This is a genomic window from Roseateles sp. (assembly GCF_039595595.1).
Classification (GTDB): Bacteria; Pseudomonadota; Gammaproteobacteria; order Burkholderiales; family Burkholderiaceae_C; genus Roseateles.
In genome coordinates, this window is sequence record NZ_JBCNLG010000014.1 from 1 (window position 1) to 109395 (window position 109395).

Genomic DNA, 109395 nt, shown 5'->3' on the forward strand with positions numbered 1-109395 from the left:
CACCCGACCGCGACAGACGCTCGGATGGAACACGCCGCTTCAGGCCTTTGCGCTCACCTTGGCAAATGCGCATCAGGCTCCAGTATCAATTCAATGACAGGTGTTGCGGTTCAAACTTGAGACCGCCGGGGAATTGACCCGATGAGCGCTTTGACCTTGACCATTCAATTTGTCGAGACGCTTCTGAAGGGTCTATCGGAAAATCTGAAGGTCTACTGGCCCAGCGGAGACGCCTACTTTGACGAGTAGCCCATGTCATTCGATTGGACTGACTCTGTTGATTCAAGGCAATCGGCTTGACTTTCTGGAACTCGAATCGCGCGCGTTTAGACCGTCTGCAATCGCACTTCCGCCACCAATTCCAAAGGTGAGACTGGCGTATTTCCTTGGTTCTGAAGTAATTCAAGCTTGTGCCGCCCTGCCATTTGCCGATGCAAAACGTGACGCGTATTCAGACAGGTTGCAACCGCACTTCCGCCATCAACCCGCCTTCAGGGCGATTCGAGAGCACGAGCGAGCCGCGCTGCCGCAGCGTCAGCTCCCGCGCGATATACAGCCCGAGGCCCGCGCCGCCGGTATGCCGGTTGCGCGATTCCTCCAGCCGGTAGAACGGCTCGAAAACCGCTTCCAGTTGCGCCTGCGGAATACCCGGCCCTGAATCGGTCACACGCAGCCACACGCCTTGCGCATCGCGGCCGACGCGGACCTCCGCGCTGCCGCCATACCGCACCGCGTTGCCGACGAGATTCCCGAGCACCCGTCGCAGCGCCATCGGCTGACCCTTGGCGAGCACGGGCTCCCCGGGGTCTTCGAAACGCACCGGCATGGCCTGCTCGAGCAGGTCGTCCGTCAGCGCCTGCGCCAGCGCGCCGAGGTCCAGGTCCTGCAGCGGCTCGGCCGCGCCCGGCCCATCGCCGCGGAACAGTTCCATCACCGCGTCCACCAGCGCATTCATCTCGCGGATGTCCTCGACCGAGCGCTGACGCTGCAGCTCCTCGATGTCCAGCGTCTCCAGCCGCATCCGCAGCCGCGTCAGCGGCGTGCGCAGGTCATGCGAGATCGCCGCCACCATCAGCCCGCGCTCGTTGAACTGGCGCCGCAGCTGCCGCGCCATCGCGTTGAAGACCTGCGCGCTTTCGCGGACCTCGAGCGTGCCGCGCCGCTCATCGAGCAGCGGCAGCGGCTCCTGCTTGTGCAGCGACTGGCCAAGCGCCTGCGATGCCCGCACCAGATCCCGCATCGGCCGGGCCAGCCATCGCGACGCGATCCAGGCCGCCAGGCCCGTGACCAGCAAGCGGATGCCGTAATCCAGCGTCAGCTCCCATGCCGAGAGCGCTCTGAACGGGCCTCGCCACGGGCCCTTGGGCGTCGGCGGCGGAGGCTCGTGCTCGAAGTCGCGCGGCTCGCCAGCGGGGGGTGGGAGGTCGCCCGGCAAGGCAGGCTCATGAAGGTCGGACGGGCCGGGCTGCTGCGGCTGCCCCTGCGGACCACGCATCAGGCCCGGCAGCGGGGGCAGGGTGGGCGCGCCCGGCATGCGCGCCACGTTGAAGTCGCCACGCACCCAAGTCACCGCGCCGATCGCCAGCGCCTGGGCCGCCACCAGCGTCACCCACAGCAGGAGGAAGATCCGCCGCGCCAGCGTGTCACCGAACGCGCGCGCGATCCGCTCCCGCGTCGCGCGGCCAAGACCGGCGAAGCCGCCAGAGCCGCCAGAGCCGCGAGGGCCGTCAGAGCCGCCGGGAGCCTGGGCGCCGCTCAAGGCTGCACCTGGGCGTCGAACAGGTAGCCCTCGCCGCGCATCGTGCGGATCAGGCGCGGCTCCTTCGGCGAGTCCCCGAGCTTCTGCCGCAGCCGCGAGATCGTCAGGTCCACGCTGCGGTCGTTCACCTCGACCCCGGGCGCGCGCGTCAGCTCGATCAGCTGCTCTCGGCTCAGCACCCGGCCTGGGCGCTCGACCAGCGCGCTCAGCATGCGGTACTCGGCGCTCGACAGCGGCACCACGACCTGCTGCGGCGACACCAGTTGCCGCAGCAGCCGGTCGAAGGCCCAGCCCTCGAAGCGGAACTCCCGTCGCGTCTGCGCCTCGCTCTCGCCGCGCCGCGCGCGGCGCCGGATCGCATGGATGCGGGCCACCAGCTCGCGGGGCTCGAAGGGCTTGGCCAGGTAGTCGTCGGCGCCCATCTCCAGCCCCAGCACGCGGCTGATCGGGTCACCGTGAGCGGTCAGCATGATCACCGGCACCGACGGGTGGTGCTGCTGGATCCATTGGCACAGCGTCAGGCCGTTCTCGTCCGGCAGCATCAGGTCCAGCACGACGACATCGAAGACTTGCGCCGCCATCAGGCGCCGCATCTCGCGGCCATCGCCGGCCGCGCCAACACTCACGCCGAACTTCTGCAGATATTCGTCGAGCGAGCGGCGAATCTCCGCATCGTCATCGACCACCAGACACCGCGTCATGCGTACCTCCACCGGCGGGACCGCCGCCGTGCCGGACCCAGCGACAGAAGATACACCGGTCATCGGAGCGTCGCCGCTGCGCGCGGCGGAGGGAATGAAGCGCGGCATCGGCGGCCGGATCAGGCGGCGATGCCGACCGTCAGCGTCGCGGCATAACCGTTCGTGACGTCGCCGCTGAGCGTCGCCAACTGCGTCGTGTAGCCGTCGCTGAAGACGTTGTCGGTGGCGAAGGTGATGCGGTTGAAATTCGTCAGGCTGCTGCTGTAGCCCGACGCGGTGCTGTAGACCGTCGTGCAGACGTCCGTCGGGAACGCGATCTGCGAGGTCTTGATCTTGTTGGCGTATGAGGTGGCGGTGCTCGCGCTCTTGTAGACCTCGAAGTGCATGTGGGGCATGCGGCCGTCGTAGCAGCCGGGGAAGATCGTCGTGAAGCTCACCGTGCCGTCGCTGCCGGTGCTCTGTACGCCGCGCAGGTAGTTCTCGTTGATCACGCTGGCGCTGTACAGCGAGTAGCGGCCCTCGCGGTCGCAGTGCCACAGGTAGATCGCGTAGCCGGACAGGTCGGCGCAGCTGCTGCCGGTGTTCACCAGCTTCAGCGTGAGCGTCAGCGGCACGCCGCCGGCGGTGCCGCTCGCGGTGCCGATGCTGCCGCGGATGTCGCTGCGCACGATGCCGCTGAGCGCCAGCGCGTTCGTCACGCCGCTGCCGTTGCTGTTGGAGCCGTCGCCAGGGTAGGGGCCGGCGGTCTCCTCGGGGATCACCGTGCAGCTGGACGTGGTGGCCGTGCCGGTGGATCCGGTCGATCCCGTGGCGCCCGATGAACTCGACGAGCCCGTGGTGGTGCTGCCGGCGTCGCTGCCGCCTCCGCCGCAGCCCATCAGCGACAGACCGCCCAGCCCGGCCAGTCCCGCCAGCAGGCCGAGCGCGCGGCGGCGCTGCTGCATCACGGCGAGGTCGTGCGCCAGGCCCCGGTCGTGGTCATGGTCGTCGCGGACGTGCTCCGGGGCGGTGGAAGCGGTGTGGCGATGCTGCTGCATGCGGGTCTCCTGAAGGGGGTGAGCCGCATTGGACCGGCCGGTCTTGTCGAGCGCTTAGCGTCTTTGTGTCGAGCCTGACACGCGCGGCCAGCGCCGCGCGGCGCTCAGTGCTGCACCTTCACCATGCCCGCGTAGACGCCGTCCCGGGCCATCAGCGCGTCGTGGTCGCCGGACTCGACGACCTGACCGTCGGCCATCACCTGGATGCAGTCGGCGCGGCGGATCGTCGAGAGCCGGTGCGCGATCACGATCAGCGTCTTGCGGCCCTGCCATTGCTCCAGCGCCTGCTGCACGGCGCGCTCGCTCTCGGTGTCCAGCGCCGAGGTGGCCTCGTCGAAGATCCACACCGGCGCGTCCTTGTACAGCGCCCGCGCGATCGCCAGCCGCTGCCGCTGTCCGCCCGACAGCTTGCTGCCGTTGGCGCCCACCGTCGTGTCCAGGCCCTCGGGCAGCGTCTGCACGAAGTCCCACAGCGCCGCGGCGCGCAGCACCTGCTCCAGCCTGGCGTCGTCGCGGTCCTGGCCGTAGGCGATGTTGTCGGCGATCGAGAGGTCGAACAGCACGATGTCCTGCGAGACCACCGCGAACTGCCGGCGCAGGTTGGCCTTGGTCAGTTCGTCGATGGGCACGCCGTCCAGCAGGATGCAGCCGCTGTCCGGCCGCTCGAAGCCCAGCAGCAGGTTGACCACCGAGGTCTTGCCCGCGCCCGAGCTGCCCACCAGCGCCGTGGTCTTGCCCGGCGGGATGTGCAGGTCCAGCGCGGCGAGCGCGTCGCGGTTCGCGCCCGGATAGCGCAGCGTGACCTGCTGCAGGACGATGTCGCCGCGCGCGTCGCGCAGCTCGCGGGTGCCGGTGTCGGGCTCGGCCGGCGTGTCCAGCAGGCCGATGCAGCCGCGCGCCACGACCAGCGCGTTCGTGATGGGCTGCATCACGTCGCTCAGGTGCCGCAGCCGCGAGCTCATCAGCAGCAAGGCCGCGACGAAGGCGGCGAACTCGCCCACGCCGGTGCCGTTCACGCGCGACTGGTACAGCGCCAGGCTCACGATGATCGAGATGCCGATGCTGGCCATCAGCTGCGACAGCGGCTGCGCCATGGCGTTGGAGGCCGCCGTCTTCAGCGAGCTGCGCTGCACCTCGCGGGCGCGGTCGGCGAAGCGGCGCCGTTCGTAGTCCGCCGCGTCGAAGCTGCGCACCACGCGCCAGGCGCGCGTGACGTCCTCGACCACCGACACCAGCCGCAATTGCGCGTCATAGGCCCAGGTGCCCATGCGGCGCACGCGCCGGTTGACCTTGCGCACGACGAAGGCCAGCCCCGGCACCGTGATCAGCGACAGCAGCGTGAGCTTCCAGTTGATGAAGAACAGGTAGCCCATCAGCGCCAGCGCCGGCAGGCCGTCGCGCAGGATGGTCACCAGCGCGCCGGCGATCAGCGTCACCACGTGCTGCGGGTCGTTGACGACCTTGGTCACCGCGGTGGCCGGCTGCAGGCTCGTGTAGATGCGGGCGTCGGCGCGCAGCAGCACCTGCAGCAGCGCCGCGCGCAGGTCCATCACCGTGTGCGAGATCGTCCAGTTCAGCAGGTACTGGCCGCAGAAGCTGAACACCCCGCGCAGCGCGAACAGCCCGATCAGCACGATCGGCACCATCCAGATCGGAAAGCTGTATTGCACCTGGATCGAGGGCATCGACAGGCCGCCGGGCAGCGTGGACGAGGCGGCGGCCGCCTTGCCGCTGAAGCCCTCGCCGAGCGCGTAGCCCAGCAGCTTGGGGATCAGCGGCTCGGTCGCCGCGACCAGCACGAAGGAGAGGATCGACAGCAGCAGGCCCCAGCGGTGCGGCTTCATGAAGCGCCAGAGGCGGCTGGCGGTGGGACCCAGCGGTTCGTTGTCGCTGACGGGGACTTTGTCGGTCATGGCGTCGGCCGGCGCCGGGCGCCAGGCGCGGGCTCCAGCCAGATGGTCGAAAGGAGGAACTGGCGATTGTGCCGGAGTCGCGGACCGCCAGCGGCAAGCGCCGCGGGGCGTGTCGCCGGATCGCTTCAGCTGGATTCGTCCAGCCACGCGGCCACGACGCGCGCGGCGCGCCGCTTCCAGCGGATCCACTTGTTGGGGGTCTCGCGTTGCACGAACGTGCGGTGGTACCAGGGGCTCTCCCGCAGCGCCGGCGCCTCGCGGGCGATCAGCGCCAGGCTGGCCTGGCGCAGGATCTGGCGTTCCTGCCAGGCCGTGCGGCCGTTGCGATAGACCTTGCCGCCACTGGTCACCGGCCGGCGGTGGCTCGCCATCACCGCGTCCAGCAGCGCCGTGCGCGTCTGTCCGCGCAACTGCTGCAGCGCCGGGATCAGGAAGCGGTCCAGCCCCCAGGACGAGATGTTGTCCTGGTAGTACGCGCGCGCCGCCATGAACAGGTCGCCGCGATAGAACGGCATCATGACCTCGACCCAGTCGACCTCGCGGTAGATCCGGTTGGGCTGATGCCGCATCCACTGATGCGAGTACGGGCTGTCATGGCTGAGCGAGGGCGAGAAGACATCGAGCCGTTCGCAGCGCGCCAGATGCAGCGCGGTGTTGATCTGGGCCACCGAGATGAGGATGTCGTCGTCGATGATGCCGACGTACTCGGGCCACGGTCCGTCCGCCTCGACGGCCTCGACGGCCTCGGCGGTCGCGGCGAGGTGGTCGGACAGGTGCTTGAAGATCTCTCCCTTGCACTCGGTCTTCGCGGCGAGCACCGTCATCGGCTGACCGCGCAGCGTGCGCGCGCCGCTGGCCTGGCGGCCGGTGTAGTCGAACAGGATCCAGTCGAATTCGGGCGGCGCGTCCTGATGCACCAGCGCCAGCGGGAGGCTCTCCCCATCCCAGGACACCAGCACCGCGGGCCGCCGGACCGCGTCGCGCGGCCGGTCTTCGGAAAAAACGGTCATCCCGCCATCATGCCCGCTCTTCGAACAGCTCCTGCGCGGTCTTCAGCGCGGCGGCGACGATCTGGTCCATGTTGTAGTAGCGGTACTGCGCCAGGCGGCCGACGAAGGTGACGCCCTGCGCCTGCTCCGCCATCTCGGCGTAGCGCTTGTACAGCGCCTCGTTCTCGGGCCGCGGGACGGGGTAGTAGGGGTCGCCCTCGGCCTGCGGATACTCGCGCACGATCGACGTGCCGGCATGGACCTCGCCGGTCAGGTGCTTGAACTCGGTGATGCGCGTGTACTCGTGATCGTTCGGATAGTTGACCGTGCCGACCGGCTGGACCTGCGCGGTCGCGGGCAGGTGCTCGTGGTCGAAGCGCAGGCTGCGATAGGGCAGGCGGCCGTGGCAGTGGTCGAAGTAAGCGTCGATCGGCCCGGTGTAGATGATGTGGACGCCGGGGAACTGGCGGCGCACGTCCTGGAAGTCGACCCCGGTGCGCACGGTGATGCCCGGGTGGTCGAGCATGCGCTCGAACATCGCGGTGTAGCCATCGGCCGGCATGAACTGGAAGGTGTCGCTGAAGTAGCGGTCGTCGTCGTTGCTGCGCGTCGGAATGCGCGCGGCCACGCCGGCCGACAGCTGCGACAGGTCCAGGCCCCATTGCTTGCGCGTGTAGCCGCGGAAGAACTTGTCGCACAGGTCGCGGCCGACCGAGTTCAGCACCACGTCCTCGCTGGTCTGGATCGGGTCGCGCGGCTCGCGCACCGTCTCCAGGTAGCCCTGCACCTCGTCCTCGGTCAGCGACAGCCCGTAGAGCGTGTTGATCGTGGTGCGGTTGATCGGGATCGGCAGCAGCTGCTCGCCGACCTTGGCCAGCACGCGGTGCTCGTAGAAGCGCCAGGTGGTGAAGCGGGACAGGAACTCGAAGACCTTCTTCGAGTTGGTGTGGAAGATGTGCGGGCCATACGGGTGGATGAGCACGCCATGGTCGTCGCGCTCGTCGTAGGCGTTGCCGCCGATGTGCGGCCGTTTGTCGATCAGGTGGACCGTCTTGCCGGCATCCGCCAGCACGCGCGCGCACACCGAGCCGGCAAAGCCGGCGCCGACGATCAGGTAGTCAGTCTTCATGGTTTCGCCCTGGGGGCGGTCTCCTGCGCTCAAGTGGTTCGGATTGTGATCGGCGTCACGGGCCGGGGGCGCCCGGAACAACCCAGCTTTACCCGCGCTTCTCAAAGCAGCCGGCGTGCCTGCCCCGGTAACGGAACGTGCGCCGATACACTGCCGCGATGCTTCAGCCCTCCCTCAGCGCCCCGGACGAGAGGCGGTCCCGCCGCCGGGTGCTGCACTTCGTGACCGGCGGCTTTTCCGGGGCCACGCAGGTGGCGATCGACCTCTGCCTGGCGCAGCTGCACAGCGCCGCCATCGAACCCGTCCTCGTGCTGCGCCGCAAGCGCCGCACCGAAAACGCGGCCAAGCTCGCGCGCATCGCCGCCTTGCGGGAGCAGGGGCTGCAGGTGCATGTGGTGCCGGGGTGGGCGCATCTGGCCACGATCTGGGCGCTGCGCCGGCTGTGCGAGCAACTGCGGCCGGACGTGCTGATGGCGCATGGATTCCCTGAGCATCTGCTGGGCCGCCGGGCTGGGCGGCTCGCCGGCGTGCCGGTGCTGGTGCAGGTGGAGCACAACTCGCGCGAGCGCTACACGCCTTGCAAGCGCGCCCAGGCGCGCCGGCTGAGCGCTGCCAGCGCGCGGCTGGTGGGCGTGTCCGAAGGCGTGCGCCGGCGGCTGGTGGACTTGGGCATGCCAGCCGAGAAGACGATGGCGATCCCCAACGGCATCCGCCTGGACCGCTTCGCCGCCGCGGACGAGCGGCCCGCCGACCGGCGCGAACCCGGCATCGTGATGTCGGCCCGCTTCGCCCGGCAGAAGGATCCGCGCACGCTGGTCCGGGCGATGGCGGTGCTGCGCGAGCGCGGGTTGCGTCCGCCGCTCTATCTCGCCGGCGGCGGCAAGGACGCGTACCGCCACGGCACGGAGCGCCTCACCCGCCAACTGGGGCTGGACGGGCAGGTGCACTTCCTCGGCCACCACGGCGACATCCCCGGCCTGCTGATGAACCAGCGCATCTTCGTCCTGTCGACCCATTGGGAAGGCATGCCGCTGGCGCTGCTCGAGGCGATGGCCGCCGGCTGCGCCTGCGTCGCGTCACTCGTGCCCGGTGTCGAGGGGGTGCTGGAGGACGGCCGTACCGGGCTGCTGGTGCCGGAGGCCGACCCGGTGGCGCTGGCCGGCGCGATCGAGCGCCTGCTGCGCGATCCGTCGCTGGCGGCGCGGCTGGGCGCCGCGGCGCGCGCCCGGGCGATCGAGGAACATGGCGTCGACCTGATGATGCGGCGCTACGAGGCGATGCTGCTGGCGCTCTGAGCGCCGGCGCCCAGCGCGCTCAGGTGGCGATGGCGGCTGTCTGGCGTTCGGCCACGCGCATCCAGTGGCGCAGCCGCATCGCTCGCACGAACCAGCCGCGGCGCTTGTAGGCGCGATCCAGGTCGCGCAGCGGGATCGGCGAGGCCTCCTCATAAGCGTCGCGGAACATCGCGACCGCCGCGCCGCAGTCCTGCGGCAGCGCCTTGTGGGCGATGCGCGAGGCGCCAATGAAGTTGCGCGCCGCGAAGTGCGCCCAGGCGAAGAGGGCGTTCTCGTCCAGGCCCTTGCCGGCGGCCGCTTCGCGCAGGTTCGCGAGCGCATGCGCCATGTGCTCGGCCTTGGTCAGGTTGGGCGTGGCCAGGATCGACCCGGCCCGTTGCCGGTAGGCGACCCAGACGGATGGCTCATACCAGGCGGTGTCGGCCAGCAGCGCCAGGAAGGGCGTCGTGGACATGTCCTCGAAGTAGCGGCCCACCGGGAAGCGCAGTTGCTCGCCCCAGACGCTGCGCCGCGCGATCTTGGACCAGCTGTGCATCTGGCCGGCCTCGAACAGCCCGCGCATCAGCTGCGAGTGGTCGCGCAGCAGCTGCCGCGCCGGTCCGTGGAAGGTGCGGCGGTGCAGCTCGCCGCGCAGCCGGTGCTTGAGCTTCATCCGCTCGCGCAGCATGAGGAAGTCGCACAGCACCAGCGCGGGCGCGTGCTGCCTGACGATCTCGCGCAGGCGCGCGATCGCGCCGGGCATCAGGTAGTCGTCGGAGTCCAGGAACCACACGTACTCGCCGCTCGCCGCCTGCAGCATCGTGTTGCGGGCACCGGACAGCCCCTGGTTCTGCGCGTGGAACAGGCCCTGCACGCGCACCGGGCCGGCCGCGTGCTCGGCGACCAGCTCGCGCACCAGCGCGTCGGAGCCATCGGTGGAGCAGTCGTCCACCATCAGGACCTCGACGCCGGCACCCGCCTGCGCGATCACCGACGCGAGGCACTCGCGCAGATAGTCCTTGACGTTGTGGACAGGGATCAGCACGGACAGCCATGGGGCGCCGTGGGCGATGGCGACGGTGGCCGCGGAAGACGCGGAAGAAGCGGAAAGGGCGGAAGAAGCGGAAGAAGCGCTCATCGCAAGGAGCTCACTCGTGCCAGTGGTCGGCGATCCACGGCGCCGGCTTGGGCTTGCGCCAGTTGCCGTTGCTGCGCCCGGCCAGCGCGTCGGGCGGGTTCATGACGCCGTGGAAGATCAGGATGCGCGCGCCCTCCGGAATGGACGGGGCCTGGAAGTAGTTCAGCGGCCAGCGCGGGATGCTGTGGTACTTGAAGCTCGCGCACCAGCGCGCGTCCCAGTACGCGAGCAGGCCTTTCTGATGCATCTCGTCCGACAGATAAGCCTGCTCGTTGCGGAACTTGGCGCGGATCGCGTCGAACTCGCGCCGGAACTTGGCCAGCACCTCCGGGTGCGCGCCCAGCGTGAAGCGGTAGACCGACGAGTTGCCGGTGATGCGCCAGGGCCGCTTCCAGTCGTGAATGATGAGGAACTCGCCGGGCACCTCGAAGAAGGGCGTGATGTCGCCCACGATCACCACGTCCAGGTCCAGGAAGAGGGCCGTGCCGCGCAGGCCGTACTTGCCGACCAGATCGTCGCTGAAGGTGGTCAGCTTGGTCCAGCCGCGCTCGGGGCTGCCGGGGGGCAGGTCCAGCGGCGGGATGGGCAGGCATTCGACCTCGGGACGCACACCCTCGCCGCGGTCGGTCAGGCAGACGAAACGGAAGTCGCCGCGCAGGTGCCGGCGCACCATCGCGTAGAGCCGGTTGACGTACTCGGGGCCGTACTTGGTGCCCCATTTCATGCAGAGGATGACGCGCTCGCTGTTGGCGGGCGTCGTGGCGGGCGTCGTCGTGGCGGGGGCGCTCATCGAGGTGTTCATCGGGACGGGATCAGAGCTCTTCGACGTGGCGCGGCGGGTAGCTGTCCCAGCTCAGGCAGCCGGGGCATTGCCAGAAATAGTGCTGCGATTCGAAGCCGCAGGCGGCGCAGCGGTAGCGCTGCAGCGGCCGCACGGCGCGCTGCAGCGCGGTGCCGACCAGTTGCGCCTCGTCGTCGCTCAGCGGCTGCTGGCGCGACTGGCTCTGCTGCAGCAGCTGCGTCGCCGCGGACAGCGCCGGCTCGACGCGCAGGTGCTCCGCGAGCCGCCGGCGCTGCGCCTCGGGCGCGGGCTCCAGCAGCGCGACGGCCTGCAGCAACGCCATGCTGGGATGGCGGCGGTACTGGGCCTCGATCAGCGCCAGCGCCTGGCCCGTCTTGCCGGTGGCCTGCGCGGCCTGCGCGTAGTCGCGCGCCACCAGGTTGAAGGCGTCCGGATTGGCTTTCAGCAGTTCGCCGTAGACAGCCATCGCGCCGGGCTGGTCGCCCTGGCGGGCCAGCATCTGGCCGAGCAGCACGTAGGCGCGGGCCGACTGCGGCGAGCGCTCGCGCGCCTGGTCCAGCCAGCGGCGGGCCTGCGCCTCGTCCTGGCGAGCCTGCGCCTCCAGCGCCAGTTCGCACCAGTAGTTGGCGATGCGCCCGGCGAAGCTGCCGGTGCCGGCCGCCTCCAGCTGCTCGGAGACCTCGGCCGCCTTGGCCCATTCGCGCGAGCGCTCGTACAGCGACAGCAGCGCCAGCGCGGCGTCGTGGTCGAAGGCCGTGCCCTTGAGCGCCTCGTAGGCGGTCTCGGCGCGGTCGAACAGACCGGCCTTGAAGAAGTCCTGCGCCAGCGCGTACTGGGCGCGGTCGCGCTCGGACTTGGGCAGGTCGCCGCGCGACAGCAGATGCTGGTGCACCCGCACGGCGCGTTCGTACTCGCCGCGGCGGCGGAACAGGTTGCCCAGCGCGAAATGCAGTTCGGAGGTGTCGGGGTCGGCCTGCACCGCCTCGATGAAGGCGTCGATCGCCTTGTCCTGCTGTTCGTTGAGCAGCAGGTTCAAGCCCTTGAAGTAGGCGCGCGGGGCGTCGCGCTGTTCGCGCTTCCACTGGCGCGAGTCCAGCTTGGAGGCGAGCCAGCCCAGGCCGAAGACCAGGGGGACGCCGATCAGCAGCCAGCTCAGATCAAATTCCATCGGGGATCTTGGGGTCGTTGGCGGACACGGTCGCCGCGGGCGGCGGGAGGTCGTCCGCCGGAGGGAGCGAGCGCGCGGCGGCGCGCTTGTGGCGCCACCAGGCCGGGACCATCGCCAGCACGCCGAAGGCGCAGCCCAGCCCGAAGGTCAGCAGCACCACGATCACCAGCGGAGCCCGCCACGCCTGGCCGAAGAACCAGTGCACGACGACCTCCTGGCTGTTGTTCAGCGCGAAGGCGAACAGGCAGAAGAACAGGAATGCTCGGAAGAGCCAGACCAGGATTCGCATGGGGGGCGATTCTAGGCGTGTGCGGCATGCGCTTCGGCCAAGCCGTGACGTCCGTCAGGGCGGGGGAACCCGCGGGCGAAAAAAAGCGCCGCGGTGGGCGGCGCTCGTCGGGAATGTGGGGCGGACGCTGCGGACCGCGGCCGCGCGCAGGCGGCTGGGCGGACTCAGGCGGCCTGCTGGTCGTCGTCGTCCAGCACCGGCAACTGCGCGTCCACCGCTTCCCTCAGCGCCTTGCCCGGCTTGAAGTGGGGCACCAGCTTCTCGGGGATCAGCACCTGCTCGCCGCTGCGCGGGTTGCGGCCCATGCGCGGCGGGCGGCGGTTGATCGAGAAGCTCCCGAAGCCGCGGATCTCGATGCGGTGGCCGCGGGCCAGCGCGTCGGACATCGCGTCCAGGATGGTCTTGACCGCGAACTCGGTGTCTCGCTGCGTGAGCTGGCCGAAGCGCTCGGACAAGTGGGCCACCAGGTCGGATCGGGTCATGGTCGTCAGCATCTGAAGAAAAACAGGCTCGCTGCGGAGCGAGCCTGTCGGAGTGGTTTCGCGTGTCTGCGCCGGCAGGCTAACTCAGCCCGCCGCCGGCCAGAACAGGGGATTCTCTCGAGACCGGGCACGCCGCTGCGCGGTGCGCCCGGAACTTCGCGAGGATCAGCCGTTGTTCTGGTTGTCCAGCTTGGCGCGCAGCAGGGCGCCCAGGCTGGTCGTGCCGGCGTTCTCGCGCTCGTTGGACTGCGACAGGCGCTGCATGGCTTGCTGCTCGTCGGCGTTGTCCTTGGCCTTGATCGACAGCTGGATGCTGCGCGACTTGCGGTCGACGTTGATGATGATGGCGGTGACTTCGTCGCCTTCCTTCAGCACGTTGCGGGCGTCTTCCACGCGGTCGCGGGCGATTTCCGAAGCGCGCAGGTAGCCGGTGACGTCCTCGCCCAGGTCGATCTCGGCGCCACGGGCGTCGACGGTCTTGACCTTGCCGGTGACCGACATGCCGCGGTCATTGACCGAGACGAAGGTCGAGAACGGGTCGCCGTCCAACTGCTTGATGCCCAGCGAGATGCGCTCGCGCTCGACGTCCACGGCCAGCACGATCGCTTCGACTTCCTGGCCCTTCTTGTAGTTGCGCACGGCGGTTTCACCCGGCTCGTTCCACGACAGGTCGGACAGGTGCACCAGGCCGTCGATGCCCTGGGCCAGGCCCACGAACACGCCGAAGTCGGTGATCGACTTGATGGGGCCCTTGACGCGGTCGCCGCGCTTGACGTTCTCGGCGAACTCTTCCCACGGGTTGGCGCGGCACTGCTTCATGCCCAGCGAGATGCGACGCTTGTCTTCGTCGATCTCCAGGACCATGACTTCCACTTCGTCGCCCAGCGAGACGACCTTGGAGGGAGCCACGTTCTTGTTGGTCCAGTCCATTTCGGAGACGTGCACCAGGCCTTCGATGCCCGGTTCGATCTCGACGAACGCGCCGTAGTCGGCGATGTTGGTGACCTTGCCGAACAGGCGGGTGTTGGCCGGGTAGCGGCGCGACACGCCGAACCACGGATCGTCGCCCAGCTGCTTCAGGCCCAGCGAGACGCGGTTCTTCTCGGCGTCGAACTTCAGGACCTTGGCCGTCAGTTCCTGGCCGACCGTCACCACTTCGCTCGGGTGGCGGACACGGCGCCAGGCCATGTCGGTGATGTGCAGCAGGCCGTCGATGCCGCCCAGGTCGACGAACGCACCGTATTCGGTGATGTTCTTGACCACGCCGTTGACGATGGCGCCTTCGGTCAGCGTTTCCAGCAGCTTGGCGCGCTCTTCACCCATCGAAGCCTCGACCACCGCGCGGCGCGACAGCACAACGTTGTTGCGCTTGCGGTCCAGCTTGATGACCTTGAATTCCATGGTCTTGCCCTCGAACGGGCTCATGTCCTTCACCGGGCGGGTGTCCAGCAGCGAACCGGGCAGGAAGGCGCGGATGCCGTTGACCAGGACGGTCAGGCCGCCCTTGACCTTGCCGGAGACGGTGCCGGTGACGAACTCGCCGGATTCCAGCGCGTTCTCCAGCGACAGCCACGAGGCCAGACGCTTGGCCTTGTCGCGCGACAGGATGGTGTCGCCGTAGCCGTTCTCGATGGCGTCGATGGCCACCGAGATGAAATCGCCGACCTGGACTTCGACTTCGCCCTGGTCGTTCTTGAATTCCTCGACCGGCACATACGCTTCCGACTTCAGGCCGGCATTCACCACCACGAAGTTGTGCTCGATGCGGACAACTTCAGCCGAGATGACCTCGCCGGTGCGCATGTTGGCCTTCTGCAGCGATTCCTCGAACAGGGCGGCGAAAGATTCCATTTGGGACATTTGAGATTTCCTTGCCAGGCACAGAGCGTCCGGCGGCTTGTGTGTCAAGCAGCCTGATCCGAGAGGTGCGCGGGCTTGTGTTGCAAGCGGGCTTGCGGGTTAGGTTGTAGAACACGTCACCCCCAGTGGACTGGCGTCCGGAGGGAGGGGTGACGCTCCTGTTCGCGCGCCGGGCCTTGGACTGGGCTTCAGATCGGGTTCTGAGCCAAGTCTCAGGCCGGGAACGGACGCCGCTCCTGCCACCAGCTCAGCACCAGATCACGGGATTCCCCGATGGTCTGCTGCGAGTTGTCCAGCTCGATCGCGTCCGCGGCAGCCTGCAGCGGGGAGGCGGCGCGACCTTTGTCGCGAGCGTCCCGCGCTTCAAGATCAGCGCGCAAGCTTTCTATGTTAGCGGGAATTCCCTTGGAAATCAATTGCTTGTAGCGGCGCTCCGCGCGGGTGGCCGCGCTGGCGGTGAGGAAGACCTTCAGCGGCGCCGTGGGGAAGATCGCCGTCCCCATGTCGCGGCCGTCGGCCACCAGGCCGGGCAGGCGGCGGAAGTCCAGTTGCAGCTGATGCAGCGCGCGGCGCACCGCGCCATGGGCGCCGACCTGCGAGGCCATCAAGCCGGTCGCTTCCTGGCGCAAGTCGGCGGAGACATCCTCGTCGTCGAGCAGCACGCGACCCGATTCGAACTTCAGGTCCAGCGTCGGCACCAGCGCCGCGACAGCGTCCCCGTCGCCGAGGTCCAGCCCCCGTCGCGAGGCGGCCAGGCCGGTCACGCGGTAGAGCGCGCCCGAGTCCAGCACGCCGTAGCCCAGCGCCTGCGCGACCTCGTCGGTCAATGTGCCCTTGCCGGAGGCGGTGGGGCCGTCGATGGTGATGACGGGGATGTCGTCGATCTCGGCGCGCACCACGCCGAACAGCGTCTCGAAGTAGTCCGGGAAGGTCTTGGCGACGCATTGCGGATCGAGGATGCGCACCGGCACGGCCGCGCCCTGGCGGTCGTCCTGCAGGCCGTTGAACGCGGCCAGCGAGAAGCACATCGCGACGCGGTGGTCGTCGTAGGTGTGGATGGCGGCCGCCTTCCACGCCTTCAGCGGATGCACGCGCAGCCAGTCGGCGCCTTCCTCGACGCTCGCGCCGAGCTTGCGCAGCTCGGTCGCCATCGCGGCGATGCGGTCGGTCTCCTTGACGCGCCAGGAGGCGATGTTGCGCAGCGTGGTGGGGCCGTCGGCATAGAGCGCCATCACCGCCAGCGTCATCGCCGCGTCGGGGATGTGGTTGCAATCGAGGTCGAGCGCCTTCAGCGGCCAGGCGCCGCGGCGCACTTCCAGCCAGTTCGGGCCGATGTCGACGCGCGCGCCCATCGCCTGGGCCGCCTCGACGAAACGGACGTCGCCCTGCACGGAGGCCGAGCCGACGCCCTCGATACGGATGGGCGCGTCCGTCGCCGCGATGGCGCCGAGCGCGACGAAGTAGGACGCCGACGAGGCGTCGCCTTCCACATGGACCTCGCCGGGCGAACGGTAGCGGCTGCCCGCCGGAATGACGAAGCGCTGCCAGTCGTCGTCGCGGCGGACGTGGACGCCGAAGCGGGCCAGCAGCTCCAGCGTGATGTGGACGTAGGGCTTGGAGATCAGCTCGCCGGTCACCTCGATGACGACGTCGTGTTCGGCCACCAGCGGCAGCGCCAGCAGCAGCGCGGTCAGGAACTGGCTGGAGACGTCGCCGCGCACGCGCACCGGCGCATCGAGCTTGAGCGGGGCCAGGCCGCTGAGCCGCAGCGGCGGGTAGCCTTCCTGGCCCAGACAGTCGATCGGGCAGCCCAGCGCGCGCAGCGCGTCGACGAGGTCGCCGATCGGGCGCTCATGCATGCGGGGCACGCCCGACAGCTCGAAGGCGCCGCCTTGCGTCGCGGCCAGCAGCGCCAGCGCCGCGGTCAGCGGGCGCATCGCCGTGCCCGCATTGCCGAGAAAGAGCTTCGCGTCCCGCGCCCGCGGCCGGCCGCCGATGCCGGTCACGGACAGCACGCCGTCGGCATCGGTCTCGAGCTGGCAGCCCAGTTCGCGCAGCGCGGCGAGCATGACCTTGGTGTCGTCCGACGCCAGCAGGTCGTGCACGCGCGTCACGCCGTCGGACAGGCCGGCCAGCAGCAGCACGCGGTTGGAGATGCTCTTGGAACCGGGCAGGGACACGGTGCCCGCGGCGCCGCGCAGCGGGGGCAGGTCCAGGAAGGGGATCTTGTACATGACGCGGTCCGGCGCGCGGCGCGCCGTCGGGAAGGGGGTTACTTGGACTTCGACGACGGACCCGGTCCGCCCGGCTGCCATTGCGCGCGGCCCTCGGACGCCTGCCGGATCATCGATTCGAGCGCCTGCGCGTCACCCGCGCGGATCGCCTGTTCCATCTGGTCCAGCACCTCGCGGAAGCGCTGCGACTGGGTCAGCAGGTCCTGCTTGTTGGCCATCAGGATGTCGCGCCAGATGGTCGGATCGCTGGCCGCGATGCGGGTGAAGTCGCGGAAGCCCGAGCCAGCCAGGCTCAGGAAGTCGCGCCCCGAGGGCTGCTTCGCCACCGAACTGAAGTAGGCGTAGGCCAGCAGGTGCGGCAGGTGGCTGACGGCGGCGAAGGCCTCGTCGTGGTGGTGCGGCGCCATCTTGAGCACCTGCGACCCCAGCGCCGACCAGACGTCGGTCGCCTTCTGCACCATCTCCGGCCGGGTCTGCTCCAGCGGCGTCAGGATGACCTGGCGGCCCTGGTACAGCGAGGCATCGGCATGCTGCACGCCGGCGCTTTCCTTGCCGGCGATCGGGTGCGCGGGCACGAAGCTCGGGAACTGCTTGCCCAGCGCGCGCTTGGCCGCGTCGACGACGTCGCTCTTGGTCGAGCCCACGTCCATCAGCAGCACGTCGGCCCGCACCAGATGGCGGATGGCCTTGAGCGTGGACTCGGTCGCGGCGACCGGCACCGCCACCAGCACGATGTCCGAGCCGGACACGGCCAGCAGCGCCGACTCGGCGGCGAGGTCGATCACGCCCATGCGGCGGGCGGTGTCGGTCGTGGACGGGCTCTTGCTGTAGCCGACCACGCGGCGCACGAGGCCGGCTTTCTTCATGGCCAGCGCGAACGAGCCGCCCATCAGGCCGCAACCGATCACGCCGAGTTGGTTGTACATCGCGAGGAACCTTTTTCGCTCAAGACTTCTGCTTCAGGACTTCAGCGGGTAGGCGCCGATGACCTTGTAGAACGCGCACAGGGATCGCAGTTCGGCCAGCGCCGCCGCCACGTGCGGCTGGGACGGATGGCCGTCCAGGTCGATGTAGAAGTAGTACTCCCACTGACCGGTGCGGGCCGGGCGCGATTCCAGGCGGGTCATCGACACGCCGTGCGTCTTCAATGGCACCAGCAGATCATGCATCGCGCCCGGGCGGTTCGCCACGGAGACGATGAGGCTGGTGCAGTCCCGCCCCGTGGCCGGGGGGGTGGCCATGGTCTGCGGCAGGCAGATCACGGCGAACCGGGTGCGGTTGTAGGCCTCGTCCTGCACCGCGTGCGCGGTGATGTGCAGGCCGAACAGCGTTGCCGCGCGCTCGCTGGCGATCGCGGCGTAGGCCGGGTTCTGCGCGGCCAGGCGCGCACCCTCGGCGTTGCTCGAGACGGCGCGCCGCTCGGCGTTCGGCAGGTGCTTGGAGAGCCAGTTCTGGCACTGCGCGAGCGCCTGGGGGTGCGCCAGCACCGCCTCGATGCCCTCCAGCGAGTTCTCCTTGCGCAGCAGGTTGTGGCGGATCAGCAGGCTCACCTCGCCGACGACATGCGTGGGCGTGTGCAGGAACAGGTCGAGCGAGCGGGTCACCACGCCCTCGGTCATGTTCTCGACGCCGACCACGCCGTACTGCGCGCTGCCGGAGGCGGTCGCGTGGAAGACCTCGTCGAAGCTGTTGCAGTAGATCAGGTCGGCGGCGCCGCCGAAGTATTCGATCGCGGCCTGCTCGCAGAAGGTGCCGAAGGGGCCCAGCACGGCGACGCGCTGAGGCGATTCCAGCGCCAGGCAGGCGGACATGATCTCGCGCCAGATGGCGGCGACGTGGTCGTCCTTGAGCGGGCCCTGGTTCGCGGCCTTGATCTTGGCGATCACCTGCGCGACGCGGTCGGGGCGGAAGAAGGGCGTGCCATCGCGGCGCTTGATCTCGCCGACCTGCTCGGCGACGCGGGCGCGCTGGTTCAGCAGCGTCAGCAGCTGCGAGTCGAGCGCGTCGATCTGGCCGCGCAGCGCGAGCAGTTCGGGATCGGCCACCGGCGCCACGGGGGCCGGGATGTCGGCATCGGAAGGAGTCGGCGTGTCAGCCATGTCGGGTCTCGAAGTCTTTCAGGTAGCTCACCAGGGCTTGAACGCCCTCCAGCGGCATCGCGTTGTAGATCGATGCCCGCATGCCGCCCACCGACTTGTGGCCTTTGAGTTGCAGCAGTCCCCGCTCCCTGGCACCGGCCAGGAAGGCGTCGTTCAGACGCTCGTCGCGGAGGAAGAACGGGACGTTCATCCGCGAGCGGCAGCGGGCCGCCACGCAGTTCTCGTACAGGGAGGAGCCGTCCAGCGCCGTGTACAGCAGGGCGGCCTTGTCGATGTTGCGCTGCTCGATCGCCGCCAGGCCGGTCTTGCCGCCGTAGTCGAAGCGCTTGAGCCATTGGAAGACCAGGCCGGCGACGTAGATGCCGAAGGTCGGCGGCGTGTTGTACATCGACTGGGCCTCGGCCACGATCTTGTAGTCGAACGCGGACGGGCAGATGGGGAGCGCGTGGCCGAGCAGGTCCTCGCGGACGATGACCAGCGTCAGGCCGGCCGGGCCGATGTTCTTCTGGGCGCCGGCGAAGGCGATGCCGACCTTGGACCAATCCACCGGCCGCGACGCCACGTGCGACGAGAAATCGATCGCCAGCGGCGCGTCGCAGCCCAGTGCCTTCAGATCGGGCAGCGACTGGAACTCGATGCCGTCGATCGTCTCGTTGCTGCAGACGTGGACATAGGCCGCCTCACGTCGAAGTTGCCAGGTCGCGGGGTCCGGGATGTCGACGTACCGGCCGCCGGCATCGAGCGACGCCGCATCGGCGGCGATGCGCACATCGGCGTAGCGGCGGGCTTCGCCGGCGCTCTTCTTCGACCACGAGCCGGTGACCACCACGTCCACCGCGCCGCCGCGGGAGAGGTTCAGCGGGAGGATCGCGTTCTCGCCCAGGCCGCCGCCCTGCATGAACAGGATGCGGAAGTGGGGCGGCACCTGCAGCAGCTCGCGCAGATCGGCTTCGGCGGCCTCGTAGATCGAGATGAACTCCCGGCCGCGATGGCTCATCTCCATCACGCTCATGCCGGAGCCGTGCCAGTCGAGCATCTCCTCGGCCACCAGGCTCAGGACCTCGGGGGGGAGGGCGGCGGGGCCGGCGGAGAAGTTGAACGGGCGGACGGGGTGCATGGGCGGCGCGGTGAGGACGGAACAGCGGCAGGGAGCTCCGGGGCACCCGCCCAGCGGGCCGGTTCGGCCGGCTGGGCGGAGGCCTCGGGCGAGCACGCGGCGGCGCGAGGCCGCCGCGTGCCCGAGGGGCTTACTTCTTCGGCGCGGGCTTGGCGGCGGGCTTGGCGCCCGACGCGGCCGAGGCCGGCGCGGCGGGGGGCGGGCCGGCTTCCAGGCCCAGCTGCTTGGCGACGTTCTGCTGCAGCGCGGTGAACTTCTCGTCCAGCTGCTTGCCGTTGTCGTCGATCAGCTTCTTCGTGTAGATCTGCTGCAGTTCCTGCGAGGACTCGGCGAACTTCTTGCTCACCGGCGATTCCAGCCAGGCCAGCAACTGCTTGAGCTCGTCCTCGGTGAACTTCTCGTCGAGCGCGACACCCATCGTCGACGGCGCCATCTTCGTGCCCTTGTCGACCAGCGGCTTGGCGTTGTCTTCCATGAACTTGCGCAGGTCGGTGTCGATCTGCTTGGCGACGGCCTCGCGCTTGGCTTCGGGCACGTTGCGCAGCGCCGGCGCGGCCTTGGCGGCCAGTTCGTTGACCGGGCGGCTCAGCACGCCCATCGTCAGCGCCTCGATGGCCGGCTGCTGGATCTTCAGGATCTTCGCGATGACGTCCTTCTTGGACTGCGGGCTGTCGGCCTTCTGTGCGAAGACGACGGGGCTCGCCAGCAGCGAGGCGGCGATGGCGCCGGCTTGGATGGACTTCAGCAACAAGGTCATTCCTTCACGTCGGGGGTGGAATCGCCCGCGGCACCCGTGGCGCCGCCGGCATCGGGATCGGCGCCGCCTGCGGCGTCGTCGGTCGATTCGGTGGTTTCGTTCGCGTCGTTCTCGACGATGCGCTGCAGGCCCGAGAGCTTCGCGCCCTCGTCCAGCGAGATCAGCGTCACGCCCTGCGTGGCGCGGCCGAGTTCGCGGATCTCGGCAACCCGCGTGCGCACCAGCACGCCAGTGTCGGTGATCAGCATGATCTCGTCCTCCGGACGGACCAGCGTCGCCGCGACAACCTTGCCGTTGCGCTCGCTCTGCTGGATGGCGATCATGCCTTTCGTGCCGCGGCCGTGGCGCGTGTATTCCACGATGCTGGTGCGCTTGCCGAACCCGTTCTCGGTGGCGGTCAGCACGCTCTGCGTCTCGTCCTCGGCCACCAGCATCGCGATCAGGCGCTGGTCGGGCTCGAGCATCATGCCGCGCACGCCGCGGGCCTGGCGGCCCATCGGGCGGACGTCGTCCTCGTCGAAGCGCACCGCCTTGCCGCCGTCGGAGAACAGCATCACGTCATGCTGGCCATCGGTCAGCGCGGCGCCGATCAGGTAATCGCCCTCGTCCAGGTCGACGGCGATGATGCCGGCCTTGCGCGGGTTGCTGAAGTCCTTCAGCGAGGTCTTCTTGACGGTGCCCAGCGCGGTGGCGAAGAAGATGAAGTGGTCTTCCGGGAACGAGCGGAACTCGCCGGTCAGCGGCAGCACGACGTTGATCTTCTCTTCCGGCTGCAGCGGGAACATGTTGACGATGGGCTTGCCGCGCGCGTTGCGCGAGCCCTGCGGCACTTCCCAGACCTTGAGCCAGTAGACGCGGCCGCGGTTGCTGAAGCACAGCATCCAGTCGTGCGTGTTGGCGATGAAGAGCTGGTCGATCCAGTCGTCGTCCTTCGTCGCGGTGGCCTGCTTGCCGCGGCCGCCGCGGCGCTGGGAGCGGTACTCGCTCAGCGCCTGGCTCTTGATGTAGCCGGTGTGCGAGAGCGTCACCACCATGTCGGTCGGCGTGATCAGGTCCTCGGTGCCGAGTTCCTGCGCGTTGTGCTCGATCACGCTGCGGCGCGCGCCCAGCTTGGTCTGGCCGAACTCCTGCTTCAGCGAGACCAGTTCCTCGCCGATGATGGTCGTCACGCGGGCCGGCTTGGCCAGGATGTCCAGCAGGTCGGCGATCTGGGCCATCACGTCGCGGTACTCGCCGACGATCTTGTCCTGCTCCAGGCCGGTCAGGCGCTGCAGGCGCATCTGAAGGATCTCGCCAGCCTGCTCGTCGGACAGCTTGTAGAGGCCGTCCTCCTGCATGCCGTACTGCGCGGGCAGCCCTTCCGGACGATAGGCGTTGCGGCCGCCGGCGGTCTCGCCCTCGGCGCGCTGCAGCATGTCGCGCACCAGCGACGAGTCCCAGGCGCGCGCCATCAGCTCCGCCTTGGCCACGGGGGGCGTCGGGCTGCGCTTGATGATCTCGATGAAGTCGTCGATGTTGGCCAGCGCGACGGCCAGGCCTTCCAGCAGGTGGCCGCGCTCGCGCGCCTTGCGCAGCTCGAAGATGGTGCGGCGGGTGACGACCTCGCGGCGGTGCTCCAGGAAGACCGTGATCAGGTCCTTCAGGTTGCACAGCTTGGGCTGGCCGTCGACCAGCGCCACCATGTTCATGCCGAAGCTGTCCTGGAGCTGCGTCTGCTTGTACAGGTTGTTCAGGACGACCTCGGGCACCTCGCCGCGCTTGAGCTCGATGACGATGCGCATGCCGGAGCGGTCCGACTCGTCCTGGATGTGGCTGATGCCCTCGATCTTCTTTTCCTGCACCAGCTCGGCGATCCGCTCCAGGAGCGTCTTCTTGTTCACCTGGTACGGGATCTCGTCGACGATGATCGCCTGGCGGGCGCCGCGGTCGATGTCCTCGAAATGGACCTTCGCGCGCATCACGACCTTGCCGCGGCCGGTGCGGTAGCCCTCGCGCACGCCCGACAGGCCGTAGATGATGCCGGCGGTGGGGAAGTCCGGGGCCGGGATGATCTCCAGCAGCTCGTCGATGGAGCACTCCGGGTGCTTCAGCGCATGCATGCAGGCGTCGACGACCTCGTTGAGGTTGTGCGGCGGAATATTCGTCGCCATGCCCACCGCGATACCGGCCGAGCCATTGACCAGCAAACTGGGCAGGCGCGTGGGCAATACCAGCGGCTCTTTCATCGAGCCGTCGTAGTTGGGACCGAAGTCGACGGTTTCCTTGTCGATATCGGCCAGCATTTCGTGGGCGATTTTCGACAGGCGGATTTCGGTGTATCGCATCGCCGCGGCGTTGTCACCGTCGATGGAGCCGAAATTGCCCTGGCCGTCGACCAGCATGTGGCGCAGCGAGAAGTCCTGCGCCATCCGGACGATGGTGTCGTACACGGCGCTGTCGCCATGCGGGTGGTATTTACCGATGACGTCGCCGACGATACGCGCCGACTTCTTGTACGGGCGGTTCCAGTCGTTGTTCAGCTCGTGCATCGCGAACAGCACGCGGCGATGCACCGGCTTGAGGCCGTCGCGCGCGTCGGGCAGCGCGCGGCCGACGATCACGCTCATCGCGTAATCCAAGTAGGAGCGCCGCATCTCCTCTTCGAGGCTGATGGGCAGGGTTTCCTTGGCGAACTGGGTCATGCGCATGGGGCCGCGCGCGCACGTGCGCGGCCTCTGGAGAGAACGGAAGACGCTGATTCTAATTGCGCGCGCTTGTCGTGCTTGCGCAACAGCTTCATGAACAGTTGCACGGCGTGCCGCGAGAATGGAGGCGTCCTGTTGCCCTATGGCACAATCGGTTCGTCCCTAGGAGAAACCCTTGGTCAGGGAACTCCTGAGGTTTTAGTTCCGACATTGGACGTTTCGCAGGGCAACTGCGGCTTTCCTTGAGAGGAGAATCATGAAGAAACTGAACCGCGTGGCAGCTCTCTTTGCTGTCGCCGCTGTGGCCACCTCGGGCGCAATGGCCCAAACCGTGGACAACTGGCGCGCAACGGATGGCACCGTTTGGAAGAACGGTACCAACGAGCTGTGCTGGCGCGATACCGCCTGGACGCCGGCCACGGCTGCCAAGGACTGCGACGGCGCCCTGAAGCCGGTTGCCCAAGCTCCGGCCGCTGCGCCCGCTCCGGCACCCGCTCCTGCGGTCACCCCGGCTCCGGCGCCCGCGCCGATCGTTGCTCCCACGAGCGAGAAGGTCACGTACGCCGCTGACGCCTTCTTCGACTTCGACAAGTCGGTCCTGAAGCCGGAAGCCAAGTCCAAGCTGGACGACCTGATCTCGAAGACGGGCGGCATCAACCTGGAAGTGATCATTGCCGTCGGCCACACCGACAGCATCGGCACGGACGCCTACAACCAGAAGCTGTCGGTCCGCCGCGCTGAAGCCGTCAAGGCCTATCTGGTGTCGAAGGGTCTGGAAAAGAACCGCGTCTACACCGAAGGCAAGGGCAAGAAGCAGCCTGTCGCCGACAACAAGACCGCGGAAGGCCGCGCCAAGAACCGTCGCGTCGAGATCGAAGTGGTCGGTACCCGCGCCGTCAAGAAGTAATCGGTGCGAGAGGGCGGCTTCGGCCGCCTTCCGACAAACCCCGCCAGCCGTCAGGCTCGCGGGGTTTTTTCATGGCGACGTCACGAATCGCGAGATGTTCCGATGTGGTCCGGCGTCATTTCGTGCCGATGGAATCGGCCTCGTGAGAGTTTCGCTCGGCTACCATTGCGCCCCATGGCGAATGTCGATGCAAAAGAGCTCGAGAAGTTCAGCGAGCTGGCCCACCGCTGGTGGGATACCGAAAGTGAATTCAAGCCCTTGCACCAGATCAATCCCTTGCGATTGAACTGGATCGATGGCCTTTGCGGCCTGCACGGCAAGACGGCGCTCGACGTCGGCTGTGGCGGCGGCATCCTGGCCGACGCGATGGCGCGCAAGGGGGCGAATGTCCTGGGCATCGACCTGGCGACCAAATCGCTGCGCGTCGCTGAGCTGCACGCGATGGAGGCCGGCACGGCCAACGTGGCCTACCAGGAGATCGCCGTGGAGGACCTCGCCGTGCAGCGGCCTGCCTCCTTCGACGTGGTGACCTGCATGGAGATGCTGGAGCACGTTCCCGATCCCGCCTCGGTCGTGACGGCGCTGGGGCAACTGGTGAAGCCCGGCGGCTGGGTGTTTCTCTCCACGCTGAATCGCAATCCCAAGTCCTTCCTGTTCGCGATCGTGGGCGCCGAGTACGTGCTGCGCATGCTGCCCGCCGGGACGCATGAATATGCTCGTTTCATTCGCCCGTCGGAGCTGGCGCAGATGTGTCGCGACGCCGGTCTGGAGGTGCAGGGCGCCAAGGGGCTGACCTTCAATCCGCTCACGCAGCGCTATGCGCTGAACGCGGATACCGACGTCAACTACCTGCTCGCCTGCCGCCGTCCCGCATGAACACGGTGTCGCTGAACGCGCCGACCGGCGCGCCTGTGCGGGCGACGATCCGCACGGTGCTCTTCGACCTCGACGGCACGCTGGTGGACAGCGCGCCCGATCTGGCGGGGGCGACCAACGAGATGCTCGCCGCCCGCGGTCTGCCCGAAGTGCCGTTCGAGCGGCTGCGGCCGATGGTCGGCGCGGGCGCGCGCGGGATGATGGGCGTGGCCTTCGGCGTCTCGCCGGCGGAGTTGGCCTTCGCGGCCCTGCGCGACGAGTTCTTTGATCGCTATGAGCAGCGTCTGCTGCGTGAGACGCATCCCTTCGAAGGCGTCGCGGCGATGCTGCGCGCGCTCTCGGACGACGGCCTGAGCTGGGGCATCGTGACCAACAAGTCGGAGCGTTTCGCGCTGCCGCTGGCGCAGGGGCTGGGCTGGACGGCCCTGGCGGCGGCGGTGGTCGGCGGCGACACGACGGCGCACAGCAAGCCGCATCCCGCGCCGCTGCTCGAGGCGGCGCGCCGTGCGGGCGTGTCGCCATCCGAGTGCGTTTATGTGGGCGACGATGCGCGCGACATCCTTGCGGGCCGGGCGGCGGGCATGCCGACGGTGGCAGTGCGCTGGGGCTATCTGGGGGACGGCGAGCCCATCGACGCCTGGGGCGCCGACGTGGTCCTCGACACGCCGGCGGCTCTGACTGAATGGCTGCGGCGCTCGCGCTGAGCGCGCGTTGCGCCCTGGTTCCTTCGACGCCTGCCGAACTTCAGAAAGATGTCTCGGTTGAGGTCTTGAAGTCCTGGGCGCTGGCATAATCTGAGACTTCTCTCTCTGGGGCCGACCTGGTTTCGACGTGGGTACGGAGTCGGAGTAGGGCATGCCGAGCACCAGTCCGCTCGTAAATCCACTGGAAACAAACTATCTGCGAACGATAGCAAGTACCTGGCTGCCGCTTAATGCGGTGACCCCTCGCAGCAGCTCGCCCACGGGCTGTGGTGGCAACACCAGCGAGGTTATTCACGTGGGCTGGTCTTGAGCCGTGTCACACGGCGCCTGACGAGATCTAGTGACTGGCGTCTTGGTAGCGTGCTCCTGCGCGACCACGACGTGAGATTCAAATCAGAGAGCTAAGCATGTAGAACTGCCCGGCAAAGGCTTGCGGACGCGGGTTCAATTCCCGCCGGCTCCACCATACAAATGGCTCGTGACGCGTCATGAGCTCGATCAAGCGCCCAAGTGATTCGTTCACCTGGGCGTTTTTCGTTGGACGGTCCCGCTGCGGGAAAGGCGCGCATGGCTTGGAAGCAATCCCCGATCACGCCGACGGCCGAGCAGGCGCGCATCGAGCACGCCAAGGCGCGCCGGGTCATCGTCGAGGCCAATGCCGGCGTCGGCAAGACGACGGCGCTGTGCCTGCGCGTGCTGCGCATGATCCGGGAGGAGGGCGCCGATCCCGCGCGCATCCTGATGCTGACCTTCACCGAGCCCGGCGCCGAGGCCATCCGCCGGACCATCGCGCGTCTCGGCGCGCCGGCCAGCCTGGCGCAGCGCCTGGGCGTGCGCACCTTCGACCAGTTCTGCGCGGTGCGGCTGCGCCGCATGGGCGAGCCGGCCGCGCAGGACCTGCGGCGCCCCGAGCAGGTCAAGGGCGCCGTGCTGGCCGCCATCCAGGCGGCGCGCGATCGAGCGCTGCAATCCGGACACGAGGACGACTTCAAGCTCCACGGCAGCGGCCACCTGATCGTCGAGCGCCTGCTGAAGGATTTCGAGCGCCTGAAGGGCGCGATGGTGCTGCGGCGCCAGGACGAGGAATTCCGCCTCACGCCGGATTCGGCGCTGGAGACCGGATTCGACTTCACGACCCTCGCCATCTTCCAGGCCTATGAGGCCGATCGCCTCGGCGGCGGCCCGGGACGCGACGAGGTGCGCTTCCGCACGCCGGGCGACGCGACCTACGACATGGCGTGCGCGCTCAGCGCCGCCGATCCCGTCTTCTCCTACGAGAACCATCCGCTGCGCGTCGGCCCGCTGCACGCGGTCGTCGTCGACGAGTTCCACGACATGAACTGGGCCATGGCCACGGTGCTGCGCGAACTGCTGTCGCTGTATCCGGAGCTGCCCTTCACTGGCGTCGGCGACGTCGACCAGGTCATCCACGCCGAGAGCGGCGCGGACTCGTACTTCCTGCGCGCCGGCTTCCACATCGAGTTCGGCCGCGCCGAGCGGATGACGCTGACGCACGCGCAGCGCTTCGGGCCCGGCATCGCGCAGGCGCTGGAAGTCTTCGCGCGCAAGCCGTATCCGTCCCACCCCGAGCGGGGTGGGCGGCTCGAGGTCCTGCAGCTCGACAGCACGCAGGCGCTGGTCCAGCACCTGCGCCGTGTGCGCGACGAGCGCCAAGCCGCCAAGGCGCCGCTGAGCGAAGTGGCCGTCCTGCTGCGTCACCCGAGCGCCGCGCTCGACCTGGAATACGGCCTGCTCAACGCCGGCGTCGACTACGAGACCGCCGGCTTCGCGAGCTACACCAGCCGGCCGGAGATGCTCTTCGTGCGTCTGTTGCTGGCGGCCGCGGTGGGCAGCCGCGACGCGTTCACCGAGGCCTCGTTCCAGGCGGCGAAGCTGGCGGCCTGGGAGTTCATCGGCGGCGCGCTGCCACTGGCGGGCGGCGGCGACGACCCGGACACGATGGCCAAGATCATCAACGCGCCTGCGGGCGCGTTCCTGGACTTCATGCTCGAGGACCTGCTCGCCCGCACGCCGCGCGCGCAGGCGGCCGCCTGCGTGCGGGAAGCCATGAACATCGCGCGCGGCGACCGGGTGCCGGACCTGGTGCCGGCGCTGAAGGCGCTGCGCATGGCCCGGCTCGCGGAGCACGTGCTGGTGAAGGCCGAGGCGATCCGCGGCGCCGCGGCGTCGGTGCTGGCGCTGGAGCGCCTCGTGGAGCGCGAGAACTTCCTGTCGATCACCGAGATGCTGCGCGTCATCCGGGCCCAGGAGGAGCGTCAGCAGCAGGACTGGAGCGCGCGGCAACGCCTCGTGCTGTCGACGATCGAGCAGTCCAAGGGGCTGGAGTACGAACACGTGCTCATCCCCGGCTTGAACCAGGGCCAGTTCGATGGCGACGACGAGGACGAGCGCCATCGCTTCTACGTCGCCGTGTCACGCGCGAAGCACCTGGTGCAACTGATCCGCGACCCGGGCCCGCCGAGCCGCTTCCTCCCGTGTTCCTGAGCGCCTCCCCACTGCGGGGGAGGCCGTGACGCATTCAGGGGACCCTGAAGGCGGGGGGCGAGCGCACCTGTGATCTGCCACGCATGCGGGCCGATGGAGAGAATCGTCGCGGGAGGAGACCACCGATGACGACCGTTCCGATCGACCTGCACGCCGATGCCATGCGCACCGCCCTCGCACGCCGGAAGCCCTGGGGGGCGTTGTGCGCGGCCGGACTCGGGCTGACGCTGTTCCAGGGCTGCGCGAACCATCAGGCCGCGTCGTCCTTCGCCGCGCAGACGAGCTCGCTGACAGGCATCGTCAAGACCGAGTTCACGCAGCTCGACGCCCTGTGCGTCTGGCAGGGCGAACTGGACATCGTCACCGCGAACCGCGATGACGAGCGCCCGCTCGAGGCCTGCCGCCAGTACCAGGCGGCGCAGGGGCGGCTGGCCGATGCGACCGTCACGGTGCTCGACGGCTATGCGCAGGCGCTCGCCGCACTGGCCGACGACAAGACGTTCGATCTCTCGCCGGACCTCGACGGGCTCGGCCAGAAACTTCAGGGCCTGAAGGACAAGGAAGGCCGCGCGCTGGTGAGCGATCGCGAGGCCGGCGCGCTGACGAAGCTGGCCCAGGCGCTGCTGCGCATCGCCACGGAGCGCAAGCGGGCCGAGGGCATCGCCGAGATGGTCCGGCAGGTGCCCGACCTGCGCGTCACCGGCCAGTTGCTGAAGTCCTTCTTCATCGCCTCGGCGGACGCGCCACCCGGCCGCGCGCAACCGCCGTACCGCAACTTCGCGGCGATCCTGCAGCAGCGCGGCGAGCAGAGCGGCAAGTTGCTGAACGGGCCCGCGCTGCGCGCGGCCGAACCGATCCGAACCGCCGAACTGCGGCGCGAACTCGGCCGGCATGCCGCGCTGCTGAGGTCGCGCGCCGAAGGTGCGGATCCGGAAGTACCGCGCCGCATTGCCGAGGCCATCGATGCCTGGCAGCAGACGCTCGATGTCTTCGAGTCCGATGCGCTGAAGATCGAACCGGCGGTGCTGCTCGAACGGCTCAAGGCCTTGCGCGTGAAGCTGCAGGCGGCGCGTCAAGCCGCCGGGATCAAGGGGCAGGGCTCGGGCTCGTGAGGCCGAGGCGCCCGGCATCGAATCAACAGCGACGAGGGAGACGACAGATGGCCGATGAGGCATTGCCCAGCGCGACCGACGGGGTCGCGATCAGCGGAGCGGGGCTCCAGGACTCGATCGATTGCCTGCGTCAGTGGGCCAGGGAACTGGACGCCGCGGTGGCGAGCGCCACGGATGTCGAGGAGGCACAGGCCGTGGCGCGGTTGCAGCAGGACCTGCTCGATCAGGCGCTGGCGCTGGTCGGCGCCCAGATCGACCTGATCGCTGGCGAAGCCCAGGTCACCGCGGCCCACATCAACGCGGCGACGGCGTACGCGCAGGGCGTGATCGCGCGGATCGCCGGCTGGAAGCAGCGGATCGAGAAGCTCGGCCAGGTGCTGGACTTCCTCGCGGTGCTGTCGACCGGCAGCGGCGCGAAGATCGTCGCGGCGGCGGTGAAGCTGAAGCAGGGGCTCGACGAGGCCTGACCGGTCCGGGCGTGGGGCGCTCGCCGGCGTCTGGGGCGAGCCTCGTCAGCGCGGATGCGCGAGGAACGCCGCGATCGCATCGATCACCTCGGCCTGCGCCTCGCGATGCGGGCCATGGCCCAGGCCGGGCATCGTCAGCCGGGTGACCGGCCCCGCCACGAGTGCCGCGATCAGGTCCTGGTGCGCGGGACTGCCGTATTCATCGAGCTCGCCGTGAATCGTCAGCACCGGGCACCCGACGCACGGCAGCACCGCGCGCAGCGACCAGCCGGCGAAGTCGGGCGCGAGCCAGCGCTCGGTCCAGGCGTTCAGCACCCACGGCGCCTTGTCGCCGTGATAGCGGCGCAGCCGGTCGATCTGCCCCGGCGCACGGAAGTCCTCGCGTGACGCGCGCACGCCGGCCAGCGTGCGCTCCTCGAGGAAGGTCTGCGCGGCGATGGTGATCAGCGCATCGCAGCGGCCGGGCCACTGGGCGGCGATCTCGATCGACATCCCGCCGCCGACGCTGTGCCCCATCACGACGAAGCGCTCGATGCCGAGCTGGTCCACCACCGCGGAAAACCCACCGCGCGCCTCGGCCGCGATGAAGCCGGGATCGGGCAGGGCGGCGATCGCGCTCGACTCGCCGAAGCCCAGCCGGTCGTAGGCGACGACCCGCCGCCCGGTGGCGATCGCGAGCGCCTTTGGCAGTCCGCGCCACAGGCTCACCGCGCCGAGCGAATCGTGCATCAGCACGATCGGAGCGAGGCCCTCGTCGTCCGAGGAGCCCGACGGGCTCGATGCCGGCGTCCAGCACCGCGCGTGGATCGTGCCGCCGCCGTAACGCACGGTGTGGTCAGTCTGCTGGCAGGAGGCGGGCTCGCGATTCGTGGACGTCATGCAAAGGGCGTCTGGCGGTCGAGGAACACGCCGCGTTATACGCGCTCGCCGCGAGCGGCCGGGCGATGCTCAGAGCTTGTAGTCGAGCGAGACGCCGAAGTTGCGCGGCGCGCCGTAGATCGCGCCATAGGCCAGCCCGGCCACGTACTTCTTGTCGAACAGGTTGTTGACGTTCACGCGCAGCGTCGCGGCCCGCGTCAGCTCATAGGACGCGAAAGCGTTGGCGACGACATACGCGCCTTGCTTCGCGCCGCCGAGCTTGCTCACCTGCGACTGCCAACGGCCGCCGACGCCCAGCCGCAGCGCGGGCAGCGCGGGCACGCGCGTGTCGACGCGCAGGTTCAGCGTGTGGCGCGGCACCCACTCGTAGACGTCCTGGCCGTTCGCGCCGGTCAGGATCAGCCGCGTGTAGCCGACGGTGAGCCTGGTGTCCCGGGCGACGCGGCCCGTTGCCTCGAGCTCGAAGCCCTTGGACTTCACGTCCTGCGGGAAGTACCAGCTCTGGTTGTAGAAGGGGCTGTTCGGGTCCTCGACCGTGCCGCCCAGCGTGGCCAGGCCTTCCTGCTTCGCGGTGAACACGGCGGCGGTGGTCAGCAGCTGCCGGTTCAGCCACTCGGCCTTGAGGCCGGCTTCGGCATTCACGCCCTTCATCGGCGCGAGGTAGCGGCCCTGGGCGTCGGTCTGGTCCTGGTTCTGGAAGATGTCCGAGTACGACACGTAGCCGAGCAGCTCGGGCGTGAAGTCGTAGGTCAGGCCGACATAGGGCGTGGTCTTCTTCGTGTCGGGATAGCTGACGTTGCTCGCCGCATTGCCGTAGATGGACTGGCCGCTGCGCTCGAGCTTGACCGCGTTGACGCCCAGCACGGCGTGCAGCGCGTCGGTCAGCGTCAGGCGCGAGGCGGCGTAGAAGCGCGTCAGCGTCTGCTCGCCGCGCGTGGACGGCGTGCGCGGGCCCCAGTCCGGCTCGGTGTAGACGTCGCCGCCGTAGGGGAAGGCGGGCAGCGGATCCGAGGTGTGCGTCAGCGCCGCATAGGTGTCGGTGGCGGTCTTCTGACGCGACTGGCTCAGGCCCGCCAGCAGCGTGTGCTCGCGGCCCAGCGCCGAGAACTTGCCGTTCAGGTTGGCATCGAAGACGTGGTTGTCGCCGCTGCCCAGGCTGCGATACGGCCAGCCGCTCAGGCCGGTGTCGTCGGGGTTCAGCACGCCGGTCTTGTAGACCGGGTCGAGCACGCCGGACGAGGCGTAGAACAGCCGCGCCGCCTCGTTGCTGTGGCGGAAGTTGTAGGTGAGCTTGGCTTCCCAGTCCTTGCTCAACTGGTGCGTGTACTCCGCGAAGGCGCTGTAGGACCTGGTGTTCCAGTAGGTCCAGTTCTGCGAGGTCGACGAGCCGCGCGGGAAGTCCGCCTGCGAGCCGTCGCTGCGGCGCAGCGTCAGCGAGCCCCACATCGGCGAGTCCTGTTTCGCGTCGACCGCGGTCACGCCGAGCGTCAGCACGCCGCGTGCGCCGATCTGGCCGTCGACGACGCCGTAAACCGAGCTGCGCTTGTCATGCAGGTCGCGCAGGTAGGAGTCCTTGTCCTCCTGCGCCACGACGAAGCGGCCGGCCCAGCTGCCGTCCTGCGTCAGGACCTTGTTGTAGTCCAGCGCCGCGCGCTTGAGGCCGTAGGAGCCCAGCGTGACGTTGAACTCGCCGCCGTCCTCGTTCTTCGGCCGCTTGCGGATGTAGTTGATCGTGCCGGACGAATTGCCCACGCCGGTCAGCAGCCCGTTGGCGCCGCGGATCAGCTCGATGCGCTCGAACAGGAAGGTGTCCTCGCGCCCGACGACGGTGCCCCAGGCGTTGGTCATGCCCAGGCCGTCGACCTGCGTCAGCTGGATCTCGAAGCCGCGCGCGTTGAAGGTCGCGCGGTTGGTCTCGTACTGGTCGACGTTGATGCCGGTGGCCAGCGCGAGCGCCTCGTTGCTGCCGCTCAGGCCGAAGTTGGCCATGTCGTCCTGATCGATCGAGCTGATCGTCTGGGGCGTGTCCTTGATGTCCATCGGCAGGCCGGTGGCGCCCTTGGAGACACGGTTGGCGCGCTTGCCGGTGACGACGATCTTCTCGAGCGTGTTGTCCTGCGCCTGGGATGGCGCGGAGGCGGTGGCAGAGGCGGACGTGGATTGGGCCAGCGCGGTGCCGCCCATCGCGAGGGACGCCGCCAGCGCGCAGGCGGTCATCAGGAATTGCTGCTTCATCGAGGGTTCCGAGGGGGAGTCGGGCGGCGGGGCGGGGGATCGCGCCACCTGAAAGGAGAGGCCGCGGACAGCTGTCCGGCGAGTCAGATGCGACTCTATCTCAAATGCGAGCAATTCTCATCGACGTGGCGAAGCGGCCGGGCGGCTACTGGAACATCCGCTCCAGCAGATGCCGCAGCACCTGCGGTTGGCCGAGCAGCCGGCCGGCGAGCAGGTCCGCGAGGAAGGCGACCTGGACCCACAGCAGCCACATGACGGCGATCATCTTCAGCGAGCTCGCGATCGAGGACAGATTCAGCTGCGGCGCGAAGCGGTTCACCAGGCCCAGCGACAAGTCCATCACCCAGGACAGCAGCAGCGCCGGCGCCGCGACGATCAGCGCCAGCAGCATCAACTGGCCGAAGGCGGTCTCGAACAGCAACTGGCCGCGCGGCAACAGCGACAGCGACGGCGTCGACAGCGGCCACATCGCGTAGCTGTCAAGCAGGCTGCCCACCATCAGCATGAAGCCGCCGCAGCTCATGAACACCCAGCCCGCCAACCGCGACAGCAGGGCCCCGGTCAGCGAAGTCTGATGGCCGCCCAGCGGATCGACGATCTGCGCCATCGTCGCGCCGACCTTGGTGTCGATGATCTGGCCGGCGGCCTCGAAGGCCCACAGCAGCACCGCCCAGAAGAAGCCGATGGCCACGCCGATCACGACCTCGCGGCCAAAGCGCAGCAGCATCGCCCAGGCATCGTCCCAGGGGATGGCGGCGTGCAGCAGCGCCGGGCCCTGCAATGCCAGCGCGAGCGCGGCCAGGCTCATGAAGATGGCGTTGCGCACCAGCGGCGGCACCACGTCCTGCGTGAACAGCGGCAGCAGCAGGAAGGCGCCGATGATGCGGGCCGCGCACAGCCCCCACAGCAGCAGCGCCTGCGTGAGCGACAAGGCGCCGAGGAAATCGGAGGGCTGCATCGCCAGGACCGCGCGGGACATGGCGCGGCTAGTGCCGCGTCACCAGGCTGGCGAAGTCGCTGAACACGCGGTCGGCGAACTGGTACAGCCCGCCGCCCAGCAGCGAGGCGGTCACGAACAGCGTGATCACGATCGCCACGAACTTCAGCAGGTAGGGCAGCGTCTGTTCCTGCAGCTGCGTGGCCGCCTGCACGAAGGCCACCAGCAGCCCGACGATGGCCGCCAGGATGATCGGCGGCGCCGACAGCAGCAGCACGAACCACAGCGCCTGCTGCGTCAGCTGGATGACTTCGGCGTTCATGGCAGGGACCTCTCGGCGGCGGGGCGGGGCGGGCGCGGCATCGATGGCATCGGGGTGTCCGGGAATCAGTGGTAGGTCAGCACCAGGCCATGGACCAGCTTCACCCAGCCGTCGATCAGCACGAACAGCAGCAGCTTGAACGGCAGCGAGACGGTGGTGGGCGAGAGCATCTGCATGCCCATCGCCATCAGGATGTTGGCGATGACCAGGTCGATGACGAGGAAGGGCAGGAAGATCAGGAAGCCGATCTCGAACGCGACCGACAGCTCGCTCACCGTGAAGGCGGGCACGATGACGATGAAGTCGCGATCGCTGAGCAGATCGGCCGAGGCCGCATCCAGCGCATTGCGCGCGGTCTTCAGGAAGAAGGCGCGCTCCACCGGCCGCGTGTGGCGGATCAGGAACTCGCGCAGCGGCTCCTTGGCGGTGTCGGCCGCGGACAGCATGGCCTGCGCGGAGTTGCCGATCTTCTGCTCGCCCAGCCGCTGCTGCATCTGCACGCCCACCGGATACATGACGTAGAGGCTGAGCACCAGCGCCAGGCCGTTGAGCACGATGTTGGGCGGGGTCTGCTGCAGCGCGAGCGCGTTGCGCAGCAGGCCGAAGACGACAACCAGCTTGGTGAAGGAGGTCACCATCACCGCGACGAACGGGGCCAGCGCCAGCAGGACGACGGTCAGCAGCGCCGAGGCCGGCGAGAAGGTGGTCAGGTCCATGGCGAGGGATCAGGGCCGCGGCGCGGCGGTCGAGGGCGAAGGAGAAAGCTCCGGCACAGTGGCGGCCCGGGTGACGCGCAGCGCGTGGCCGAGACCCCAGGGCAAAGCCTGGCCCTCGGCCAGCCACGTGTCAGCCGCGCCGCGCCGGTGCGGGCCTGGGTGCGGGTCCGGGTGCGAGCCCGGGTGCGAGCCCGGGTGCGAGCGCAGATGCAGGTGCAGCGGGCCGTCCAGCACGGGCGGCGTGTCCCGGCACGGATGCCCGCTCCAGCCGGCGAGTACCGGCACGGGCAGCGGATCGGGCAGCGTCATGCGGACTTCAAGCACGCCGGCATCGTCGCCCTCGCCGCCATCGTCATGGGCATCGCCCAGACGGCGCAGCGTGACGGGCCATGGCCGCGCGAAGCTCGCCTCCATCAACAGCACGCTGCCGGCCACGAGCCCCTCGAGCCCTTCTGGCGGCAGCCGCTGCCGCGTCAGCAGCAGCTCGGCCTCGAGCGAGGGCCAGAGCAAGCCAAGGACTTCGGGCGGCGGGGGCAGGCCACGCAGCGTCCGCCAGGGCAGCGCCAGTCGCGGCGCGCGGCCTTGCCCGGCAACCGTCGCAGGAATCCAATCGCTCCAGGCCTCGTCCTCCCCGGCCTTGAAGGGGCGCCAGTCGAGACCATCCCCCGGCGCGAGCCAGTCCTCGAGCGCCGAGATCCAGGCGGCATCGTCCCGCAGCGCCACGGCAGCGCCGGTCGCGTCGCCGACCGCGTCGCCCCACGACAGGCGCACCGGCACGCCGTCCGCCCAGGCGATCAGCTCGAAGCCGGCCCGGGCCGCTGGCGCGGCCCCGCGCTGGAGCAGCGCGCTCATGCCTGCCGGCTGACCATCATCCGGGTCAGTTCCGCGACCGATTTCGCGCCCATCTTCCCCATGCCGCGCGCGCGGTAGAGCTCGATGGTCTTGACCGAGAGGTTCATCCGGTCCGCGATGTTCTTGTTGTAGATGCCCTGGATGACCAGCGCGAGCACCTCGCGCTCGCGCGGGGCCAGCGAGGCCTCGCGGCGGCGGAACTCCTGCTGCGCCGCCAGCGTGGCGGCATCGGCCTCGTCGCCGTCCGGCGCGGCCGCCCGCGGCGCAGCGCCGGAGGCCGGGCGGCTGAACGCCGCTTCCAGCGCCTCCAGCAGCGCGGACTCGTCCAGCGGCTTCTCGAGGAAGCTGATCGCGCCCTTGCGCATCGCCTTCACCGCGAGCGCCACGTCGGCATGGCCGCTCATGTAGACCACGGGCAGCCGCAGCCCCTGCTGCGCCATGCGGTCGTGCAGGTCGAGTCCGGAGACCTCGGGCATGCGCACGTCCATCAGCACGCAGCCGGGCCGGCCGGGCGGATGCGCCGCCATCGCGGCCAGCGCCTCGGCCGGATCGCCGAGCGACAGCACGTCGTAGCCGGCGGCATCCAGCCAGAACAGCGCCGACGCGCGGAAGTCCGCGTTGTCGTCCACCAGGTAGATCTGGGCCGGCGTCTGGCCGGCGGCGGGGCTCGCAGTGGTCGCGCTCATGCGGACATCTCCCTTGCTGTCGTGTTCATCGTGGTGCTGGCGGTGTCGACCTGCCCGTCGCCGCTGGCCGCGGCCACCGGCAGGTCGACGTGGAAGCTGCAGCCGCGGTCATCGTTGCGGCTGAACCAGAGCCGGCCCTGGTGCAGCTCGACGAAGGACCGGCAGATCGCCAGTCCCACGCCCATGCCCGAGGGCTTGGTCGAGTTGAACGGCACGAACAGGCGGCTCTCCGCGTCGTCGGACAGGCCGCAGCCGTTGTCGCGAACCGTGAGCGTGGCGTCGCTCGCGCCGGCGTCGTGGCTCAGCGTCACGGTGAGCAGCGGTTGACGCGGCGGCGACTGGCGCATCGCGTCGAGCGCATTGCGCATCAGGTTCACCAGCACCTGCTGCAGCATCGTCGCGTCGCCGCGCACCTGGACCGGCGCTGGCGGCAGTTCCAGGCGCAGCCGCACCTCGCCGCGTTGAAGGTCCCAGTCGAGCAGCGCGGCCGACTCACGCGCGAGCGCCGCCAGATCGATCAGTTGCTGGCGCGGACGGCGCGAGTGGGTGAACTCGCGCACGCGAGCGATGACGCGCGACGCAAACATCAGCTGCTCGATCGACTGATCGAGCGCCGCGGCCTCCTGCGGCGTCATCGCGGCGGATCCGGTCCGGCGCGACAGGCGCATGCGCAGGCCGCGCATCAGGTTGCTGGCCGCGCCGATCGGCTGGTTGAGCTCATGCGCGAGCGTGGTCGCCATCTCGCCCACCGAGATCACGCGCGAGGTGAACAGCAACTGCTCGCGGTCGTCGAGCTGGCGCTGCAGCGCCTGCACGCGTTCGCGGCGGTCGCGCAGCCGCACCAGCAGGCGGCCGTCGGGCAAGCGCCGCGCGCGCGCCTCCCAGGCCGCGTCGGCGCCCAGCGGCAGCGGTGTCATGGCGGTGGTCAGGCTGACGTCCGGGCCATCTTCAGCGCCTTCGTTGACGCTCGCGAGCGCGGCGCATAGGCCCGGCAAGACGGGCTCGAGCGCCTCGATCGCCGATGGGCAGGCGTGTTCCGGGCAGGCCCGGCGCCACGCGGCCGAGGCGCGCGGCGGGGCGCCCTCGGCGAGCAGCAGTGCGGGCTCGTCCATCAGATCGAGCCAGTCCTCGGCCGTCATGGCCTCCGGCTTGGCGTCAGACATGGCGTCCGACTTGGCGTCAGAGACGGCGTTAGATATGGCGTCCGGCATGTTGGCGGACGGCGGGACGCCGCGGGCGGGAAGGGAGAGATCGCTCATCGGGCCTCCGGCATCAGTCATCCATCCAGCAGCCACGCGTGGCCATCAGCCACAGGCTCCACTGCGGACCGAGCGCGGCGCGGAACGCGTTGCCGCCGTCGAGCCGCACGCCGAGTTCGGACCAACGGCGCTCGACCGCCAGGCCCGGCCCGATCTGCAGCGCGGTGGCGGCGCGGGTCTCGCCCGGTTCGAGGCTGGGGATCAACTGCCAGGACTGGCCCGGCGCGGCTTCCTTGACCATGCGCGAGCAGAACCAGCGCGAGGCGGCGGGCGGCTCGGCCGTCCACATCAGGCGCACCGGCCAGCGCATGCCGTCGAGCGCGAGTCCGCCCGCACCGGCGCGGCCCATCAGCAGCGCGGCCCAGGCGGGCACCTCGGTGACGGTGCCGGGGGCGGCACTGGCCTGCCGCGTACCGCAGACCAGCAGCACGCGCCGGCCGCAGGCCCACTGCGTGCGCGCCAGCTGCAGCCCGCGAAGCGCGGCGAGCGATTCGGCGCGCGCCCATCGCCGCGCGAGCGCCGCGAGCCAGTGCTCCGGCGGCGAGTCGACCATCTCGTGGCCCCAGCACGAGGAGCGGTCGTCGGGCGGCATGAAGTCGTCCTCGGACGCGCGGTGCCGCCCGCCGTCGCGGAAATGCCAGCGCCCCTCGGCGTCCGCCGAGGCATCGGGCCGCGGCGGCAGCGTCATCGCCAGATGCGTCGCATCCAGGCGCAGCTCGCTCAGACGCATCGGCGTCGCCGGCTGCTGGGAGACCGCGGAGGCGGGCAGGGCCGGTTGCGCGGCCTCCTCACGCGCTTCGGAAGGCGGCGCGATCTGCGCCGCCTGCTGCGCCATCTGCGCCTGTGCCTGGCGCCAGAGCGCCATCGCGCCACCGCCCATCGCCTCCGAGGCGCCGATGGCCGGGATGCCCAAGGGGGAGCCGTTCATGGGCTCGCCTCCACGCGCGTGGCGCATCCATTGGGCCTATCGGGCGCACGGTGCGCATGAGCTGCATGAGCTGCATGAGCCGCATGGGTTGCATGGGTTGCATGCGCCTCGTCGGCGTCCTGACGAGCCGCCCGCGCGGCGCGCAGGCGCTCGCGGCGCGGAAGGCGGCGCCAGCCGCTCCAGTGCGCGCGCTCGACGAATGCATACACGCCGGGGCGGCCGTCGTAATCGTCCAGCCCTTGCTCCTGAAAGCCGAGCGCCGCCAGGCAGGCGCGCGCCGAGCGGTTGTCCGGATCGCAGGTGGCCCACACGCGGGGCAGGCGCAAGCGGTCGAACGCATGGTCGAGCAGCAGTTCGCCGCCTTCCATCGCGAGCGCGCCGCCCCAGGCGCCGGGCACCAGCCGGCTGCCGAGCTCGATGGCGCCGTCGCCGCGCGTGGGCAGCGGCATCAGGTTGAACCAGCCGATGAAGCGCGGCGCCGCGTCGTCGCCGCCACCGGCCGAGGCGTGCCAGATGCCCAGGCCTTCGTGGCGGCGGTAGACGCGGCTGACGTGGACCAGGAACTGCACGGCGGTCAGTGTCTTGTCGAGCGGCTGGTCATCGAGCAGGTGCGCACGCAGCCGCCGGTCGGCATGCATGCGCATCAGGTCGGCGAGGTCCTCGGCGCAGAACTCGCGCAGCCGCAGCCGCTCGCCGCGCAGCCAGGGCGCGGGCGGCGCATCGGGCAGGCGGGGCGCCGATGCCGGCGCGCAAGCCTCAGCGGCGATCAGCGGTAGCGTCATCGTCGGACCTTTCATCGAAAGGGTCGCCATGGCGGCGGCCGATGGTGGAACGAGGCGCGTCGATCGAGACCTGCAGCGATCCCGCCGTCACGCCATGGCGGGCGAGCCGCGTGGCAAGTCGATCGAACTGCGCGGCAGTGACTGCCGGCATCGCGCTGGGCGGGATCGCAGCGGCCGCCCCGGGCGCCGGCCCGCGGAGGCTCGTGGGCATCGCGTTCGCGGGCAGGCCCACCTGTACCGACCAGGTCGCCTGCACGCCGCCGCCCGTGAGCAAGCCGGCCCCTGCGGGCTGGCGCTGCGCGTTCAACGTCAAGGGCGCGGCGTGGGCGTGGGCGCTGATCTCGAGCTGCCACTGGCGCGGCAAGGCGCCAGGTTCGCGAGCGAGCGCGAGCAGCGTGGGGCTCGGCGCGGGTGGCGCGGACGGGAGTGCCGGCGGCGCCACTGCCGCCGGGGCGTCGAGCCGCTGCGGCGCCGGCGCCGCAATCAGCGGGATCGGAACGGCCAGCGCGTCGGCGGATGCGCCCGCCGCGGCGTGCCCGTCCCGCGCGGCGTCCTCGTCGCGCAAGCGCAGCCGGAACGCCGCAGCCATCGGCATCGCGGCCAGTTCGAGCGTTTCGCGCGAGCCCGGCTCCCGTCGCGCCGTCAACGCCGCCGCCTTCGCTCCCGCCGCGGCTCCAGGGCCGGTCACCATGCGCGGTCTCCCGTGGCGCGGTCCTCGCGCTCCGCGTCCTGACGGCGCTCCTCGCCGCGGGCGCGATGGCGGCGCTGTTGGTCGAGCAGCGCCGCGGCGAGCGACTCGCGATGCTCGCAGCGCGCCAATTCGCGACGGCGTTCGGCGAGCCGGTCCTGCGCTTGCTCCAGCACCCGTTCGTCATTGATCAAGGCGTACTCCTCGCGCTCGAGTTGGTCGTCGAGCCAGGCGCGATGCGCCGAGGCCCAGGGCGCCCATTGCGGCAGCCGCGCGGCGAGCCGGCCAGCGATGTCGGTGAGCAGCTCGGCGCGCGCGGCGCGCGTGCGCGTCACCCGCGCCTGCCGATGGTCCAGCGCCTGCTGCGCCCGGCTCACGTGGTCGCTGGCCTCGGCCACCGCGCCGCGCGCGCGTCGCAACTGCAGCTCGCGCAGCCGCAGCAGCTGGCGCGCGTCGGCCCGGTCGAGGCCGCGGCCCAGGTCGGCCAGGCCGGGCAGGGCGCCGAACGGCGCGCTCATGCCAGCGCCTCCAGCAGCGCGCGGCGGCAGTCGGCCCACGTGGTGTGCTCGTGCGGCGGCTGGCGCAGCAGCGCGTGCAGCCGGGGCAGGCGCTCGATGGCCTCGTCGGCGAGCGGATCGCTGCCGGCCCGGTACTCGCCCACGCGCAGCAGGAACTCCACGTCCGCGTGGCGCGCCAGCAGCGCGCGCAGCCGGCCCGCGGCGCGCTGGTGCTCGGCGTCGGTGACGCGCGAGAACACGCGGCTTGCGCTGTCCAGCACATCGATCGCCGGATAGTGCTGCGCTTGCGCCAGCTTGCGCGACAACTGCACGTGACCGTCCAGCAGCGAGCGCACCTCCTCGGCGATCGGGTCCTCGCCGGACTCGTCCTCGGCGAGCACGGTGTAGAACGCCGTGATCGAGCCGTGCGCGTCGTTGCCGGCGCGTTCGAACAGGCGCGGCAGCTCCGCGAAGACCGAGGGCGGATAGCCGCGCCGCACGGGCGGCTCGCCGGCCGACAGACCGAGCTCGCGCAGCGCGCGGGCATGTCGCGTGACCGAGTCCATCATCAGCAGCACGCGCCGGCCGCGCGCGCGAAATCCCTCCGCGATCGCGGTCGCGACCACGGCGGCGCGGGCGCGCTCCAGCGCGGGGCGCTCGGAGGTCGACACCACCACCACGGAACGCGCCAGCCCTTGCGGTCCCAGCGCGTCGTCGATGAACTCGCGCACCTCGCGGCCACGCTCGCCGATCAGCGCGATCACGTTGACGTCGGCCTGCGCGTGCCGGGCCAGCATGCCCAGCAGCGTCGACTTGCCGCCGCCGGCCATCGCGAACACACCGACGCGCTGGCCTTCGCCGACGGTCAGCGTGGCGTCGATCGCGCGCACGCCGGTGGAAAAAGGGTGTTCGACGGGGCGGCGCGACAGCGGATGCGGCGCGTCGCGATGGAGCGGCGCGCGCTCGCACGGCGGCAGCGGCAGGCCATCGATCGGCGCGCCGAGCCCGTCGAGCACGCGGCCGAGCAGCGCCTCGTCGCAGGGCACGGTCGCGCGGGATTCCTCAGCGATCACGAGCGCGCCGACGGGGAGGTCCTGCAGCGGACTGAAGGGCGCGAGCAGCAGCTCGCCATCGGCATAGCCGACCACCTCGGCGCGCAGCAGGCCTTCGGCCATCGGGTGATCCGGGCCGCTGTCCCGCGAGGGATCGACGATGTGGCAGATCTGGCCGATCCGGGCGCGCAGGCCGCGCGCGCGCAGCAGCGTGCCGACGGCCTGCACCACGCGGCCGCGCTCCTCGAGCGGCTGCGCATGCTGCAGCGTCTGGAGCAGGCGCGCGGCGGCGGGGGAGGGGGTGTCGATCATTTCAAGCCCCAGCCGCGGGCGAGCCGGTCGAGTTGCACGTCGAGCGTCGCGTCCGCATCGCCGCTGGCGCCGCTCAGCCGGCAAGCCTCGAACGGCAGGGCGGCGTCGCCTTGCACCGACCAGTGCGCACCGGCGCCGCCCGGCGCGCCGGCGTCCGGCGCCGTCATCGCGGCGAGCACGGCGCGCACCTCGTCCTCGTGAGCGGGATGGACGCGCAGCACCAGCGCGCCGCCACCGGGCAGCGACTGCCGCGCGGCTTCCTGCGCCAGGCGCACCAGGCGCTCGGCTGCCGGCAGCTGGCCGAGCAGCTTGCGCGCGATCTGCAACGCGAGCATCGCGAGTTCATCGCGGCCGGCGTCCCGCGCCTCGGTGATGGCCCGCTGCGCGGCGGCGAGCACCGCGGCCGAGGCGCGCGCGGCTTCGGCCAGTCCGGCCGCGCGGCCTTCCGCCAGCCCTTGCGCCAGGCCCGCGGCTCGCGCTTCCTCGCACGCGCGCCGCGCATCGCGCGCGAGTCCGGCGCGCTCCTCGGCCAGCCGCGCGCAGAGCTGGTGCACCTCGTCGAAGGCGACGACCTCTTCCGGCGAGAACAGACGCCGCGGGCTCGCGAGCGAGGGATCGCCGCCATGCCAGAGCAGGTAGCTCATGCGGCGCTCCCTTCGGTGGCGGACTGCGCGTGACCCGCGACGGACAGCGCGGCGGCCGGCGCCACCGTGCCGAGCTGCAGCGCGCGCTCCGCGAGGGCCAGGGCATGCGGCGCCGGCATCATGAGTTCCGCGAGCGGGGCCAGCATCTGACTGACCGCATGGCGCAGCGCGCCGTGCGGCAGCGTGCAGACCAGCACCGCGGCGCCGCAGCCGCGGAGCAAGGGCGCGACGGTGGCGGGATCGATCGCACCGGCCGGGCCGCCATCGCCCTGTCCCTGCGGCCAATCCGGCAAGCCCGCCGGCATGGCGGCCGCCTGCAGCGGATCGCCGGCACGCAGCAACGCGCGATAGAACGGGTCGCCGATGGCGCCGCGCAGCGCCTGCACGCGGCGGGCGTCGATCCAGCGGCGCAGCGCCGGCGCGCAGAACACGGCGCCGACGCGGCGCTGCCAGAGCAGCAGGGCCTCGTCCGAGACCCCCAGCCAATCGGGCGCGCCGTCGAGCGCCTCCCAGGTCAGCGTGGCCGCGGCGACGGGCGCGCCGCGGCGCAGGCGCTCGGCGATGCGGGCGCGGCGCTCGCGGCGCAGGCGCAGGCGCTCGCGTGGCGGCATGCCGCCGTCATCGATGGCCACGGCGATCTCAGCCATGGGTCGTCTCCGAGCGCACGATCAGGGCCGGCTCGCGCGTGCCGGTGCGCGGCCGCGCGCGGCGCTGCCGCACCAGCCAGGCCGCGCCGACCAGCGCCGCGCCGCCCAGCGCGAGCGAGGCCGGCAGCCACGGCGAGGCCAGCGCCAGTTCCGCCGCCGGCTTGGCCACCGGCACCGGCGCGGGCGCGGGCAGCGCGGGGAACAGCGCCACCGTCACCTTGTCGGCGGGCAGGCCCTCGACGCTGTTGATGATCAGCGCGCGGATCTTGGGCGTCAGCGCCACCAGATCCACGTCAGGCCGGTGCTTGATGAACACCGACGCCGCCGAGGGCTGCGGCTTGTCGTCCAGCGGGTGCTTCTCCGGCACGACCAGGTGCACGCGCGCGGCGACCACGCCGTCGATGCTGGCGACCGTGTTGGAAAGCTCCTGCGACAGCGCGTACAGCAGCCGCGCGCGCTCCTCGAGCGGCGTGGACACGAAGCCCTCGCGCTTGAAGACCTGGCCCAGCGAGTCGTAGCTCTCGCGCGGCAGACCCTGCGCGCGCATCAGCTGCACGGCGGCGGGGAAATCATCGGCGCCGACGTGCACCGCGTAGACCTTGTCCTCGCGCAGCTTCTCGGCGGCGATGCCGCCTTCGCGCAGCGCGGCGACCACCTCGTTGGCCTGCCGCTCGCTGAGGTCGCCATACAGGGTCTGGTCCTTGCACGCGGCCAGCAAGGCCGCCGTGGCGGCGATCAGCAGGACGGTGCGCGGGGAACGGTGCAGTCGGCGCATGGCATCAGCCTTGTTGACGGAAGAGTTGCTGCAGCCCGTCCGACCCGCGATTGGCGATGTTGGCGGTGAGCTGGCAATGGAACATGAACTCCTGGCAGCGCAGCGTCAGCTGGACCACGTCGCCGGGGCGCATGTCGTTGCCCGCGGCGCGGGCCGACTCGGCCAGGCGGCCCAGGGTCTCGGCCTCGGCGTTGATGTGGTCGAAGGGCTTGAACAGTTGCGCGGCGACCTCGGAGGTCGGCGCCACGCGCGCGGCACCGGAGGTACCGCCGATGCGTCCCTCGGCGCGCAGCAGCGCCTGCTCGAAGCCGCCGATGTCCGCCAGCGACAGGCCGTAGCCGGCCCGCGCGCCCGAGGCCGCGGCCCCGGTCTCGCCGGAGGGCGGGAGGGGGCTGGCCGCGAGCGACGGCAGCCCCAGCGTGCCGATCGTGCTCATTGCTTGCGCGCCATCGTTTCGAGCGCGGAGCCGACCGAGGCGAGCGCCGTGTGCGACGAGTTGCTCAGGAAGCCCATCTCCAGCGACATCGCGGTCAGCTCGGTGATGTCGGCGGGCTTGTCGGCCGAGGCGTCGCCAATCTGCGCGGACTTGGCGCTGATCTGGTCCGCCTTGGCGTCCAGGGCCTTGCCCCAGGCGTCGGCCATCGCCTCGAACCAGCTGCCGGTGCCGCCGCCGGTGCCGCCGGTGGCCGCGCCGAGCAGGGAGTTGCGTTGGATCGTGCTCATGGGATGCTCCTTGGTTGGTGGTGGGAGGAGGAAATCGCGCCGGTGTCCGATGGGTGAAGACGGCCGGCGCGTCAGAAATCGATGCGGGTCTCGCGCCCGTCGCGTTCCAGGACCACGGCCTGCGGCAGCACCGCCGCCAGGCGATGGCCGCTGGGCAGCGTCGCGCCGACGAAGTAGCGCCCGCCGTCCGCGGTGACCAGATGCGGCAGCGCGCCCTGGCTGACCAGCGTGACGATGCGCTTGCCGGGCTCGTTGCCGGTGGACGGCAGCATCGGCGCGGCGGGAGGTGCGGCGGGAGGTGCCGGCTCGGGCGCGGGCTTGGCGGCGGCCGCGGCCGGCGCGGGCGCGCTTGGCGCAGGTGGCGGCGGCAGCACGTCCTGCGGCTTCTGCACGCTCATGGCCACGGGCGCGGGAGCCGGATGGACCGCCGCCTGCGGCGCGGTCGGCAGCGTGACCAGCAGCGACCAGACAAGCCCCGCGACGCCGAGCACCGCGCCACTGCCGGCCAGCCATGCATCCAGGCGGCCGCGCAGCGGCGGCTCGTCCTTGGCGCCGGGATCGTTGTCGCCGGTGTCCCCGCGGTCCTCTTCGCCGAGTCCGGAAGCAGTGCCCGGCGGCTCGTCTGCGGTGGCCAGCGCCCAGATCGGCGTGTCCGTGTCGCCGAACGCGATCGCGAGCGAATCGCCCAGCTGCAGGGGCACCTGACGCGGCCAGTCGAAGCGAGATCCCGCACCATGCAGGTCGCCGTCCATCGCGACCTCGCCGCGCAGCACCTCGCAGCGCGCCGCGCCGTGGGCGAGCGCGCGCAGCCGCAGCCGCACCGGGACCTCGCCGAGCAACTGCAGATCGACGGGCTCGCCGCCGTGCTCGGCGTCATCGCCCACCGTGAGGACCAGCGCGCGGCCCGGCTCCGGCCAGGCGATCGCCGCGCCGGCCTGAGGCCCGCCCAGAACGCGCAGTTCGAGCGGCGAGGCCGGCGGCTGTGGCGCCAGTTCGGGCTCCCGGGCCATGGCGCCGGCGTCGGCGCGGGCTTGCGGATGTCGCGCGTTCATGAGGCGCTCCCGGTGGGGCGGCGCAGGTCGGCCGGCAAGGCGGCATCGGGGCCGCGCGCTGGCGCTGGCGGCGGCAGCGGCGCGGGGTCGACGCGTCCCGGCTCCCGCGCGGGGCTGGTGATGGCGGGCGCGCCCGTGGCCGCCGAAGCCGGCGCGTCGGGCGCCGAGGCCGCCGCGCCGCCGGACGAAGGCGAGGACGAAGGCGAGGGGGAGGGCGAGGGCGAGGGCGGCAGGGGTGAGCCGCCGCCGCGCAGCGCGCTGTCGCCGGCGGGCCGGCCCGCCGGCGCCAGGCGCGGCGTGATCAGGAACATCCGCTCGATGCGGCTGTTGTTCTGCTTGTCGGTGCGGAACAGGTGGCCCAGCACTGGCACGTCGCCCAGCACCGGCACCTTGCTCACGCCGCTGCCGCTGCTGTCGCGCACCATGCCGCCGATCAGCAGGCTCTCGCCCTCGGTGATCAGCGCCTGGGTCTGGATGGTGGAGCGCTCCACCACCGGGATCTGGTCGACCTGGGCCGGCGTGAGGTTGCCGTCCTCGACCTGCACCAGCAGCTTGATGCGGGTGCGGTCGCGATCGGTGAAGACATGGGGCATCACCCGCAGCGAGGTGCCGGCGGTGACGTTGAACAGGTCCACCTGCTCGCGCCCCGCGACCCGCACGTAGAAGGTGGAGCTGCTGTCGAAGATGGCCTCGACGTTGGACAGCGTCAGCACCTGCGGGCTGGAGACGACCTTGGCCGCGCCTTCGTCCTGCAGCGCGCTGATGCGGGCGACGAAGTTGTTGCGGCTGCCCAGCACCGCCGAGATGAAGCCGCCGCGTCCCGAGGGCGTCACGTCGCGCCCGCCGCGCAGGTTCAGGTCGCTGGCGGTGCCGTTGCCGAAGAGGAACTCGCTGCCGCCCGGGCTGGACCAGCGCCAGTTGATGCCGAGCTCACGCATGCGGTCGGTGTTGATGTCGATGACGGTGGCCTCGATCTCGAGCGCCTGCGGCTCGATGTCCAGTGCCTGGATCAGCGAGCCGTAGCGGTCGAGCCGGTCGGGCTGGTCGCGCACGATGATGGCGTTCAGGCGCGGATCGGCCTCGATGCGCGGGCCTGCCAGCGCCACCGGCGCCGCGGCCTGCGGCTCGCGGCCGCGCATCGCGCCGGGGTACTGCATCGCGGCCTGCACGAGTTCGGCCTCGCCACGGGCGCCGTCGCCGCCACCGCCGCCGTAATTGCCGTAGCTGCTCGCGTAGCCGAGCGTGCCGCCCGCCCCACCCGCGCCACTCGCCCCCTTCACGCCGGCGGGCGAGGCCTGCGCGGCCAGGCCTTGGCCGCGCAAACCCGGCACGGTGCTGGCGCGATCGCGCGGACCGGTCTGCGCGCCACCACCCGGCGCGCCGACCAGCGTGCGCAGGATCGACGCGACGCCCGGCACGCTGAAGGGCCGGCCGCCCACCGACATGCTGACGTCCTGCGCCCAGGCGTAGCGCAGGTAGAAGACGCGGAAGTCCTCGCGCCCGACCGCGCCGACGGCCGCCGACACCGGCTGCGTCGGGTCGTTGGCGCGGGTGAGCTCCGCGATCATGTCGATGAACGCGGGATGGCCGCGCGCCACCAGCGTGCCGTCCGCGCCGCGGCGCAGCGTGTTCTGGGCGTCGGTGAGCTTGAGCTCCTCGGCATTGCGCAGCGTGCGCTGCGTGGCCAGCGCGCTGAGCGGAAACTGGCGCTGCTGGGTCTCGCGCGACGGCGCGATGTGCGTGACCAGGCCGTCGTGGAAGACCACCAGCCCGTAGGCGCGCGCGATCTCCTGCAACAGCGTCTGCGCCGGCATGCGAAAGCGCCCGCTGACCTGGCCGCTGAGGTTGGGGCTCAGCGACACCGGCGAGTCGATCTGCGCGAACACGCCTTCGAGGAAGGGACCGAGCGGCTGCTCGCGCGCCGTTGCGATCACCGGCTGCGCGCCCTGGGCCCAGGGCATCGCGCGGGCGTCCGGGCCGATGGACAGGGCCATCGCGGCGATGGCGCCCATCAGCGCCGTGATGACGGGGCGGGGCGGGCGGACGCAGCGCCCATGGCGGTCCAGGGACCGGGACGAGGACGGGGAACGCGGCAGGATCATGGACGGATTCCGGTTCGGGTCGGGGCTCAGGCGGCCCGCAGCATCGGCAGCTCGGGGAGTTCGACGCGCTCGACGACCTCCAGCCGCAGGCTGGCGACGAGTTCATGGAAGGACAGCACCGGCGTGTCGAAGGCCTCGGCCTCGATCAGCTTGCGCACGTGCCAGCGCAGGTCCACCGCGGTGACGATCGCGGCCGCGCCGTGCGCGGCCTGCGCGGACAGCAGCGCGCCGGCGATCTGTTGCGCCAGCGCCGGTTCGATGGACAACTGCGCCACGCCGCCGCTCACGCGCAGGCCCTGGCGCAGCGTCTCTTCCAGCGCCGGCGCCAGCATCAGGCAGCGCAGCACGCCGTCGGGCGCGACCCGGTGGCTGGTCTGGCGCTTGAGCGCGATGCGCGCGAACTCGGTCAGCGTCTGCACGTCCTTCTCTCGCTGGCCCGATTCGGCCAGCGACTCCAGCACGTCGCGCAGGTTGCGGATCGAGACCTCCTCGGCGACCAGGCGGCGCAAGACCTCGGCCACGCGCTGGATCGGCAGCGCGCGCAGCACTTCCTTGACCACGTCGGGCAGCTCGGCCGAGGCCTGGGTCAGCATCGCCGTCGTCTCCTGGATGCCGACGAACAGCGGCGCATGGCGGCGCAGCGTCTGGCGCATGGCCTCGGCCAGCAGCGGCGCGCAGGGCCCGGCCGAGGCTGGCGGCATCGCGCCGGCGGCGACCGGGGTCTCGTAGACCATCAGCTCCCAGGTCTGGCCGTGGCTCGCGTCCCGGCCATGCAGCGCGATGCGCGGCAGCGGCACGCCCAGGTGCAGCTGGAAGTCCGCGACCATGCGGCCCAGCGCCTCGCCGAGCGCGCGGCCATCGTCGCCGCGCAGCGCGGGCGCGGGCAGCAGCAGGAGCAGCGGCAGCGCCGGCGGCAGCTGCGCGGCGGGCGCTTCCTGGATCGCGGGCGGTGCCTCGCGCTTGCCGGCGGGCAGGGCCCGGCCGCGCAGGCGCTCCAGGCGGCGCTGCCAGAGCGGCATCAGCAGCAGGCCGCTCGAGAGCATCAGCAGGCCGAGGAAGAGGAACACCGGCGCCGGGAAGCCCGGCACCATCGAGAACAGCGCGCACACCGCGCCGCCGACCACCAGCACGCGCGGCTTGGCGCCGAGCTGGCGGCGGATGGCGTCGCCGAGATGGCGCTCGTCCTCGTCGGCGGTGCGGGTCACGATCAGGCCCGCGGCCATCGCGCCCAGCAGTGCCGGGATCTGCGCCACCATGCCTTCGCCGATGGACAGGATGGAGTAGGTGTGCAGCGCCTGTCCCACCGCCAGATCCTGCTGCAGCACACCGACCGCCAGGCCGCCGATCAGGTTGATCGCGATGATGACGATGCCGGCGATGGCATCGCCCTTCACGAACTTCATCGCGCCGTCCAGGCTGCCGTGCAGCTTGGATTCGAGCTCCAGATGGCGGCGCTTGCGCCTGGCCTCGTCCTTGTCGATCAGGCCCGAGCGCAGGTCCGAGTCGATCGACAGCTGCTTGCCCGGCATCGCGTCCAGCGAGAAGCGCGCGGCGACCTCGGCCACGCGTTCGGCGCCCTTGGCGATCACGATGAACTGCACCACCGTGATGATCAGGAACACCACCAGCCCGACCACCAGGTTGCCGCCGGCCACCAGCTTGCCGAAGGTGGCGATGATGTGGCCGCCGTCGGCATGCAGCAGGATCTGGCGCGTGGTGGCGATCGACAGCGACAGCCGGAACAGCGTCGTGATCAGCAGCAGGCTGGGGAAGACCGCGAATTCGATCGGCCCGGCGATGTACATCGCCACCAGCAGCAGCAGGACGCCCGAGGCCATGTTGGCCGCCACCAGCAGGTCGATCAGCCACAGCGGCAGCGGCAGCACCATCAGCGCCACGATGGCGATCACGCCGGCCACCAGCAGCAGGTCGACGTAGCGCGACAGCAGCCCCTCGCGGCTCCCGGTGGCGCGATCGAAGTAGGCGTGCAGGCTCATGGCGCAGCGCCGCCCGGGCTCGTGACGGTGACCTCCCGCAGCGCCCGGTAGGCGCGCAGGACCTGCGCGACGTAGTCGCGGGTCTCCGGGTAGTCGGGAATGCGATTGCCGTGGCGCTGCACCGCGCCCTCGCCGGCGTTGTAGGCGGCCAGCACCAGCGGCAGGTCGTTGCCGAAGCGCGCCTGCAGCGTCTTGAGGTAGGCCGCGCTGACCTCGACGTTGAGCGGCGCGGCCATCAGCTCGCGCTGCGGATCGCGCAGGCCGAAGCGCCGCGCCGTGGCGGGCATCACCTGCATCAGGCCGCGCGCGCCGGCCGGCGACACCGCCGCGGCGTTGTGGCGCGACTCGACATGGGCGATCGCGTGCAGCAGCAAGGGGTCGATGTCATGGCGCTCCGCCGCCGCGTTTAACGTTTGCGCCATCGCAAGAATGCGCTGCGTGGCGCTTTGTTTCGCGGGGAATGCGGGCGCGGGGAAGGGCACCCGCGCGGCCGGAAGCACCGATGGCATCGGGGTTTGCGGCGCATCGACCGTTTCCGGGGCCAGACGGCCGGAGCGGTAGCCGGTCGCGTAGAGCTCGAGCTGCGCGGCGCGCGGCGCTTGAACGGGCGCGGCCGCTTCGGCCGCGGCCGCGCCGCTGCAGTAGCGCGCGACCAGGCTGAACTTGGCCGGCGCCAGGTCTTGCCCGAGCGCCGCAAGCCCTGACCCCGGCGCGGCGTCGGGCACCTGGCAATGCACCGTGCCGGCCGCCCGCGCGGACGGCGCGGCGCCCAGCAGCAGTGCCAGCAGGCTGGTCAGGAGCGGTGGAAATGGAATCGTCGAGCGCACCCGAGCGCTGATGAAGCGTTGCGTTGCGGCCCGACCGTTCTGCGTGGAAGGCATCGGTCGTGTTCTCCCTGTTCGGGGCGCACTATTCCGATGCCGGCGCGATTCACCAATAGCTCCAACGGTTAGAAGTAACGGTGTGTTTCAAACCGCGTCGCGATGGCATGGCGCTTGCCATTAAGCGTAGTTGCAAGCGTCAAAACGCGGCATGCCGGGAGGCACCCCCTAAGAAACAGGTGCTTACGTTTGAAACTGGTTGGTCATCCAAGTCCCATGGAATCTGCGTCGAATGTGAACTCTTTCACGCGGAATGACCCTGCCCGGCGGTTGGCGAGCGACCGGGGCGGGGCTTTGTCTCCGCGTCAATCTCAGTTCCAGGAGGACCCGGGAGGATGGCCGACAGCGGTGGCGACAAGACCGAGAAACCCACCCCGAAACGCCTGCTCGATGCGCGCAAGAAGGGCGATGTGCCCAAGAGCCGCGACCTGGTCAGCACGGTCACGCTGCTGGTCTGGGTGCTGCTGTTCGCGGTGCTGATCCGGCCCGCGGCGGACCGGCTGTGGGCGCTCAACGAGCTGCTGTTCATCGCGCTGGAGCGCGGCTGGGACGCGGGCGGCTTCGCGCAGGTGGCGCGCTCGCTGGGCGGCGCGGCGCTGGAGTGCGTCGGCTGGCTGACCGCGGCGCTGCTGCTGCCGGTGGTGGCGGTGGGCCTGCTGACCGACTTCCTGCAGGTCGGCGCGGTGTGGGCGATGGAGAAGGTCTCGCCCAAGCTCGAGCACCTCAACCCCGCCGAGGGCATCAAGCGCATGTTCTCGATGGACAGCCTGATGGAGCTGGTCAAGAACGTGGCGAAGTCGGCGGTGCTGCTCGGACTCGGATGGCTGCTGGTGCGCCACAGCCTGCCGCAGTGGATCGCGCTGCTGCGCCAGGACGGCGGCGGCGCGCGCGCCTTCGGGGACCTGCTCTGGGATGCGACCTGGCGGCTGGGCGCGTGGGCGCTCGGCGCCTTCGTGCTGGTGGCGATGCTGGACACCGCGTGGCAGCGCCACTCGTTCATGAAGAAGATGCGCATGAGCCTGCGCGACATCAAGCAGGAGTTCAAGGACAACGAGGGCGATCCGCTGCTCAAGCAGCAGCGCAAGCAGGCGCATGCGGAGTGGTCGCAGCAGAACTCGTCGCAGGCGGCGCGGGTGGCCAGCGCGCTGGTGGTGAATCCCACGCACATCGCGGTGGCCATCGACTACGACCGCGAGCGCTGTCCGGTGCCGTCGATCTCGGCCAAGGGCGAGGGCGAGGTGGCCGCCGCGATGCGCGCGGCCGCCGAGGAGGCCGGCGTGCCCATCGTGCGCAACGTGCCGCTGGCGCGCGACCTGCTCGCGCGGGCCGAGGTCGGCGAGGCCATTCCGCCGGACCTGTTCGACATCATCGCGGAGGTCATCCTGTGGGCGCGCGAGGTGCGCCGCGACACGCACGGTGATGGGCAGGGCCGGGCGGACGGCATCGCCGCGCCCGGCGAGGACCTCACGGTGCGCCGTCATGGCGGCGTGAATGCGGACAACCCTAGTCGGGACGCGCCCTGACTGCCGACGGTCCTGACTTTCGGCGAAGGGCGCTTGGGACTGAAATGCGTTCCGTCGGCGCCGCGAAGGCTTCCGGAACTCCGGGACCAGGCGGCGCGGGCTTCGAGTTCATCGGCCGCCATGGGGCGACGGGTGATGGTCAACAGAGCAGTCGTCGAGTCCCGGACATCGGGACCGCGGCCTCGACATTCAGGAGAGAAGCAATGTCTGGAGCTTTGAACAGCGTTCTCGGCGGTAGCGGCGGCGGTCTGCTGAGCGCCATCGGTGGTCTGGTCGGCGGCGCCTTCGGCGGCCCCATCGGCGCCATGATCGGCCAGGCGGTCGGCAACCTGCTGCAGGACGCGATCGGCGACGCCGTCAACGGCGCGGTCAACGAGCTGCAAGAGAAGCACGGCATGCCGAAGTTCATCGGCGACGAGATCAAGGACGCCTCGCGCTCGACGCTGGCCGGCCTGCGCGACAACAGCGTCTCGGCCGATCTGCAAGCGGCGGTGAAGTCCGAAGCCGGCGGCGCCTTCGACAAGTTCAAGACCAACCTGCAAGGCAGCCTGGTCGATGAAGTCCTGTCGCAGGTGCGCCGCACCGCCACCGGCGACGACGACTCCGGCGAAGGCGGCTGGCTGCAGGCCATCGCCAAGGCCATGGGCAAGGTGCTGGGCGACAAGGCCAGCCACCTGGTCGGTCTGTCGGCCGAGATGTCCAAGCTGAACAAGAAGACCGGCGACGTGGAGACCGACAAGGCCAACGCCGAGACCTTCAACCAGAAGATGACCGAGTTCCAGGCCACCAGCCAGGAATACAGCATGCTGAACAACACCTTCTCCACGGCGATCAAGTCGCTGGGCGAAGCGCTGGGCTCGATGGCCCGCAAGCAGTAAGGCGCACGACGGCGCGCCCCGGCAACGGGGCGCCGGCCGCGATGGCGGAGGGGGCTGGGCCTCCTCCGCCTTTTCCGTTTCTTCCGCGCCCTCGCATCCCCCCTTGCATCCCCTCGCATTCCTCCCCCGCTTTTCCTCACCAGGTCCGATCCAGGAGTTCCAGACGATGAGCGCACGCACCGACACCCGTTCCCGCCGCACCGACACCGTCTCGCTGAAAGCGACGCTGGCCGGCGTGGCCGCCGCCGTGGCCGTGGCGGCCTGCGGTGGTGGCGGCGGGGACGCCGCGCCGGCACCGCCGCCGGTCTCCGGCACCAATCCGAACGCGCCGGCGCCCGCGCCGGCTCCTGCTCCTGCTCCTGCTCCGGCTCCGGCTCCGGCGCCCGCACCCGCACCCGCACCCGCACCCGCGCCCGCGCCCGCGCCCGCGCCGGGACCCGCGGCGACACCGACCGATCAGGGCCGCCTCATCGTCGACACGAGCGGTGCCGGTCCGGCGCGCATCACGCTGGCCAGCGGCACTGCCGACACGCTGCCGCGCAGTCAGATCGCCGCGTCCTATTCGAGCCTGCCCGACGCCTGGTATGGCGGCTGGGGCGGCACGCTGACGCGTGTGGACGATGCGGGCAACCTGACGATCTTCTCCACCGCGACGATGGCCGACGCCGGCGGCATCAAGGCCGCGGACCTGGCCAACACCGATCAGCCCGACTATCAGAGCCCGGTGCGCGTGTCGCCAAACGGCCAGTACCTGCTGTCCTACTTCAAGGCCAACTACCGCAACAGCGCGCCGTCGATCACGGTGATGGATCGCACGGGCCGCATCGTGGTGTCCGGCTCGAACTACAGCTACGACCGCTTCGCCCATCGCCAGCTGTTCGACTGGCTGCCCGACGGCCGCTACGTCTACCTGGCCGGACCGCGCATCGTGGTGGCCGACCTGGCCGCGGGCGTGGAGACGCCGACGGCGCTGACCTTGCCTGCGGGCGTCGAGACCGATGGCGGCTCGCTGCGCGCGAGCCCCGACGGCACGCAGCTGTTGCTGACGTTGCCGACGACGATCAACGGCACCACCTTCATGCTGCTCTACGTCGTGAACCTCGATGGCACGGGCTGGCGCCAGGTGACCAGGCCCTCGGACCGCGCGGCGACTGCGGGCGCGCGGCTCGCGCATTCAAACGCGGTGTGGTCGCCGGATGGCCGCTGGATCGCGTTCTCGGTGCGAGGAGTGAATCCCGGTGTCCCCGGTTTCAACGAGGTGTGCCAGCCAGTGCTGGTGATACCGTCCAACTTGAACGCGCTCGCCATCGACGGGCTGTCCGATGCCGCGGACGCGAAGCTGACCGTCACCGGCGCCGATGGCGCGAAGAAGGTCATCAACGATTGCGGAGGCTGGGGGATGAGCTGGCAATGATGCAGGGATCGCGCGGAGCCCCTGAACATCGGGGCAGGCGATGGGCGGCAGCCGCGATGCCGGTGTTCATCGGGATCGCCGCGCTGGCCGCGCTCGTTGGCGGCGCCATGCCGGGCGCTTCGGCCGCTTCGGCGGCTTCGGCCCAGCCGGCGAACCTGCCGGGCCGGCTGCTGGTCGAGGACGCTCGCGGGCGGGCCTTCGACACGCGGCTGATCGAGCTGTCCAGCGGCCGCTCGCGCGTGTTGCCACGCAGTCCCGCCGGCGAGGCGCAGAGCAGCGCCGATGTGTGGCAGACGGGCCAGCCTGGCGGCAGCGGCACGCTGGTGCGCACGGACCCGGTGGGCAACCTGTCCTTCTTCGATGCCCGCTCGCTGCGCGAGGACGGCGGCATCGGTCTGCAGCCGCTGCGCCAGCGCGGGCTCGACCCCAAGTTCCGATCGGCCATTCCGTCGCCCGATGGTCAGTTGCTGGCCGGCTACTGGTGGCCCAACGGCGATGGCAAGCCGCGGCTGTTCGTCATCACGCGCGGGCTGAAGCTCGTCGACAACGGCTCGCCGCTGCGCTACCCGACCGAGCGCGCGACGCTGGCCATCGACTGGCTGCCCGATGGCCGCTATGTCTATCTGGCGGGCGACACGCTCGTGGTCGCGCGGCCGGGGGGCGGCATCGTGTCGCAGCGCCGGCTCGCGTTGCCGCGCGCGGTGGATCCCGAAGGCGCGCGCCTGAAGGTCAGCCCCGACGGCCGTCACGTGCTGCTGACGCTGCAGACGCGCGGCGAGGTGCCACTGGGGCTGCTGTTCACCGCGCGCATCGATGGCGGCGGACTCAAGCTGCTGACCGAGCCGGGACCGCGCCTGGCGCGCGGCAACGTGCGGCTGTCCATGCAGGGCGCGACCTGGTCGCCCGATGGGCGCTGGATCGCCTTCGTGGTGCGCGGCGTCAATCCCGGCATGGCCGGCGGCTACGACGCCTGCCGTCCCGTGCTCGTGCTGCCGTTCGACGACAACTCGCATGTCGTCGAAGGCGTCGGTGATGAGGACCGCTATGGCATCCGCGTCGCGGGCGAGGGCGCGCCGCTGAAATCCTGCGGGACCGTCGGCTGGCTGCCTTGAAGGCCATGAAGGCCATGAAGCCTTGAACGACTTGAACAGGGAGACCGAGATGGCTATCCAACGATCCATTCGATCCATTCGAATCACGACGGGCGGCGCCATGAAGGCGGCGCTGGCGGGCGCCGCGCTGCTGGCGATGCTGGCGATGCTGGGCGGGGCGCCGCTGACCGCGCGGGCGCAGGTGCTGGAGCCGTTCCCGGAGCTGCTCGACGAGGCGCTCGGCCGGCCGGCGCCAGGCGCGGGCGCCGCGGTGGGCAGCCAGGCCCCGATCGCCAATGCACCGCCGCGCGTCGAGCAGAACGCGCGCGAGATCGCGCAGCGCTTCCCGAAGGCGCAGCAGGCGGCGATGCAGTCGACGCTGGCGCAGAGCCTGGAGGTCTATCAGAAGCTCGAGGCCAAGTTCGGCTGGCCGCGCAACGACGTGGCCGGCGCGGTGGCGGCCTTCCTGGTGGGCAACTACATGGTGATGAAGGGCGCGCAGGTGGCGGACGAGGACTTCGTCGCCGTCGCGCAGCAGCTGCGCGCGAGCCCGCAGCTGCGCAGCACCCTGGGCCGGCAGTCGCCGCAGGCGCTGCGCGACTTCTACGAGCAGCAGGCGATGGTGGGCACCTTCATGGCGCTGGCGCAGATGTCCAACGAGAAGCAGCCGCTGCCCGCCGACCGGCTGGCCAACCTGCGCGATTCGGCGCGCGCGAACCTGCGCATGGCGCTCAAGCGCGACCCGTCGCAGATGACGATCGGGCCGGCCGGGATGACCGTCGGACCCTGAGCGCGGGCGCGGCGAAGGCTCAGCCCTTGCAGCGGCTGAAGACGCTGCGCGAGGCGTTCAGGTAGTCGATGCGCCAGCCGCGCGGCGTCCAGGCGAGCGTCATGGCGTCGGCGAGGCTCAGGCCGCCCTTGATGCTGCTCACCGGCGGCATGTCGATGCGGGGATCCGCGGGATCGGCCAGCATCTGACCGATCGTGATGCCCTTCACCGGCGCGATCACGTCCGGCAGGCAGCGCGCGCCGGTGCGCATGATCGAGGCCGGTGCCTCCATCACGTCGGGCCCTTCGGCGAACTGGACCTTGGGCAGCGACAGCCGCTGCAGCAGCGCGCCGTCATCGCGCGCGATGGCCTCGCGCAGCGCGCGCCAGAACTGCACCAGCGCGCCCTCGCGGTCGACCGAGCTCGTGCAGCCCTTGGCGCCGGGCGTCAGCGTCGCGGAGGCCGCCAGCGCCAGCGCGCCGCACTGCGCCGGTGACACCGTCACGCGATAGCTCGCGCCGGAACGCGCGACAGTCATCCTGTAGGGCTGGTTGAGCAGCGCGTCATTCCAGGCGAAACGCCAGGAGCCATCGGGCTGCGCGTGCGCGGGTCCTGAACTGGTCACATCGCAGTCGCGCGTGCCGGCGGCGACGGACGCGCCGGCAGCCAGCGGCACGCCATGGCCGTCGAGCCGGACGAAGAAGCGGTTGATGTCATCGGCTGAGCACGACAGCAGCGTGGGCGGCGTGTCGATGTCGGTGGCCGGCTTCGCGGCGCCGCCGGCGCCAGCGGCCGGCGGCGCCGCTTTCGACGGCGCATCGGCGGCGATCGCGGGCGCTGCGGACGCGGTGGCGAGCAGGGGGGCGAGCAGGGCGATGAGGGACAGGCGAGCGTGCATCGGAGAGCGCCGGCCCATCGGCCGGAAAGCGGCGATGCCGGGCAGTATCGGCGCGAGGCGCCGCCTGTCCGGCATCGAGGGGTGACCGCGTGTCGCGGGAAGTGGGGGCGGCGTTCAGTGGCCGGGCGGGCTCAGGGCGCGCGGCGCACCCCGATGGCATCGGAGAGCGCGCGGGTCGAGTAGGTGACCGCATCGGGCCGCGTGCCGTCGGCCTGCAGCTGGCCGCGCTGGTTGCCGCCGAGCACGCGCACCTGCCCATTGGCCAGCACCGCGTCGACGATCGCCACATGGCCCTGCGCCGGGTTGTTGCCGCGCGGGAACACGATGACGTCGCCGGGGCGCACATGCGCGGCGTCGCGGGGCACGGCCTGGCCCCAATTCAGCCAGCTGCGCGCGGCGGCGCTGCCGCTGCCCTGGACACCGGCCTGCTGCATCGACCAGTTGACGAACGAGGAGCACCACGAGGTTTCGTCGTCCTTGGCCTTGAGCGAGGTGGCCTGGTGGTACTCGACGACGCGCGGGTTGTCGCGGGCGCCGCGGATCTCGGTGGTGCCGAGTTCGCCGCGGGCGATCTCCAGCCAGCGCGGCGCGTTGCCCGGGGCCGCCGGGCTCGCGGCGGCGTTCGCGGGCGCCGTGGCCGCGGGGGCGTTGGTCAGCAGGCCCTGGCGAACCAGCGCGGTTTCGACGGCGTTGGTGCGGCGCTGCTGATCGGCGCGGATGACCTGCTGCACCTGGGCTTCCGTCGGCGTGCGGCCGAGCTGGTTGCGCGCGATCGTGACGAAGCCGCTGCCGGCCTGGCCGCCGTTGCTGAGGTGGAAGCGCTCGCCGGTGGCGCGGTCGACGTAGCTGTTGACGCGCAGGTCGGTGAGATGGGCAGCATCGATGGGCTGGCCGCGCAGCGTGTCGAGCTGGTTGAGAAAGCGCTGTGCGGCGGTGGGCGACTGGTTGTAGAGGTCGAGGTAGGCCGAAGCCAGCCGCGCGTTGTTCGGGTCCAGGCCGGCCTGGCGCGCGGCGGCCTCGTAGGCGGGCAGGCGGTCCTGCAGCGTCTGCAGCTGGCGGCGGTCGGCGTCGGCGGGGCTCGAGGCCGCATGCTGGTACGAGAAGGAGCCGCGGTTGTGGGCCGCGTTGCCCGGGTCGGTGTGACCGCCGTAGGCCGCGGTGAAGCCGCCATCGGGGCGGCGGGTGCCTTCGGCGTTGCCGATGACGATCGCGGCGGGCGCGTTGGAGCCCAGCGCCGGATCGGTGAAGCGGCGCAGGTCGATCGACGCGTTGGCGTGACCGGCGATGGGGGCGGCGGCCTGCTGGACGGCCGTGCCGACGGCGGTGTCCACGGAGGCCCGCGCGGCCGATTCGCCGGGCACGGGCGGCGGAGAAGGGCGGTGGATCAGGTCGCCGATGTTCAGCAGGTCGGGGTCCTGGCCGCGGCCGCTGCCCCGATGCGCGCCGAGCTTGCCAGCATCGAACTGCGGGTTGGCGGCGAGCAGCTCCTTGACGCTCACGCCCCAGTGCGCGGCGATGCCGGCCAGGGTCTCGCCGGCGACGACGCGATGGTCGCGCTCCAGACCGGCGGTGGCGACGGGGATCTTCAGCTGCTGGCCGACCTGGAGCCGGTCGGGGTCGGCGGCGCTTCGGCCGGCGTGGCCGTCGGCCAGCCGGGCGTCCATGCCGTTGGCGCGCATCAGCGCTTCGGGCGAGACGCCATGGCGCTGCGCGATGCCGGTGACGGTGTCGCCGCTCTGGACGCGGTAGTTCTGCACTGCACTCATGTCGGACTCCTTGTCTGCCGGCCATTGGAGGACGCCGGCGCGCGCGGTGGAAGTCGGGGGCGTCCGCAATCGGACGGACCGCGGCGCGCGGGAATTAGGGACGGCCCTAGCGCTCGCCGAGGGCCGTCCGCCTGAAGCGCCTGAAGCCGTCTGGGCGCCGGGGATCAGGCGTTCCAGCGCGTCATCGACAGGCTGAAGCTCAGATCCAGGCGGCTGGTCCAGGAGGACGAGGCGTTGCTGGCCGAGCCGGCTTCGTTGAACCAGGGATTGCCGCCCGCGTAGACGCGGCCGCCGTGGCCGGCGTCGTCGCCGCCGAGGCTGCGCAGCAGCAGGCCGGCCATGGCGATGCCGACCAGGCCGCTCATCGAGAACGCGGCGCGGTAGAGGTCGGCCATCTGGGCTTGGGCCTGCGCGGCGGCGCCGCCCTTCTGCAGGTCGGTGGCGTTGATGTAGGACTGGTCGACCTGGCGGAACTGGCCGTTGTTGTCGACGGCGATGAAGCCCTTGCCGAAGGTGTTCTCGTGCAGCGTGTTGCCGTCGGCGACGGCGTTGTCGAGCACGCGGCCCCAGCCTTGCGCTTCCTCGACGTGCAGGTCGCCGACCTTGTTGGTGTCGATGCCGGTGATCTGGGCGGCGTAGTCGCCGCTGGTGATCGTGAGCTTGCTGGCCAGCGTCATGTTGTTGCTGGCGGGCACGGTCTCGACGGTGAGCTTGGTGCCGTCGTCCAGGCGGAAGGTGGTGGTGCCCCAGAAGTCGAACGTGTGCTTGCCGTCGATGTCGACGTGGGGGTCGCCCCAAATGCGGTAGTCCTCGCCGGTGTTCTTGTTGTGGATCTTGATTTCGTTGTTGTCGCCGGCGGTGATGCGGTAGTTGTCGTTCTCGAAGACGGCCTTGCCGCCCTGCATGCTGGTGCTCGCATGGGTGGGGTTGCTGGACAGGACGCCGCCGGGGCCGGTCTGCGCGCTGGTGGCCGACGCGCTGAGCGACGCCGACACGGTGGTGTTGCTGATCATCTCGCTCTCTCCTCTGCTGACAGTGATGGGGCCGGGCGCCGCTGGGCGGCCGGCCCGGTGGTGGTGGAACTGCAGCGAGATTGAAGCGGCTGGCCGGAGGGCGCGAAAGCTGGGAGCGTTCGCAATGCGGTTCGCCCCAACTAGGAACGGCCGCAGTTCCCGGCGGGGGCGGGGACGGGTAGGCTTCGTTCCACTGGCTCGAGCACCCCCATCAAGGGGGCCGACTTTCGAGCGCCCCGAGCGCCCCTGAACGAGTGCCGCCATGACGTCCTTGTCCTCCGCTTCACCGCTGACCGCCGCCGCCGCGCTCGCCACCGACCGCGCGCTTCCTTCCGGCCTGGGCGCCGGTGTTGGCGCGCTGGGCAGCGCGGCGGGTGAGGGAAGGCGGGAGCTGCCGGTCGGCGAAGCGCTGCTCCGGGCGGACGTGGAGCCGCAGGCGCGGGGACTCGGCGTGCAGGCGCACGCGGCGCGGGTGCTGGCGGCGCTGGCCGGCGAACCCGCTTGATGGAACGTGGGGCAGGCGGGCCGGGCTTCGACATGAACGAGCGCGTGCGCGAGCCCGAATGGCGCCGCGCCGCGCAGGCCTTGCTGTCGGGCTGCGTGGACCTGGGCGACGCGGGGCAGCGGCTGGCGCTGCTCGAGCAGGTCTGCCGCGGGCTGGGCGATGCGCTCTATCCGGACTTTCTGACGCTGCTCGCCTATGTGGGGGAGAACGGCGACGCGCAGGCCTGCGCGGTCGTGGCGTCCACGCTGCTGGAGGGATTGCGCAGCGGGCGGATTCCGAGTGGGCGCCGGCAGGCGTGGGGCGGGGCGCGGCAAGGCGGCGCGTGGCGCTCGCTGGGGCCGCTGGAATACCTGTGCGCGCAACAGGAGCCGCCGGACGCGGTGTCCTGGAGCGAAGCGCGCTTCCGGCGCGAGGGCCAAGCTCTGCTTCGGCTGCTGGGCAGCGACGCGGACACGCGGCGGCTCTACATCGAGCGCCTGATGGCGCTGGCGGACGACCCGCTGGAAGGCGGGCTCTCGCGGCAGGCGAGGTCGGGGCTGCGGCGGATGGCGCAGGCGTGGGGCGAAGGGGAAACGCCCGCGGCGGTGTGCGAGCGGTATCTGGAGAGCCTGGCGGAGCCGCGCGGCGGCTTGGGGGCGCTGGCGGCGGGGTTCAGGCGCTGAAGCGATCCTTACGGAACGAAGACCGGTCCCAGTAGACCGTCCGAGGGGGCAGCGGCGAGCCGATCAAAGGTCGCTGAGTTTGTCGACGCCTGAAGCCGGATACCGTATCTCGATAAATCCTCAGGCCTCACGAGCAGCCAATCCCGGGGTTTTCCATCCTTGGCGCCACGGTCAGGATGCTGGGAACGGATGATGATTTCCTTGAGGCGCGGATACTTGGACATGTATTCTTCGTCCAGGCGCGCAACCCGCCAGAGCGTCAAATAACCGGACAGCCCCCATTGCATGACGCCGTCAATGAGCGATGACTGCTGGAAACACGCCCATGGGCTGCCGTGGAATCCAATGGTTGCATTGATCAAACTGACCTCTCTGGCCGCCGGCAGCAGGTAATTGGCGCAGGCGGACATGCAGAATCCAGCGATCCGCAATGAGAGCTGAGAGGTTTCCAGAATGTGGGCGACGCGCATGGCGGCAACCGCATCGCCGCCAAAGCTGTTGACTTCGATGAACTTGATTTCAGGAGTTTCACGGATTCTGCGGATCAACGCCTCCGGAGTGCTCGCGTCGATCCGGCCTTCGAGACGGATGACATCGCCTCCGGAAGACTTGAAACTACTCAGACGAGCGATCGGGCCAACGGCTTGGAAATACTCGTGTGTGGCCGCTGCGCCACCGGCCGATTGCTGGAAGGAGTGAATCCTCCTGGCGACTTCGAGTTCGTTCGGTGGCGATTGGCCACAGAGTCCGACATGAATTCTTGCTGTGTCATCCGGCGTCGCGAAAACTCCCGGTGAAAGCATCGAAAGGGCGATCAGGAAAAGGATATTTTGCGGCGCTTTCATTCTCTTTTCGGAAGGCGTCTTGCTGAATCGCTGGCTCTTTGCCGAGACTGGATGCTAATCGGAAGGGCGATATTCGGTGTTAAGTCGTTGTCGTGATTGATCGCCCGCCCGGTGACCAATGGGTTGGATATCGATGCGCCGGATCGCGTAGACTGCCTCGCCTTTTCGACTGGTGGCATCCGAAGGAGTGAGATGACGGTTCAGATGGACTCCGCCGTGGAGCAGCAGGTTTGGGCAGTGCGCCGCGCGCTACCGTCGGATGCCGAGCAGATCGCCGCGCATGCGTGTTATCGGGAGGATGACGCCGCGCGGCGCGCTGGCTATGCGGAATGGGTGCGGCCTCGCATAGGCAGCCGCCGCTACATCGGCTTTCTCGCCATGCACGAGGGCCGGGTGATCGGCGGTGCGGGTGTCGTGTTGCTGGACTGGGGGCCGACGCGGGCGAATCCCGGTGGCCAGATGGGGCGCGTCGCCAATGTCTTCACCGACGAGGCGTTCCGCGGCCGGGGCATTGCGACGGACCTCGTCGCGCGCGCGATGACGGCCTGCGAGGCGCTCGGCGTTCGCGAGTTCAACCTCGGCGCGACGCCGGAGGGCAAGGGCCTGTATCGATCGCTGGGGTTCGTCGAGTACCCGGCGGAGATGCGGCGGAAATGCGGCGGCGCGTGACGCCGGCACCATGAAAAACGGCGCCCCTCGGGGCGCCGTTCTGACGAATGAGCTGTCCGCTCAGGCCGGCTTGACCAGCAGCGAGCGCGCCCAGGCGTCCGCTTCGCGGGCCGGCGTCTGGCCGCTCGCCTTGACCCGCTCCAGCAGCTCCGCCACGCGGCCGCGGATCTGGCCGACTTCAGCCATCACCGCGCTTTCCTCGCCTTCGTTGCGGTACTCACGCGCCACGCTGATGATGCCGCCCGCGTTCACCAGGTAGTCCGGCAGGTAGGTGATGCCGCGCGCCTGCAGCGCGTCGCCATCGGCCGCCGTCGCCAGCTGGTTGTTGGCCGCGCCCGCGATCAGCCGCGCCTTCAGCGCGGGAATCGACTGCGCGTTCAGCGTCGCGCCCAGCGCGCACGGCGCCACCACGTCGACATCGGCCGCCAGGATCTCCGTCACGCCCACCGCCTTCGCGCCCAGCTCGGCCTGCGCGCGCGCGACCTTCTCGGCGTTGACGTCCGCCACCACCAGCGTCGCGCCCGCCCGGTGCAGGTACTCGGCCAGGTGCCAGCCCACCGCGCCCAGGCCCTGCAGCGCCACGCGCACGCCTTCCAGCGAGTCGCGGCCCAGCACGCGCTTGACGCCTTCGTCGATCGACACGAACACGCCGTACGCGGTCTTCGGGCTCGGATCGCCACCGAAGGCGCCGTCACGCGGAATCCCCGACACATACGAGGTGTGGGCCATCATGCCCTTCATGTCGGCCGTCGTCGTGCCGACGTCCTCGGCCGTGATGTACGCGCCTTGCAGCGACTGCACCGCGCGGCCGAAGGCCGCGAACAGCGCCGCGCGATCGAACTCGCCCTGCGGCTTCAGGATCACCGCCTTGCCGCCGCCGAAGGGCAGGTTGGCCAGCGCGTTCTTCAGGCTCATGCCTTGCGACAGGCGCAGCGCGTCATTCAGCGCGGCCAGCTCGTTGTCGTAGCTCCAGAAGCGGCAGCCGCCGAAGGCCGGGCCGCGCGCGGTGCTGTGCACCGCCAGGATCGCCTTCAGGCCAGTCACCGGATCGGCGGCCAGCAGCACGCGTTCGTGCGGGGCCTGGTCGGGCAGACCGAAGAGCGAGGAGGGGAGGGAGTCGGACGAGCCAGCGGCCAGCGCGCGGGCGATGTCGGTCAAGGCGTTCATGTCGGAGCCTGCACTTGTGATGCTTGATGAGAACCGGCCCATCGTGGGCCGGCGGGGTGTCGCGCGCTTGTGGCGCGCAAGTTCGACAGTGTAAGCCGCCGCGCCCCGGCCGCCTCGGCCGACAACCCCAGGCGCCGCCGGGTCGCCGGGCCTGGCGCGATCAGCAGGGCGTCATTTGCCCATGAAGGCGTCGGCGCGCAGCGTCACCACCAGGGTGTCGCGATGTCCCCCGTGAGCGGGTTCGATCGGCTGGATGGGGGTGGTCTCGTGGATGACGCGCTCATCGTCGAGCAGCAGCAGCGTCCAGGGCTCCATCATCGTGAAGCGCTGGCCGCGCGGACCGTCAGCCTCGAACACGCGCGATTCGCCGCCCTTGATGCCATGTCTGGCCAGCATGAACACCGCCACCAGATCCACGCCATCACGATGTGCGCCTTCCGGCGTCGGGCGGCCGATGCCCCCGGCGGTGTCGATGCGGAACTGATGCGCTTCGACGAACCACGGCCGCGCGCCCTTGAGCCGGTCCGCCACGCCCGCCAGACCCAGCAGCAGCCGCGGCCAGATCGGCAGGTCGATCGCCGCCGCATCCATCGGCTCGAACCAGCGCTCGATGCCGCCGTGCAGCGCGTTGTAGTCCACCGGCTGCCAGTGCGCGCGATGCGGCGCCAGGCGCACTGCCGGGTCGGCCTGCGAGTCGACCACGAAGCTCGCATGCCGCCTGAAACGGTAGCGGCCGCCGTCGCGCAGGTAGGCGTCGGGGGGCAGGTCGTTCCAGTACTGCTGCAGCCCGCGCAGGTCACCGGTCTGGCAGTGCAGCCAATGCGTCAGGCTCTCCGGCGCGATGACGGTGTGACCAAGGTCCTGCAGTTGCTGCTCGAACTGCGCGGCGCTGGAGTAGGGCGGCGGGAAATGCTTCATGGCCGGCAGTATGGAACGGCGCGCGCCCGATGGCACATGTCACGCCGTGAGCAGGGAGTTCGACGTGCGTTAAGCGTGGCGTCAGCCGCCGTGTTTGTCCAATTCGGAGGTGAACGCGTCGGCATAGAACTCCTCTGGCGGCAGACCACAGCGCGCGACGAAATCGCGCTGCGCGGACTCCACCATCACCGGCGCGCCGCAGGCGTAGATCTGGTGCCTGGAGAGGTCCGGGAGGTCGGCCATCACCACCTGATGGACGAAACCGGTGCGGCCGGTCCAGCCATCCTCGGCCTTGGGCTCGGACAGCACCGGCACGTAGCGCAGCGTCGGCATCGCGGCGGCGGCGGCCTCGGCCCAGTCGTTCAGATAAAGGTCGGCCTTGGAACGGCAGCCCCAGTACAGCGTCACCGGCCGCGTGATGCCCTGGTCCTGGATGCGCTCCAGGATCGCCTTGATCGGCGCGAAGCCGGTGCCCGACGCCAGCAGCACGATCGGCTTGTCGCTGTCCTCGCGCAGGAAGAACGAGCCGAACGGCCCCTCCATGCGCAGGATGTCCTTCTCCTTCATCGCGCCGAACACGTGGTCGGTGAACTTGCCGCCGGCCATGTGGCGGATGTGCAGCTCGATCGCGGGCGGCGTGCCGAGCCGGCTCGGCGCGTTGGCCATCGAGTAGCTGCGCCGCGCGCCGTCGCGCAGGATGAACTCGACGTACTGGCCGGCGCGGAACTGCAGGTTCTGGTTGGCCGGCAGCTGCAGCTTGACGACCGCCACGTCAACGGCGGGCTTCTCGATCGTGATCACGCGGCTGGGCAGCTTCAGCACCGGGAACTCGCCGGCGCCCGGCACCGTGCGGGCCTCGAGCGTGCAATCCATCTGCGGCTTCGCGCAGCAGGTCAGGATCATGCCGGCGGCCTCCTCCTCGGGCGACAGCGCCTTGGACTGGTGCTCGCCATGCACGACCTGGCCATCGACCAGCTTGCTCTTGCAGGAGCCGCAGGCGCCGTCCTTGCAGCCGTATGGCAGGCCGATGCCCTGGCGGATGGCGGCGGCCAGCAGGGTTTCGTCGTCGTCGACGGAGAAGTTGCGGCCGGCGGGCAGGACGGTGACCTGGAAGCTCATGATGCGGAGTCGGCGCGGACTGTGAGCCGCGCGAAGTCGAGGAGTGAAGGAGGCGGAAGCGACACGGCCCGCGCGGTCCATGGACCGGGCGCGAGCCGTAAACTGATCCGCCATTTTGCCCCAGCCCGTCTTGCGCGCCCTCATGCCAGGTTCCAATCCCGCGTCGCCCCCCCGTCTTCGCCGCGCCCGCCGCGGCCGCCTGTTGATCATCGGCTGCGGCGACGTCGGCATGCGGGTGCTGCGGCTACTGGCCGGGCGCTGGACGGTCTTCGCGCTGACCAGCAGCAGCGCGCGCGTGGCGGCGCTGAGATCCGCGGGCGCGATTCCGCTGATCGGCAACCTGGAGGACGCGGCCGCGCTCGGCCGGCTGGCCGGACTCGCGGACCGCGTGCTCCATCTGGCGCCGCCCGCCATGCAGGGCCGCACCGACGAGCGCACCCGGCGCCTGCTGCAGGCGCTGTCGCGTTCAGCAGCGCCCAGGCATCTGGTGTATGCGAGCACCAGCGGCGTGTACGGCGATTGCGGCGGCGCGCGCATCGACGAGACGCGGCGGCCCAATCCCTCGAACGACCGCGCCTGGCGGCGCGTCGATGCCGAGGCGCAGTTGCGTCAGTGGGGCCGCGTGACCGGCTGCCCGGTGACGATCCTGCGGGTGCCCGGCATCTACGCGCTGAACCGCGAGGGCGGCCATCCGAAGGAGCGGCTCGGCAAAGGGCTGCCGGTGCTCGCGCGCGAGGACGACGTCTACACGAATCACATCCAGGCGGACGATCTGGCGCGCGCCTGCGTGCTGGCGCTGATGCGCGGGCCCGCCCAGCGCGTGATCCACGCCTGCGACGACAGCGAGCTCCCGATGGGCGACTACTTCGACCTCGCGGCGGATCTGTGCGGCCTGCCGCGGCCGGCGCGCGTGGCCCGCGCGCAGGCCGCGAGCGTGTTCTCGCCGATGCAGATGAGCTTCATGAACGAATCGCGCCGCATGGACAACGGCCGCCTCAAACGGGAGCTGCGCCAGCGCCTGCGCTACCCGACGCCGGCGGACGGGCTGCTCGCGATCGAGACCTGACCCCCGCGCCGGCGGAGCGGGCCGCGCTCAGCGTCTGCGCCCGCTGCGCCAGTGGTTGATCATCAGCCAGGCGCCCAGCATCCCGCCCAGGTGGGCGAAGTGCGCGATCCCGCTGCCGCCCGAGAACCCGAGGATCAGCTCGATCGCGCCGAAGATGGCCACGAAGATCTTGGCCTTCATCGGGATGGGCGGGAACAGCGGCATGATGATCCGGTCCGGGAAGCGCAGCCCGTAGGCCAGCAGCAGGCCGAACAGCGCGCCGGAGGCGCCGACCGTCGGCGCGTAGCTGCTGGTCACCAGCGTGAACACGAGCTGGGCGGCCGCGCCGGTCAGCGCGCTGGCGAGCAGCAGCAGCAGGTAGCGCGAGCGGCCGTAGATGATCTCCAGCTCCGAGCCGAACATCCACAGCCCCAGCATGTTGAAGAACAGGTGCAGCGTGTCGCCGTGCAGGAAGGCATAGGTGACGGGCTGCCACAGTTCGAAGCGGCCCGAGTTCAACGGCCACAAGGCCGCCAGGGCCAGGGTCGTGCCGTAGGCGCCGCCGGGCAGCAGCTGGAGCAGACAGAACAGGCCCACGCAGAACAGCATGAGGGCCTTGGTCACCGGAGGAATGGTGGGCATGGATCGGCGTCTTCAGATGGCGCCGTGCGGCGCGTGGGAAGGCGCAATGGTCATGTCAGCCAATGCGTTCGGGCGAGTGTAGCCGCGCCCCGGGGTCTCGCCGCCCATGAAACTGAGGCCGGGCTGAAGCCGATCCCGTGAAGCCGGTCCCGATGACGCGCCCCCGAATCGCCGCGCCCGAACGGACGCAGGCAAGGCTTGACACCCGCCGAAGGGGGGCGTGACTTGACGCGGCGGGGAAGCGGGGGGGAAGAGAGAGAAGAACGCTGAGAGTGGTGCCCGGAGTCGGACTCGAACCGACACGCCTTGCGGCGGGGGATTTTGAGTCCCCTGCGTCTACCGATTTCGCCATCCGGGCTCATCAGCGACACGGCCCTTCGTCTGCAGGAGAGGCGAGGGGCCGCGAAAGAAAAGCATTATGCCACGCACTGCCTTCCCGCCGCTGAGAGAATCCGTCTCCATGAGTGAATCCAGCGCCACCCCCCCGTCCTATCCGACCCTGGAAGACGTGATCGGCAACACGCCGCTCGTGCGCCTGCAGCGCGTGCTCGGTCCCGAACTCGCGGCGCGCGGCAATGTGCTGCTGGCCAAGCTCGAGGGCAACAACCCCGCCGGCTCCGTCAAGGACCGCCCCGCGATCAGCATGATCCGGCGTGCCGAGGAGCGCGGCGAGATCAAGCCCGGCGACACCCTCATCGAGGCGACCTCCGGCAACACCGGCATCGCGCTGGCGATGGCCGCGGCGATCCGCGGCTACCGCATGGTGCTGATCATGCCGGAGGACCTGTCGGTGGAGCGCGCGCAGACGATGAAGGCCTTCGGCGCCGAGCTGATCCTGACGCCGCGCTCCGGCGGCATGGAGTACGCCCGCGACCTGGCCGAGCAGATGCAGCGCGACCGCAAGGGCCATGTGCTGGACCAGTTCGCCAACAACGACAACCCGCGCATCCATTACGAGACCACCGGCCCCGAGATCTGGCGCGACACCGGCGGCCGCGTCACGCACTTCGTCAGTGCGATGGGCACGACCGGCACCATCACCGGCGTCTCGCGCTTCCTGAAGGAGAAGAATCCGGAGATCCGCATCGTCGGCGCGCAGCCGGCCGAGGGCTCGCGCATTCCGGGCATCCGCAAGTGGCCGGCCGCCTACCTTCCGAAGATCTACCGCCCCGAAACCGTCGACGAACTGCTGCACGTCAGCCAGTCCGACGCCGAGGACATGGCCCGCCGCCTCGCGCGCGAGGAGGGGCTGTTCGGCGGCATCTCCGCGGCTGGCGCCTGCTGGGTGGCGATGCAGATCGCGCGCCAGGTCTCGAATGCGACCATCGTGTTCGTCGTTTGCGACCGCGGCGACCGATACCTGTCGACCGGCGTCTTCCCCGCCTGAATTTCCGGCCTGAATTTCCGGTCTGAAACGCCCGCCCGGGCTCACGCCCCGATCCAACCCCTGCGCTGGAGGTCCGCGATGACGTTCCGCTTCTGTCCGCAATGCGCGTCCGAGCTTGCCTGGATCGAGCTGCCCGAGGACGGCGGTCCCAAGACTCGGCTGCGCTGTACGAACTGCGACTTCACGCACTGGAACAACCCCACGCCGGTGCTGGCCGCCGTCGTCGAGTGCGTGGATCGCGAGGGCCAGGTCTTGCTGGCGCGCAATGCCGCGTGGCCGATGCCGTTCTTTGGACTGATCACCGGCTTCATGGAGGCCGGTGAATCTCCGGAAGAAGGCATCCGGCGCGAGGTGCTCGAGGAGACCTCGCTCGAGGCGCTCGGCGCGACGCTGATCGGCGTCTACGACTTCCAGAAGAAGAGCCAGGTCATCATCGCGTACCACGTGCCGGCGCGCGGCGAGATCACGTTGTCGCCAGAGCTGGTCGAGTACACGCTGACGCCGCCACAGCAGCTCCAGTGCTGGCCCGCCGGCACCGGTCAGGCGCTGGCCGACTGGCTGCGCGGACGCGGCATCGAACCGGCGTGGATGCCGCCCCGGACCTAGAATCGCGCCTCATCGCCCGCTCTGCCGGTCATTGCCGGTCATCGCCGCGCGGGCTGGCGCAAGGACGCTCTCATGGACATTCACAAGGAACTCGACACCCGCGGCCTGAACTGCCCGCTGCCCATCCTCAAGGCCAAGAAGGCGCTTGCGGAAATGGAAAGCGGCCAGTTGCTCAGAGTGGTCGCCACCGACCCGGGATCGATGCGCGACTTCCAGGCCTTCTCGCGCCAGACCGGCAATGAACTGGTCGAGCAGACCAGCGCCGGCGACGAATTCATCCACGTGCTCAAGCGCCGCTGAACGCGGCACGCGCCGATCGGCGCGCCGTGCCGCCGGTTGCGTCCTGAAACGAAGAAGGCCACGCATCGCGTGGCCTTCGCGCTTCATGACGGGGCGGTGACGGGAAGTCCTGCCGTCAGAAGTTCAGCGCGGTCAGATTTCCAGCGTCTTCAGGTACTCGCGGAAGCTGGCGCCCAGTTGCGGATGATCCAGCGCGAGTTCGACGTTGGCCTGCAGGAAGCCTTCCTTGCTGCCGCAGTCGTAGCGCTTGCCGTCGTAGCGGAACGCGAACACCTTCTCACGGCGCATCAGCGCGGCGATGCCGTCCGTCAGCTGGATCTCGCCGCCGACACCGCGCGGCTGCGTCGCGATCTCGCGGAACACGCCCGGGGTCAGGATGTAGCGGCCCGCCACGCCCAGGCGCGATGGAGCGTCCTCGGGGTTGGGCTTCTCGACCATGTGGGTCAGGTCCATCAGCCGGTCGCTGATGGCCGAGCCGGCCACGATGCCGTAGCGCTTGGTGTGCTCGGCGGGAACTTCCTGGACGGCCAGGATGGAGGCCTGCCATTCGGAGAACTGATCCACCATCTGCTTGAGCACCGGCGGCTTGCCCACCATCAGGTCGTCGGCCAGCAGCACCGCGAAGGGCTCGTTGACGACCACGCACTGCGCGCACAGCACCGCGTGGCCCAGACCGAGCGCCTTGGGCTGGCGGATGTAGATGCACTCCATGTCGTCGGGCTTGATCGAATGGACCAGCGCGAGCAGTTCCTTCTTGCCGGCGGCCTCGAGTTCGGTCTCGAGTTCGAAGGCGGTGTCGAAGTGATCGGGGATGGCGCGCTTGTTGCGGCCGTTCACGAAGATCATCTGGCGGATGCCGGCCGCGTAAGCCTCCTCGACCGCGTACTGGATCAGCGGCTTGTCGACCACCGGCAGCATCTCCTTGGGCTGCGCCTTCGTGGCGGGCAGGAAGCGTGTGCCGAGTCCGGCAACCGGGAAGATTGCCTTGTTGATGAGGGCCATTTACGTACACTCCAACGGTAATTGCGCCGGCATTCTTGCATGGCGCTACTGAAAGAAAATCAAACAATCCTCTCCAAACCCCTCATGTCAGTGCTAGTCCTGGAACCGCTGGAGGCTGACGTCCTGGAATGGCTGGCGGAGCGCCATGCGATCCAGGTCGCGCCCGATTTGGCGGACGCACCGGCGACATTGAGAGAGCAGGTTGCGCAGGCCCAGGCAATTTTCCTGCCCGCCTCGGTTGCGCTCGACGCGGACATGGTCCGCCGCGCGCCGCGGCTTCGCGCCATTGGCCGCATCGGCGCCGGCGCCGAGAACATCGACCTCGAAGCCTGCCGCGGCGCCAACATCGAAGTGGTGCGCGCGCCCACCGCAGCCGCCTCGGCCGAAGCGGAGTTCGTCATCGGCGCCTTGCTCGCGCTGCTGCGCCGCGTGCCGGTGCAGGGCGCGGACGGCCAGTGGGTGGGGCGTGAACTCGGATGCGCGACGGTCGGCCTGGTCGGCCTGACGCCCGCCGCGCGCCAGTTGGCGACGCTGCTGCCCGTCTTCGGTGCGCGCGTGATTGGTTACGACCCCAGCCTGCACCATGCCGATCCGCTGTGGGCGCAATGGGGCATCGAACCTTATGGGCTGCGCGAGTTGATGCAGGCGGCCGACGCGGTCAGCGTGCAGTTGGCCTACTTCCCGCGCTATCGCGGCCTGATCGGCGAGCGGGTGCTGAACTTCTGCAAGCCGTCGCAGGTGCTGGTGTCGACCTCGCACTCGGCGCTGTTCGACGAGCAGGCGCTGGCCGACGCGCTGCATGGCGGCCGATTGCTGGCCGCCTGGCTGGACCTGATGGAGCCCGGTCTGATGGAGGCCGGGCGCCCCTTGCATGGCGCGCCCGGTCTGCAAGTCACGCCGCGCGTGGCGGCGACGACGCGGGAGTCACGGATGCGCGCCGCATGGAGCGTGGCGCGGCGGATCTCGGAGATCCTGTCCACGCCCGCGGCGCAGCCTGAGTTCAGGCCGACGCACCCAGGCGCGCTGCCTGATCTTTTAGCCGAGCCACGGTGGCGCTGAAGTCGGCGATGCGCTGACGTTCCTGCTCCACGACGGCCGCCGGCGCGCGCGCCACGAAGCTCTCGTTGCTCAGCTTGGCGTTGGCCTTGCTGACCTCGCCTTCAAGCCGGGCGATCTCCTTGGCGATGCGGGCGCGCTCGGCCTCGACGTCGATCTCCACCTTCAGCGCCAGACGCGCCGCGCCATGCACCAGCACCGGCGACATCGCGCTTTGCTGGTTGAACACGGCCTCGTCCTCGATCAGCTCGACGCTCTGCAGCTTGGCCAGCACCTTCAGCGCCGGCGCGGCCTCGCGCAGGAAGGACAGGTCGCCGCCGGCCAGCAGCGGCACGCGGTCGGACGGGCTCAGGCCCATCTCGCCGCGCAGACTGCGGCAGGTGCCCACCACGGCCTTGAGCTGCTCGACCCAGGCGATGGCCTGCGGGTCGATGCGCTCGGGCTGCGCGACCGGGTAGGGCGCCGTCACCAGGTAGTCGGTGGACTTGCGGCCGGCGATCGGCGCCACTGTCTGCCAGAGCTCCTCGGTGATGAAGGGCGTGATCGGATGCAGCAGACGCAGGATGGTCTCCAGCACGCGGATCAGCGTGCGGCGCGTGGCGCGCTGCGCGGCCTCGTCACCCTCGGCCTGCGCGGTCTGCAACTGCACCTTGGCCAGCTCCAGATACCAGTCGCAGTACTCGTCCCACACGAACGAATAGATCGCGTTGGCGACCTGGTCCAGGCGGTAGTCGGCGAAGCCCTGCGCGACGGCCTGCTCGACCTGCTGCAGCTCGCTGACGATCCAGCGGTCGGCCTGAGAGAAGCGCAGGTAGCCATGGGCCTTGCCACCGGGGGCGCAGTCCTCCTTCGTGTGCTCGACCAGCCCGCAGTCCTGGCCTTGCGTGTTCATCAGCACGAAGCGGGTGGCGTTCCACAGCTTGTTGCAGAAGTTGCGGTAGCCCTCGCAGCGCTTGCTGTCGAAGTTGACGCTGCGGCCCAGCGTCGCCATTGCCGCGAAGGTGAAACGCAGCGCGTCGGCGCCGTAGCCGGGGATGCCTTCGGGGAATTCCTTCTCGGTGGCCTTGCGGACCTTGGGCGCGGTCTCGGGCTTGCGCAGGCCCTGGGTGCGCTTGTCCAGCAGCGGGGCCAGCTCGATGCCGTCGATCAGGTCGACCGGATCCAGCACGTTGCCCTCGGACTTGCTCATCTTCTTGCCTTGCGCGTCCAGCACCAGGCCGTGGATGTACACATGCTTGAAGGGCACCTTGCCGGTGAAGTGCGTCGTCATCATGATCATCCGGGCGACCCAGAAGAAGATGATGTCGTAGCCGGTCACCAGCACCGACGAGGGCAGGAACAGGTCCTGCTCGAGCGTCTTGGCCGGCCAGCCCAGCGTCGAGAACGGCACCAGCGCCGACGAATACCAGGTGTCCAGCACGTCCTCGTCGCGCTTGAGCGGGCCGGTGTAGCCGGCGGCGGTGGCCTTGGCCTGCGCCTGGGCCTCGTCATGGGCGACGAAGATCTCGCCGCCCGTGCCGAACCAGGCCGGGATCTGGTGGCCCCACCAGAGCTGGCGCGAGATGCACCAGTCCTGGATGTTGCCCATCCACTGGTTGTAGGTGTTGACCCAGTTCTCGGGCACGAACTTGACCTCGCCGCTGGCGACCACGTCGATGGCCTTCTGCGCGATGGACTTGCCGTCCTTGCCTGGCTTGCTGGTGGCGACGAACCACTGGTCGGTCAGCATCGGCTCGACGATCTGCCCGGTGCGCGTGCAGCGCGGGACCATCAGCTTGTGCTTCTTGACCTCGACCAGCAGGCCTTGCTCGTCCAGCGCCTTGACGATCGCCTTGCGCGCCGCGAAGCGGTCCAGGCCGCGGTACTCGGCCGGGATCTCGTCCATCGTGTCGACGACGGTCGCGTCCAGCGTGAAGATGGTCAGCATCGGCAGCCCGTGACGCTGGCCGACCTGATAGTCGTTGGTGTCATGGGCCGGCGTGACCTTGACCACGCCGGTGCCGAATTCCTTGTCGACGTACTCGTCGGCGATCACCGGCACCAAACGGCCGGTGATGGGCAGCTTCACCTGCTGGCCGATCAGGTGCTTGTAGCGCTCGTCCTCGGGGTGGACCATCACGGCGGTGTCGCCCAGCATGGTCTCGGGCCGCGTGGTCGCCACGACCAGCGACTCGCCGCCCTGGGCCAGCGGATAGCGGATGTGCCACAGCGAGCCTTCCTCCTCCTCGCTCTCGACCTCGAGGTCGGAGACGGCGGACTTCAGGATCGGGTCCCAGCTGACCAGGCGCTTGCCGCGATAGATCAGGCCCTCGTCGAAGAGCTTGACGAAGGTGTCGACGACGACGGCCGACAGCTTCTCGTCCATCGTGAAGTACTCGTGGCCCCAGGACACCGAGTCGCCCATGCGGCGCATCTGCTGGGTGATGGTCGAACCGGACTGCTGCTTCCATTCCCAGACGCGGGCGACGAAGTTCTTGCGGCCCAGGTCGTGGCGGCTCTGGCCCTGGCCTTGCAGCTGGCGCTCGACGACGATCTGCGTGGCGATGCCGGCGTGGTCGGTGCCGGGGACCCACAGCGTGTTGTGGCCGCGCATCCGGTGGTAGCGCGTCAGCGAGTCCATGATGGTCTGGTTGAACGCGTGCCCCATGTGCAGCGTGCCGGTGACGTTGGGCGGGGGCAGCTGGATGCTGAACGACGGCCTGGCCGGGTCGAGCGTCGGCTCGTAGAGGCCCTTGGACTCCCACAGCGGACCCCAATGGGCTTCCAGAGAAGAAGGTTCGAAGGACTTGGCGAGTTCGGTCATGGGGGCGCTCCGCCGCGAGGCGGTGTCATCTAGGCGAGGGACACGGAGCCGGCGATTGTAGAGGGCCATGGCCCCGGCGAGCCCCGTCCCGGGCGCGTGGAACGGGGGACAGCCGAGAGAGGGAGAACAGTCGCCCGGACGGGGGATGTCGAAATGCGGCCCCCTGACGCGTCGTGTCAGCAGAGGCGCGCGATCCCCCCTCGGAGGCATTCCGTCGGACAGGGGAGCGGCGATACAAAACGAAAAGCAGCGATACCGCGGTGAGATGCCCTCGCGACGGGGCATGGGAATCATGGCGACATGGATTCACCGCCCGGACACCCGGGCTTTACCGAGGAACTGCACCATGCACCTGTTTCGACGCTGGAGCCACCACCATGAACGTCACGACACTCACTTCGGCCACGATGGCCACCGCGGTCCTTTCGGCCCTGTGCGTGACGATGGCTTCTACGGCCCGCTGCCCGTTGATGGACCCTGGTTCCGCTTCGGCGGTTTCGGCGGCTTCCCCTACGGCTGGGGCGGTCTCGGCCGCGGACACCGCGGACACGGCCGCCACGGCCGCCACGGCCACCACGGTGGCGCTGGTCGCCACGGCGGTGATGGGTGGGGCGGCCTCGGCGGGGGCCTGGGACCCGATGCCGCTCACGCCGGCCGCGGCCAGAGGCTGCAAGCCCGGGCCCGTGCCTTTCTGGACCTGAGCGACGAGCAGTCGGACCTGCTCGGCCGGCTGGTGGAGCAGCTCGGCACCGCCAGGCGGGCGCTGAAGGCGCTGGCCAAGGGGCCGGAGGTGGCCCGGCTGATCGAGTCCGAGAACTTCCGCCGCCACGAGGCGCAGGAGCTCTTCGACGGCCAGGTCGAGGCGCTGCGGGCGACCGGCCCCGCGCTCGTCGCGGCCTTCGGCGATTTCTTCGACGCCTTGGACTTCGATCAGCAGCAGATGCTGCGCTTCCTGATGCGGCGGCTGCGCCGCCGGGCGGGCCGCGATGGCGGGGGCCGTTGATGGAGGCGCGCGATTGCCGGCAGCCGCCGGGGCTGCTGCGTCCGGTCATCGACCGCAACCGCTGCGAAGGCAAGGGCGATTGCGTCGAGGTCTGCCCCTACGGCGTGTTCTCGGTCGGCACCTTGCCGGTCGAGCGCCGCAAGGCGTTGAGCCTGTTCGGCAAGCTGCGCGGCTATGCGCATGGCTGGCAGCAGGCATTCACCCCGAACGCCGATGCCTGCCGGGCCTGCGGCCACTGCGTGAAGGCCTGCCCCGAGCGCGCCATCACGCTGGTCCGCCACACGCGCACGGCGGACGCCGCCGGCCAGGCGGCTGGGCACAATGGGCGCCACGATGCACCGACTGCTGCTGATTGACGACGACGAGGCGCTGGCCGCGCCGCTGGCGAGCTACCTGGCGCGCTTCGATTTCGAGTTGACCGCGGTGACGCGTCCGAGCGCCGCGCTCGCGCGGCTCGCCGCGGAGCGCTTCGACGCGCTGATCCTGGACGGCATGCTGCCGGAGATGGATGGCTTCGCGTTCTGCAAGCAGTTGCGCGGCGGTCAGGATCCGTGGCGGGAGATCCCCATCCTGATGCTGACCGCGCGGGGCGACCTGACCGACCGGGTGGTGGGGCTGGAACTGGGCGCGGATGATTACCTCGCCAAGCCCTTCGAGCCGCGCGAGCTCGCCGCGCGGCTGCAGACCATCCTGCGCCGCGCGCGACTGGCGCCGGCCGCCGCAGCGCCGGTGGCGCTGCTGCGCTTCGAGGGCCTGGACATCGACACCGCGCGCCGCCAGGTCACCGCGGCGGGCGGACTGGTCGAGCTGACCAGCACCGAGTACGAACTGCTGCTGATGCTGGCGCGGGAACCGGGGCGGGTGTTCTCGCGCGACGAGATCCTGAACCGGCTGCGCGGCCAGGAGGCTGATCTGTTCACGCGCGCGGTCGACATCCTGGTGAGCCGGATGCGCCGCAAGCTGGAGCCGCTGGAGGCGTTGAAGACGCTGCGCAACGCGGGCTACTGCTTCGCGCTGCCGCCGGCGGGCGAGCGGGCGGAGGGCGGGCGATGAACGGGCAGGGGCGTCCGAAAGGGCCGAAAGGGCCGAAGGGGGGACCGAGAGCTCATCGCCATCCTTACGACCACTGGGGCGATGGGCGCGAGCCGCAAGGGCCGGGCGGTCCGGGCGAGGGCTTCGATCCCCGCTGCGGCGATCCGCGCTGGCATGCGCGCCGCGACGCCTGGTGGCTGCGCATGCACGAGGCGCGGCTGAAGGAGCATCAGCGCCGCCTGACGAAGATGCGCCGCTGGGCGGAGATGGAGGCGGGCAGCTTGCCCTTCCCGCGGCGGCGCGGCTGGCGCTGGCACCTGCGGGTGCGCAACCGCTGGCACCAGCGCTGGCACCGCCAGCACGCGATGTTCCGGCACTCGCTGGGGGCGCGGCTGATCGCGGTGTTCGTGGTCCTGGCCTGTCTGGGCAGCGCGATCCTGTGGGGCGCGATGACGGTCGAGTACGGCCTGCTGTGGGCCGTGCCGCTGCTGCTCCTGGTGACCGGCATCGCCTACGCCGGCATCCGCCACATGGTCGATCCGCTGCATCAATTGGCGCTGGGCGCCGAGGCCTTCGGGCGCGGCGACCTGTCGCACCGCATCCTGGTGCGGCACGACGACGAGATCGGCGACCTGGCGATGCGTTTCAACCAGATGGCCGAGGACATCCAGGGGATGCTCGACGGCAAGCGCGCGCTGCTGCTGGCGATCAGCCATGAGCTGCGCAGTCCGCTGACGCGCGCGCGCCTGCACGCGGAGCTGGTCGACGACGGGCCGTCGAAGGCGGCGCTGCTGGAGGAGCTCGCGCAGATGCGGGAGCTGATCTCGGCGCTGCTGGAAAGCGAGCGCCTGGGCAGCGGGCATCGTGCGCTGCAGGTCGACGATTGCGACCTTGGCGCGCTCGCCCGCGAGCAGGACCAGCCCGGCGTGGCGCTGCGGGTCGATCGGGACCTGCCGCTGCTGAAGCTGGATCGCATGCGGGTGCAACTGCTGCTGCGCAACCTGGTGAGCAATGCCCTGCGGCACAACGATCCGGACGCGGGGCCGGTGATGGTGTCGGTCGAGCGCGACGGCGAGGGCGCGCGCCTGACGGTGCGCGATCACGGCGCCGGCGTGCCGCCCGAGGCGCTCGCGCAACTCGGCCAGCCGTTCTACCGGCCCGACGAGGCGCGCGCGCGCAGCGAGGGTGGCGTGGGGCTGGGCCTGTCGCTGTGCCGGCTCGTGGCGGAGGCGCACGGCAGCCGGCTCGAGCTGCGCAACGCGCAGCCGGGGTTCGAGGCGGTGGTGAGATTCGAATAGGTAGGAGCCGGAAGGCCTCCTACCGGGACAAGTCGGTCTCCTCCCCAGAAGCCGTGTGGCGCCGATGCCGACGCCTTCATCGAATCGATTTCATTGATCTTTTCGTGCCAGGTCTTGCGCGGCCGAGGCGGATCATCCGTTCCCCGCGTCACCCGGCGCGGTCCGTCGTCATCCCATCGAAGGTGATGCCTATGCGTTGATTCCGAGTCGAATGGAGCTGTCCATGTCCACGATGTCCTTCCCTGCCGCCGGCGCCTCCGGCACCCCGTCCTCCGCCACGGCGGCTTCGGCCGCTTCGGCGGCGGCCCATCTTGCCGACCGCGCCGACCGCGCCGACCTTGGCGTCGACGGCCATGCCGGCCTGGGCGAACCGCCCGCGCCGCCGCCGGGGCCCTCGCCGCGCCCGGCGCGCACGCTGTTCATGCAGCGCGTGCTCGACAACATCCGCCCGCTGCAGCGGATGAACCGCGAGGAGTTCGAGGCCTTCCTCTATGTCTCGCGGATGTACCCGTCGCTGAGCCGATTCGAGCCTGCCGGCGTGGAGTTCTTCGTGCCGCGGCGCGACATCACCGTCGGGCTGGCGATGCGCACGCTGCGCGAGCGGCTCGAGCACGCGGCCTGCATCGCCGAGCTGGTCTGCCGCTTCAAGCGCGAGGACCAGGAGGAGGGCGCGCTGTGCAACGACGACGAGGCCGTCGTCGCCGCCGCGGCGATCCGGGACGCCACGCGCGAGGCGCTGGGCATGCTCGGTGTCTACGAGCAGGCGGTGCGCGAAGGCCTGGCCGTCGTGCAATACCAGGAGCCGGTCCCGGCCGAGGCGGCCTGAGTGGAGGGGGGCGCCACGAGGCGCCCGGAATGCGGGGCGGGCGCCATGAGGCGCCCCGAATGGCACGTGAAGGCGGGCACGGGCGCCCGGGAGCGCAACCGTGTCAAGGGCTGCTGATGACCAACTCCCTCGCCCCCCGCGAGGGGGGAGAGGGCAGGGGAGAGGGGGTGCTTCGAAGGGCAGCAGCGCTGTGGCACGAGCCCCCTCTCCCCTCCCTCTCCCCGCTGGGGCGAGGGGGTTTACTGCGCCGTCCGGCTCGTCTTACTCCCTCGCCCGCTTTGCGGGGCGGACGGGCTGTGGACAACTGCCCAAACAAACCTTGTGTGTACTCACAGAACGAAAGATACAAGGGAGGGATGAGGGCCAGCGGCGGCGGCAGTGCGCTCCCGGCAAGACCTGGGCAGTAAGAAGCGGGTAAGTCGTCCCACGGGACCATCCGCCCCGTCTTCACTTGGAGTTGCCTCGATGGCCGCCTCTCTGTCGCTTCGGTCCCTGTCCCGTTCCTTCTCCTCCACGTCTCCCACGCCCCCAGTGGCCGCCACGCACGCCACGCACGCGGCGCTGCTCGCGCTGTCGCTGGCCGCGCTCGCCGCGCCGGCCCATGCGCAGGTGTTCGGCGATGTCGATCCCGCCGCGTCTTCCGGCACCCAATGGGGACTGGGCATCGGCGTGGCCAGCCGTCAGCGCCCCTACGCGGACGCCGACCGCAAGAACAACGTGCTGCCGATGCTGTCCGTCGAGAACCGCTGGTTCCGGCTCGCCGGTCCGGCGGCCGACGTCAAGTTGTGGCGCCACGCCTTCGGGCCGGGCAACAGCCTCGAAGCCGGCCTGCGTCTCAAGTACGAGGACGAGGGCTACAAGGCGGGCGACTCGCCGGTGCTCGCTGGCATGGACAAGCGCAAGGGCTCGTTCCTGGGCGGCGGCGCGCTGACCTGGAAGACGCCGTGGATCGATCTGGGCGCCGAATGGGTGGCCGACCTGTCCAACGAGAGCAAGGGCCGCAAGCTCGGGCTGCAGGCCTCGCACCGCCTGGGCTGGGGCGTGCTGGGCGTGACGCCGCGCGTGAAGGCGCAGTGGCTCGACAAGAAGTACGTCGACTACTACTACGGCGTCCGCGCCAGCGAAGTCACCGCCGATCGCGCGCTGTACACCGGCAAGTCCGCGATGACCACCGAGCTGGGGCTGCGGGTCGATTACGCGATCGCCCGCCAGCACACGGTCTTCATCGATGCTAGTGTCACGCGCCTGCCGGACGAGATCCGGCAGAGCCCGATCGTTGGACGCAAGGACACCTCGCGGCTGGCGGTCGGCTACCTGTACCGCTTCTGAATCCGTTGTCGATGAATCGAATCGCCCTGGTCGAGGATCACGTCCGGCTTGCCGGACTGATCCGGCAGGCCCTGCAGACCGCCGGCATCCCGACCGATGTCTTCCACGCGATGGAGCCCGCCTGGGCGGCGCATCGCGAGGTCGGATACGCCGCGCTGGTCATCGACCGCGGGCTGCCGGACGGCGATGGCCTGGCGCTGGTCAAGCGGTTGCGCGCGGCGCGCCAGGGCACGCCCTGCCTGATGCTCACCGCGCGGGACGCGCTGCATGACCGCATCGACGGCCTGGAGTCCGGCGCCGATGACTACCTCGCCAAGCCCTTCCCGATGGAGGAACTGGTGGCGCGCGTGCGGGCGCTGATGCGCCGGCCGGCGGCGGTGCGGCCGCCGCGCGTGACCCATGGCGACCTGGAGGTCGTGGCCGAGGAGGCGCTGCTGGTGCGCGGCGAGCTGTCGGTGGCGCTGGCGCCGGCGGAGCTGCAGATCGCGATCGCGCTGGTGCAGCAGCAGGGGCGGACCGTGCGGCGCGGGGCGCTCGAGGCTGCGGCCTGGGGGCTGTCCGAGGCGGTCACGCCCAACGCGCTGGATGTCGCGCTGCACCGGCTGCGCAAAAAGCTGGCGTCGATCGGCTCGACGCTGCGCATCGTCAATCTCAGGAATCACGGGTATGCCCTTCAAGACGCGATGGCCGAATAGCCTGCGCAACCGGGTGCTGTCGGTGCTGGCGGCGAGCATGGTGTCGAGCATGCTGCTGGTGAGCCTGGCCTCGATGGTGTTCTGGGAGCCGTTCACGCGCTGGGTGCTGCAGGACCAGATCGAGGACAACAGCGAAGCGCTGGCGCGCCACCTGCAGTTCGATGCGCGCGGCATGCCGGTGCGGCTCGATCCGAAGATCGAGCCCTGGCTGTTCGACAGCCTGCGCAGCGAGGCGGTGCTACGCGTCGCCGACGCCGGCGGGCGCGTGGTCTTCGCGACCGACGGCGAGCTGGCCGTCATCACGCGCGACGGCCAGCCCTATGAGCCGGTGCGCCACTCCTTCGTGTTCAAGCGGGGCGGCGTGGCCATGCATGGCGCGACCGTCCCCTACGACCACGACGGCCGGCGCTGGTATGTGCAATTCGCGGTCAGTGACCGCATCGTGCTGCGCATGCGGGAGTCGATCGGCTTCGACGTGCTGCGGCAGGGGCTGATCGCGCTGGGCGCGACCTTCGTGCTGGTCTTCCTGGTGACCATCCACCTGTCGCTGCGCCGGGCGCTGCTGCCGGTGCGGGCGGCGTCGAGCGCGGCGCGGCGGATCTCGCCGCGCACGCTCTCCAAGCGTCTGCCCGCGGCCGATCAGCCGCGCGAGCTGCGGCCGCTGGTCGAAGCCTTCAATGCCGCGCTGGACCGCCTGCAGGGGGCGTTCAAGACGCAGCAGGAGTTCCTCTCGAACGCGGCCCATGAGCTCAAGACGCCACTGGCGCTGATCCGCGCGCAGGTGGAACTGGCGGAGCCGGGCGCGTGGCGCGAGCAGATCCTGGAGGACGTGGACCGGGTCGCGCGCCAGGTGCAGCAGCTGTTGCTGCTGGCCGAGGCCAGCGAGCAGCGCAACTACCGGGTCGAGGCGATCGATCCCAAGCCCGCCGTGCGCGAGGTCTTCGACTTCATGGAGCGGGTGGCCGGGCAGCGCGGCGTGACGCTGGGTCTGCGGCTGAGCCCGGAGCTGCGCTTCTGGCAGGCGGACCGGGGCGCGCTGTTCACCTTGCTGAAGAACCTGGTCGAGAACGCGATCCAGCACAGCCCGCCGGAGGGCGTGGTCACGCTGACGGTCGAGCCGGAGGGCTTTTCGGTGACGGACCAGGGCAGGGGCGTCTCGGAGGAGGACCTGCCGCGCATCTTCGAGCGCTTCTGGCGCGGTCCGGACCGTCGGGAACAGGGCGCGGGGCTGGGGCTGTCGATCTGCGCGGAGATTGCAGCAGCGCATGCGTGGCGGCTCAGCGCCCACCGGCGCTCGCCGGGACTGGAGGTGCGCTGCGACATGAGGGCGGATGCCGCGCTGGAGGCGCCGGCCGTTCATGACGCGCCGGGTGAGCTGCGCGAGCCGGCCGCCCGGGCGCTGCGAATGCCCTCGGGCGAGGGCCTGCGGGCCGGCTACTCGCAGGTGGTGCGGCGCGCGCTGTTCTGAGCCGGCGGGCCGGCGTGCGCTGACTTCCGGCATCCCGGTCTCCGGGATGGTCCCGATCCCGCGAGGGGCGCCGCGCCTCGTGGGCTGGGTAGGATGCCCGGATGTCCGCCGCCGCTCCCGACACGTCCGCCCAGGCCCGCGCCGAGGCCCCCGACACGCGCCTGCGCGATCTGGCCCGGCTGCGCCGCGTGCGCGACCGCATCGACCGCGAGTACGCCCAGCCGCTGGACGTCGACGCGCTGGCGCAGGGGGTGCACATGTCGGCCGGCCACTTGAGCCGGCAGTTCCGGCTGGCCTATGGCGAGTCCGTCTACGCCTACCTGATGACCCGGCGCATCGAGCGCGCGATGGCGCTGCTGCGCCGTGGCGACCTCAGCGTCACCGAGGTCTGCTTCGAGGTCGGCTGTGCCTCGCTGGGCACCTTCAGCACCCGTTTCACCGAGCTGGTCGGCGTGTCGCCCAGCGTCTACCGGCGCGACTGCGCGGCCGAGGCCGACGGCATTCCGTCCTGCGTTGCCCGGCAGGTGACGCGACCGATCAGGAATCGAGAAGCGCCGGAGAAACAGCCCACCTAGACTGCGTCGCATGGGTCCGGAACCCCGGCGGCGACGGCCGCCGACCACGCTGACGCAACTCATCTGGAGATTCACATGGACATCACCATCCACTCGACCTTCCTGCCGCACACCGATGCCGAGGCCTCGCTGGCCTTCTACCGCGACGGCCTGGACTTCGAGATCCGCAAGGACGTCGCCTTCGGCGGCAACCGCTGGATCACGATCGGTCCCAAGGGCAAGCCCGACACCTCGATCGTGCTGTTCCCGCCGAATGCGACGCCCGGCATCACCGATGAGGAGAAGCGCACCATCGCCGAGATGATGGCCAAGGGTACCTTCGCGATGCTGCTGCTGGGCGCGAAGGACCTGGACGCGACCTTCGAGCGGCTGCAGGCGCGGGACGCGGAGATCGTGCAGGAGCCGACCGACCAGCCCTATGGCGTGCGCGATTTCGGCGTGCGCGACCCTGCGGGCAACATGATCCGTATCCAGCAACTGAAGAACTGAGCGGAGGACGACATGCCCACCACGACCACGGATCAGGCCGGTGCCGTCGACGCATCGCGAATGATCGATGCGCGCATCGCGGAGCTCGGCGACTGGCGCGGCGAGATGCTGGCGCGGCTGCGCCGGCTGATGAAGGAGGCGGTGCCCGGCGTCGAGGAGACGTGGAAGTGGCGGGGCACGCCGGTCTGGGAGCGCAACGGCCAGATCTGCACCGGCGAGACCTACAAGGAGGTCGTCAAGATGACCTTCGCGAAAGGGGCGAAGCTGCCGGATCCGGCGCGGCTCTTCAATTCGAGCCTGGACGGCAACGTGCGCCGGGCGATCGACATCCGTCAGGGCGACGTGGTGGACGAGCAGGCGCTGAAGGCGCTGTTCAAGGCTGCCGCCGCGCTGAACGACGCGGCGGCGAAACCGAAAAAGGCGACGCGAACGGCGTGACGCCGGCTTGAGCCCCGGTCAACCATCGAGGGCTCGGTGACGGGCGGCATGCCAGGGGGAGGAACCAGTCATGCATCGTTTGCGCGGGCGTCCCGGCCTTCCGGGACCTTGACATCGTGACGGGCGTCTACGACCCGCTGCTGGTGGTGCTGTCCATCGTGACGGCGGTGATTGCCTCGTTCGTCGCGCTGGACATGGCCAGCCGTGTCGTCGCGGCGGCGGGCTCGCCGGGGCGCTCGGCGTTCTGGCTCGCCTGCGGCGCGCTGGCGATGGGCACCGGCATCTGGGCCATGCACTTCGTGGGCATGCTGGCGTTCTCGCTGCCCATCGCGCTGGCCTATGACGTGCCGATCACGCTGGCATCGCTGGCGGTGGCGGCGTTGTCCTCGGCGCTGGCGCTGCACACGATCGCGCGCCCGAGCCTGGGACGGCGGCGGCTGCTGATCGCCGGCACGCTGATGGGGCTGGGCATCGCCTGCATGCATTACCTGGGCATGGAGGCGATGCGGATGCAGCCCGGCATCCGCTACGACCCGGCGCTGTTCGCGCTGTCGGTGCTGCTGGCGATGGCGGCGTCGACGGCGGCGCTGCTGATCTGCTTCCGGTTGCGGCACGAGACCATCGTCACCGGGCCCTGGAAGAAGTCCGCGAGCGCGGTGGTCATGGGCGCGGCGATCGTGGGCATGCATTACACGGGCATGGCGGCTGCGAGCTTTCCGGAAGGCAGCGTCTGCGGCGCGCTGGCGGGCGGGATGGGCGGCGCGTGGCTGGGTTTCGTGATCGCGGGGCTGGCCACGCTGTTCCTGCTGACCACGCTGCTGAGCTCCGTCTATGAGGCGATGTCGCCGACCATCCGTTCGCGGCTGGTGTTCCTGGTCATCGCCGCGGTCATGCCGCTGGCGCTGATGACGCTGGCGCTGGTGCTGCTGGATTTCCAGCGCATGCGGGACGCGAAGGCGGGTGACCGCTTGAACACGGCGCGTGCCATCGCGGCGGCGGTGGACCGGGATCTGAGCGGCATTGAATCGGGCCTGCGCGTGCTGGCGGCCTCTCAGCTGCCGCAGGGCGACAGCCTGGCGGCGTTCTCGCTCGAGGCGCGGGATGCGATGCCGTTGCTGCACGCGTCGGCGCTGCAGCTCGAGGATGCTGCTGGCAATCTGGTGATGGACATCCGCCAGCCGCGGCAGGGCCCGATGGTGGTCCGCGGCGGGCCGTTGGCGTCCTCGCCCGCGGTCGCGCCGAGGCCGGTGTCGGCGCCGGGCGAGCTCGCGGCGTCTGGCCGGCTTGCCCAGGCGCCGCGCGAGCAGTTGATCGAGGTGTCGGTGCCGCTGCCGGCGGACAAGGCGGCGCCGCTGCAGGGCGCGACGGTGCTGCGCGCGCGGCTGTCGCCGGACCGATTGAGGGACCTGCTGTCGCTGCAGCAGATGGATCCGGACTGGCTGGCGACGGTGTACGACCGCGAGGGCCGTGTCGTGGCGCGCACGCGGGGTGCAGAGCGCTTTTTTGGCGTCGAGGCGCCGCCGGATCTGCTGCTCAAGCTGCGCGGGCAGTGGGAGGGGCAGGCCGACACGACCAGCCTGGACGGCGTGGCGGTGCAGACGGCGTTCGTCCGGTCGGAGGGCTCGGGATGGGCCGTGGCCATCAGCGTGCCGCGCGCGGGCTTGAACTCGCCGCTGATGCAGGCGCTGGGCTGGCTGGTGGGCGGATTCGTGCTGACGATCGCGGGCAGCTTGCTGCTGGCGTGGCGGATCGGTGGCCGCATCGCGGGCGCGGTGCAGGCCTTGACGCAGCCAGCGCTGGCTTTGGGGACGGGCGTGGCGGTGGAGGTGCCGCCGCTGGGCGTGGTGGAAGTCGACCGGGTGGGGCGCGCGCTGACGCATGCGGCGCGGCTGCTGGACGCGGCGCAGCACGAGGCGAATCACGACGCGCTGACGGGGTTGGCGAATCGATCGTTGTTCCGGCAGATGGTGCAGCAGCAGCTGGCGCTCGCGCGGCGCAACGGGACGAGCGTGGCGGTGCTCTACGTGGACCTGGACGGCTTCAAGGAGGTCAACGACAGCCATGGCCACGGGGTCGGCGATCTGCTGCTGAAGGAGGCCGCGCAGCGCCTGCGCGCGGCGGTGAGGGCAGGGGATCTGGTGGCGCGCCTGGGCGGCGACGAATTCGCCATCGCGCTGGTGCACCCGGGTCCGCGGGGCGCGGCGAAGGTGGCGGCGAAGCTGGTGCAATGGCTCGCCGAGCCCTTCGAGCTTGGCGAGCTGCGGGTGTCGGTGTCGGCGAGCATCGGCGGCGCGTCGGCGCCGTCGTCGCCGGTCGACGAGCCGGCCGACTGCGACGCGCTGCTGGAACAGGCCGACGCGGCCATGTACCGCGCGAAGCAGTCGGGGAAGTCGAGGTTTGTGCTGGCGGAGGCGTAGGGGACACTCCCGCGCCAGTGCAGCCCCTGACTCTCGAGCCCAAACGTGAACATCGACATCGGCGCCAAGCGCCCCATCGACGCCCATCAGATCTTCGTGATCGGACGTTGCTTTTCGAGCGCCGAGCCGCCTTTCGTGCTGCTGTATGACGGGCTCAAGAAGAAGGAAACCAAGCGGAACCTTCGGGCGGTCACTCCTGAAGCGCTGGCGATCAGGCTTGGCGCGACGGGAGAGGTCGTGTCGGTGGAGGCTCCGCTGTGGGGAACGGTCTGGTTTCGCGTGAGCAAGATCCGAGAGGTGATCGAGATGGCTCCCAGCCATCTGCGCTTGAGCAGCAGCGCAAGCTTCGGGGCGCGGGTGCTGTTCGATCACGATCCTGAACCTGGCGATGGCACTTTGGCCCCGCACCTGGGGTTCTCGCTCTACGGCCTCACGGCCGAGCAGGTCTTGGCAGCGCTGGGGCGGTAGAACCTCTTGCGTGACATTGACGAGTGATTCATGAGAACAGCGCGCGAAGCGATCCAGGAAGTGGTGAAGACCGGTTTGGCGCCGATGCTCAAGCGCCACGGCTTCAAGAAGAATGCCTTCAGCTTTGGCCGTCGAAGAGGCTCCGTCGGGCACTACTTCGATGTCCAGTTGTCTCAATGGAATCGAGGTTCCGAAGGCGGCTTCTATCTGAATGCCGGTGTCATGTTCGATGACATCTGCGCGTTGCGGGGCGGGGAACCACCAGCGATTCCGAAATACCCCGACTGCCAATTCATGGTGCGGTTGGAGCGCTTGAATTCCAGTCTTCCAGGCCTCTTCAAAGTCGACGAGGGCACGGATCTCAACGCGCTCGCGGAGCAGATCTCCGAGGCTGTCGAGCGTACCTTCGTCGTGCCGCTCAATGAAGTCTCATCGGCCCATGCTTTCGAAGCGACTGGCTGGCTGAATGCGACTCCATGGAGCTTTCCGGCGGTGTACAGATACGTCACCGGGAATCTCGCGGAAGCGCGCCGTCTGGTTCAGCTGGAGGCCGATGCGTTCGCCGATCGCGGGTGCACGTTTCAATCGGTCGCGGCAGGCCTTCATCTGAAATTTCCCTCATGAAAGTTTGCCTGTGAGCCTTGCGCGGTTTCTTGATGATGTCCATCGAACGATGGGCCTGGACAGCAGTCTGCGTGTTGAACAGGCGCTGGAGATCACGCGCGACCGGTGGTTGAAGGACATGAAGCTCGAGGCGCTGGTGAGCGCGACGCTGGCCAACTGGACATCTGGAAACTGCGTGGCGTTCATGCTGCCGATATCGGAGGCTTTGCTGTCAGCGGACATGCAGGTGTTGCATCGAGCGCTGTGGGCGCGAACCATCAAGCGTCAGGCCGACGACGTCTTCCGCAACTACTCGCATATCAGAAAGCTGAAGCAATCGTTCGAAGTGCTCGTGTCCGTCGAGTCCGCGGATTTCAATGAGTTCGACCCGCATGCCTATGACGACAGGGAAAAGGCCACATCGTTCCTGCTGAAGCGGCTCATGAGCTCGCTCGAGCTGTGGCGAGAGGGGTTGATGCGCAGGAACCTGAGCCCACGCGAGGCGGAGGAAATCGCCGCCTGCGTGCGGGCTCTCAGGAAACCAACGATCAAGGTGCGCTGATCTCCATGTGAAGGGCCCGCGAGCGGGCGGCCTCACTGGGGCCACCCAGGACCGGAAGTACCGCTTCAGATCCGAATGCGCCTCAACCCTGCTGACTCGCGAACGTCCCGCGGAATTCCGCTGCCGCGTCCTCGCGGGTATTGACCTCGAGCATCACGCCGCCTGGCATCCAGCAGAAGAAGCGCGAGCCGCGCACGTGCGTGATCAGTTCGGTCTCCATGCGGATGTCAGCCGCCAGCATGTCGGCGTGGATACGCTCGAGGTCCGAGCGCGTCGCCACTTCGACGCCGACATGGAAGTTGCGCGGCCAGGTGCAATCGCGGTCGCGGCCGTCCTCGATGACGATGTCGAGCTGGTCCTTCTTGACGATGCGGCTGTGGCCGAAGGAGGCCACCGAGAAGCCGAGGAAGCGCTCGAAGAACGCGGCCGTCGCGGGCGCGTCGGGCGAGGGGAAGCTCAGGTGGTTGAAGGTGGAACGAACCGTGGTGGTGTGCGTGGTCATGGCAATGCCTATGCGCAAGCCGGCGTGACGCTGCTGCGTCGGAAAACCGGCGGGGTTGCGCGTTGGCTGACGTAAACGCTTACGGCTCGGTGCAGGTCATGACGATCACTGCGAAGCGGGCGCGATCGTAGTGGCGGGCCGCGCGGCCGGTCAAGCGGCGCGATTCAAAGGACCGGCGCCGCGTGGGGCCATCGATGCGGAGGCCGGATTGATCGATCACTTCGAGCGCGCGGTCCGGAAAGTGATCGACCAGCGCAGCCGCTCGACCGGCGCGACGCTGTGCTGCCAGGCCCAGCGCGAGGGACCGCGCAACGCGTAGATCGATCGCGGCTCGACGGTGAGCTTGAGGACGTCGGCGCGCTTGGGCGCTTCGGGCGGGTAGGGACGCAAGCGCAGCGTCGCTGGCGCGCCGAGCGACACGCCGAACACGTCCTCGAAGTCCGGCACGTCGCGATGCCAGCCCAGCGGCGTGCCGGGCGCGTACTCGGCCACGAGCGCGTGGACGAGCGCCTCGGGCGCGATGCCGGCCCAGTGCGCGACGCGCTCGCGCAGCGGATGCAGCGCCTCGATGAGCGGCTGCGCGGGGCGCAGGCGATTGGTGTCGTAGTCGAAGCTGCCGCCATAGCTGACGACACGGCGGCGCGCGGTGTACGCCTTGTACTGCGCGGCTTCGAGCGGCAGCGTGCCGATGAGCGCGATCAGCGCGCGCTCCTCCTCGGATGACAGGAAGGCGGACTGGTAGCGCATGCCGCCGGGCAGGGCGTCGGCCGGCGGGTCGAAGTCGTCGAAGAGGGCGGGCTGATCGGCGTTGGGAGACACGCGGGCGAGTATTGCAGGTGGCGGGCGGCGCCTTATGCTCGCGCCTTCGCGCGGTGACGACATCTCTTCATCACAAGCGGCGCGGATAGTCGAAAGCGGGAGGGAAGCGATGAGCGACGGCAATGCCAGCGGCAGGATCGGTGCCGGCAAGGATTTGGACGGAAAGAAGCCGTTCCTGCGGCAATGGGGCGTGTTGATCGCCTTCGCCGCCGTGGGGATCGCCACGATCGGCGGCTTTCGCATGTGGACGGAGCATCAGGCCGATCAGCCCATCGTCGAGCCGTACAGGGCCTACGTCGCCGGATTGGCCGCGGCCTCGCCGCGCGCGGCGGATTTCCTCAAGCGCTACCAGGCGGTCTATGGGCGCGACACGGTGATGTCGAAGCACTACCTCCAGATGTGCGCGGTCATGACGCGCGTCGCCGCCGAGGAGGGCGCGCACCCCGAGAAGATCCACGCCGGTCAGGCGGGGACCTGCGCCGCGATGGCGCAGATGATGGTGGAACCGCTGGAGTTGCCGTGAGCAATTGCGCAGGACGAGTGAGGGGAATCGCGGCCCGCTCGCGGATCGGAGCGGTGGTGTGTCTCGCGTCGATCGCCGGGCCGCTGGTCGCATATGCGGCCGGGCCACACGCGTCGACCGATGAAGACCGGCGGGCCGCAGCCGCGCTCAACCAGGATGGCGATCGCGCCTACCGGGAAGGACGATTCGACAAGGCCTTGAAGGCCTACATGAACTCCTATCCCAATCACCCGAACGCGCACGCCTATCTGATGGCCGGGGACGCCTATTGGCGTGCCGTGCTCGCAGCCAATCAGCCCCCTGTCGCCGAGACGCCGAAGGACGCGTGCCCGCTCAGCAATACGCACTTCGCCAGCGACGCGCAACGCAGCCTGGAGCAGCACTACCGGCCAGGCTTGGCGTTGGCCGACAAGGACGACGCGAGGAACAAGGGCGTGGCGGCGCTCTACGAGCGGTCGCGAGCTGCCGCGGCCTGCTTGACCGGCATTCAGGCCAAGTACGCGGAGCTGCCCAAGACCAGTTGCGTGGATCTGCGTGAAGTCGCTTCGTGCATTGGCGACCCTTTGAATCCCTGAAGGCCTCTCAGCAATCCGTAGCGACGCGGTGACCCGTCGCGAATGGCGGCTCGCGGCCGCCGGGAACCTGGCCCGCGCGTGACCGCCGTCTCGCGATGACCGCCAGCAGCCCCACGCCCGCCATCATCAGCGCGTAGGTCGACGGTTCCGGTATCGGCATCGCCAGCCAGGTGCCGCCGCCCGGACCGGAGCCCCCCGCGGCGAAACCATCCTCATTGCCGGCGGTGAAGCCGTCCCGCCCCGTCGTGCTCGTGATCCCGGTCACGTCGTGGCGGCCGGTGGGAAGGATCCAGTAGTCCTGCAGCCAGATGTTCCAGTCCGTGGGCAGGCCGTGGGCGTCGACGCTGTTGATCTTCAGGTCGCCGCTCAACTCGTGCCACACCCAGCAGCAGACCGTATCGCCCGGGATCAGGGGCGTCTGGATCGAGAAGTGATGGCCCGGATCCTTCGCCGCCTGCACCGACATCCGGAACCACTTCACATCGCTCAGCGACGTGCCTGCCGTCAACGGCGCATCGTCGATCACCTCCACGACGATCCGTCCCGTGGTCGTGTAGTCGTAGTAGGGCGAATCCGGCGGCACCAGGTAATGCGAGAACGACATCGGGATGGTGTTGCCGAGGTAGACGTAGCGGAACTCCTCGGCAGCGGCCGGCGCGCTGACGCCCAGCCCGAAAAACGCGCAGGCGCACAGGCGCACCAGCGCCCGCGAAAGCAGCGATGTCATGGTGATCTCCCTGATCGATCCGGCAGCAGCAGCACTGCCGCCGAAACATTAGGCGAGGCACCACCTTGGGGCCATCACGCGCATTGGCGATTGCAGGGACACGCCGCCACGATTCGAGCGACAGCCAGCAAGCCCTGTCCGGCATGCGGCTTGCCGTCCATCGGCCGCGAAGCGAAGGCGTCTTGAGGCCTCAGCCCGACCTCCACGGCAGCCCGCGCAGCCGCTCGCGCTTTTCTTCCTCGTCGAAATGGGCGAGCGAGGGCTTGATCAGGTCGCTGCGCGTCACCATGCCCACCAGCGCCATCGACTCGGCATCCCGCACCACCGGCAGCCGCTCGAGCCGGTGCCGCGCCATGCGCGTCGCCACCGCGCGGCAGTTCTCCGTGGGCAGTGCGAACCGGACCGGCGAGCCGGAACAGGCCTCGCCGACCGTGAGCGCCGGTCTGGACTCGCCCGTGGCGAGCAGCGCGCGATCCGCAACGCCCACCACCGCGCCGTCGCGCAGCACCGGGAACCCGCGATGCGCCTGCCCAGGCCCGAAGCGCTCGGCCAGCACCTCCTGGATCGTCGAGCGTGCATCGATGGTCTGCACCTCCCGCGTCATCACTTCATCGACGCTGTGCCGCTCGAGCGGATCGACGCCGTACTCGCGATAGATGTGATAGCCCCGCCGGGCGATCTTCTCCGTGAGGATGGAACGGCGCATCGTCAGCACCGTGAAGCCGTAGGCCACCGCCGAGGTCGTCAGCAGCGGCAGCAGCGCATTGCTGTCGTGCGTGAGCCCGAACGCGAACAGCGTCGCCGTGAGCGGCGCCCGCATCGTGCCGCCCAGCGTCGCGGCCATGCAGACCATCGGCCACAGCATCGGATCGTTGCCGGGGAACACGTGCGACAGCACCACCCCCAGTCCGGCGCCCATCATCAGCAGCGGCGCGAGCACGCCGCCCGAGGTCCCGGAGGCCAGCGAGATCACCCAGATCACCGCCTTGACCGCCAGCAGCGCGACCGCCACGCCCAGCGCGAGCCGGTTGTTGAGCAGGTCGCCGATCACGTCGTAGCCCACGCCGAGCGCGCGCGGCTGCAGCCAGCCACCGATGCCGACGGCCAGGCCGCCGATCGCGGGCCACCACATCCAGTGGATCGGGAGCCGCCCGAACGCGTCCTCGACCTTGTAGAGCGACAGCGACAGCGACGCCGCCAGCGCGCCGCACAGCACGCCCGCGACCACGCACCACACCAGCGTCATCGGCCCAGGCACCAGCGTCTGGAGCGGGAACAGCGGCCCGGGCTCCATCAGCAGCGGGCGCAGGAAGCCCGCCGCCGCGCAGGCCACCGCCACCGGCAGCAGGCTGCGCGGGCGCAGCTCGAAGAGCAGCAGCTCGACCGCCAGCAGCACCGCCGCCACCGGCGTGCCGAACACCGCCGTCATCCCCGCGGTGGCGCCCGCCACCAGCAGCGCCTTGCGCTCGGCCGCCGTCAGGTGGAAGTGCTGCGCGATCAGCGAGCCGATGGCGCCGCCGGTCATGATGATCGGCCCCTCGGCGCCGAAAGGCCCGCCGCTGCCGATCACGATGCCCGAGGACAGCGGCTTGAGCACCGCGACCTTCGGCGACATGCGGCTCTTGCCGAACAGGATCGCCTCGATCGCCTCCGGGATGCCGTGGCCGCGGATCTTCTCCGAGCCGTAGCGCGCCACCAGCCCGACGATCAGGCCGCCGATCACCGGCACCACGATCACCCACGCGCCCAGCGTGTGCGTGGCCGGCGAACGCTCCGCCAGCGAGAAGCTCTGGAAGAAGAACAGGTTGGTGAAGAAGCGGATCAGGTCGAGCAGCACGCGCGCCGCCACGGTGCTCAGCGCGCCGATGCCGATGGCCATCGCGGTGATGCGCAGCAGCCGCGCGTCGAGCGAGAAATCGCCGCGATGCGGCGTGCGCGCGTGGCGCGCGGCCGGGGCCCCGGACTTGGCGTGTGCGTTCATGGCTGCTCCGGAAGGTCGATCTGCGGCACCTTGAACACGCCCTTGAGCGAGCGCAGTTCAGCGCGGTGCAGCGCCGCCAGGCGCTCCAGCAGCCGCTGGCCCTCGGGCAGCAGATGCACCTGGACCTGGCGCCGATCCACGTCGCTCGGGCGGCGCTCGACCAGCGACAGCGCTTCACAGCGCGTGACCAGCGTCACCGCGGCATGGGGCTGCACCTGCAGCCGCTCGGCGATGTCGCCCACGGTCGCCCATTCGCGGCCGGGCTGGCCCTTGATGTGCAGCAGCACCAGGTACTGCTGCGGCGTCAGGCCTTCCGACTGCGCGGCGCGCTCGGAGAAGCGCTCGAAACGGCGCATCTGGTAGCGGAAGTCCGACAGGGACTCGAAGTCCTTCTTGGAAGGCGTCCGGGAGGAAGGCGGCATGTCGTCGACGGCGCGAAAAAGTCGCGAGTATATGTCGCGTCGCGATATATATGCATCGCGTCGCGATATGTCCATGCCGGCGCCGCCGAGCCGCCGCCGCGCGGCCGCGCTGGCGCACGCCGTCTTCAGCCGCCCAGGTAGTTGTCCTTGACCCGGATGTAATGCTCGGCGGAGTACTTCAGGTAGGCGATCTCCTCGGCCGTCAGCTCGCGCACCGCGACCGCCGGCCGGCCGATGTAGAGGTTCCCGCCCTTGAGGACCTTGCCCGGCGAGACCAGGCTGCCGGCGCCGATCATCACGCGGTCCTCGACGACCACGTCGTCCATCACGATCGAGCCCATGCCGATCAGGCACTCGTTGCCGATGCGGCAGCCATGCAGGATGACCGAATGGCCCACCGTCACGTGGTCGCCGATGATCAGCGGCGAGCCCTCCGGCTTCTTCGCCGACTTGTGCGAGACATGCCCCATCGTGAAGTCCTGGATGTTGCTGCCGGTGCCGATGACAATCCGGTTCACGTCGCCGCGCAGCACGGTGTTGCACCAGACCGAGCTGTCGCGGCCGATCGTCACGTCGCCGATCACCTGGGCGGACTCGTGGATGAACACGCGCTGGGCAATGGCTGGCGAGGCGGAGAGATAAGAGGACAAGGGCATGGCGGATGGCGTCCGGAAACGGAAGAAGAAGGCGATTGTGGCGGCAGGCGGCGAGCACGCGCCCGCCAGGACGGTCAAGGAGGCAGCCAAGCCGGCCAAGCCGGCAAGGGCGCCGCGCGCGGCGCGCCATCACCATCACGTCTACGTCGTCGAGCTCGCCGATCGGGTCTGGAACGAGCCGCGCTTTCGCAAGGCCAATCCGGACCACCGGCTGGGCATGCCTTTCGTCTACGTCGGCATGACCGGGCTCGACCCCGACCTGCGCTTCGACAAGCACAAGGCCGGCATCCAGGCCAACCGCTTCGTCTTCGACTACGGCCTGCGCCTGCTGCCCCAGCTCTACGAGGTCTACAACCCGATGCCCTACGAGGCCGCCCGCGAGATGGAAGTCGAGCTCGCCATCGGCTTGCGCGAAGCCGGCTACGGTGTGTGGCAGGCCTGATGCTGTTCCGGTACAGCCTGCGGGGATGATGGCGCGGCCCATCGATCCGCTTCAGGAGTTCCCATGACCGCCACGCCCGAGACCCTGCCCACCTACGCCGACGTCGAGGCCGCCGCCCGCCGCATCGACGGTCACGCGCATCGCACGCCGGTGCTGACCTCGCGCACCGTCGACGAGCAGCTTGGCGCCCAGGTCTTCTTCAAGTGCGAGAACTTCCAGCGCATGGGCGCCTTCAAGTTCCGCGGCGCCTTCAATGCGCTGTCGCGCTTCACGCCGGAGCAGCGCCGGCGCGGCGTGGTGGCGTTCTCGTCGGGCAATCACGCGCAGGCGGTGGCGCTGTCGGCGCGGCTGCTCGGCATGCCGGCCACGATCGTGATGCCCAAGGATGCGCCCGCGGCCAAGATCGCCGCGACGCGCGGCTATGGCGGCGAGGTCGTGCTCTACGACCGCTACACCGAGGACCGCCAGCAGATCGGCCGCGACCTGGCCGAGCGGCATGGCTTCACGCTGATCCCGCCCTACGACCATCCCGACGTGCTCTGCGGCCAGGGCACCGCCGCGAAGGAGCTGATCGAGGAGGTCGGCCAGCTGGACGCCGTGTTCACGCCGCTGGGCGGCGGCGGCCTGCTGTCGGGCACGGCGCTGGCGGTGCGCGCGCTGTCGCCGGCCGCGAAGATCTACGGCGTCGAGCCGGAGGCCGGCAATGATGGCCAGCAGTCTTTCCGCAGCGGCAGGCTGGTCCACATCGACACGCCGCGCAGCATCGCCGATGGCGTCCAGACGCAGCAGCTCGGTGACCTGACCTTCGCGCTGATCCGCCGTCTGGTCGATGACGTCGTCACCGTCCCCGATGCCGCGCTGGTCGACGCGATGGGCTTCTTCGCGACGCGGATGAAGATGATGGTCGAGCCGACCGGCTGCCTGGGCTTCGCCGCCGCGCGGGCGATGAAGGATCAGCTCAAGGGCCAGCGCGTCGGCATCGTCATCAGCGGCGGCAACGTCGACATCGCGCGCTTGTGCGACCTGGTCGGCGGGGCCGGGGACGGGCTCAACCCGGCGGCCTGAGGAAGCGGCCGACGTCGCGCGCCACGACGGCGGCGCGCAGCCGCTCCACCCAGGCAAGCACGGCCGCGCGGCGCTCCGGATGTTCGCCGGCCTGGAGGCTGTTCATCACGGCCTCCTCGCGGGACGAGGCCTCGCACACACCGTCGGTGAGACAAGGCCCCCAGACGATCACGTCCCGCCCGTCGCAGACCAGCCCGAGCGAGCAGGGCAGCAGCATCGCGGCGCCCTCCAGCAGCAGGCGTTCGTCGCCGTCGATGCGCTTGCCGTCGAAGACGAGGGACTCGCCCTCCCGCGCCAGCAGGCCGGGGCCGAGCTCCGCCAGCATCAGCGGATCGGGGCGCGCCAGGATCGCCGTCAGACGCTCGCGCGCCTCGGCGCTGCCGGGACGGGCGGGCCGGTCCATCACCGCGATCAACGGATCGACCGCGCCCGGCGGCACGTTCATCGCCTCGCGCAACTCGTCGGGCTGCAACTGCGAGCAGCCCGCCGACAGCTGGTCGCGGATCGCCTGCGCGCGCTGCACGCCCGGCTGGTTCATGTCGACCACCGGCTGGAAGGTGGCGGGCATCAGTTGCTCGCGCATCGCGATCATCTCCAGCGCCGAGCACTGCCGCGCGAGCGCGCGGGCGTACAGCCAGCCGCCCTCGGACCGGTGGCGCAGCGCCGTCAGCAGGCTGCTGCGGAGCTCCGACAGCGGCGCGCGCAGCAGGGCGCCCAGATCGACCGGGCCGCCGCCGGCAAGCGCCAGCCGCGCGGCGGGCGGCGCCGGAGCGGCGCTCGCCCCGGTCTCCGGTCTCGGGAGCGCCTGGAACGCGGCTTGCGCCGCGCCGCCCTCGGCCAGCGTGACGGGCTCGCGGCCCGGACCGGCGAGCCAGCCCGCCGCGAAGCCGGTCAGCGCCCCCATCACGGCCGCCAGGACCGCGACGCGGGCGGGGCTCACCAGACCGCCTGCGGCCAGCCGTCCGAGCCCCAGGTCACGTTGTTGATGAACAGCACCGGCGCGCCGTTGTTCTGCGCGTCATAAGCGTGCCAGGCCATCACCGAGCCGTCGGCCAGCAGCGATTGCCCGCCCGGACCCTTGAAGCGCGAACCGCTGGACGCCAGCACCGTGCCGCCGCCCGACATCATCGCCACGCCCGACTTGTCGGTGTAGGGGCCAGTGATCGAGCTCGAGCGTCCGACCACGATGCGGTAGGTGCTGTTGGCGCCCTTGCAGCAGGCGCCCTTGGACGCGAACAGGTAGTACCAGGTCGTGCCGTTCGTCGCATGCGAGATCACGAAGCCGTTCTCGATGCCGTTCGCCGTGTCGCGGGCGATGTTGACCGGCGTGCCCGAGGGCTTCAGCGTGGTGCTGCTGACCGGGCGGATGAAGATCCCGTTCCAGAACGAGCCGTAGACCAGATAGGGGCTGCCGCCGGTGGTCCTGGCCAGCGCCGGGTCGATCGCGTTGAAGTTGTCACCGGGCGCGGAGGTGATCACGGCGCCCTGGTCGACCCACTTGCCGGCGGCGATGCCGCCCGCCGAGGTGGTCAGCCCGATCGCCGACTTCTGCGAGCCGAAGCTCGACACCGCGTAGTAGCAGTAGCCCATCGATCCCCATTCGCCGCAGCCGGGCGCCCAGACCTGGGCCGGCTTGCCGGCGGCGACGTACTGCTGCCACCAGGACAGGCCGCTGCCGAAGATCGGCACCCCCTGCGTCCACGCGTGGCCGTCGTTCGAGAACTTCACGCCGATGCCGTTGTTGTCGGTGGTCTCGAAGATCCACCAGGTCGTGCTGGTCTTGTAGATGTTGGGATCGTGCGTGCCGAGCGAGCCGCTCAGGGTCCAGGGCGCGGCGGCCGCGGCGGTGGCCAGCGCGGCGGCGCCCAGGGCGAGGAGGCCGCGGGTGATGCCGCGCGTGAGGCCACGCGGGAGGCGCGTGAGGCGCGGGAAGGCGAGGGTCATGTCTTGTCTCCGGTCTTGTGGTTGTCGTGACCGGGTCCGACCCGCCGCGGGTCGCGCCGCGGCGGTCTTCGGACCCGCGGCGGATGCTAGGAAGCGGGCGCTGGCCGCACCAATGAAATCGGCGGGGCCGCCGATGCCGGTTCCGGCATCGAGGGGAAACGCGCGGTCGCGTCGCGGGCGCGGGGGACGCCCGAGGGGCGGGGTGACCTTGGTCAATGCCGCTGCGCCGGCCGGGCGCCCAGAATGCGACGGCCATCCGATTCCCGATAGCCAAAGGATCTCCGCGTGCAAGCCCATCTCACCGCCTCCGTCGGCGCCGCCGGCGCGAACCGCAAGCCCGATGTCGAATCCGTGCAGCGCCTGCTGGTCGCGCACCGTCTCTACACGGGCCGCGTCGACGGCCTGTGCGGGCCGCTGACCGTCGACGGCATCCTGCGCTTCCAGCGCGCCTTCATGGGCAAGCCCGACGGCCGCATCGACCCCAATGGCCGCACGCTGCGCCGCCTGACCGAAGGCGCCGCCCCGGCAGCCCACGCCGCCCCCGCCACGCGTCCCGCGCCCGCCGCCGTGCGCCCGGCCGCCGCGGTGACCGCCGCGCCGCGTCCCGTGGCGGCGGTATCGGCCGCCGCGGCCGCGCCGGCTCCGGCTGCCTCGACCACGGTCTCGACCAACGCCGAGGCCCGCAAGCTGCTGAGCAAGCTGGTGCCGCGTCCCGAGGCCCACACGATGAACCCCGGCCTGGTGGCGGTGTCGCCGTCCTACATGGTCCAGTCGCTGGGCCAGCCGCGCGAGTCCTACTCGCAGGATTGCCAGCCGCTGACCAACCTGAAGCTGAAGAAGCACATCGTGTCGCGCTCGGTGGGCCCGTTCAAGGCCACCGGCCTGGACCTGGCCGTCGAGAGCCTGGCCCAGGTGATGGAGGACATCCGCAAGGAGCAGCCCGCCGTCTACGAGGCGCTGGGCACGGCCGGCATGCTGTGCTGCCGCAACATCCGCGGCTCGAGCACCGGCATCTCCAACCACTCCTGGGGCACCGCGATCGACCTGACGCTCAATGGCGTGCTGGACCGCCGCGGCGACAACCAGGTGCAGGTCGGCCTGACGCTGATCGCGCCGATCTTCAACCGCCATGGCTGGTACTGGGGCGCGGCCTTCCGCACCGAGGACGCGATGCACTTCGAGGCCAGCAAGCTGCTGATCTCGCAGTGGGCGCCGCGGCTGGTCTGATCGCCGGCTCATCCCTGGGCGCATCCTCCGGCGCGTCACCCGTTGTTGCAAACTTCGCCGCGCGTGCCGGACGGCGCGCCGGTGGACATGGATACTTCGCCGTCATGAAGCTCCGTTCCTTCGCTCTTCTCCGCGTGCTGGCGCTGGCCGGCCTGACCCTCACCGCCGCCTGCCAGCCGACGCTGGCGGCCTGCACCGTGACCACCCCGCCCGAAGGCTGGGCCGCCGGCTCGGCCCGCTGGGACGGCGCCTGCGCCGGCAGCCAGGCCGATGGCCTGGGCGTGCTCAAGGAGCAGCAGGGCGCGGCGGTGAAGCGCATGTTCCTGGGCCGCGCGGCCAAGGGCGAACTGGCGCTGGGCGTCGTCGACATCCCGGACGAGGGCTACATGGCCGGCCGCTTCGCGGCGGGCAAGCTGCAGCCGACCGATGACCGCCAACTGATCATCCAGGCCTTCGACGAGGCGGCCAAGGCCGCCACCGCGGCGGCGGACCGCTTCGAGAAGGCTGGCAACGCCGGCTCCGCGAAGTTCTATCGCGCCAAGGCCAAGGCCCTGCGCGAGCAGATGGACTGAACGCCGGCTGGACCGTACGCCAGATGGACTGAACGCCGGCTGCCCTGAACGCCGGACGGATTGAACCCCAGCCGCCGCTGCTGCCAATCCTGGCGGGGGCGGCTCGCTACAGTCGGCCGCATGACCGACCATCCCCGCGCCTGGATCCGCCTGCCCTCCGGGGCGGCGCTCGACCTGATCAATCCGTCGCCGCAGGCCTGGACCGACCAGGACCTCGCGCTGCGCCTGGCGCGCACCTACCGCTGGGGCGGCGAATCCACCTGGCCCTGGCCGCTGTCCGTGGCGCAGCACTCGCTGCTGGTGCTGGCGCTGCGCCGCCAATGGGCGCGGGAGGCCGGCACCTCGCTTTCCCTCGCGCTGCAGCGCGCTGAACTGCTGCATGACGCCGAGGAGGGCTTCCTCGGCTTCGATTGCATCTCGCCGCTCAAGCGCGTGCTGGGCGAGCCCTTCCGCATCGTCGGCGACCGGCTGATGCAGGCCATCGCTACGCGCTACCGGATGCCGGACTGGACGCCGGACACCCATGCGCTGCACAAGCGCGCCGACAGCACCGCCGCCGCGACCGAGGCCGTGCACTGCACCGGCTGGTCCGAGCGCGAGGTGCGCGAGGTGCTCGGCATCACGCATCCCGTGCTGGACACCGATCCCTTGCAGGCACAGTACGGCGGCACGCCGTGGGAGCCGTGGCCGTCGGACGTGGCGGCGGCGCGATTCCTCGTTGAGCTGAGGCGCCTGGCCGATTGAGCCTCGCTCTCGACGCGGCCCGCCGCGCGGTTCGCCGCTTCGCAAACTTCGCGGGTCGAGCCGCCGGCCTGCGAAGCGCTTCGCCACTTTTCCTTTTCACAGCAGGGCGCGGACGCGCCACGCGGGCCGTTCGCCGATAGATTCTTCTGGAGCCCCTGACCGAGGGGAGTACCAGGAGACACGATGACCCGCGACGATGTGCCGCGCATTCCGCTGTTGATCAACGGCGAGTTCGTTCAATCCCGCAGCGCCGAATGGCGCGACGTGATCAATCCCGCGACGCAGCAGCGCCTGGCGCGCGTGCCGATGGCCACGCCCGAGGAAGTGGAGGCCGCCATCGCCGCCGCGCGCGAGGCCTTCAAGACCTGGCGCAAGACGCCGATCGGCGCGCGGGCCCGCATCTTTCTCAAGTACCAGCAGCTGATCCGCGACCACCTCAAGTCGCTGGCCGCGACGCTGACGGCGGAGCAGGGCAAGACGCTGGCCGATGCCGAGGGCGACGTGTTCCGCGGCCTGGAGGTGGTGGAGCACGCGGCCAACATCGGCTCGCTGCAGATGGGCGAGCGCGCACACAACGTCGCCAGCGGCGTCGACACCTACACCCTGCTGCAGCCGCTGGGCGTGTGCGCCGGCATCACGCCGTTCAACTTCCCCGCGATGATCCCGCTGTGGATGTTCCCGATGGCGATCGCCTGCGGCAACACCTTCGTGCTCAAGCCCTCGGAGCAGGATCCGATGGTGACGATGCGGCTGGTCGAGCTGGCGCTGGAGGCCGGCATCCCCAAGGGCGTGCTCAACGTCGTGCATGGTGGCGAGGACGTGGTCAACGCGCTGTGCGATCACACCGACATCCGCGCGGTGTCCTTCGTCGGCTCGACGCGCGTGGGCACGCTGGTGCACGACCGCGCCACGAAGGCCGGCAAGCGCGTGCAATGCATGATGGGCGCGAAGAACCACGCCGTCGTGCTGCCCGATGCGCACAAGGAGCAGACGCTCAACGCGCTGGTGGGCGCCGCCTTCGGCGCGGCGGGGCAGCGCTGCATGGCGGTGTCGGTGGCGGTGCTGGTCGGCGCGGCGCGCGACTGGCTGCCCGAGCTGATCGAGAAGGCCAAGGGCCTGAGCGTCGGCGCCGGCGATTCGGCCACGACGGACGTGGGGCCGCTGATCTCGTGCGCGGCGCGCGACCGGGTCGAGCGGCTCATCGCGCGCGGCATCGAGGATGGCGCGACGCTGGCGCTCGATGGCCGGCTGCCGCCGCTGAGCGGTCAATTGAAGGAGGGCAACTTCGTCGGCCCGACGGTGTTCAGCGGCGTGAAGCCCGGCATGAGCATCTATGAGCAGGAGGTCTTCGGCCCGGTGCTGTGCGTCGCGGAGGCGGCCACGCTCGACGAGGCGATCGCGATGATCAACGCCAACCCGAACGGCAACGGCACGGCGCTGTTCACGCAGTCCGGCGCGGCGGCGCGGCGCTTCGAGGACGAGATCGACGTCGGCCAGGTCGGCATCAACGTGCCGATTCCGGTGCCGGTGCCGCTGTTCTCGTTCACGGGATCGCGCGCCTCCAAGCTGGGCGACCTGGGGCCCTACGGCAAGCAGGTGGTGCTCTTCTACACGCAGACGAAGACGGTGACGGCGCGCTGGTTCGACGATGCGTCCACCGGCGGCGTCAACACGACGATCAGCCTGAAGTGAGGCGGAGCCGCCCATGGACTTCGAGCTGAACGAGCAGCAGCGCGCCTTCCAGCAGGCGGCGCGGGACTTCGCGCGCGACGAGATGGCGCCGCATGCGGCGGCGTGGGACGCGGGCGGGATCTTCCCGCGCGACACGCTGCGGCATGCGGGCGAGCTGGGCTTTTGCGGGCTCTACGCGGACGAGGCGGCGGGCGGTCTCGGCCTGCCGCGGCTGGACGCGACGCTGGTCTTCGAGGAGCTGGCCGCGGCCTGCCCGTCGACAACGGCGTTCCTGAGCATCCACAACATGGCGACGTGGATGGTGACGGCGTTCGCGCGGCCCGAGGTCGCGGCGCAATGGGGGCCGGCGCTGTGCGCGGGGAGCAAGCTCGCGTCCTACTGCCTCACCGAGCCGGGCGCGGGGTCGGATGCGGCATCGCTGCGCACGGCGGCGCGGCGCGACGGCGATGCGTACGTGCTCGATGGCGGCAAGGCCTTCATCTCCGGCGCGGGCGCGACCGACGTGCTGGTCGTGATGGCGCGCACCGGCGGACCGGGTGCGGAGGGCATCTCCGCCTTCCTGGTCGACGCGCGGGCGCCGGGCATCGAGTACGGCCGCAAGGAGGACAAGATGGGCTGGAACAGCCAGCCCACGCGCGCGATCGCCTTCGACGGCGTGCGCGTGCCGGCGGCGCAGTTGCTCGGCGAGGAAGGGCAGGGCTTTCGCATCGCGATGCAGGGGCTGGACGGCGGCCGCATCAATATCGCGACCTGCTCGGTGGGCGCTGCGCAGGGCGCGTTGACCGCGGCGCAGCGCTACATGCACGAGAGGCGACAGTTCGGGCGGGCGTTGGCGGACATGCAGGCGCTGCAGTTCAAGCTCGCCGACATGGCCACCGAGCTGGTCGCCGCGCGGCAGATGGTGCGGCTCGCCGCATCCAAGCTGGATGCGAAGTCGCCCGACGCGCAGGTGTACTGCGCGATGGCCAAGCGGCTGGCAACGGACATCGGCTTCGGCGTGTGCAACGAGGCGCTGCAGATCCATGGCGGCTACGGCTACATCCGCGAGTACCCGCTGGAGCGCTATCTGCGCGATGCGCGCGTGCACCAGATCCTCGAAGGCACGAACGAGATCATGCGGGTCATCGTCGCGCGGCGGATGCTGCAGGACCACGCGCCGGAGGCGATCCGCTGACCACAGCTCGCCGCTCTTACACCCTCGCCCCCGGCAAAGTGCAGCCGCCTCCTTCTTGCACCCTCGCCCGCTTGCGGGAGAGCAACCGTGTCAAGCGCTGCTGCTTACCAACTCCCTCGCCCCCCGCGAGGGGGGAGAGGGCAGGGGAGAGGGGGTGCTTCGAAGGGCAGCAGCGCTGTGGCACGAGCCCCCTCTCCCCTCCCTCTCCCCGCTGGGGCGAGGGGGTTTACTACGACGGTCGGCTCTTACCCCCTCGCCCGCTTGCGGGAGAGGGGTGAGGGCCAGCGGCCTTCGCCAACCACATCTCTTCTTCCATTCATCACCATGCCTCTTTCAACCGAAATCGATATCCAGTACGCCGGCCTGCGCCTGGAGCGGCGCGGCCACACCGCCATCGTCACGCTGACGAATCCGCCGGCTCACACCTGGACCGCGGACAGTCTCGCCGCCTTGACGCGCTTGGTGGCTGGCCTCAACGCCGATCGCGACGTCTACGCGCTCGTCATCACGGGTGAGGGCGAGAAGTTCTTCAGCGCCGGTGCCGATCTGAAGCTCTTCGCCGACGGCGACAAGGGCGTCGCCGCGACGATGGCCCGCCGCTTCGGCGAGGCTTTCGAGGCGCTGGCCGGTTTCCGTGGCGTGAGCATCGCGGCCATCAATGGCTACGCGATGGGCGGCGGCCTCGAATGCGCGCTCGCCTGCGATCTGCGCATCGCCGAGCCGCATGCGGTGATGGCGTTGCCTGAGGCGGCCGTGGGCCTGCTGCCCTGTGCGGGCGGCACCCAGTGGCTGAGCTGGACGGTGGGCGAGGCCTGGGCCAAGCGCCTGGTGCTGCTGGGCGAGCGTGTCGACGCCGACACCGCCTTGCGCATCGGCCTGATCGATGACCTGGCGCCCAAAGGCGGCGCCCTGGCGCTCGCGCTGCAATGGGCCGAGCGTGTGCAGGCCCAGAGCCCCACCAGCGTGGCTGCATGCAAGCGGCTGATCCAGGGCGCGCGCACGGCGCCGCCGCGATCGCAGCTGGCGGCCGAGCGTGAAGCCTTTGTCGCGCTGTTCGATTCGCAGGATCAGCGCGAAGGCGTGCAGGCCTTCCTCGACAAGCGCAAGCCGCAATGGCGCAACGCGTGAGGAGCGGATGATGACTTCTTCGATGAAGAGCGTGGACGACACGCCGGTGCGCTTGCGCACGCTGGTGACGGCGTCGGGACACCGCTTCGGCCACGCGACGCTGAACGCGCCGGACAGCCTCCATGCGCTGACGCTGACGATGGTCGACGCGCTGCAGTTGCAGCTGGACCAATGGGCGGAGGATCCCGCCATCGCCGGCGTGCTGCTCGATGGCAGCGGCGAGAAGGCGTTCTGCGCGGGCGGCGACGTCGTCGGCCTGTACCGCGCGATGCTCGAAGCCGGCGCCGGCCGCGTGCCGAAGGACGCGGCGGGCTTCTTCGAGCGCGAGTACCGCCTCGACCACGCGATCCATCGCTATCCGAAGCCGCTGCTCGTGTGGGGCCACGGCATCGTGATGGGCGGCGGCATCGGTCTGATGGCGGGCGCGTCGCATCGCGTGGTGACGCCGCGCAGCCGGCTCGCCATGCCGGAAATCACGTTGGGGCTGTATCCCGACGTGGGCGGGAGCTGGTTCCTGTCGCGCCTTCCGGGCCGCGTGGGCCTGTTCCTCGCGCTGACCGGCGCGCCGCTGAGCGCGGCCGATGCGCTGTGGGCCGGGCTCGCGGACCGGGCGGCCCGCGCGGAGGATCGCGGCGTGCTGCTCGAAGCGATCGCCCGCACGCGCTGGACCGGCGAGCGCGCCAGCGACGCCGAGGCGCTCGACGACCTGCTGCGCGCGTTGCCCGCTGCCGAACTGGCGCCCTCGGCGCTGGCCGCGCATCGCGCTCGCATCGACGCGTTGATCGGTCCTCACGACGCGCTGGCAACGATCGCGCCGCGCCTGCGCTCGCTCGCGGGCGACGCCGATCCCTGGCTGGCCGCGGCCGGCGCGGCCTTCCTGAAGGGCTCGCCGACCTCGGCCGCGTTGGCGCTGGCGCTGCAGCGGCGCTTGCGGCACGCCTCGCTGGCGGACGTGCTGCGCCTCGAGTACCAGGCGTCGGTGGGCTGCTGCGTGCATCCGGACTTCGCCGAGGGCGTGCGGGCGCTGCTGATCGACAAGGACAGGTCGCCGCGCTGGCAGCCGGCGGCGATCGACGGGACCGGCGAGGCGCGCGTGGATGCGCTGCTCGCGCCGCGCTTCGAGGGCGCACACCCGCTCGCCGATCTGCGCTGATCCTTCAACGACTTCGAGGACCCACACAAATGAGCAACGCGATGAGTAACCCGAGGAACAGCGCAACAAGCAGCGCAACAAGCAGCGCGACGAACAGCGCGACAAACAGCCCGATGAACAGCCCGATGAACGACACGAACCCGGTGGAGGAACGCATCGCCTTCATCGGCCTGGGCCACATGGGCGGACCGATGGCGATGAATCTCGCGAAGGCGGGATACGCGGTCACGGCGTTCGATGTGAGCCAGGCCGCGCTGGAGCGCGCCGGCCAGGCCGGCGTGATGGCGGCGCCGTCGGCCGCCGCGGCGGTGGAGGGCGCGACGGTGGTGATCTCGATGCTGCCGGCGAGCCGGCATGTCGAGGCGCTCTACCTGGGCGAGGGCGGGTTGCTGTCGCATCTGGCCGCGGGCACGCTGGTGATCGACTGCAGCACCATCGCGCCGGCGAGCGCGCAGCGCGTGTCGCTGGCCGCGGAGACGCGCGGCGTCGCGATGCTCGATGCGCCGGTGTCGGGCGGCACGGCGGGCGCGGCGGCCGGCACGCTGACCTTCATCGTCGGCGGCGAGACGCAGGCGCTCGAGCGCGCGCGGCCGGTGCTCGGCGCGATGGGGAAGAACGTCTTCCACATGGGCGTCTCCGGCGCGGGGCAGGTGGCCAAGCTGTGCAACAACATGGCGCTGGGCGTGATCATGGCGGTCACCGGCGAGGCGCTGGCGCTGGGCGTGTCGCACGGACTCGATCCGCAGGCGCTGTCCGCGATGATGGCCGTCAGCACCGGCAGGAGCTGGGCGACCGAGGTCTGCAATCCCTGGCCGGGCGTGAAGCCGGAAGCGCCCGCCTCACGCGGCTACGCGGGCGGCTTCGGGAATGACCTGATGCTGAAGGACCTCGGCCTGGCCGTGGAGGCGGCGCTGCAGGTCGGCGCCGCGGTGCCGCTCGGCGAGCTGGCGCGCAATCTGTACGCGCTCAACAGCCGGGCAGGGCGGGGCAGGCTGGATTTCTCGAGCGTGCAGCAGCTCGTCGCTGGAGACGGCGGGCCGCTGGGCTGAGCCGCACGCCCTCAGCGGGTCCCATACGGCTCCGCGGTGCGCTCGTTCTCATCGATGCGCAGGTGCTTCCCGAGCGCCGGAAACGCCCGTTGCGCGCAGCCCTCGCGCTCGCACAGCTTGCAGCCCGGGCCGATCGGCGTGGCGCTGTCCGGATCGCCCAGGTCCAGCCCCTTCGCATAGACGAGTTGCTCCGCGTGCCGCAGGTCGCAGCCCAGGCCGATCGCGAACTCGCGCGCCGGGGAGCCGTAGCCGCCGGTGGCGCGCACCTCGCAGTGCGCGATCCAGAGATAGCTGCGCCCATCGGGCATCCGCGCCACCTGCGTGAGCACGCGGCCCGGCTGGCCAAAGGCCTCGTAGACGTTCCACAGCGGGCAGGTGCCGCCGCTGCGCGAGAAGTGGAAGTCCGTCGCCGACTGCCGCTTCGAGATGTTCCCCGCCCGGTCCACCCGCACGAAGAAGAAGGGCACGCCGCGCGCCTCGCGGCGCTGCAGCGTGGAGAGCCGGTGGCACACGGTCTCGAAGCTCACGCCGAAGCGCTTGGCCAGCAGCGCGATGTCGTGCCGCAGCGCCTGCGCCGCCGACAGGAACGCGCGGTACGGCAGCACCACCGCGCCAGCGAAGTAGCTCGCCAGCCCGATGCGCGCCAACGCCGCGGCCTCCTTGCTGAAGCTCGCCGAGGCGATCAGGCGGTCCATCTCCGCGCCGCATTCCAGATACGCCAGCTGCGTGGCGAGCTGGAACGCGCGCTGGCCTGGCGACAGCGACGCCGACAGCAGCAGCAGGCGCTGCGCCGGCTCGTAGCGGCGCAGGCGCTCGTCCGCGACGAGCTGCACCTGGATGCGATGGGCGGTGATCAGGTGCGCCTCCAGCCGCTGCGCCAGGTCTTGCTGCGAGAGCGGCGTGATGCCGGCTTCCTCGCCGCCAAGGCCGATCGCCAGCGCCTCTGCCGCGCGGTCCAGCGCGTCCATGTGGTTGTGATGCGCGTAGAAGAAGTCGCGCACCTCCTCGTGCGGCCCCGGTCCCGCCGCGAGCGGCGTGCCGCGCTCGCCGCCATCGAGGTTGCTGACGCGCTGCTCCGCGCCGCGCGCGCGGCCGTGCAGGCGCAGCATCAGCTGCGCCATCGCCGGCATCTGCTGCACCAGCGTGCGCAGCTCCGACTCGGGCACGCCGCCCGGCACCGGTGTCTCGGCGACGATCTCGTGCAGCTGCGCGAAGAGCCGCGCCTCGTCGTCCTCGGAGAAGAACTGCAGGTCGATGCCCAGCGCCGATTGCAGCCGCAGCAGCACCGCGACACTCAACGGGCGCTCGTTGTTCTCGAGCTGGTTCACGTAGCTGGGCGAGAGCTTCAGCGCCTGCGCCAGCGCGGCCTGAGTGAGGCCGCGCTGCTCGCGCAGGGTCTTGAGCTTCACGCCGAGGAAGGTCTTGCGCATAGGCTTCCATAAGGTTCGCAAGATTCGCAAATGTGGCGAATCGACTTCGCATTTCATTGCTAATTCAGCCATTGAGTGCCGCTGGCCGTGCTGCAAAGATTGCGAATGACGCGACTATCCCATGCCCCCATGGACTGGATCAAGGCCCTGGCCGCCACGCCGCTGAACGAGCTCACCCGCAGCGAGCTCGTGCTGCCCCATCAATCGAATCACTACGGCACCTTGTTCGGGCCCGAGGCGCTGGCGCTGCTCGGCCGCACCGCGTACCTTGCCGCCGCGCGCTTCAGTCGGCAGCCGGTGGTGATGGCCGCGGCGCGCGGCGTCGAGTTCCTCGCGCCCATCGGCATCGGCGCGCTGCTGCACCTGCATGCGCGCGTCGCCCGGCTCGGCCGGACCTCGATGACGGTGGACGTGCGCGCGGCGCTCGATGCCGCGCCGGGCCTGCAGCCCCGCGAGGTGCTGCGCGCCAGCTTCGAGATGGTCGCCGTCGATCCGCACGGCCGCCCCGTGCCCATCGAGCCGCGCGAACCGCGCGCGGCGCTGCCCCAGGTGCCGTCCGCCATTGCCCAGGATTCACAGGATTCCAAGGATTCCCAGGAGGAGACCCCATGACCGACACCCTCGCCCCGCCGTTCAAGCCGAAGAAATCGGTGGCCCTGTCCGGCGTCGCCGCCGGCACCACCGCGCTGTGCACCGTCGGCCGCACCGGCAACGACCTGCACTACCGCGGCTACGACATCCTCGACCTGGCCCAGGCCTGCGAGTTCGAGGAAGTGGCCCATCTGCTGGTGCACGGCAAGCTGCCCAACGCCGCCGAACTGCGCGCCTACAAGGCCAAGCTCAAGGCGCTGCGCGGCCTGCCGGCCAGCGTGAAGGAGGCGCTCGAGCGCCTGCCCGCCGGCGCGCATCCGATGGATGTGATGCGCACCGGCGTGTCCGCGCTGGGCTGCGTGCTGCCGGAGAAGGACGGCCACGCGCTGCCTGGCGCGCGCGACATCGCGGACCGGCTGATGGCGTCGCTCGGGTCCATGCTGCTGTACTGGTACCACTGGGCGACGCAGGGCCGCCGCATCACGGTGGAGACCGATGACGACTCCATCGGCGCCCACTTCCTGCACCTGCTGCATGGCCGCAAGCCCGATGCCCGCTGGGAACGCGCGATGCACACCTCGCTGATCCTGTACGCGGAGCATGAGTTCAACGCCTCCACCTTCACCGCGCGCGTGATCGCGGGCACGGGCAGCGACCTGTACTCCGCCGTGGCCGGCGCGATCGGCGCGCTGCGCGGCCCCAAGCATGGCGGCGCCAACGAGGTCGCCT

General features: G+C 70.2%; 109 protein-coding genes, 1 tRNA gene and 1 other RNA gene (1 of these 111 only partly in view). 50 read left to right on the forward strand and 61 right to left on the reverse strand.

Annotation, left to right across the window (positions count from 1 at the left end; all coding sequences use genetic code 11):
- Nucleotides 1–451 precede the first annotated feature (451 nt).
- The 6 genes from ABDW61_RS16675 to glf form a co-directional block, all read right to left on the reverse strand.
- On the reverse strand, nt 452–1759 hold the full coding sequence (locus tag ABDW61_RS16675) for an ATP-binding protein (protein ID WP_343640223.1): 1308 nt from the start codon (nt 1757–1759) through the stop codon (nt 452–454).
- A complete protein-coding gene (locus ABDW61_RS16680) occupies nt 1756–2460 on the reverse strand; it encodes a response regulator transcription factor (protein ID WP_343640224.1) in 705 nt (234 codons plus the stop codon). Before ABDW61_RS16680 ends, ABDW61_RS16675 begins: the two co-directional genes overlap by 4 nt.
- 119 nt (nt 2461–2579) lie before the next feature.
- Complete coding sequence (locus tag ABDW61_RS16685) at nt 2580–3497, reverse strand: intradiol ring-cleavage dioxygenase (RefSeq protein WP_343640225.1); 918 nt, start codon at nt 3495–3497, stop codon at nt 2580–2582.
- 104 nt (nt 3498–3601) lie between these two features.
- Nucleotides 3602–5410, reverse strand: a complete 1809-nt coding sequence (gene msbA, locus ABDW61_RS16690; RefSeq protein ID WP_343640226.1) for a lipid A export permease/ATP-binding protein MsbA — start codon at nt 5408–5410, stop codon at nt 3602–3604.
- A gap of 125 nt (nt 5411–5535) precedes the next feature.
- Nucleotides 5536–6420 (reverse strand): hypothetical protein, encoded by an 885-nt coding sequence (locus ABDW61_RS16695; protein WP_343640228.1) that lies wholly within the window; start codon nt 6418–6420, stop codon nt 5536–5538.
- 7 nt (nt 6421–6427) lie between these two features.
- Nucleotides 6428–7528, reverse strand: coding sequence for a UDP-galactopyranose mutase (glf, locus tag ABDW61_RS16700; RefSeq protein WP_343640229.1), 1101 nt, complete (start codon nt 7526–7528; stop codon nt 6428–6430).
- 158 nt (nt 7529–7686) lie between these two features.
- Between glf and ABDW61_RS16705 the strand changes: the two genes are divergently transcribed.
- Nucleotides 7687–8823, forward strand: a complete 1137-nt coding sequence (locus ABDW61_RS16705) for a glycosyltransferase (protein WP_343640230.1) — start codon at nt 7687–7689, stop codon at nt 8821–8823.
- Nucleotides 8824–8842: 19 nt separating this feature from the next.
- On the opposite strand, the gene ABDW61_RS16710 is transcribed toward ABDW61_RS16705, so the two are convergent.
- From ABDW61_RS16710 to gyrA, 12 genes are all read right to left on the reverse strand, one after another.
- Entirely contained in the window at nt 8843–9940 is a 1098-nt protein-coding gene (locus ABDW61_RS16710; protein ID WP_343640231.1) for a glycosyltransferase family 2 protein, read from the reverse strand.
- A gap of 10 nt (nt 9941–9950) precedes the next feature.
- On the reverse strand, nt 9951–10730 hold the full coding sequence (locus tag ABDW61_RS16715) for a glycosyltransferase (protein ID WP_343640232.1): 780 nt from the start codon (nt 10728–10730) through the stop codon (nt 9951–9953).
- A gap of 22 nt (nt 10731–10752) precedes the next feature.
- Entirely contained in the window at nt 10753–11910 is a 1158-nt protein-coding gene (gene lapB, locus ABDW61_RS16720; RefSeq protein ID WP_343640233.1) for a lipopolysaccharide assembly protein LapB, read from the reverse strand.
- Entirely contained in the window at nt 11900–12199 is a 300-nt protein-coding gene (locus tag ABDW61_RS16725; RefSeq protein ID WP_343640235.1) for a LapA family protein, read from the reverse strand. Before ABDW61_RS16725 ends, lapB begins: the two co-directional genes overlap by 11 nt.
- A gap of 164 nt (nt 12200–12363) precedes the next feature.
- A complete protein-coding gene (locus ABDW61_RS16730) occupies nt 12364–12681 on the reverse strand; it encodes an integration host factor subunit beta (RefSeq protein ID WP_343640236.1) in 318 nt (105 codons plus the stop codon).
- A gap of 165 nt (nt 12682–12846) precedes the next feature.
- Nucleotides 12847–14541 (reverse strand): 30S ribosomal protein S1, encoded by a 1695-nt coding sequence (gene rpsA, locus ABDW61_RS16735; protein ID WP_343640238.1) that lies wholly within the window; start codon nt 14539–14541, stop codon nt 12847–12849.
- 212 nt (nt 14542–14753) lie between these two features.
- A complete protein-coding gene (locus ABDW61_RS16740) occupies nt 14754–16775 on the reverse strand; it encodes a bifunctional 3-phosphoshikimate 1-carboxyvinyltransferase/cytidylate kinase (RefSeq protein ID WP_343640240.1) in 2022 nt (673 codons plus the stop codon).
- Between the two features lie 38 nt (nt 16776–16813).
- Complete coding sequence (locus tag ABDW61_RS16745) at nt 16814–17701, reverse strand: prephenate dehydrogenase/arogenate dehydrogenase family protein (protein ID WP_343640241.1); 888 nt, start codon at nt 17699–17701, stop codon at nt 16814–16816.
- Between the two features lie 33 nt (nt 17702–17734).
- Entirely contained in the window at nt 17735–18874 is a 1140-nt protein-coding gene (pheA, locus tag ABDW61_RS16750) for a prephenate dehydratase (RefSeq protein ID WP_343640242.1), read from the reverse strand.
- On the reverse strand, nt 18867–19991 hold the full coding sequence (gene serC, locus ABDW61_RS16755; RefSeq protein ID WP_343640244.1) for a 3-phosphoserine/phosphohydroxythreonine transaminase: 1125 nt from the start codon (nt 19989–19991) through the stop codon (nt 18867–18869). Before serC ends, pheA begins: the two co-directional genes overlap by 8 nt.
- 130 nt (nt 19992–20121) lie before the next feature.
- Nucleotides 20122–20748: a DUF2059 domain-containing protein gene (locus ABDW61_RS16760; protein ID WP_343640246.1), complete on the reverse strand. Its 627-nt coding sequence runs from the start codon at nt 20746–20748 to the stop codon at nt 20122–20124.
- Entirely contained in the window at nt 20745–23429 is a 2685-nt protein-coding gene (gene gyrA, locus ABDW61_RS16765; protein WP_343640248.1) for a DNA gyrase subunit A, read from the reverse strand. The genes ABDW61_RS16760 and gyrA overlap by 4 nt, the downstream gene beginning before the upstream one ends.
- A 259-nt stretch (nt 23430–23688) precedes the next feature.
- Here gyrA and ompA point away from each other — a divergent pair, with 259 nt between their 5' ends.
- The 7 genes from ompA (at nt 23689) to ABDW61_RS16800 (ending at nt 30003) form a co-directional block, all read left to right on the forward strand.
- Nucleotides 23689–24339 (forward strand): outer membrane protein OmpA, encoded by a 651-nt coding sequence (gene ompA / locus ABDW61_RS16770; RefSeq protein WP_343640249.1) that lies wholly within the window; start codon nt 23689–23691, stop codon nt 24337–24339.
- Nucleotides 24340–24513: 174 nt separating this feature from the next.
- On the forward strand, nt 24514–25215 hold the full coding sequence (ubiG, locus tag ABDW61_RS16775) for a bifunctional 2-polyprenyl-6-hydroxyphenol methylase/3-demethylubiquinol 3-O-methyltransferase UbiG (protein ID WP_343640250.1): 702 nt from the start codon (nt 24514–24516) through the stop codon (nt 25213–25215).
- On the forward strand, nt 25212–25919 hold the full coding sequence (gph, locus tag ABDW61_RS16780; RefSeq protein ID WP_343640251.1) for a phosphoglycolate phosphatase: 708 nt from the start codon (nt 25212–25214) through the stop codon (nt 25917–25919). Before ubiG ends, gph begins: the two co-directional genes overlap by 4 nt.
- A 107-nt stretch (nt 25920–26026) precedes the next feature.
- Nucleotides 26027–26385: a transfer-messenger RNA gene (ssrA, locus tag ABDW61_RS16785) on the forward strand.
- Between the two features lie 101 nt (nt 26386–26486).
- Nucleotides 26487–28424: an ATP-dependent helicase gene (locus ABDW61_RS16790; protein WP_343640252.1), complete on the forward strand. Its 1938-nt coding sequence runs from the start codon at nt 26487–26489 to the stop codon at nt 28422–28424.
- Between the two features lie 125 nt (nt 28425–28549).
- Entirely contained in the window at nt 28550–29536 is a 987-nt protein-coding gene (locus ABDW61_RS16795; protein WP_343640253.1) for a hypothetical protein, read from the forward strand.
- Between the two features lie 47 nt (nt 29537–29583).
- Complete coding sequence (locus ABDW61_RS16800) at nt 29584–30003, forward strand: hypothetical protein (protein ID WP_343640254.1); 420 nt, start codon at nt 29584–29586, stop codon at nt 30001–30003.
- Between the two features lie 45 nt (nt 30004–30048).
- Here ABDW61_RS16800 and ABDW61_RS16805 read toward each other — a convergent pair whose 3' ends face one another.
- The 22 genes from ABDW61_RS16805 to ABDW61_RS16910 form a co-directional block, all read right to left on the reverse strand.
- A complete protein-coding gene (locus tag ABDW61_RS16805; RefSeq protein ID WP_343640256.1) occupies nt 30049–30882 on the reverse strand; it encodes an alpha/beta hydrolase in 834 nt (277 codons plus the stop codon).
- A gap of 69 nt (nt 30883–30951) precedes the next feature.
- On the reverse strand, nt 30952–33117 hold the full coding sequence (locus ABDW61_RS16810; RefSeq protein ID WP_343640257.1) for a TonB-dependent siderophore receptor: 2166 nt from the start codon (nt 33115–33117) through the stop codon (nt 30952–30954).
- Between the two features lie 145 nt (nt 33118–33262).
- Nucleotides 33263–34096 carry a type III secretion system export apparatus subunit SctT gene (gene sctT / locus ABDW61_RS16815; RefSeq protein WP_343640258.1) on the reverse strand — a complete coding sequence of 278 codons (834 nt, stop codon included), beginning with the start codon at nt 34094–34096 and terminating at the stop codon, nt 33263–33265.
- A gap of 7 nt (nt 34097–34103) precedes the next feature.
- On the reverse strand, nt 34104–34376 hold the full coding sequence (gene sctS, locus ABDW61_RS16820; protein ID WP_343640260.1) for a type III secretion system export apparatus subunit SctS: 273 nt from the start codon (nt 34374–34376) through the stop codon (nt 34104–34106).
- Nucleotides 34377–34441: 65 nt separating this feature from the next.
- On the reverse strand, nt 34442–35092 hold the full coding sequence (sctR, locus tag ABDW61_RS16825) for a type III secretion system export apparatus subunit SctR (RefSeq protein WP_343640262.1): 651 nt from the start codon (nt 35090–35092) through the stop codon (nt 34442–34444).
- Between the two features lie 9 nt (nt 35093–35101).
- Nucleotides 35102–35944 (reverse strand): hypothetical protein, encoded by an 843-nt coding sequence (locus tag ABDW61_RS16830; protein WP_343640264.1) that lies wholly within the window; start codon nt 35942–35944, stop codon nt 35102–35104.
- Nucleotides 35941–36630, reverse strand: coding sequence for a response regulator (locus tag ABDW61_RS16835; protein WP_343640265.1), 690 nt, complete (start codon nt 36628–36630; stop codon nt 35941–35943). The genes ABDW61_RS16830 and ABDW61_RS16835 overlap by 4 nt, the downstream gene beginning before the upstream one ends.
- The gene (locus ABDW61_RS16840) at nt 36627–37889 is read right to left on the reverse strand and encodes a HAMP domain-containing sensor histidine kinase (protein WP_343640267.1); all 1263 of its coding nucleotides are present in this window, start codon (nt 37887–37889) and stop codon (nt 36627–36629) included. The genes ABDW61_RS16835 and ABDW61_RS16840 overlap by 4 nt, the downstream gene beginning before the upstream one ends.
- Before the next feature lie 13 nt (nt 37890–37902).
- On the reverse strand, nt 37903–38817 hold the full coding sequence (locus tag ABDW61_RS16845) for a hypothetical protein (protein WP_343640268.1): 915 nt from the start codon (nt 38815–38817) through the stop codon (nt 37903–37905).
- On the reverse strand, nt 38814–39599 hold the full coding sequence (locus tag ABDW61_RS16850; RefSeq protein ID WP_343640269.1) for a GNAT family N-acetyltransferase: 786 nt from the start codon (nt 39597–39599) through the stop codon (nt 38814–38816). The genes ABDW61_RS16845 and ABDW61_RS16850 overlap by 4 nt, the downstream gene beginning before the upstream one ends.
- Nucleotides 39574–40290 carry a hypothetical protein gene (locus tag ABDW61_RS16855; protein WP_343640271.1) on the reverse strand — a complete coding sequence of 239 codons (717 nt, stop codon included), beginning with the start codon at nt 40288–40290 and terminating at the stop codon, nt 39574–39576. Before ABDW61_RS16855 ends, ABDW61_RS16850 begins: the two co-directional genes overlap by 26 nt.
- A complete protein-coding gene (locus ABDW61_RS16860; protein ID WP_343640273.1) occupies nt 40284–40805 on the reverse strand; it encodes a hypothetical protein in 522 nt (173 codons plus the stop codon). Before ABDW61_RS16860 ends, ABDW61_RS16855 begins: the two co-directional genes overlap by 7 nt.
- Nucleotides 40802–42148 (reverse strand): FliI/YscN family ATPase, encoded by a 1347-nt coding sequence (locus ABDW61_RS16865; protein WP_343640275.1) that lies wholly within the window; start codon nt 42146–42148, stop codon nt 40802–40804. Before ABDW61_RS16865 ends, ABDW61_RS16860 begins: the two co-directional genes overlap by 4 nt.
- On the reverse strand, nt 42145–42792 hold the full coding sequence (locus ABDW61_RS16870; RefSeq protein ID WP_343640276.1) for a FliH/SctL family protein: 648 nt from the start codon (nt 42790–42792) through the stop codon (nt 42145–42147). The genes ABDW61_RS16865 and ABDW61_RS16870 overlap by 4 nt, the downstream gene beginning before the upstream one ends.
- A complete protein-coding gene (locus ABDW61_RS16875) occupies nt 42789–43439 on the reverse strand; it encodes a hypothetical protein (RefSeq protein WP_343640277.1) in 651 nt (216 codons plus the stop codon). The genes ABDW61_RS16870 and ABDW61_RS16875 overlap by 4 nt, the downstream gene beginning before the upstream one ends.
- Complete coding sequence (gene sctJ, locus ABDW61_RS16880) at nt 43432–44214, reverse strand: type III secretion inner membrane ring lipoprotein SctJ (protein ID WP_343640278.1); 783 nt, start codon at nt 44212–44214, stop codon at nt 43432–43434. The genes ABDW61_RS16875 and sctJ overlap by 8 nt, the downstream gene beginning before the upstream one ends.
- Before the next feature lie 4 nt (nt 44215–44218).
- Nucleotides 44219–44650: a hypothetical protein gene (locus tag ABDW61_RS16885; RefSeq protein ID WP_343640279.1), complete on the reverse strand. Its 432-nt coding sequence runs from the start codon at nt 44648–44650 to the stop codon at nt 44219–44221.
- Nucleotides 44647–44937: a hypothetical protein gene (locus ABDW61_RS16890; protein WP_343640280.1), complete on the reverse strand. Its 291-nt coding sequence runs from the start codon at nt 44935–44937 to the stop codon at nt 44647–44649. Before ABDW61_RS16890 ends, ABDW61_RS16885 begins: the two co-directional genes overlap by 4 nt.
- Nucleotides 44938–45008: 71 nt before the next feature.
- Nucleotides 45009–45989, reverse strand: a complete 981-nt coding sequence (locus ABDW61_RS16895; RefSeq protein WP_343640282.1) for a hypothetical protein — start codon at nt 45987–45989, stop codon at nt 45009–45011.
- A complete protein-coding gene (sctC, locus tag ABDW61_RS16900) occupies nt 45986–48091 on the reverse strand; it encodes a type III secretion system outer membrane ring subunit SctC (RefSeq protein ID WP_343640284.1) in 2106 nt (701 codons plus the stop codon). Before sctC ends, ABDW61_RS16895 begins: the two co-directional genes overlap by 4 nt.
- A gap of 26 nt (nt 48092–48117) precedes the next feature.
- On the reverse strand, nt 48118–50088 hold the full coding sequence (locus ABDW61_RS16905; protein WP_343640286.1) for an FHIPEP family type III secretion protein: 1971 nt from the start codon (nt 50086–50088) through the stop codon (nt 48118–48120).
- Nucleotides 50085–50969, reverse strand: coding sequence for a lytic transglycosylase domain-containing protein (locus ABDW61_RS16910; RefSeq protein WP_343640287.1), 885 nt, complete (start codon nt 50967–50969; stop codon nt 50085–50087). The genes ABDW61_RS16905 and ABDW61_RS16910 overlap by 4 nt, the downstream gene beginning before the upstream one ends.
- Before the next feature lie 335 nt (nt 50970–51304).
- Between ABDW61_RS16910 and sctU the strand changes: the two genes are divergently transcribed.
- The 5 genes from sctU to ABDW61_RS16935 all read left to right on the forward strand — a co-directional run bounded on the left by sctU (nt 51305) and on the right by ABDW61_RS16935 (nt 56665).
- On the forward strand, nt 51305–52492 hold the full coding sequence (gene sctU, locus ABDW61_RS16915) for a type III secretion system export apparatus subunit SctU (protein WP_343640288.1): 1188 nt from the start codon (nt 51305–51307) through the stop codon (nt 52490–52492).
- A 203-nt stretch (nt 52493–52695) separates the two neighbouring features.
- Nucleotides 52696–53370 (forward strand): hypothetical protein, encoded by a 675-nt coding sequence (locus tag ABDW61_RS16920; RefSeq protein ID WP_343640289.1) that lies wholly within the window; start codon nt 52696–52698, stop codon nt 53368–53370.
- A 166-nt stretch (nt 53371–53536) separates the two neighbouring features.
- Nucleotides 53537–54784 carry a hypothetical protein gene (locus tag ABDW61_RS16925; RefSeq protein WP_343640290.1) on the forward strand — a complete coding sequence of 416 codons (1248 nt, stop codon included), beginning with the start codon at nt 53537–53539 and terminating at the stop codon, nt 54782–54784.
- A gap of 56 nt (nt 54785–54840) precedes the next feature.
- Complete coding sequence (locus tag ABDW61_RS16930; protein WP_343640291.1) at nt 54841–55896, forward strand: hypothetical protein; 1056 nt, start codon at nt 54841–54843, stop codon at nt 55894–55896.
- 49 nt (nt 55897–55945) lie between these two features.
- Nucleotides 55946–56665, forward strand: coding sequence for a DUF6683 family protein (locus ABDW61_RS16935; protein ID WP_343640292.1), 720 nt, complete (start codon nt 55946–55948; stop codon nt 56663–56665).
- Nucleotides 56666–56684: 19 nt separating this feature from the next.
- Here ABDW61_RS16935 and ABDW61_RS16940 read toward each other — a convergent pair whose 3' ends face one another.
- From ABDW61_RS16940 to ABDW61_RS16950, 3 genes are all read right to left on the reverse strand, one after another.
- Complete coding sequence (locus ABDW61_RS16940; protein WP_343640293.1) at nt 56685–57542, reverse strand: hypothetical protein; 858 nt, start codon at nt 57540–57542, stop codon at nt 56685–56687.
- Between the two features lie 131 nt (nt 57543–57673).
- Entirely contained in the window at nt 57674–59308 is a 1635-nt protein-coding gene (locus tag ABDW61_RS16945; protein WP_343640294.1) for a TIGR02594 family protein, read from the reverse strand.
- Between the two features lie 164 nt (nt 59309–59472).
- Nucleotides 59473–60321: a DUF1521 domain-containing protein gene (locus ABDW61_RS16950; protein WP_343640295.1), complete on the reverse strand. Its 849-nt coding sequence runs from the start codon at nt 60319–60321 to the stop codon at nt 59473–59475.
- A 262-nt stretch (nt 60322–60583) separates the two neighbouring features.
- Between ABDW61_RS16950 and ABDW61_RS16955 the strand changes: the two genes are divergently transcribed.
- Nucleotides 60584–60826, forward strand: coding sequence for a hypothetical protein (locus tag ABDW61_RS16955; RefSeq protein WP_343640296.1), 243 nt, complete (start codon nt 60584–60586; stop codon nt 60824–60826).
- A complete protein-coding gene (locus ABDW61_RS16960; protein ID WP_343640297.1) occupies nt 60826–61488 on the forward strand; it encodes a hypothetical protein in 663 nt (220 codons plus the stop codon). Before ABDW61_RS16955 ends, ABDW61_RS16960 begins: the two co-directional genes overlap by 1 nt.
- An 8-nt stretch (nt 61489–61496) precedes the next feature.
- Here ABDW61_RS16960 and ABDW61_RS16965 read toward each other — a convergent pair whose 3' ends face one another.
- Complete coding sequence (locus ABDW61_RS16965; protein WP_343640298.1) at nt 61497–62333, reverse strand: hypothetical protein; 837 nt, start codon at nt 62331–62333, stop codon at nt 61497–61499.
- A 192-nt stretch (nt 62334–62525) separates the two neighbouring features.
- Between ABDW61_RS16965 and ABDW61_RS16970 the strand changes: the two genes are divergently transcribed.
- The gene (locus tag ABDW61_RS16970; RefSeq protein ID WP_343640299.1) at nt 62526–63002 is read left to right on the forward strand and encodes a GNAT family N-acetyltransferase; all 477 of its coding nucleotides are present in this window, start codon (nt 62526–62528) and stop codon (nt 63000–63002) included.
- A 60-nt stretch (nt 63003–63062) separates the two neighbouring features.
- On the opposite strand, the gene ABDW61_RS16975 is transcribed toward ABDW61_RS16970, so the two are convergent.
- From ABDW61_RS16975 to ABDW61_RS16985, 3 genes are all read right to left on the reverse strand, one after another.
- Nucleotides 63063–64169, reverse strand: coding sequence for a Glu/Leu/Phe/Val dehydrogenase dimerization domain-containing protein (locus tag ABDW61_RS16975; protein WP_343640300.1), 1107 nt, complete (start codon nt 64167–64169; stop codon nt 63063–63065).
- Between the two features lie 171 nt (nt 64170–64340).
- Nucleotides 64341–65087 (reverse strand): 2OG-Fe dioxygenase family protein, encoded by a 747-nt coding sequence (locus ABDW61_RS16980; protein ID WP_343640302.1) that lies wholly within the window; start codon nt 65085–65087, stop codon nt 64341–64343.
- An 81-nt stretch (nt 65088–65168) separates the two neighbouring features.
- Nucleotides 65169–66206: a CDP-6-deoxy-delta-3,4-glucoseen reductase gene (locus tag ABDW61_RS16985; RefSeq protein WP_343640304.1), complete on the reverse strand. Its 1038-nt coding sequence runs from the start codon at nt 66204–66206 to the stop codon at nt 65169–65171.
- Nucleotides 66207–66348: 142 nt separating this feature from the next.
- On the opposite strand from ABDW61_RS16985, the gene ABDW61_RS16990 reads away from it, so the two are divergent.
- On the forward strand, nt 66349–67272 hold the full coding sequence (locus ABDW61_RS16990) for an SDR family oxidoreductase (protein ID WP_343640305.1): 924 nt from the start codon (nt 66349–66351) through the stop codon (nt 67270–67272).
- Nucleotides 67273–67299: 27 nt separating this feature from the next.
- Here ABDW61_RS16990 and ABDW61_RS16995 read toward each other — a convergent pair whose 3' ends face one another.
- Complete coding sequence (locus ABDW61_RS16995) at nt 67300–67893, reverse strand: rhomboid family intramembrane serine protease (RefSeq protein ID WP_343640306.1); 594 nt, start codon at nt 67891–67893, stop codon at nt 67300–67302.
- A 273-nt stretch (nt 67894–68166) separates the two neighbouring features.
- Nucleotides 68167–68251: transfer RNA gene (locus tag ABDW61_RS17000), tRNA-Leu, on the reverse strand.
- A gap of 102 nt (nt 68252–68353) precedes the next feature.
- Between ABDW61_RS17000 and cysM the strand changes: the two genes are divergently transcribed.
- From cysM to ABDW61_RS17015, 3 genes are all read left to right on the forward strand, one after another.
- On the forward strand, nt 68354–69280 hold the full coding sequence (cysM, locus tag ABDW61_RS17005) for a cysteine synthase CysM (RefSeq protein ID WP_343640308.1): 927 nt from the start codon (nt 68354–68356) through the stop codon (nt 69278–69280).
- Between the two features lie 78 nt (nt 69281–69358).
- Complete coding sequence (locus tag ABDW61_RS17010) at nt 69359–69886, forward strand: NUDIX hydrolase (protein ID WP_343640310.1); 528 nt, start codon at nt 69359–69361, stop codon at nt 69884–69886.
- A gap of 72 nt (nt 69887–69958) precedes the next feature.
- The gene (locus ABDW61_RS17015; protein WP_343640311.1) at nt 69959–70186 is read left to right on the forward strand and encodes a sulfurtransferase TusA family protein; all 228 of its coding nucleotides are present in this window, start codon (nt 69959–69961) and stop codon (nt 70184–70186) included.
- A gap of 132 nt (nt 70187–70318) precedes the next feature.
- On the opposite strand, the gene galU is transcribed toward ABDW61_RS17015, so the two are convergent.
- Nucleotides 70319–71188, reverse strand: coding sequence for a UTP--glucose-1-phosphate uridylyltransferase GalU (gene galU / locus ABDW61_RS17020; protein WP_343640312.1), 870 nt, complete (start codon nt 71186–71188; stop codon nt 70319–70321).
- An 84-nt stretch (nt 71189–71272) separates the two neighbouring features.
- On the opposite strand from galU, the gene ABDW61_RS17025 reads away from it, so the two are divergent.
- Nucleotides 71273–72247 (forward strand): NAD(P)-dependent oxidoreductase, encoded by a 975-nt coding sequence (locus tag ABDW61_RS17025; protein ID WP_343640313.1) that lies wholly within the window; start codon nt 71273–71275, stop codon nt 72245–72247.
- Here ABDW61_RS17025 and ABDW61_RS17030 read toward each other — a convergent pair.
- A complete protein-coding gene (locus tag ABDW61_RS17030) occupies nt 72189–75047 on the reverse strand; it encodes a valine--tRNA ligase (protein ID WP_343640315.1) in 2859 nt (952 codons plus the stop codon). The genes ABDW61_RS17025 and ABDW61_RS17030 overlap by 59 nt on opposite strands.
- A 346-nt stretch (nt 75048–75393) precedes the next feature.
- On the opposite strand from ABDW61_RS17030, the gene ABDW61_RS17035 reads away from it, so the two are divergent.
- The 15 genes from ABDW61_RS17035 (at nt 75394) to ABDW61_RS17105 (ending at nt 88250) form a co-directional block, all read left to right on the forward strand.
- On the forward strand, nt 75394–76050 hold the full coding sequence (locus tag ABDW61_RS17035; RefSeq protein ID WP_343640317.1) for a hypothetical protein: 657 nt from the start codon (nt 75394–75396) through the stop codon (nt 76048–76050).
- Nucleotides 76050–76406, forward strand: a complete 357-nt coding sequence (locus tag ABDW61_RS17040; RefSeq protein ID WP_343640319.1) for a 4Fe-4S binding protein — start codon at nt 76050–76052, stop codon at nt 76404–76406. Before ABDW61_RS17035 ends, ABDW61_RS17040 begins: the two co-directional genes overlap by 1 nt.
- A complete protein-coding gene (locus tag ABDW61_RS17045; protein ID WP_343640321.1) occupies nt 76384–77103 on the forward strand; it encodes a response regulator transcription factor in 720 nt (239 codons plus the stop codon). The genes ABDW61_RS17040 and ABDW61_RS17045 overlap by 23 nt, the downstream gene beginning before the upstream one ends.
- Nucleotides 77100–78380, forward strand: coding sequence for a HAMP domain-containing sensor histidine kinase (locus tag ABDW61_RS17050; protein ID WP_343640323.1), 1281 nt, complete (start codon nt 77100–77102; stop codon nt 78378–78380). The genes ABDW61_RS17045 and ABDW61_RS17050 overlap by 4 nt, the downstream gene beginning before the upstream one ends.
- A 223-nt stretch (nt 78381–78603) precedes the next feature.
- A complete protein-coding gene (locus tag ABDW61_RS17055; protein WP_343640325.1) occupies nt 78604–79206 on the forward strand; it encodes a hypothetical protein in 603 nt (200 codons plus the stop codon).
- Between the two features lie 465 nt (nt 79207–79671).
- Complete coding sequence (locus tag ABDW61_RS17060; protein WP_343640326.1) at nt 79672–80535, forward strand: MipA/OmpV family protein; 864 nt, start codon at nt 79672–79674, stop codon at nt 80533–80535.
- A gap of 11 nt (nt 80536–80546) precedes the next feature.
- Nucleotides 80547–81230, forward strand: coding sequence for a response regulator transcription factor (locus ABDW61_RS17065; RefSeq protein WP_343640328.1), 684 nt, complete (start codon nt 80547–80549; stop codon nt 81228–81230).
- Complete coding sequence (locus tag ABDW61_RS17070; protein ID WP_343640329.1) at nt 81202–82698, forward strand: ATP-binding protein; 1497 nt, start codon at nt 81202–81204, stop codon at nt 82696–82698. Before ABDW61_RS17065 ends, ABDW61_RS17070 begins: the two co-directional genes overlap by 29 nt.
- A gap of 101 nt (nt 82699–82799) precedes the next feature.
- Nucleotides 82800–83273: a helix-turn-helix transcriptional regulator gene (locus ABDW61_RS17075; RefSeq protein ID WP_343640331.1), complete on the forward strand. Its 474-nt coding sequence runs from the start codon at nt 82800–82802 to the stop codon at nt 83271–83273.
- A gap of 75 nt (nt 83274–83348) precedes the next feature.
- The gene (locus ABDW61_RS17080) at nt 83349–83762 is read left to right on the forward strand and encodes a VOC family protein (protein ID WP_343640332.1); all 414 of its coding nucleotides are present in this window, start codon (nt 83349–83351) and stop codon (nt 83760–83762) included.
- Nucleotides 83763–83774: 12 nt separating this feature from the next.
- The gene (locus tag ABDW61_RS17085; RefSeq protein ID WP_343640333.1) at nt 83775–84200 is read left to right on the forward strand and encodes a DUF1801 domain-containing protein; all 426 of its coding nucleotides are present in this window, start codon (nt 83775–83777) and stop codon (nt 84198–84200) included.
- Between the two features lie 116 nt (nt 84201–84316).
- Complete coding sequence (locus ABDW61_RS17090) at nt 84317–86617, forward strand: diguanylate cyclase (RefSeq protein WP_343640334.1); 2301 nt, start codon at nt 84317–84319, stop codon at nt 86615–86617.
- Nucleotides 86618–86662: 45 nt separating this feature from the next.
- Nucleotides 86663–87085 carry a hypothetical protein gene (locus tag ABDW61_RS17095; RefSeq protein ID WP_343640335.1) on the forward strand — a complete coding sequence of 141 codons (423 nt, stop codon included), beginning with the start codon at nt 86663–86665 and terminating at the stop codon, nt 87083–87085.
- Between the two features lie 30 nt (nt 87086–87115).
- Nucleotides 87116–87709 carry a DUF4304 domain-containing protein gene (locus tag ABDW61_RS17100; RefSeq protein ID WP_343640337.1) on the forward strand — a complete coding sequence of 198 codons (594 nt, stop codon included), beginning with the start codon at nt 87116–87118 and terminating at the stop codon, nt 87707–87709.
- Between the two features lie 49 nt (nt 87710–87758).
- Nucleotides 87759–88250, forward strand: a complete 492-nt coding sequence (locus tag ABDW61_RS17105) for a hypothetical protein (RefSeq protein WP_343640338.1) — start codon at nt 87759–87761, stop codon at nt 88248–88250.
- Between the two features lie 82 nt (nt 88251–88332).
- On the opposite strand, the gene ABDW61_RS17110 is transcribed toward ABDW61_RS17105, so the two are convergent.
- Nucleotides 88333–88752 (reverse strand): VOC family protein, encoded by a 420-nt coding sequence (locus ABDW61_RS17110; RefSeq protein ID WP_343640339.1) that lies wholly within the window; start codon nt 88750–88752, stop codon nt 88333–88335.
- Between the two features lie 216 nt (nt 88753–88968).
- On the reverse strand, nt 88969–89571 hold the full coding sequence (locus ABDW61_RS17115; RefSeq protein WP_343640341.1) for an alpha-ketoglutarate-dependent dioxygenase AlkB: 603 nt from the start codon (nt 89569–89571) through the stop codon (nt 88969–88971).
- 109 nt (nt 89572–89680) lie between these two features.
- Between ABDW61_RS17115 and ABDW61_RS17120 the strand changes: the two genes are divergently transcribed.
- Entirely contained in the window at nt 89681–90094 is a 414-nt protein-coding gene (locus ABDW61_RS17120; RefSeq protein WP_343640343.1) for a hypothetical protein, read from the forward strand.
- A complete protein-coding gene (locus ABDW61_RS17125; protein ID WP_343640345.1) occupies nt 90091–90669 on the forward strand; it encodes a hypothetical protein in 579 nt (192 codons plus the stop codon). Before ABDW61_RS17120 ends, ABDW61_RS17125 begins: the two co-directional genes overlap by 4 nt.
- Nucleotides 90670–90676: 7 nt before the next feature.
- Here the strand turns inward: ABDW61_RS17125 and ABDW61_RS17130 are convergent, their stop codons facing one another.
- The 4 genes from ABDW61_RS17130 to ABDW61_RS17145 form a co-directional block, all read right to left on the reverse strand.
- Nucleotides 90677–91396, reverse strand: a complete 720-nt coding sequence (locus ABDW61_RS17130; RefSeq protein WP_343640346.1) for a PEP-CTERM sorting domain-containing protein — start codon at nt 91394–91396, stop codon at nt 90677–90679.
- A 190-nt stretch (nt 91397–91586) separates the two neighbouring features.
- Nucleotides 91587–93377 (reverse strand): chloride channel protein, encoded by a 1791-nt coding sequence (locus tag ABDW61_RS17135; protein ID WP_343640347.1) that lies wholly within the window; start codon nt 93375–93377, stop codon nt 91587–91589.
- The gene (locus tag ABDW61_RS17140; protein WP_343640348.1) at nt 93374–93799 is read right to left on the reverse strand and encodes a MarR family transcriptional regulator; all 426 of its coding nucleotides are present in this window, start codon (nt 93797–93799) and stop codon (nt 93374–93376) included. The genes ABDW61_RS17135 and ABDW61_RS17140 overlap by 4 nt, the downstream gene beginning before the upstream one ends.
- A gap of 125 nt (nt 93800–93924) precedes the next feature.
- Nucleotides 93925–94455 carry a gamma carbonic anhydrase family protein gene (locus tag ABDW61_RS17145; RefSeq protein WP_343640349.1) on the reverse strand — a complete coding sequence of 177 codons (531 nt, stop codon included), beginning with the start codon at nt 94453–94455 and terminating at the stop codon, nt 93925–93927.
- Nucleotides 94456–94492: 37 nt separating this feature from the next.
- Here ABDW61_RS17145 and ABDW61_RS17150 point away from each other — a divergent pair, with 37 nt between their 5' ends.
- Both ABDW61_RS17150 and ABDW61_RS17155 read left to right on the forward strand, forming a co-directional pair.
- Nucleotides 94493–94897, forward strand: a complete 405-nt coding sequence (locus ABDW61_RS17150) for a hypothetical protein (RefSeq protein WP_343640399.1) — start codon at nt 94493–94495, stop codon at nt 94895–94897.
- A gap of 63 nt (nt 94898–94960) precedes the next feature.
- Entirely contained in the window at nt 94961–95962 is a 1002-nt protein-coding gene (locus ABDW61_RS17155) for a threo-3-hydroxy-L-aspartate ammonia-lyase (RefSeq protein WP_343640351.1), read from the forward strand.
- On the opposite strand, the gene ABDW61_RS17160 is transcribed toward ABDW61_RS17155, so the two are convergent.
- Both ABDW61_RS17160 and ABDW61_RS17165 read right to left on the reverse strand, forming a co-directional pair.
- Entirely contained in the window at nt 95946–96902 is a 957-nt protein-coding gene (locus ABDW61_RS17160; RefSeq protein WP_343640353.1) for a hypothetical protein, read from the reverse strand. The two genes, ABDW61_RS17155 and ABDW61_RS17160, sit on opposite strands and share 17 nt — an antisense overlap.
- Nucleotides 96899–97906, reverse strand: coding sequence for a family 43 glycosylhydrolase (locus ABDW61_RS17165; protein WP_343640354.1), 1008 nt, complete (start codon nt 97904–97906; stop codon nt 96899–96901). The genes ABDW61_RS17160 and ABDW61_RS17165 overlap by 4 nt, the downstream gene beginning before the upstream one ends.
- A 285-nt stretch (nt 97907–98191) precedes the next feature.
- Here ABDW61_RS17165 and ABDW61_RS17170 point away from each other — a divergent pair, with 285 nt between their 5' ends.
- From ABDW61_RS17170 to ABDW61_RS17200, 7 genes are all read left to right on the forward strand, one after another.
- Nucleotides 98192–99133: a M15 family metallopeptidase gene (locus ABDW61_RS17170; protein WP_343640355.1), complete on the forward strand. Its 942-nt coding sequence runs from the start codon at nt 98192–98194 to the stop codon at nt 99131–99133.
- A 104-nt stretch (nt 99134–99237) separates the two neighbouring features.
- Entirely contained in the window at nt 99238–99705 is a 468-nt protein-coding gene (locus tag ABDW61_RS17175) for a hypothetical protein (protein ID WP_343640356.1), read from the forward strand.
- Nucleotides 99706–99825: 120 nt separating this feature from the next.
- Nucleotides 99826–100449 (forward strand): phosphohydrolase, encoded by a 624-nt coding sequence (locus ABDW61_RS17180; protein ID WP_343640357.1) that lies wholly within the window; start codon nt 99826–99828, stop codon nt 100447–100449.
- Nucleotides 100450–100632: 183 nt separating this feature from the next.
- Nucleotides 100633–102141, forward strand: a complete 1509-nt coding sequence (locus ABDW61_RS17185; RefSeq protein WP_343640359.1) for a CoA-acylating methylmalonate-semialdehyde dehydrogenase — start codon at nt 100633–100635, stop codon at nt 102139–102141.
- A 13-nt stretch (nt 102142–102154) separates the two neighbouring features.
- On the forward strand, nt 102155–103315 hold the full coding sequence (locus ABDW61_RS17190) for an acyl-CoA dehydrogenase family protein (RefSeq protein ID WP_091733350.1): 1161 nt from the start codon (nt 102155–102157) through the stop codon (nt 103313–103315).
- A gap of 324 nt (nt 103316–103639) precedes the next feature.
- On the forward strand, nt 103640–104443 hold the full coding sequence (locus ABDW61_RS17195) for an enoyl-CoA hydratase (RefSeq protein WP_343640362.1): 804 nt from the start codon (nt 103640–103642) through the stop codon (nt 104441–104443).
- Between the two features lie 10 nt (nt 104444–104453).
- Nucleotides 104454–105596, forward strand: a complete 1143-nt coding sequence (locus tag ABDW61_RS17200) for an enoyl-CoA hydratase/isomerase family protein (RefSeq protein WP_343640364.1) — start codon at nt 104454–104456, stop codon at nt 105594–105596.
- A 4-nt stretch (nt 105597–105600) separates the two neighbouring features.
- On the opposite strand, the gene ABDW61_RS17205 is transcribed toward ABDW61_RS17200, so the two are convergent.
- Nucleotides 105601–105753: a hypothetical protein gene (locus ABDW61_RS17205; RefSeq protein WP_343640365.1), complete on the reverse strand. Its 153-nt coding sequence runs from the start codon at nt 105751–105753 to the stop codon at nt 105601–105603.
- Between ABDW61_RS17205 and mmsB the strand changes: the two genes are divergently transcribed.
- Nucleotides 105722–106645, forward strand: coding sequence for a 3-hydroxyisobutyrate dehydrogenase (gene mmsB, locus ABDW61_RS17210; protein ID WP_343640366.1), 924 nt, complete (start codon nt 105722–105724; stop codon nt 106643–106645). The two genes, ABDW61_RS17205 and mmsB, sit on opposite strands and share 32 nt — an antisense overlap.
- Nucleotides 106646–106656: 11 nt before the next feature.
- On the opposite strand, the gene ABDW61_RS17215 is transcribed toward mmsB, so the two are convergent.
- Nucleotides 106657–108075, reverse strand: coding sequence for a short-chain fatty acyl-CoA regulator family protein (locus tag ABDW61_RS17215; protein ID WP_343640368.1), 1419 nt, complete (start codon nt 108073–108075; stop codon nt 106657–106659).
- 105 nt (nt 108076–108180) lie between these two features.
- Between ABDW61_RS17215 and ABDW61_RS17220 the strand changes: the two genes are divergently transcribed.
- Entirely contained in the window at nt 108181–108687 is a 507-nt protein-coding gene (locus tag ABDW61_RS17220; RefSeq protein WP_343640370.1) for an acyl-CoA thioesterase, read from the forward strand.
- A protein-coding gene (gene prpC / locus ABDW61_RS17225) for a 2-methylcitrate synthase (protein WP_343640371.1) crosses the window boundary here: on the forward strand, nt 108684–109395 show its 5' portion. It continues 443 nt past the right edge of the window; only the first 712 of its 1155 coding nucleotides appear in the window; it begins with the start codon at nt 108684–108686; its stop codon lies off the right edge, out of view. The genes ABDW61_RS17220 and prpC overlap by 4 nt, the downstream gene beginning before the upstream one ends.

What these genes read in the sequence shown, in the direction of transcription:
- ABDW61_RS16680 (WP_343640224.1), bottom strand. Translation starts at nt 2,460, where the DNA reads ATGACGCGGTGTCTGGTGGTCGATGACGATGCGGAGATTCGCCGCTCG.
- ABDW61_RS16685 (WP_343640225.1), bottom strand. Translation starts at nt 3,497, where the DNA reads ATGCAGCAGCATCGCCACACCGCTTCCACCGCCCCGGAGCACGTCCGC.
- msbA (WP_343640226.1), bottom strand. Translation starts at nt 5,410, where the DNA reads ATGACCGACAAAGTCCCCGTCAGCGACAACGAACCGCTGGGTCCCACC.
- ABDW61_RS16695 (WP_343640228.1), bottom strand. Translation starts at nt 6,420, where the DNA reads ATGACCGTTTTTTCCGAAGACCGGCCGCGCGACGCGGTCCGGCGGCCC.
- glf (WP_343640229.1), bottom strand. Translation starts at nt 7,528, where the DNA reads ATGAAGACTGACTACCTGATCGTCGGCGCCGGCTTTGCCGGCTCGGTG.
- ABDW61_RS16705 (WP_343640230.1), top strand. Translation starts at nt 7,687, where the DNA reads ATGCTTCAGCCCTCCCTCAGCGCCCCGGACGAGAGGCGGTCCCGCCGC.
- ABDW61_RS16710 (WP_343640231.1), bottom strand. Translation starts at nt 9,940, where the DNA reads ATGAGCGCTTCTTCCGCTTCTTCCGCCCTTTCCGCTTCTTCCGCGTCT.
- ABDW61_RS16715 (WP_343640232.1), bottom strand. Translation starts at nt 10,730, where the DNA reads ATGAGCGCCCCCGCCACGACGACGCCCGCCACGACGCCCGCCAACAGC.
- lapB (WP_343640233.1), bottom strand. Translation starts at nt 11,910, where the DNA reads ATGGAATTTGATCTGAGCTGGCTGCTGATCGGCGTCCCCCTGGTCTTC.
- ABDW61_RS16725 (WP_343640235.1), bottom strand. Translation starts at nt 12,199, where the DNA reads ATGCGAATCCTGGTCTGGCTCTTCCGAGCATTCCTGTTCTTCTGCCTG.
- ABDW61_RS16730 (WP_343640236.1), bottom strand. Translation starts at nt 12,681, where the DNA reads ATGACCCGATCCGACCTGGTGGCCCACTTGTCCGAGCGCTTCGGCCAG.
- rpsA (WP_343640238.1), bottom strand. Translation starts at nt 14,541, where the DNA reads ATGTCCCAAATGGAATCTTTCGCCGCCCTGTTCGAGGAATCGCTGCAG.
- ABDW61_RS16740 (WP_343640240.1), bottom strand. Translation starts at nt 16,775, where the DNA reads ATGTACAAGATCCCCTTCCTGGACCTGCCCCCGCTGCGCGGCGCCGCG.
- ABDW61_RS16745 (WP_343640241.1), bottom strand. Translation starts at nt 17,701, where the DNA reads ATGTACAACCAACTCGGCGTGATCGGTTGCGGCCTGATGGGCGGCTCG.
- pheA (WP_343640242.1), bottom strand. Translation starts at nt 18,874, where the DNA reads ATGGCTGACACGCCGACTCCTTCCGATGCCGACATCCCGGCCCCCGTG.
- serC (WP_343640244.1), bottom strand. Translation starts at nt 19,991, where the DNA reads ATGCACCCCGTCCGCCCGTTCAACTTCTCCGCCGGCCCCGCCGCCCTC.
- ABDW61_RS16760 (WP_343640246.1), bottom strand. Translation starts at nt 20,748, where the DNA reads ATGACCTTGTTGCTGAAGTCCATCCAAGCCGGCGCCATCGCCGCCTCG.
- gyrA (WP_343640248.1), bottom strand. Translation starts at nt 23,429, where the DNA reads ATGACCCAGTTCGCCAAGGAAACCCTGCCCATCAGCCTCGAAGAGGAG.
- ompA (WP_343640249.1), top strand. Translation starts at nt 23,689, where the DNA reads ATGAAGAAACTGAACCGCGTGGCAGCTCTCTTTGCTGTCGCCGCTGTG.
- ubiG (WP_343640250.1), top strand. Translation starts at nt 24,514, where the DNA reads ATGGCGAATGTCGATGCAAAAGAGCTCGAGAAGTTCAGCGAGCTGGCC.
- gph (WP_343640251.1), top strand. Translation starts at nt 25,212, where the DNA reads ATGAACACGGTGTCGCTGAACGCGCCGACCGGCGCGCCTGTGCGGGCG.
- ABDW61_RS16790 (WP_343640252.1), top strand. Translation starts at nt 26,487, where the DNA reads ATGGCTTGGAAGCAATCCCCGATCACGCCGACGGCCGAGCAGGCGCGC.
- ABDW61_RS16795 (WP_343640253.1), top strand. Translation starts at nt 28,550, where the DNA reads ATGACGACCGTTCCGATCGACCTGCACGCCGATGCCATGCGCACCGCC.
- ABDW61_RS16800 (WP_343640254.1), top strand. Translation starts at nt 29,584, where the DNA reads ATGGCCGATGAGGCATTGCCCAGCGCGACCGACGGGGTCGCGATCAGC.
- ABDW61_RS16805 (WP_343640256.1), bottom strand. Translation starts at nt 30,882, where the DNA reads ATGACGTCCACGAATCGCGAGCCCGCCTCCTGCCAGCAGACTGACCAC.
- ABDW61_RS16810 (WP_343640257.1), bottom strand. Translation starts at nt 33,117, where the DNA reads ATGAAGCAGCAATTCCTGATGACCGCCTGCGCGCTGGCGGCGTCCCTC.
- sctT (WP_343640258.1), bottom strand. Translation starts at nt 34,096, where the DNA reads ATGTCCCGCGCGGTCCTGGCGATGCAGCCCTCCGATTTCCTCGGCGCC.
- sctS (WP_343640260.1), bottom strand. Translation starts at nt 34,376, where the DNA reads ATGAACGCCGAAGTCATCCAGCTGACGCAGCAGGCGCTGTGGTTCGTG.
- sctR (WP_343640262.1), bottom strand. Translation starts at nt 35,092, where the DNA reads ATGGACCTGACCACCTTCTCGCCGGCCTCGGCGCTGCTGACCGTCGTC.
- ABDW61_RS16830 (WP_343640264.1), bottom strand. Translation starts at nt 35,944, where the DNA reads ATGAGCGCGCTGCTCCAGCGCGGGGCCGCGCCAGCGGCCCGGGCCGGC.
- ABDW61_RS16835 (WP_343640265.1), bottom strand. Translation starts at nt 36,630, where the DNA reads ATGAGCGCGACCACTGCGAGCCCCGCCGCCGGCCAGACGCCGGCCCAG.
- ABDW61_RS16840 (WP_343640267.1), bottom strand. Translation starts at nt 37,889, where the DNA reads ATGAGCGATCTCTCCCTTCCCGCCCGCGGCGTCCCGCCGTCCGCCAAC.
- ABDW61_RS16845 (WP_343640268.1), bottom strand. Translation starts at nt 38,817, where the DNA reads ATGAACGGCTCCCCCTTGGGCATCCCGGCCATCGGCGCCTCGGAGGCG.
- ABDW61_RS16850 (WP_343640269.1), bottom strand. Translation starts at nt 39,599, where the DNA reads ATGACGCTACCGCTGATCGCCGCTGAGGCTTGCGCGCCGGCATCGGCG.
- ABDW61_RS16855 (WP_343640271.1), bottom strand. Translation starts at nt 40,290, where the DNA reads ATGGTGACCGGCCCTGGAGCCGCGGCGGGAGCGAAGGCGGCGGCGTTG.
- ABDW61_RS16860 (WP_343640273.1), bottom strand. Translation starts at nt 40,805, where the DNA reads ATGAGCGCGCCGTTCGGCGCCCTGCCCGGCCTGGCCGACCTGGGCCGC.
- ABDW61_RS16865 (WP_343640275.1), bottom strand. Translation starts at nt 42,148, where the DNA reads ATGATCGACACCCCCTCCCCCGCCGCCGCGCGCCTGCTCCAGACGCTG.
- ABDW61_RS16870 (WP_343640276.1), bottom strand. Translation starts at nt 42,792, where the DNA reads ATGAGCTACCTGCTCTGGCATGGCGGCGATCCCTCGCTCGCGAGCCCG.
- ABDW61_RS16875 (WP_343640277.1), bottom strand. Translation starts at nt 43,439, where the DNA reads ATGGCTGAGATCGCCGTGGCCATCGATGACGGCGGCATGCCGCCACGC.
- sctJ (WP_343640278.1), bottom strand. Translation starts at nt 44,214, where the DNA reads ATGCGCCGACTGCACCGTTCCCCGCGCACCGTCCTGCTGATCGCCGCC.
- ABDW61_RS16885 (WP_343640279.1), bottom strand. Translation starts at nt 44,650, where the DNA reads ATGAGCACGATCGGCACGCTGGGGCTGCCGTCGCTCGCGGCCAGCCCC.
- ABDW61_RS16890 (WP_343640280.1), bottom strand. Translation starts at nt 44,937, where the DNA reads ATGAGCACGATCCAACGCAACTCCCTGCTCGGCGCGGCCACCGGCGGC.
- ABDW61_RS16895 (WP_343640282.1), bottom strand. Translation starts at nt 45,989, where the DNA reads ATGAACGCGCGACATCCGCAAGCCCGCGCCGACGCCGGCGCCATGGCC.
- sctC (WP_343640284.1), bottom strand. Translation starts at nt 48,091, where the DNA reads ATGATCCTGCCGCGTTCCCCGTCCTCGTCCCGGTCCCTGGACCGCCAT.
- ABDW61_RS16905 (WP_343640286.1), bottom strand. Translation starts at nt 50,088, where the DNA reads ATGAGCCTGCACGCCTACTTCGATCGCGCCACCGGGAGCCGCGAGGGG.
- ABDW61_RS16910 (WP_343640287.1), bottom strand. Translation starts at nt 50,969, where the DNA reads ATGCCTTCCACGCAGAACGGTCGGGCCGCAACGCAACGCTTCATCAGC.
- sctU (WP_343640288.1), top strand. Translation starts at nt 51,305, where the DNA reads ATGGCCGACAGCGGTGGCGACAAGACCGAGAAACCCACCCCGAAACGC.
- ABDW61_RS16920 (WP_343640289.1), top strand. Translation starts at nt 52,696, where the DNA reads ATGTCTGGAGCTTTGAACAGCGTTCTCGGCGGTAGCGGCGGCGGTCTG.
- ABDW61_RS16925 (WP_343640290.1), top strand. Translation starts at nt 53,537, where the DNA reads ATGAGCGCACGCACCGACACCCGTTCCCGCCGCACCGACACCGTCTCG.
- ABDW61_RS16930 (WP_343640291.1), top strand. Translation starts at nt 54,841, where the DNA reads ATGCCGGTGTTCATCGGGATCGCCGCGCTGGCCGCGCTCGTTGGCGGC.
- ABDW61_RS16935 (WP_343640292.1), top strand. Translation starts at nt 55,946, where the DNA reads ATGGCTATCCAACGATCCATTCGATCCATTCGAATCACGACGGGCGGC.
- ABDW61_RS16940 (WP_343640293.1), bottom strand. Translation starts at nt 57,542, where the DNA reads ATGCACGCTCGCCTGTCCCTCATCGCCCTGCTCGCCCCCCTGCTCGCC.
- ABDW61_RS16945 (WP_343640294.1), bottom strand. Translation starts at nt 59,308, where the DNA reads ATGAGTGCAGTGCAGAACTACCGCGTCCAGAGCGGCGACACCGTCACC.
- ABDW61_RS16950 (WP_343640295.1), bottom strand. Translation starts at nt 60,321, where the DNA reads ATGATCAGCAACACCACCGTGTCGGCGTCGCTCAGCGCGTCGGCCACC.
- ABDW61_RS16955 (WP_343640296.1), top strand. Translation starts at nt 60,584, where the DNA reads ATGACGTCCTTGTCCTCCGCTTCACCGCTGACCGCCGCCGCCGCGCTC.
- ABDW61_RS16960 (WP_343640297.1), top strand. Translation starts at nt 60,826, where the DNA reads ATGGAACGTGGGGCAGGCGGGCCGGGCTTCGACATGAACGAGCGCGTG.
- ABDW61_RS16965 (WP_343640298.1), bottom strand. Translation starts at nt 62,333, where the DNA reads ATGAAAGCGCCGCAAAATATCCTTTTCCTGATCGCCCTTTCGATGCTT.
- ABDW61_RS16970 (WP_343640299.1), top strand. Translation starts at nt 62,526, where the DNA reads ATGACGGTTCAGATGGACTCCGCCGTGGAGCAGCAGGTTTGGGCAGTG.
- ABDW61_RS16975 (WP_343640300.1), bottom strand. Translation starts at nt 64,169, where the DNA reads ATGAACGCCTTGACCGACATCGCCCGCGCGCTGGCCGCTGGCTCGTCC.
- ABDW61_RS16980 (WP_343640302.1), bottom strand. Translation starts at nt 65,087, where the DNA reads ATGAAGCATTTCCCGCCGCCCTACTCCAGCGCCGCGCAGTTCGAGCAG.
- ABDW61_RS16985 (WP_343640304.1), bottom strand. Translation starts at nt 66,206, where the DNA reads ATGAGCTTCCAGGTCACCGTCCTGCCCGCCGGCCGCAACTTCTCCGTC.
- ABDW61_RS16990 (WP_343640305.1), top strand. Translation starts at nt 66,349, where the DNA reads ATGCCAGGTTCCAATCCCGCGTCGCCCCCCCGTCTTCGCCGCGCCCGC.
- ABDW61_RS16995 (WP_343640306.1), bottom strand. Translation starts at nt 67,893, where the DNA reads ATGCCCACCATTCCTCCGGTGACCAAGGCCCTCATGCTGTTCTGCGTG.
- cysM (WP_343640308.1), top strand. Translation starts at nt 68,354, where the DNA reads ATGAGTGAATCCAGCGCCACCCCCCCGTCCTATCCGACCCTGGAAGAC.
- ABDW61_RS17010 (WP_343640310.1), top strand. Translation starts at nt 69,359, where the DNA reads ATGACGTTCCGCTTCTGTCCGCAATGCGCGTCCGAGCTTGCCTGGATC.
- ABDW61_RS17015 (WP_343640311.1), top strand. Translation starts at nt 69,959, where the DNA reads ATGGACATTCACAAGGAACTCGACACCCGCGGCCTGAACTGCCCGCTG.
- galU (WP_343640312.1), bottom strand. Translation starts at nt 71,188, where the DNA reads ATGGCCCTCATCAACAAGGCAATCTTCCCGGTTGCCGGACTCGGCACA.
- ABDW61_RS17025 (WP_343640313.1), top strand. Translation starts at nt 71,273, where the DNA reads ATGTCAGTGCTAGTCCTGGAACCGCTGGAGGCTGACGTCCTGGAATGG.
- ABDW61_RS17030 (WP_343640315.1), bottom strand. Translation starts at nt 75,047, where the DNA reads ATGACCGAACTCGCCAAGTCCTTCGAACCTTCTTCTCTGGAAGCCCAT.
- ABDW61_RS17035 (WP_343640317.1), top strand. Translation starts at nt 75,394, where the DNA reads ATGCACCTGTTTCGACGCTGGAGCCACCACCATGAACGTCACGACACT.
- ABDW61_RS17040 (WP_343640319.1), top strand. Translation starts at nt 76,050, where the DNA reads ATGGAGGCGCGCGATTGCCGGCAGCCGCCGGGGCTGCTGCGTCCGGTC.
- ABDW61_RS17045 (WP_343640321.1), top strand. Translation starts at nt 76,384, where the DNA reads ATGCACCGACTGCTGCTGATTGACGACGACGAGGCGCTGGCCGCGCCG.
- ABDW61_RS17050 (WP_343640323.1), top strand. Translation starts at nt 77,100, where the DNA reads ATGAACGGGCAGGGGCGTCCGAAAGGGCCGAAAGGGCCGAAGGGGGGA.
- ABDW61_RS17055 (WP_343640325.1), top strand. Translation starts at nt 78,604, where the DNA reads ATGTCCACGATGTCCTTCCCTGCCGCCGGCGCCTCCGGCACCCCGTCC.
- ABDW61_RS17060 (WP_343640326.1), top strand. Translation starts at nt 79,672, where the DNA reads ATGGCCGCCTCTCTGTCGCTTCGGTCCCTGTCCCGTTCCTTCTCCTCC.
- ABDW61_RS17065 (WP_343640328.1), top strand. Translation starts at nt 80,547, where the DNA reads ATGAATCGAATCGCCCTGGTCGAGGATCACGTCCGGCTTGCCGGACTG.
- ABDW61_RS17070 (WP_343640329.1), top strand. Translation starts at nt 81,202, where the DNA reads ATGCCCTTCAAGACGCGATGGCCGAATAGCCTGCGCAACCGGGTGCTG.
- ABDW61_RS17075 (WP_343640331.1), top strand. Translation starts at nt 82,800, where the DNA reads ATGTCCGCCGCCGCTCCCGACACGTCCGCCCAGGCCCGCGCCGAGGCC.
- ABDW61_RS17080 (WP_343640332.1), top strand. Translation starts at nt 83,349, where the DNA reads ATGGACATCACCATCCACTCGACCTTCCTGCCGCACACCGATGCCGAG.
- ABDW61_RS17085 (WP_343640333.1), top strand. Translation starts at nt 83,775, where the DNA reads ATGCCCACCACGACCACGGATCAGGCCGGTGCCGTCGACGCATCGCGA.
- ABDW61_RS17100 (WP_343640337.1), top strand. Translation starts at nt 87,116, where the DNA reads ATGAGAACAGCGCGCGAAGCGATCCAGGAAGTGGTGAAGACCGGTTTG.
- ABDW61_RS17105 (WP_343640338.1), top strand. Translation starts at nt 87,759, where the DNA reads ATGGGCCTGGACAGCAGTCTGCGTGTTGAACAGGCGCTGGAGATCACG.
- ABDW61_RS17110 (WP_343640339.1), bottom strand. Translation starts at nt 88,752, where the DNA reads ATGACCACGCACACCACCACGGTTCGTTCCACCTTCAACCACCTGAGC.
- ABDW61_RS17120 (WP_343640343.1), top strand. Translation starts at nt 89,681, where the DNA reads ATGAGCGACGGCAATGCCAGCGGCAGGATCGGTGCCGGCAAGGATTTG.
- ABDW61_RS17130 (WP_343640346.1), bottom strand. Translation starts at nt 91,396, where the DNA reads ATGACATCGCTGCTTTCGCGGGCGCTGGTGCGCCTGTGCGCCTGCGCG.
- ABDW61_RS17135 (WP_343640347.1), bottom strand. Translation starts at nt 93,377, where the DNA reads ATGAACGCACACGCCAAGTCCGGGGCCCCGGCCGCGCGCCACGCGCGC.
- ABDW61_RS17140 (WP_343640348.1), bottom strand. Translation starts at nt 93,799, where the DNA reads ATGCCGCCTTCCTCCCGGACGCCTTCCAAGAAGGACTTCGAGTCCCTG.
- ABDW61_RS17145 (WP_343640349.1), bottom strand. Translation starts at nt 94,455, where the DNA reads ATGCCCTTGTCCTCTTATCTCTCCGCCTCGCCAGCCATTGCCCAGCGC.
- ABDW61_RS17155 (WP_343640351.1), top strand. Translation starts at nt 94,961, where the DNA reads ATGACCGCCACGCCCGAGACCCTGCCCACCTACGCCGACGTCGAGGCC.
- ABDW61_RS17165 (WP_343640354.1), bottom strand. Translation starts at nt 97,906, where the DNA reads ATGACCCTCGCCTTCCCGCGCCTCACGCGCCTCCCGCGTGGCCTCACG.
- ABDW61_RS17175 (WP_343640356.1), top strand. Translation starts at nt 99,238, where the DNA reads ATGAAGCTCCGTTCCTTCGCTCTTCTCCGCGTGCTGGCGCTGGCCGGC.
- ABDW61_RS17180 (WP_343640357.1), top strand. Translation starts at nt 99,826, where the DNA reads ATGACCGACCATCCCCGCGCCTGGATCCGCCTGCCCTCCGGGGCGGCG.
- ABDW61_RS17185 (WP_343640359.1), top strand. Translation starts at nt 100,633, where the DNA reads ATGACCCGCGACGATGTGCCGCGCATTCCGCTGTTGATCAACGGCGAG.
- ABDW61_RS17190 (WP_091733350.1), top strand. Translation starts at nt 102,155, where the DNA reads ATGGACTTCGAGCTGAACGAGCAGCAGCGCGCCTTCCAGCAGGCGGCG.
- ABDW61_RS17195 (WP_343640362.1), top strand. Translation starts at nt 103,640, where the DNA reads ATGCCTCTTTCAACCGAAATCGATATCCAGTACGCCGGCCTGCGCCTG.
- ABDW61_RS17200 (WP_343640364.1), top strand. Translation starts at nt 104,454, where the DNA reads ATGACTTCTTCGATGAAGAGCGTGGACGACACGCCGGTGCGCTTGCGC.
- mmsB (WP_343640366.1), top strand. Translation starts at nt 105,722, where the DNA reads ATGAACGACACGAACCCGGTGGAGGAACGCATCGCCTTCATCGGCCTG.
- ABDW61_RS17205 (WP_343640365.1), bottom strand. Translation starts at nt 105,753, where the DNA reads ATGCGTTCCTCCACCGGGTTCGTGTCGTTCATCGGGCTGTTCATCGGG.
- ABDW61_RS17215 (WP_343640368.1), bottom strand. Translation starts at nt 108,075, where the DNA reads ATGCGCAAGACCTTCCTCGGCGTGAAGCTCAAGACCCTGCGCGAGCAG.
- ABDW61_RS17220 (WP_343640370.1), top strand. Translation starts at nt 108,181, where the DNA reads ATGACGCGACTATCCCATGCCCCCATGGACTGGATCAAGGCCCTGGCC.